We start from the raw sequence: 113418 nt of genomic DNA on the forward strand, positions 1-113418 counted from the left end.
CCGGTGTTCCGGTGCCGTGTGCTTCCAGGTAGCCGATGTCGCTCGGATGCACCTCGGCGTTGGCCTGCGCGGCCAGGATCACCGCACGCTGGCCCGCCCGGCTCGGCGCGCTGAAACCGGACTTCGCCGCGCCGTCGTTGTTGATCGCCGATCCCCGGATGACCGCGCGGATGTGGTCGCCGTCGGCGAGGGCGTCGGCGAGCCTGCGCAGCACCACCACGCCCGCGCCGTCGCCGCCGATGAAACCCGAGGCGTTGCGGTCGAACGGTCGACATCGGCCGTCCGGCGAGTAGACGCCTCCATCGACATATCGATAGCCGAGCTTGTCGGGAATCAGACCCACGCCGCCCGCGAGAGCCAGGTCGCACTGGCTGGTCAGCAGGTCCTGACAGGCCAGGTGGACGGCCACCAGCGAGGTGGAGCACGCGGTCTGCACCGCGATGGCCGGTCCGGTGAGATTCAGCGCGTAGGACACCCGGCTGGCCAGTGCGTCCGGAAGGTTCGCGATCTTGGCGGCCATGGAGCCGATCGAGTACTCGCCGCCGAATCTTGGGTGGACGTGGGACAGGTAGTACTCGCTCTGGCTTGAACCCGCATAGACCCCGACCGGCCCACCCACACGGTCCGGGTCGTGTCCGGCGTCATCCAGGGCGTGCTGGCAGGTCTCCAGGAAGATCCGATGTTGCGGGTCCAACAGGGCGGCCTCGGTGGGAAGGAAACCGAAGTACTCCGCGTCGAAACAGTCGAGGTCGGGCATCGCGTTGGCCAGCCGAAGGTGCGCCGGGTCGGTCAACAGAGCCGGATCTCCGCCTGCCGCCAGGAATTCCGCGTCCTCGATGGGCCGTACCGCCTCGCGGCCGGCAAGCAGGTTCGCCCACAGTTCCTCGACGTCGCGTGCTTCGGGGAACCGCCCGGCCATCCCGACGATCGCGATGTCGAGCTCTCTGTCTGCGATCCGATCGTCAGCCATCGCGCGGTGCTCCCTTGTCGGTGCCGATCTTGTTTCTGGCGAGAAGCGTGGCCCGACGTCGAGCCGCCCGGTCCCTGGCCTCGCCGGTGCCGCGCTGCGATGCACCCGGTTGGGGTTCACCGCAGGCCAGTGCCGCGATCCCGGCCACCGTCGGATAGGAGTAGAGGTCGGCGAGGCCGATAGCGGTGCCGAAGGATTCGACGAGCATCGTGTGCAGCCGAGCCATCGACAGGGAATGTCCCCCGAGGTCGAAGAAGTTGTCGTGCGCGCCGATGACGGGGCGGCCCAACACCTCGCGCCACATCCGAGCGACCCGTTCCTGTACCGCGCCCTGCGGTGCGATGAACCGCGCCGAGCCGGATTCGGCGGGCAGCACCCGAAGAGTCAGTGCGCGCCGGTCGACCTTGCCCGCCGGGGTGCGCGGCAGTTCGGCCAGGACCTCGAATCCCGAGGGCACCAGTTGCCTCGGCAGGCTGCGCGCGCAGTGTTCCCGCAGCTCGACCACGGACGGGCTCGCGGCTTCGACCGACCGGACGAAGGCATGCAGGCGAGGATCGTCCGGTTGATCGGTACGCAGTACCACTGCGGCGGCGGCCACCGTCGGGTGCTCGACGAGCACCGCCTCGATCTCACCGAGCTCGACGCGGATGCCCCGGATCTTCACCTGCGCATCGGCCCGGCCGACGAGTTGCAGGCGGCCATCGACGTCGGAGAAACCGAGGTCGCCGGTGCGGTACATCCGGCCGCCGCCGATGGCCGCCGGGGCGGGTGGGAAACGTTGCGCGGTCAAGGCGGGCTCGTTCAGATATCCCCTGGCCAGTCCGGGACCCGCCAGATAGATCTCGCCGACGGTTCCGATCGGCACCGGACGCAGTGCCGCGTCCAGAACCAGCACCCGCGTCCCGGCGACCGCCCGCCCCACGGTCGGCGGCCCGGCAGGCAGCAGCGGTTCGCTCATCGTGGCGCAGACGGTGGCCTCGGTCGGCCCGTAGGCGTTGATCATCGTGCGTCCGACGGCCCACTGCCGCACCAGCTCCGGCGGGCAGGCCTCGCCGCCGACGACCAGGCAGCGAACCCCGGCCAGGGCGTCCGGCGTCAACACCGCCACGGCCGAGGGCGGCAGCAACAGGTGCGAGATGCGTTGCTCGGCCAACAGCCGGGTCAGGGCGGGCCCCGGTTGCAGGCGCTGGGCGTCGGCGATCACCAGCGTCGCGCCCGTGGTCAGCGCCTGCAGCAGTTCCCAGACCACCGCGTCGAAGCCGGGCGCGGCGAACCGCAGCACCCGGTCGCGCGCCGTCATCGCGCAGCGGTCGCGCAGGGTCGTCGCGAAGGCCGCCAGACCACGGTGTTCGACGATGACGCCCTTCGGGCGGCCGGTGGAGCCGGAGGTGTAGATCAGGTAGGCGGCGTTGTGCGGCGCGGCCCTGTTCCGCAGACCGGGAGCCGCCGAGTCGCCGCCCGCAGCGGAGAGGACCGATCGGACCGCGGCCGAATCCTGGTCGAGCAGCGTCCAACTCCGCTCGACATCCTCGCGGCGGGCCAGCCGACCGGCCTCGTCGGTGATCAGCACGGTGGGCCGGGCGTCGGCGAGCATCGCCCGGATCCGCGCGGCGGGCAGTTCGGGGTCGATCGGGAGGAAGGCACCGCCTGCTGCGGCGACGGCGAGCATGGCGACGATGGCGGCGGGCGTGCGCGGCAGTGCGATGGCCACCACCCGTTCCGGGCCGACCCCGCGCGCGACCAGCAGCCTGGCCAGTCGGCTCACCCTGGCGGCCAGTTCGGCGTAGGTCCAACACCGGCCCTCGCAGTCGATGGCCACCTCGGCCGGGGTGCGCGAGACCTGGTCGTCGAACAGCTGCGACAGGGTTCGCTCCGGCACGCTTGCGACGGGCTCGACGCCGAGAGCGAACACCTCGGCGGGCCGAGTCCTGCCGATCTCGGCGATCGGCCGATCGGGTCCACAGTCGACGAAAGCCCGCAGATAGTGCGCCAAGCGCTCACCGAAGGCCGTCAGGACGGGCAGTGCGCACCGGCTCTGGTCCACGACCAGGTCGAGGTCGATGCCGCCGCCGGGGCCGTCGTGCACATCCACGTTCAGCCCGGCGACCCGGCCTGCCGCCAACTGGTGGATCCGTGCGGCACGGCCCGCGAACCGCAGTTCCCGATCGACGCGGTTGATGTTGACCGTCGTGCTGAAGAGCGGTGCCTGGGCCGCCGGATCACGCAGCGCACGCAGTCCGCGCTGGGTGATCCGTTGATGCAGGACCACCTCCCTGGTCTCGACGGCCACCCGGTGGGCCAGGCAGGCCAGGGTGCGCCAGGGCGGCACCGATATCCGCAGCGGCAGGACGTCCGAGGTCATCCCCGGGACGCTCAGCGCCCGGCCACCGGACCGGCCCTTGACCACCAGGCCGAGCGTCACCTCCTGCGGTCCGGTCGCCGGTGTCAGGAAACCGGCCAGGGCCGAGAGCAGCAGGACGCTCCACCCGACCTTGGCGGCCCTGGCGGCCGCCGAGAGCCGAGCGACATCGCCCGGTGTCAGGCGCAACCGCCAGCGGATCGCCCCGGATTCGGCGTCGGTCCCGGGGTTCGGTTCCCGCTCGACCCGGCCGCCCAGTTCCGCAGGCAGATCCGCGACGGCGGCCGATTCCGCCGCCGCGTCGAGTCGACCCCGCCAGAACTCGCGGTCACGCTGAGCCGCAGCCGAATCGCGATAGGCCTCGGTCTGCTCGATCAGCACGGCGAGCGGACCGAACGGCGTCGCAGGCGGCGTCGTCTCCGCCAGCGCAGCCGAGTACAGCGTGGCGACCCGCCGGAGGAACAGAGCACCGCTGTGGCCGTCGAATCGCAGGTGGTGGACGTTCTGATACCAGAGGATCCGGTCCTGCGGCAGCAGGAAGATCGCGAAGCCGAACAAGGGATCGGCCCCGATCTCGCGCGGCGCGGCCAGATCGGCGTTCATCCAGCCGAACGCGAGTCCGTCCGGGTCGGCCTCGGCCCGAAGGTCGTGAATTCGCAGCCACTCGCCGACGGCGTCATCGATTGATCGGGCGTCCTCGACGATCTGGGCGGGACGGCCGCCATCCTCGACCAATCGCGCCCGGAGACACTCGGTCTCCCACACCGCCGTCCGCAGGGCTCGGACGAACTCCGGCAGCCGCACCGGCCCGGGGATCTCCAGGCAACCGCCCGTGTTGAACGTCGGATCGGCGGGCCGGAGTCGTTGTGCCACCCAGACCTCGGTCTGTGCCGGGGTGAGTGGCAGAGCCACCGCCTCGGTGGACGCGACCAGCGAACCGATCGACGGCGCTGCGCAGGGAATCGGCACCGGTCTACCCGGTGGTGCGCCCGCGAGCGGCGAGGCGCCGTGGGGCTCGATCACGAGCTCGGCCGAGGTCCGGAACCGAACACCAGTGCCGACCCCGCCTGGTGGAAGGCCGGCGACGGCCCGACCGGGATCTCGTCCACCGGGAACAGCGCGGGATTGAACGCCTCGTGCACGAACAGGGCGGGCTGTTCGTCGACCAGGATCAGGTACTCCCGGAACGCACAGCGCCCCTTGGCCGGGCCCGGCCACCGGGTGCGGCCCCGGGCGGTGTGTTCCCGGCGTTGCTGCACGGCCAATTCAGCCAACCCGGTACCGATCGGGGTCTCGCTGCTGGTCAACGCCGCCGTCACCGCAGGTGGCAAGCCCAGCGGCGCGACGGTGCAGTTCAACGAGAGCAACCGCTGCTGGGCGTCGAACAACGCGGAACGACGCAGGATCACCTCGTGCCGTGCGAGATCCGGGTAGATCGCGGTCGAGACGCCCTCGGGAACCACGGCACGGTCGACCATCTGCTGTTGCAACAACCGCAGGGAGATCGGTGCTCCCGAGAGTTCGATGAGCAACGCGGTGGTCGAACCGCGATAGTCGAGGATTCTCCTGGTCGTCGAGGCGCCGAAGGCTTCGAACGGGCCGTCGGCGAGATCGTCGATCAGGCCCTCCGTTAAGAAGGGACCTCCGGTCAGGTCGCTACCCGCTGCTGCGGACACGATGGCACTCCCTACTGATCGCGAATGGAGACGAGGTCCTCGCCGTTCGAGCGCACGAGGAGGGCACGGGCCGGATCGGTGGTGCGGAGCTGCGCCAGGGCGGCACAGAGTCCGACGAGTCCTCGGAGATGCCCCAGCGGGTCGTCCGCGCCGGTGGCGGCGACCGAGTCGACGTGTGCTGCGGCCTGGGATGTCGAGAGGGACTCCGGTCGGCCGGGGTCTCCGGTTGGTCGCCGAAGCAGCAAGGCGGCGGCGAGATCGTCCTGCGGCAACGGCTCGGTCGGGTTCTCCTCGGCCCAACCGCGATGGATCGCGCTGGTCCTCGGGGTCGGCGCCAGTTCCGCGCCGATCAACAACACCTGGTCGATGGATTCCTCGTCCAGCAGGACATCGACGGCCGTGAGCGCCTCGACGGTGAAGTCCCGCCGTAGGGACAGACAGCTGATCGGACCGCCGATGCCGTGTTCGATGCCGATCATGCCGACGCAGGAGCTGAGCACCGATTCGTAGAAGAACAACGGGTTGTGCGGGAGTCCGTCGAACTGACGGCGGGTGTGTTGGTCGGCCGTCATCGCGTCGCCGAACATCGTGGCGAGCACGATCGCGGTCCGATGGCCGCCGTATCGATGTCGGGCGCCTTGCTTCCAGGCCGCTCGGGCGGCGGCCACCACCAGCGGGGTGAATCGCGACATCGCGAAGCCGGGAACCGGTGGCAGGGCCCGCTCCGCAGCACCGGGCAGTCCCTCGGCGGCCTCGCCCCAGGGCAGCAGACATTCCGCCGCCAACACCTCCAGCTCACCGGCCGGAGTCGCCGGTTCCATCGCGTCGTCGCGCCTCGGCGCCTCGGCTTCCCGGCCCATCAGGCTCGACCCGCCAGGATCGCGGCGTTGAGTCCGCCGACGGCCGAGTTCAGGGTCAGCACTCGACGGAGTTCCACCCGACGCGGCCTGCCGGGCACGTAGTCGAGATCGCAGGCCGGATCACGATCGCCGTAGCCCACGGTCGGGGGCACGAGCCCCTCGCGTAAGGCGAGCAGCGAGACGACCAGTTCCACCGCGCCGGTGGCCTCCAGCAGATGCCCGGTGCTGCCCTTGGTGGAACTCACCGCCAGTCGGCGCGCATCGGGGCCGAACACTCGATGCAGCGCGGCGGTCTCGGCGACGTCGTTGGACAGGGTCGCGGTGCCATGCGCATTGACGTAGTCGACGGCGGCAGGCTCCTCGCCCGCACTGCGCAACGCGGCGGAGATGGCGTTGGCCACCCCGATACCGGCCGGGTCGGGGCGCACGAGATGGTGCGCGTCCGCGGACATCCCCCAGCCCAGGATCCGCCCCAACACCGGGACGCCCCGCCGCCGGGCCGAGCCTGCCGACTCCAGCACGAGCATGGCGGCGCCGTCGCCGAGTAACAGCCCGGAACGCCCCGAGGAGAACGGGCGCATTCCGTTCTGCCTGGTCAGGGCGCGCGCGGCGTCGAAGTTCCTGAACGCGTGCGGGCCGACCAACGAGGCTCCGCCACAGAGCGCGAGGCGGGCACGTCCGCTGCGGATCAGTGCGGCGCCGTGCACGATCGCGTTGGTCGATGCGACACAGGCGTTGACGAACGCCCTCGCGGGACCTCTCAGCCGCAGCGTCTCGGCCAGGCTCTCGGCCAGATACGCCGGGACACAGTCGGCGAACGCGTCGGAGGCCTGCGCGTCGGGTCCGACCGACGCAGGCTGGGTCGTAGCGGGCTGTGCGGTGGAGGGCTGGTCCGTGGTGGCGGGCTGGGCCTGCCGCCTGGCCTGCTCCCAGAACGCGACGTGCGCCGCGTCGTCGCCTGCGGTGCCGATCGATAACGCAACGTCCTGGGCGCCGTCGAGTCCCGCCTCGCCCATGGCCTGCCGGGCGCAGTCGAGTAACACCGCGCGTTGAGCGGGCGTCCCGGCCGACCATTGCGGGTCCACGTCCCGAATCCCCTCGGCCGGGTAGGTGGCGGCGTACCGCGATCGGAAGCCGGCGACGTCGAATCGTCGTACCGAGCTGAACGCCTGCCTGCCCTCGAACACGTTGGCCAACAGCGCTTCGGTGCCGTAGCCGAAGGCGGTGAAGACACCCATCCCCGTCACCACGACATCGGAGTCGGCTGCCTCGTCGCCGGCTAATCCGGCGGCGGCTCTGTCAGCAGCCACTCTGGACCCCCGACCCCGCCCTGATCTCCGAGGCCCGCCTGCCCGCCCGCAGGAGATAGTCGTGCAGGCTGGCGATGGAGGTGAGCTCGGTCAGTTCCTCGTCACGCGGATCGACCCACACACCATGGCGTTCCTCCAGGACGTACAGGAACCACACCAGTGCGAAGGAGTCGATCACCAGTTCGTCGGCCTGTTCCTCGGTCTCCTCGCCGACGCCCGGCACCCCCGCCTCCGCGAGCAGGGACCGCAGCACGGTCATGCTGATCACGTGGCCACCCCGGATCCCAGTTCGACCGCCGTGCGCTTGTCCACCACGAGTCGAACGAGATCGCCCAAGCTGACCGTCGAGTCCTGATAGACCTCCTCATCGGCCAGCTCGATACCGAACCGGCCCTCGGCCTGTACGACCAGCTCCACGAGGAACAGCGACTCCAGGTCCAGCGGTGTCTCGTCGGAGTGGTCGTCGTCGATCTCCAGGTGCAGCACATCGCGCAGCACTCCCACCAGGAAGTCGCGCACCTCTGTCTTCACTCGGTTCTCCTTGTAGATCAGTCGATGGCTCGGGGGCGGGCGGCGTGCAGCAGATCGCGGTCTCGGATGAGCTTCCCGGCGGCGGTACGCGGCAACGACGGCCCGAGGTGCATGCGCTTGGGCACCTTGACGTGGCTCAGCCGCTCCCGGCACCACGCCAGCAGGTCGGCGGCGCTGAGGACCCCGGAGATTCCGACATGGGCCTCGATGACCTCGTGGTAGGTGACCACGGCATCGATGACCTGCTCGTGTTCGTGGAGTACCGCCTCGATCTCGGCGAGATCCACCTTGAGCCCGCCGATGGCGATCACCGAGTCGGTCCGGCCCAGGATGCGCAAGGCGCCCGTCGCGGGATCCGGATCGGCGCGATCGAAGGTCCGCAGCCAGCCGTCGATGACCCGTTGGGTGCCGTCGGAGCGCAGATACGGCGTCTCGGCGATGGCGACGTACAGCTCCCCGTCGGTACAGCGGGTGGTGATCCCCGGCAGTGGCCTGCCGACCCGGTGCGGTCCGAACCGCCCGGTCAGATCCGCCGCCACCACACCGAGCTCGGTCATCCCGTAGATCTGGCCGAGGCGGATGCCCAGCCTGCGGTTCACCAACTCGAAGATGCCCTGGTCCAGCACCTCGCCCGCGCAGACCGCACCGCGCAACGCGGGCAGCGGCGGCGGGTCGAACACGGAGGCCAACAACTCGAAGTGCGTCGGAACCCCGAGGATCACCGCGACCTCGTGCTCGGCGGCCAGATCCAACAGCTCCCGGGGCCGGACGCTGGAGGTCAGCACGACCGTCGCCTTGGCCCGCAGGGAATGCATCACGCCGACGATCAGCCCGAAGGAATGCAGCATGGAACCGAGCAGCAGGATCCGCTCCCCCGCCTTCGGCGCTCCCTCCAGAGCAGCGATCCGCTCGAGTTCGATCTGCAGCGATCCAGCCGTCCGTCCGATGATCTTCGGGCGGCCGGTGGAACCGGAGCTGCTCTGCACCAGGCAATGGGCGGTCTCGGCCGTCGCGCCCACACCGGTCGGCCGCACCTGGACCTCGCGAACCGGCCGGAACACCGCCCGGATCTCGCCTGCGGTGTCGGAATGCAACTCGAACTGCGGCTCATAGCGGCGAAACAGCCGTTCGACCTCCGCGGGTTTGGCGCGCGAGTCGACCAGCAATACCTGGACCCCGCAGCGCCAGAGTCCGAAGAGGACATAGAACAGCGTCGCGCTCGGTCCGATCCGCAGCGCGACGGTGCAGCCGGGGCCGATCCCATCGCGCTGGAACAGGTCGGCGAATTCCTCGACCCTGGCGATCAATTCACCCCGGGTCACCATTCCGGTGCTGTGCACCCAGATCACGTCGTCAGCGGAGCCGTCGATCAGTTCGGCGACCCAGGTGGACAATGCCTCCCAACCCGCCCGTCTGCCGTCTGTCGTCACTATCATCCGATCTCGCCACCACCGACCCCATCGGATCGAGTCGGTATCGTCTTATTTCTCGGGCCAGGACACCACTAACGCTGGTGACAGAATCACCAGCCGAACAGGATGAGCCAACAACACCCGCCGCCGTCGCACCGGCAGTCGGAATTTATTCTCACAATTCTTGAAACACCGGGGACCGATTATGCGATGGCGACGAAACCCGTCTACCCGGAACCAGCGAGCTTGACAGTAATCAATTCCCGGCCGAAACCGAGAGTCGAACCGATTTCGCAGATCGCGCGGGCGAAGCTCGCACCACGAATTCCAGCAGACTGAACTCCCCGATAACCGCCTGCGACCCCAAGGCGAGCCCGGCGTCCTCGGCTAGGCGCGCGAATTGCGCCGCACTCCGCTCCAGACTCCCGATGAGCAGCAACATGCGCAGGTCCATCGCGGCCAACGCCTCGTCGACGGGCTGCCCGGGCCGACCCGTACATCGCACCCGTTCGATCACCAGCACCCGGCCACCCTCGCCCGCCGCCTCGACACAGCGTCGGAGGATCGCGCTCGCCTCCGCATCCGGCCAATCGTGGAGCACCTGGGCGAGGACGTACACCTCTCCACCGATGGGCAGCCGCTCGAAGAAGCTCCCCGCCACCACCTCACAGCGGTCGAGCACACCCGCCGCAGCCAGTCGCCGCCGGGCGGCCAGCGTCGTGGCGGGCAGGTCGACGAGCACCCCGCGCATCGCGGGATGCGCCGTCAACAACAGGCCGAGCAGGGTTCCATCGCCGCCACCGACATCGACGACCTTGGACACCCTCGACCAGCCGTATCGTTCGACGAGCTCCGGTCCCCACCGGCCCGCCAGTTCGACGAGGTATGCGCCGAAGGACTCGGCCAGCCCGCTGCTCGATTCGAAATCACGCCAGACCGAGCACCCGAAGGTCTTCGGATAGGCCGCCTCACCGGTCCGGATGGATTCCAGCAATCCGGAATAGGACGCCTCCAGCCGGTTCCCGGCACCGTCGAGATCCAACCATTTACGAGCCGATTCGGACATCATCTCTCGCGAGATGTCGGTCAGCGCGTACTCCCCGGTGGTCGATTCGACGAGAACACCCCGACACGCCAACAGGCGCAGCAGTCGACCCAACGCCACCGTGTCGGCGGAGACTCGGTCCGCCAGTTCATCGACGCGGGTAAGCCCCTCGTCGATGAGCTCGGGCAGCCGAAGCGTGACAGCCACCCGAATCGCCCATGGTGTGAGCAGATCGGCCAGATCCGACAGTGTGTGCGGCCGATCGTGTTCCAAATCGATCACACGCAAGACTGTAACAGCGGCCACTAGGCCAAATGGCCGAATTACCTGAAGGTGTCGTAAATATCTGCCCCGCCGTGGCCATTGCACGCTGGGTGAGGATTCAAGTTCCGAATTTGATTCAAAGAGACAGACGGCTTAGCCGGCAACACCCTTGGAAAAATTCACTCGGTGTGGGTAATTAACAAATACGCACCGCGACGAGACGTCCGCGAGGCGACCCGCCGTTCCGCGATCGAACGGGCCCCGGTCGGCCCGCGCGATCGGGTTACCCGGCGGGGCTGGACGTCGCCTGCGCGGAACGGAGTACTCCGCCCCGCGCAGACCGTGCGTCGTGGGCCGTGGCTGGTTCAGCTGGTCGAGTTGATCCGCGCTGCGCCGAGCACGAGATCGCCTGCATCGGCATCCGGGCGGTAGAGCACGGCCACCTGCCCCGGTGCCACCCCTCTGACGCCCTCCCGCAGCCGCAGCCGCAGGACGTCGCCGTCCAGATCGACCGATGCGGGGGCGGTGCCCCCGTGCGCCCGGATCTGCACGACGCAGTCATCGGGTCCACTCGTCGGGCGGCCGCCGGGCCACACCGGCGCGTCGGTGGTGATCTCGTGGACCTCCAGCCGCTCGGCGGCGCCGACCCGTACCTCGCGGGTGACCGGCTCGACCGACAGCACGTACCTGGCGCGGCCGTCGGCCGCCGGGGTGCGCAGTCCGAGTCCCTTGCGCTGGCCCACGGTGAAACCGTGCACGCCACCGTGCGTGCCCAGCACCTCGCCGGTCTCGTCGTCGACCAACGCACCGTCGGTGGTGCCGAGCCGGGAATCGAGGAACCGTCGGGTGTCGCCGTCCGGGATGAAGCAGATGTCGTGGCTGTCGGGCTTCTTCGCGACGGTCAGACCCCGGCGCTCGGCCTCCGCCCGGATCTCCGGCTTACCGGTGTCGCCGACCGGGAACATCGCGTGCCGTAGCTGATCGGCGGTCAAGGAGGCCAGCACGTAGGACTGGTCCTTGTCCGCGTCCACCGCCCGCCGCAGCTCGACTCGACCGTCGTCCAAGACCTCGAGCCGGGCGTAGTGCCCGGTGCACACCGCGTCGAAGCCGAGCCCGAGTGCCTTCTCCAACAGCGCCTCGAACTTGATCCGCTCGTTGCAGCGCATACAGGGGTTCGGGGTACGGCCCGCCGCGTACTCGGCGACGAAGTCCTCGATGACGTCCTCGGTGAACCGCTCGGCGAAGTCCCACACATAGAACGGGATGCCCAACAGGTCGGCCGCTCGGCGCGCGTCGTGGGCGTCCTCGACGGTGCAGCAGCCCCGCGAACCGGTCCGCAACGTGCCCGGCTTCGCCGACAGGGCCAGGTGCACGCCCACGACGTCATGGCCTGCCTCGACGGCCCGTGCCGCCGCCACCGCCGAATCGACGCCGCCGCTCATCGCCGCGAGAACCCGCATCGCTCATACCTCCGCCGACACGGTACGTGTCGAATCCGTCGTGTCCATCGAGTTTCGGGGGCCCGCCGTCGCCCCGGAGCTCTTTCGCGCCCCGGTCTCGGTCGGCCGCCCGGAGAGGTCAGCGTTCGCGGGGCCGCCGGTGTTCCCGCTCGGGTCCGATCTGCCGTCGTCTGTGGATGCGGTCCGACGCCGGGTGACGCCCGCCGCCCTGGCCCGTTCGACGACCGAGCCGATGACCGCACCGAGTTCTCGCACGTCCTCGGGGGTGGAGTCGTGCCCGAGCGAGAACCGCAGGGAGCCGCGCGCCGCCGACCGGTCGGCGCCCATCGCGATCAGCACGTGGCTGGCCTCGGCGACCCCCGCCGTACAGGCCGAACCGGTCGAGCATTCGATGCCCTTGGCGTCCAGCAGCATGAGCAGCGCATCGCCCTCGCAGCCGGGGAAGGTGAAGTGCGCGATGCCCGGCAGTGCGGGTTGCTCGGATCCGGTCCGAAGCCGCTCGCCCGCCGCGCCGTTGACCACGGCGTCGGGCACCTGCGCCAAGACCTGGGCGATCAGCTCGTCGCGGAGCCCTTCGACACGTCGGGCCGTCGGCGCCCGTTGCCCGACGGATTCCTCGACGGCGGCGCTGAGGGCGGCGACCGCGGGCGCGTCCAGCGTCCCGGAGCGCACGTCGCGTTCCTGACCACCGCCGTGCAACAGCGGGACACAGGCGACGTCTCTGCGCAGCAGCAGCGCGCCGACCCCGATGGGCCCGCCGACCTTGTGACCGGCCAGGCTCAACGCGCTGATCCCGCTGGCGCCGAAGTCGACCGGCAGCATGCCGACGGCCTGCACCGCGTCCGAGTGCAGCGGGATGTCGTGTTCCGAGGCGACCGCGACCAGGGCGTCCATCGGGTTGATCGTGCCGACCTCGTTGTTCGCCCACATCACGGTGACGAGCGCGACGGTCTCCGGTGCGGCCTCGATCGCGGCCCGCAGCGTCTCGGGCGCCACGCGGCCCGTGCTGTCGACGGCCAGCCAATCGAGTTCGGCGCCCTCGTGATCCGCCAGCCATTGCACCGCGTCGAGCACCGCATGATGCTCGGTCGGCGCGACCAGGATTCGGCGTCGGCGCTGGTCGGCGTCTCGCCGCGCCCAGTAGATGCCCTTGATCGCCAGGTTGTCGCTCTCGGTGCCGCCTGCGGTGAAGATGATCTCGGACGGTCGCGCGCCCAGGGCGGTGGCGAGTCGTTCTCGACACTCCTCGACACGGCGCCGGGCTCGGCGCCCGGAGGCGTGCAACGAGGAGGCGTTGCCTACGACGGTCAACGCCTCGGTCATCGCGAGGACGGCGGCTGGCCGCATGGGTGTGGTGGCCGCGTGGTCGAGGTAAGCCATGGTCACACCAGCCTAACCGCGTGCGGGTGGGGCATCGCAGGCACCGGCAGGCGGGGGCCGTCGCCGATCGACTCCCTCGCTCGATGCCGGAATACCAGAACGCGGCGCCCGCCGATGTCGAAGGCGGGCGCCGCGTGGTGTGGACCCGGAGTCGCCGGAGCCTTGCCGCACGAGTTCGTGCCGCGTCAGCTCTTGCGTCGGGTGATCTCCTCGGTCAGCTGCGGAGCCACCGAGAAGAGGTCGCCGACCACACCGAAGTCCGCGATCTCGAAGATCGGCGCCTCGGCGTCCTTGTTGATCGCCACGATCGTCTTCGAGGTCTGCATCCCGGCCCGGTGCTGGATGGCACCGGAGATGCCCAGCGCGATGTAGAGCTGCGGGGACACCGACTTACCGGTCTGACCGACCTGGAACTGACCCGGGTAGTAACCGGAGTCGACGGCCGCTCGGGAGGCGCCGACGGCGGCTCCCAGCACGTCGGCGAGCTGCTCGACCACGCTGAAGCTCTCGGCGCTGCCGACTCCTCGACCACCGGAGACCACGACCGACGCGTCGGTCAGCTCGGGACGGTCGCCGCCCACGATCGGCTCGCGACCGGTGATCCGGGTGACCGTGGCGCCCTGGGGTTCGGGAAGTTCGACCGTCTCCTCGGCGCCCGCACCCGCAGTGGCCTCGGCCTCCAGGGCACCCGGCCGGACGCTGTACACCGGGACGCCGGTGGTGACCTTGGACTTCACCACGTAGGCACCGCCGAACACGGCCTGCGTGGCGACACCCTCGGCGTCCACGTCGTCGACCTCGACCAGTACGCCGGAGCCGATGCGCGCCGCGACTCGACCGGCGATCTCCTTGCCGGTGATCGTCGCGCCGACCAGCACGCCCGCAGGTGCGACGCGCTCGACGAGCAGCCCCAACGCATCCACCTCGGGGGTGATGAGCAGTTCGGTGGCGGACGCCGACTCGGCGGCGTAGACCTTGGCCGCGCCGTAGCCAGCCAACGCCTCCTTCGCCTTGGCCGCGACGCCGGGGGCGCCGACAACCACTGCGACGGGCTCACCCAGCCTGCGAGCCAGGGTCAGCAGCTCGAAGGTGTTCTTCTTGACCTCGCCGTCGGCGTGGTCGACGAGGACCAGGACCTCGGACATGACTTAGCCTTCCTCTCGTCGTCAGCCGTCAGATGAGCTTCTGGCCGACCAGGTACTCGGCGATCTGCGCGCCGCCCTGGCCTTGGTCGTCGACTCGCTCGCCCGCGCCGCGCGGCGGCTTGGGGGCGGATTCGACGACGGTGCTCCAGGAGCCACCCAGGCCGACCTCGGCCGCGTCGATGCCCAGATCGGCCAACGTCACCGTGTCCGTCTGCTTCTTCTTGGCGGCCATGATCCCCTTGAAGGAGGGGTACCGGGGGTCGTTGATCTTCTCGCCGACGCTGACCACTGCGGGCAGCTGGGCCTCGAGGTGCGTGATGCCCTCGTCGGTCTCCCGCTCCACCCGGACGGTCTGGCCGTCGATCTCGACCTTGCGGGCGTGGGTGAGCTGGGGAAGGCCCAGCAGCTCGGCCAGGACCGCGGGAATGGCGCCGCCACGACCGTCGGTGGCCTCGTTGCCCGTGACGACCAGGTCGACGCCCTCGACGGTGCCGATGGCCTTGGCCAGCACCTTCGCGGTCTGGATCAGGTCGGTTCCGTGCAGGGCCGGGTCGGAGACATGCACGGCTCTGTGCGCGCCCATCGCCAGTCCCTTGCGGAGTGCCTCGGTGGCGCGGTCGGGTCCCATGGACAGGACGACGACCTCACCCCCGTGCGCCTCCTGGATACGGAGCGCCTCCTCCACGGCACGCTCGTTGATCTCGTCGATCACCGCGTCCGCCGAGTCACGGTCCAGCGTGTGGTCGGCGTCGTTGAGCTTGCGCTCGGAGTAGGTGTCGGGCACCTGCTTTACCAGCACGACAATGTTCATGGGTCCTCGTCGACCTCCTGCGGAATCGGGGTTCTCCCGGCGGATCATCGGCCATGACCCTGCCAGGTCCATGCCCCTGCGGCACGGTGGTGTCAGCCACAACCGACACTATGTTACTTGCGAGTAGTTTTACTGCGGCCCACTGTCTCACGGCCCACGGCGTGACTGTCGTCACCCAACCTCACGGGCCTCGCGACGACGTGGAGCGGGCTTATTCGACGAGTAGCAGGATCTCGCACGCCTCGGCGGGCACGGTCGTCGACCGGTTCGATACCTACCGACCGCTCACCCTCCGATCGACACCAAGCAACCGCTTGCCGACGCTGAGTAGCCAGCTTTCACGGGTGGTCATACTCTCGGTCGCGTCCAATCCCGCCACCTCGACACGCAACCTTCGCCGAGCAATGCGAGAGGAACGCCTCGATGCACTGGTGTGCCACCTGCAATGGAACCGGAACCGTGATCGACAAGGACCGCAGGCCGGTCGAGTGCCCGTACTGCCAGGGCACCGGCTCCAACTGATCAGTAGAAGTCCTCGTCGGCCTCATCGCCGTTCCACGGCGCCTGCGCAGGCGATTCCCACACGTGATCCCTGGCCCATTGGGCACAGCGCCCGCAACGCGCCACCAGAGGATCGAGGTCACTGGCGGCAGGCACCATCACCCGCCCGCAGACCGGGAGGTAACCGCCGGGATCAGCGGGCTGCCCGATCTGCGAGGCCTTGATCCCATGCCGCACCGGCTCATCGAGCGCCCGAACCCACCACAGCGGGTACTCGGTCGGCTGTGGCCGAGGGGGCCGATCCCATTCCACCGTCTCGCCCGATCGGCCCAGCAGCCGTCGAAGCCCTTCGAACATCGCGACCATCGCCCACCCCCGATCTTGTGAGCAGGCTAACAAGCAGCCGACCGCCCAGGCCCGCGAACCCGCTGGTCCAAGGATCTCGATCAGGTTGCAGCGCCCGGAGCACCTCGGATGCCCGGCCGCATCCCACGGCGGCGATGGCCGGTCGATCGCCCCTTGACGCGGCGTCGAACGGCTGCGCGACCCCGGACGTCAGGCCGGTTCGGGCCCGTAGGCGTGCAGGAAGGTCCGAACGGCGGCCGCGACCAGGGCCCGTTTCTCCGGATCGGGAACCGAGCGGGTGCCGAACCTGGCCCGTGATTCCAGCGATCCGGTGAGCAGGGCGCTCAACTGCTCGGCCGCCTCCACCGGATCGCAGCGACGCAGCCTCCCCGCCAACGAGAGCCTGGCCAGCCGGTCGGCCAACGCCTCGGTCACCCGGTCGGCCGCCCGCCCCCGAACGATATCGACCAGTTCGAGGTGCTGCGGCAACTCCGCGTACACCAGCCTGCGCACCGCCCACGAGCGTTCGTCGCAGTAACACTCGACCAGGTCGTAGCCGACCTCCGCGAGCAGCGTCGAGAGATCTTGACCCCGGTCCATCAGCCGCTCGACCACCGCGAGATTCGTGGCCAACGCCCGGTCGGCCTCCGCCGTGATGGTGGCGCGGAACAGGTTCTCCTTATCGCCGAAGTGGCTGTAGACGGTGGGTTTGGCCACCCCGGCCTCGGCCGCGATCACGCTCACCCCCGCCTGCGCGTAGCCCTCCCGGGCGAAGACCGTGAAGGCGGCCGACAGGATCGCCTGCCGCTTGTCGATCCGGCCGCGCGAGACGTCTCGCGCCGGGGCCGAGCTGGTCGCTTCGCTCACCGCCGCAGCGTATCGGCGCCGTCCCGACCGGGACGCGCCAGTTCAGTCGAGGTACGGGCAGCCGCGCACACAAAATGAACCCGTCGGTTCATTTAAAAGAACCAATTGGTTACACTTTGCGGACTCGCCGTTTCGCCGAACGAAGGAGATCAGCCGAATGTCCGTCACTCCGGAGAAACTCCGACAGCTGCTGGATTCCCGTGTCTTCGGCATCGTGGCCACCGTCGCGCCGGACGGAAGCCCACAACAGTCGGTGGTCTGGTTGGCCGCCGACGGCGACGACCTGCGCTTCTTCATCGCGGTCGGTAGCCGCAAGGAACGCAATCTGCGCCGGGACCCGAGGATCGGCGTGCTGATCAGCCCCGCCGATGCGCCGTACAGCTATGCCGCCATCCGGGGCACGGCGCGGTTCGAACCGGACACGGCCCTGGCGCTGCGCGACGAACTCTCCCGGAAGTACGTGGGACTCTCCTACGCCGAGCACATCGCACAGACTCCGGAAGCCGCCCACCTCGGCCCGATCACCTCGGTGCGGGTGAGCCCCGAACGCATCACCGGGCGGCTTTGACCGCCGCTCGGCACGCGCGGCGGCACCCGCTAAACCGGTGGCCGCCCGGCGCCGGGGCTTGATACGTTCGTGGACATGCATAACGGTCTCTGGTCGCAGAAGGTGCGCACCCGCCGCTGACGGCGGCGCCCTTCTTCCTTCCTCTCAGCGCTCGCCGTCCCAGGCCCATCGCCGGACGGCTCGATCTGTGCTGCCCGGCTCCCATGCGAGCTGCGGAGACCCTGTTGCATCCCTTCACCGAATCCACCAAACCCCACGCCACCGACACCGCCATCGAGCCGTCGATGCCCGCAGGCGACCGAGCCCACCTGCGGGCCGAGGGGATCAGCGTCGTGCGGGGCGCCCGCCGGATCCTGCACGAGGTGTCCGTCACGGTGTCCCCGACCTCCCGGCTCGCCGTGGTCGGCGAGAACGGCCGAGGCAAGACGACCCTGTTGCACGTCCTGGCCGGGCTAGTGCAGCCCGATCACGGAACCGTGCATCGCGCGGGCACCGTCGGCCTGGCGCAACAGGCACTCGCCGCAGGCCCCGGCGAGACGGTGGGCCGCCTGATCTCCCAGGCGCTACGGGCCTCGCAGGATGCGCTGATCGAACTCGACGCGGCGGGTGCGGCCCTGGCCGAGGGCGCCACCAGCGCCGAGGACCGGTACGCCACGGCCTTGGAGGCCGCGACCCGGCTGGACGCCTGGGACGCCGACCGGCGCGTCGATGTCGCGCTCGATGCGTTGCGCGCCTGCTCGGATCGGGCACGCGAGTTGTCGACGCTGTCGGTCGGACAGCGCTATCGGGTCCGGCTGGCCTGTCTGTTGGGCGCCAAGCACGACACGCTGTTGTTGGACGAACCCACCAACCATCTCGATGCCGATGGGCTGCTGTTCCTGACGCGTCGACTCGCCGAGCACCGGGGCGGCCTCGCACTGGTCAGCCACGATCGGGCGCTGCTACGGGATGTCACCGAGCAGTATCTGGACCTCGATCCGAGTCGGGACGGTCGCCCGCGTAGCTACGCGGGTGGCTACGACGCCTGGCAGGCCGAACGGGCTCGCGAGCGGGAGCGGTGGTCGCAGGAGTACGAGACGCAGCAGACGGAACATCGTCGGCTCACGACGGCGGCCCAACAGGCCAGGGATCGGCTGAACACCGGTTGGCGGCCGGACAAGGGCACCGGGAAACACCAGCGGCAGAGCCGAGCGCCGGGGGTCGTGCAGGCGTTCAACCGGCAGCAGGAAGCCCTCGAAGCCCACCGGGTCATCGTCCCCGAGCCGCCGCTGACGCTGCGTTGGCCGAGGATCGAGGTCCGCCCCGGCGCGGCGTTGCTGCGCGCTCACGAGGTCACGGTGGCCCGGCAGTTGGACCAACCCGTCTCGTTGACCGTCGACGGCGGCGACCGGCTGTTGGTCACCGGCGAGAACGGCGCGGGCAAATCCACCCTGCTCGCGGTGCTCGCGCAGCGCCTCGAACCGACCGGCGGACGCCTGCATCGGCTGCGCGGCGGTTCGGTGGCGTTGGTGCAGCAGGAGGTTCCGGAGTGGAACGGTGAGCGCAGCGCCGCGCAGCTCTACGAGCAGCGGATCGGTGAACTGGTCGCCGATGGCGAGCTCCGCGACTCCGAGGCGGTGTCGCTGGCATCGACCGGTCTGCTGGATCGCCATGCGCTGCGCACTCCCGTCGGCCGGATGTCGCAGGGACAACAGCGCAGGCTCGATCTCGCGCTCGCGCTGGCGACCCGGCCGAGCGTGCTCATCCTCGACGAACCGACCAACCACCTCTCCTCGGTGTTGGTCGACGAGCTGACGGCGGCGATCCGGGAGACGGCCGCCGCCGTCATCGTGGCCACCCACGATCGTCAGCTGCTACGGGATCTCGCCGACTGGCCTCGGCTGGCGATCACGGCGTCAGCACCACCGACGGTCGGCTGAGATCGCTCCGCTCGGTCCGCGTCGTGACCCGTACGGCCGCGACGCGGACCAGGCAGCCCGGAACCCGACCCGCCGCGGGAAGGGGCACACCTCGGCCACCACCGGGGTGGCTCCGACTGCCGATAGGGTTCGCCGATGTCCGCCGATCACACCGTCGCCGCGCTGCCACTGACCGGGGAACGCACCCTGCCGGGCATCGCCGAGGAGAACTACTGGTTCCGCAGGCACGAGGCCGCCTATCGCGCGTTCCTGCCGTTGTGCCATGGCGCCCGGGTGGTGGACGCGGGCGCGGGTGAGGGCTACGGCGCCGCCATGCTGGCCCTGACCGCACGGCAGGTTCTCGCGGTCGACCTCGATGCTCAGGCCGTGCACCACGTCGCGCGGTGTTATCCCGAGGTCGCGGCGGTCCGCGCCGAGCTGACCACCCTGCCGATCGCCGCCGGAAGCGTCGACGTGGTGGCGAATCTGCAGGTGATCGAACATCTCTGGGATCAGCCCGCGTTCCTCGCCGAATGCCATCGCGTCCTGCGGCCCGGCGGTTCGCTGCTGCTGACCACTCCGAATCGGCTGACGTTCTCCCCCACCGGGACCAAGAATCCGTTCCATACCCGTGAACTCGATCCCGACGAGCTGGCCGAGCTGCTCACCGACGCCGGATTCCACGTGCATCGGCTCGCCGGCCTGCGGCACAGCACCGCGCTGCAGGAACGAGAGGCACGCCGAGGCGGCTCCCTGATCGAGGAGCAGATCCGGTTGGCGACCGAGGGGCTGCCTTGGCCCGCCGACCTGCTGCGGGAGGTCGCCGCCATCGACGTCGAGGATTTCGTGCTGTCCGACGAGGAATTGGCGACCAGCCTCGACCTGATCGCGGTCGGGAGACGGCCGTGACCGAATCCGACTCCGGGGAGCCGATCGGCGATTTCGCCCTCGTTCTGCACACTCACCTGCCCTGGTTGGCGCGGCACGGCGGCTGGCCGGTCGGCGAGGAATGGCTGTATCAGTCCTGGGCTGACTCCTATCTGCCGCTGGTCGAGGTGCTGTACCGGTTGGCCGAGCAGGACCAGCGCGAGGTGCTCGCCCTCGGGCTGACCCCCGTCCTCGCCGCGCAGCTCGACGACCCGTACTGCCTGCGCGGGATGCACGACTGGCTGGGTAACCGGGTCCTGCGCACGCAGCACGCCGCGACCCGGTGGCAGCACGATCGACCCGAGTTGCGCGAGCTGGCCGCCGCCGAGTACCGGCGGGCAACCCACGCCCTGCACCTGTTCGAGAGCCGCTGGCGCCACGGCGCGTCGCCGGTGCTGCGGCCCTTGGTCGACGCAGGGGTGATCGAGCTGTTGGGTGGTCCGGCCACCCACCCGTTCCAACCGCTGCTGCTGCCCCGGGTGCGAGCCGGGGCCCTACACGTCGGACTCGAGGACGGCGCGTTGCGACTCGGCAGGCGCAGCACCGGGATCTGGGCGCCGGAATGCGGCTTCGACCCCGGCATGGAGACCGGTTACGCGGCGGCCGGCCTGACGCACTTCCTGGTGGACTCGCCCGCGTTGGCGGGCCGCACCTCGGCCGCCCGACCGGTGTGGGACTCCGACGTCGTATGTTTCGGCCGGGACGGGGAGCTGGCCGAACGGGTCTGGTCGCCGAAGGTCGGTTATCCGGGACATCCGGACTACCGGGACTTCCACACCTACGACCATCCGACCGGGCTCAAGCCCGCCCGCGTCACCGGGCATTCGATCGCGCCTGCGGACAAACAGCCCTACCGCGCCGATCGGGCCTCGGCCGCCGTGGCCGAGCACGTCACCGACTTCGTCGATGCCGTCGTGGCGCGGTTGCGGGAGCATCGCGTCGTCGACGGGCGGCAGGGTCTGGTGGTGGCGGCCTTCGATACCGAGTTGTTCGGGCACTGGTGGCACGAGGGACCGGACTGGCTGACGGGTGTGCTGCGCGCGCTTCCCGAGGCCGGGGTCCGAGTCACCACACCTGCGCGGGTGTTGGCGCGCGGGCACGTCGGCACCCCGGTCGAGCTGCCCGCCTCGTCCTGGGGCGCAGGCAAGGACTGGCGGGTGTGGAACGGACCCGCGGTCTCGGATCTGGTCGCGACCAACGAGCGGTTGCAACACAGATTGCTCGAGGTCATCGACACCCACCGCTTCCCGGCGGGACGCGATGCGGTGGTCGATCAGCTCTGGCAGGAGGCGTTGTTGGCCTGTTCCAGCGATTGGGCGTTCATGGTCACCAGGGATTCGGCGGCCGACTATGCCCGAGCTCGGGCGGCCGAACACACCGAGGCGTTCCATCGGCTTGCCGACCTGCTCGCCACGGGCGACCGAGCGGGGGCTGCCGCCGAGGCGGCGCGGCTGCGGGTGGTCGACAACCCCTTCGGCGGGCTGGACGCGCGCCGGTTGGCGGTGGGCACGCCGTGAGTGACCGGGACTCCGCCGGTCAGGGTCCGCCGGTGAACGGCTGGTCGCGAACATGCATGGTGCCCTCGGCCTGGCTGCGGGACCGCAGGGCTCGCGCGTCGATGGGTCGGACTCCGGCGGGCCGCTCGGGCGTGGACCGTCCCCGCAGTCGATCCTTGATCACGATGCCGACGAGGCTGACCACCAGGAAGACCGCCAGCGCGAGTAGCCCCCAACCGAATGGCTCCATGACTCCGCCCTCCGACGACACCACGTTCTTCCAACTGTACCGACCGGGTGATCTCGAAAGGGTGTTTGCAAGGATCTGTCGATGCGGGTGCTGATGTTGTCCTGGGAGTACCCACCGGTGGTGGTCGGCGGGCTCGGTCGTCATGTCCATGCCCTGGCCGAGCAACTCGCCGCACAAGGCCACGAGGTGGTGGTGCTGTGCAGGCAGCCGACCGGCACCGATGCGAGCACCCACCCGACGGAGTTCGCCGAGCGGGCCGGGGTGCGGGTGGTCCGGGTCGCCGAGGACCCGCCGCACCTGGCCTTCGAACGCGATCTGGTGGCCTGGACCCTTGCGATGGGGCACGCCATGATCCGCGCAGGTCACGCCCTGTTGCGCGAGTGGCGGGCCGATGTGGTGCACGCCCACGACTGGCTGGTGGCGCACCCGGCGATCGCCCTCGCCGAGGCGGCGGATGTGCCGCTGGTGGCGACCCTGCACGCCACCGAGACCGGTAGACACAGCGGTTGGCTTCCCCAGCCGATGAATCAGCAGATCCATTCGGTCGAGTGGTGGCTGGCCAATCGGGCCGATCGGCTGATCACCTGTTCGGCCGCGATGCGCGGCGAGGTCGCACAGCTCTTCGACGTCGACCCCGACGGCATCGCCGTGCTGCACAACGGGATCAGCCCCAGTCCGTGGCACGTACCGGACGAGTTGGTCGCCAAGGCCCGTTCCTCGGCGCGGGCCACCGAGGCGCCGCTGCTGCTGTTCTTCGGTCGAATCGAGTGGGAGAAGGGCGCCCAGGACCTGGTCGCGGCCCTGCCCGCGATTCGTCGCAGTCATCCGGGCACGGTGGTCGCCATCGCCGGGCAGGGCGGCTATCGAGAACGGCTGATCGAGGAGACCCGCAAGCATCGGGTTCGGCGTGCGGTGCGGTTCCTGGGGCAGCTGCCGGACCGCAAGCTGGCCACGATGCTGGCCGCAGCCGATGCGGTCGTGCTGCCCAGCAGGTACGAGCCGTTCGGCATCGTGGCCCTGGAGGCCGCCGCTGCGGGTGCGCCGCTGGTCGCATCGACGGCAGGCGGTCTGGGCGAGGCGGTCCTCGACGAGCGCACCGGCCTGTCCTTCGCCCCCGGGGACATCGATGGCCTGGCCACGGCCGTGCGGCGGGTATTGACCGATCCGGCAGGCGCCGCACGCCGTGCCGAAGCGGCCAGGGCCCGGCTGGCCACCGACTTCTCCTGGGACACCATCGCCGAGGGAACCGTCGAGGTGTACGCCGCCGCCAAGGCCGCCGTGCCGGCTCGCGGGTCGACAGGCGACGCCTGCGCGCCCCCCGGCCGGCCGGAGTTGGCTCGACCCAAGATTCCGTCCGGGAATCTCCTGTCTGGGTGAACCCGCCCGGGCGCCCGGCGACGCTGCGTCACCTGACGGACTTTCGACCGATGGTCGGCTGCTCGCGACGGTGCAAGGATGAACCGTGCGCTTCCGACTACTCGGCCCACTGGAGATCCGTGCAGGCGCCGAGTGGGTCAGCCCCGAGTCGCCCCAACAGCGGCTGACCCTCGCCGTCCTGCTGTTGAACGCACCCCACCCGATCTCCGAAGAGAAGCTCCTCGACGAGTTGTGGTCGGAGGTGCCGCCCGCCGACGGGGCGGCGGCGGTACGCAAGGACGTCGAGGATGCCCTGCGATTCCTGGCCGATCACGGCGGGCCGCCGATCCTGCGTACCGCCGAGGGCTACCGGATCGATGTCGATCCGAAGGAGCTCGACCTCACCGCGTTCAACGACTTCGTCGAGCAAGGTGCCGCGGCGATGCAGGACGGCCGCTTCCGGGAGGCGACCCGGCTGTTCGAGGCGGCACGCGGCTTGTGGCGGGACACCCCCTTCTCCGACGTCCCCGCAGCGCCGATCATCGTCGCCGAACGTCCGCGCATCGTGCTGACGATGCGCCGCTGCCAGTTCGGGATCATCGATGCCCGGCTGGCCCTCGACGACCTCGCCGATCTACCCGGCGAGATCGAGGCCGAACTCGCACGACACCCGTTGAGCGAGGAACTGTGGATCCGCAAGGCGCTGGTCAGCAACCAGCTCGGCCGTCGGACCGAGGCGCTGGACGCCTTCCATCAGGCGCACGTCACGCTGGCCACCGAGCTGGGCATCGAACCGGGCGAGGAGCTGCGTCGCGCCAGGGTCGGGGTGCTGGAGGGTGAATCCCCTGCCGCGCTGCTGCGCATGTTGGGCATCGCGGTCCCGACCTCTGCGGTCAGCACGCTGCCCACCACACCGAGGAAACCGGATTCCTCGCCTTCGGAGATCCCGCCGGTCTCCCCGTTCTTCGAGGGGCGTTCCGAGGAACTGACCGTGCTCGGCGACCTACTCGCCGCCGGGGATCCGCGCGCCAGTACCGCGGTGGCGATCACCGGGATGGCGGGCAGTGGGAAGACGACCCTGGCGGTGCGCGGCGCCAGAGCGGCCGCCGAGCAGTACCCCGACGGCCAGGTCTTCGTGCATCTTCGCGGCCACAACGGCGACGAACCGCTGAGTCCGCTCGCGGCGGTCAGCAAGATCCTGTATGCGCTGGGCATCCCCGGCAACGCCATTCCCACCGATCTCGACGAGGCCACGGCGCACTATCACGCGGTGGTGGCGGAACGCAGGCTGTTGATCCTCGCCGACGATGCACGGGCCGCCGATCAGGTGAATCCGCTGGTTCCGCAGCATCCCGGTTCTCGGCTCATCGTGACCGCCCGGAGCAGGCTCGATGGGTTGACCGCGACCGGCGGGGTGCGCTCGCTGCCGTTGGATCCGCTGTCGGACGCCGCATCGCGGGCGCTGTTGACCGAGATCATCGGCACCGACTCGGTGGACCGTCCCGATCTGCTGCCCACCCTCGTGCAGTTGGGCGCGGGATTGCCGTTGTCGCTGCGCATTCTCGGTGCGCAGCTGCGCGACGATCCGTCCCAGCGGTTCGAGGAACTGACCCGCAGGCTGGGTTCCGGTGGGTTGCTGACGGCGTTGGAGATCCACGGCGAGCCTGCGAGCTCGGTGCGTACGGCGCTGGACCAGTCCTACGCGACGCTGTCCGAGGACACCCGGCTCGCGTTCCGCAGACTGAGCTGGTTGCCCGATCCGGTGGTCGATGCCAGGGCCACCGCCGTGGTGTTGGACTGCGACGTCGAGGCCGCCGATCGGCTGTTGAGCCGGCTCGCCGACGGACAACTCGTGCAGCAGCACTCGACCGGCCGCTTCCGGCTGCACGACGCGGTCCGGGTCTACGCCGAGGAACGCAGTCAGCAGGAGGACTCCCCCGACGAGCGGGCCACGGCCGTCCACCGGGTGCTGCGCTGGCATCTCGGGCGGGCGTGGGCCGCGATCGGCCGCGACCGGGCGTTCTGCCCCACCGGCATCGGCGAGGAGTTGGCCGAGTTCGACGAGAGCGTGTTCACCCTGCCCGCCGGCTGGACGATGCTGCGGTGGTGGGACATCGGGCGACCGGTGATCGCGGCGGCCGCAAGGTCGGCGATGCAACACGGCCTGCATCGCCTCTGCTGGATGCTCAGTTACTGCCTCACCACCTATCTGCAGCAACGACTCCGGCTCGCCGAATGGCAGGAGGCCTCCGCGCTGGGGACCTCGGCCGCCATGGCCGCCGATGACAACGAGGGCCGGGCCTGGCTGAAGAACGCCGAGGGCAAGCTGTTCGTGGAGCTCGGCAGGCTGCCCGAGGCCATCGACGCCATCGGCGAGAGCATCGCGACCTTCTGCAGGCTCGGTAACGCCGAGGCGGAGCTGATGGTGATGACCAATCTCGGTATCGCACGGTGCATGCACGGGGATCGCGAGCGCGGCGTCGAGCTGTTGGAACGTTCCGTGGCGCAGAGCCAACGGCTGGGTCTCACCGCTCGGCTGCATGTCGGGTTGAACAACCTGACGATGGCCTATCTCCAGGTGGGCCGCATCGACGATGCGATCGCCTCGGGCAGGCGAAGCCTGGAGGTGCTGACGGGCCTGGACTATCCGCTGCTCAACGACGATCGGGGCCGGGCCCTGGACTCGTTGGGGCAGGCGTATCGGCGGGCGGACCTGCTGCACAAGGCGGTGCAGGCGCATTCGGCGGCGCTGCGCGACTTCGAGATCGCCGACAATTCGGTCGACCGCATCGTCTGCCTCAACAACCTGGCGGAATGCCATCGGCTACTGGGTAATCGGGACAGCGCGATCGCCATGTTCTCGCTCGCGCTGGATTACCAACGCATCGCCGAGGACTCCTGGAGCATCCTCGCCGGGCTGGGCAGGCTGGGTGTCGAGCTGATCGATGCGGGCCGGGCCTCGGAGGCCAGGAAGCCGTTGTCCGAGGCCGTCGCGCTGTTGCGTGATCTCGATGCCGCCCGTTCCGAGGAGCTCGCCGAGTTGCTGGACTCGTCCGAGCTCGCCGATCGGGCGGGCGCCCTCAGCGCGTTGTTCGCGGCGGCCCAGCGGACCGATCACCAGCAGAACGATCCCCAGCAGAACGATCGGCGGCCCGCTGCGCCTTCCGAGTGATGTCGGCCAGGGCGGCGGCCCGAAGCTCGCGGGCCTCGGTGTTGGCGACGTAGTCGGCGTGTCGGTCCCGGACGACTCTGGCGGGTGCCCCGACCGCGATGGCGTAGTCGGGGATGTCGCCTCGTGCCACGGCGTGCGCCCCCAGCACCACGCCTCGGCCGATCCGGCTGCCGCGCAGAACGCTCACCTTGGTGCCCAGCCAGCAGTCCGGCCCGATGCGCACCGGCGTCTTGACGATGCCCTGGTCCTTGATCGGTCGATTCACGTCCTCGACGACATGGTCGAAGTCGCAGATGTAGACCCAGTCGGCGATGAGGGCGGCGCCGCCGATCTCGACGTCGAGATAGCAGTTCACCGTGTTCTGCCTGCCGAGGACGGCCTTGTCGCCGATTCGCAGCGAACCCTCATGGCAGCGGATGGCATTGCCGTCGCCGATGTGCACCCAGCGGCCGATCTCCAGCCTGCCCAGCCCCGGGTCGCAGTCGATCTCGACGTTGCGGCCGAGGAAGACCATGCCGCGCAGGATGATGTGTGGTCGAGTCAGCCGCAGCTTCAGCAGCCGCCAGTACCGCAGCAGATACCACGGGGTGAAGGCGCGGTTCCGCCAGACCCAGCGCAGCGATTCCCTGGTCAGGAAACGGGCCTGTCGGGGGTCCGGGCGTAGCAGGGACCGCAGGCCGATCAACAGATCCGACATACCGCTCACCGGTCCAGAAGCTAGCAGCCCCGCCGCCGTCCGCCGACGGCCTCCGCTGCCGAGTCGGTGGCAACCGGACACCGAGGGGGCGGCGGCCGCGCCGAACCGAGAGCACCGTGGGTGGATCCTCCTCACTTAGCCATAAGTGGAATGACCCGTCCGGTTAGCCGGTTAGGCTTTCCGGCAGGGCATTTCGCCGTGACGCAGGAGGATTCGTGGGATACCGGGGACCGTTGCCGAAGAAGTTCATCGGACGGTACAACGCATTCATGCTCTCGCTACGCGACTCGCCTCGGTGGGGTGATCACATCAGCGGGTGGCTCACGACCGTGACCTACACGGGACGACGCACGGGTCGCACGATCAGCCTTCCCGTTGCCTACCGCCGCAACGGCGACCGCGTCACCATCGACGTGAAACTTCCCGACGCCAAGAAATGGTGGCGCAACTTCACCGGGGAAGGCGCACCGCTCACGCTGAACCTGGACGGCGTCGACCGCACCGGCCATGCCATCGCCCGACGCGACGACCGGCAACGGGTCTATCTGGCTGTCGAGCTGAGCTGAGGTCTCCGGCGCGGTCCGGGCCGTCGGTCACCGCAGTGCCCGACGGCCCGGCCGAGCAGTCCACCTACTCGGGATCGCGCCGTGCGGCCTTCCGACCGGTCACCAGGACGTTGTAGAAGAGATCCCTCGGCAACCAGTTCCGCAGATGCGAGTCCAACCAGGACAGTCGCAGCCAGCTGCGATAGGCGAACATCGCCCAGCCGAAGCCCAGCTTCTCGCGGGGTACCGCCGCCTCGAAGGTGCGTACCGGCCACCCCAGCAGGGCGGCGGTGAACTCCTCGGTCCTGGCGTGCACGCGCACCGCGCCCGCCGCCCGCGCGGTGCGTTCCAGCTCCGAGGGCACGAAGGTGTGCAGATCGACGACGGCCTCCAGCGCCGCGGCCCGCGAGGACTCGTCGAGTTCCTGCTGCGGTCGCCGCCAGGAGGACAACGCGGGCAGGCGGGTGATCCTGGTGGTCAGCCACCAGGTGGCCCGGCCGAGTCTGCGCGCGTAGAAGTCCCCGACCCGGGTCGGGTCGCCCGCGAAGACGAATCGGCCGCCGGGCTTGAGGACTCGCAGCACCTCGCGCATCGCGGCCTCGACATCCGGGATGTGGTGCAGCACGGCATGCCCGACGACGAGGTCGAAGGAGTCGTCCGGGTAGGGGATGCGCTCGGCATCGCCGACCCGGCCGTCCACGTCCAGCCCGAGGTTCTCGGCGTTGCGCAGGGCGACCTGCACCATCCCTGGCGACAGGTCGGTCACCGACCCTTTCTTCGCGATGCCGCCCTGCATCAGGTTGAGCAGGAAGAAACCCGTGCCGCAGCCCAGTTCCAGGGCTCGCTCGAACGGCTTCGCAGGCACGCCCGCCGCGTAGTGGAACCGGCCGACGGCGTAGTCGACGCAGCGATCGTCGTAGGAGATCGACCACTTCTCGTCGTAGGTGTCGGCCTCCCAGTCGTGGTAGAGGACGTTGGCCAGCTTCGGGTCATCGTAGGCGGCGCGCACCTCGGCCTCGGTGGCACGCGGGTTGGGTGCCGCATCCGGCGCCGGGTCGGTCACGCTGCCGCGTTCGTCGGTCCGCTGGTCGGTCGGGGTCTCGCTCATCTCACCGGCCCTCGAATTTCGCCTTGCCGGGACCGTTCTCGATGAACGATCGCATGCCGGTCTTCTGGTCCTCGGTGGCGAACATCGCCGCGAAGAGCCTGCTCTCCAGGGCCAAGCCGCTGACGAGGTCGACCTCGAGTCCGGTGTCGATCGCGGTCTTGGCCGCGGCGATGGCCTGTGCGGCGCCCTCGGTGAACCGGCCCGCCCAGCGCAGCGCGGCCGCGAGGACGTCGTCGGGGGCGACGACCTCGTCGACGATGCCCAGGCTCGCCGCCTCGTCGGCCTCGACGAACCGGCCGGTGAAGATGACGTCCTTGGCTTTGGCCGGCCCGATCAGTCTGGCCAGCCGCTGGGTTCCGCCCGCGCCGGGCAGCACTCCGAGCAGCACCTCGGGTTGGCCGACCTTGACGTTGTCCCCGGCGATGCGTCGGTCCGCGCACAACGCCAGTTCCAGACCGCCGCCGAGGGCGTATCCGGTGACGGCGGCGACGACGGGCTTGGGGATCTCGGCGACCGCCCGGAACGCGGTGGACAGCTGCGGGGCGCGCTGGGCCATCTGCGCGTAGGTCCGCTCGGCCATCTCCTTGATGTCGGCGCCCGCCGCGAAGACCTTCGGGCCGCCGTAGATCACCACGGACCGCACGTCGTCGCGGGTGCTCGCCTCGATGGCCGCGGCCCGGATCTCTTCCTGCATCTGGATGTTCAGAGCGTTCATCGGTGGGCGATCCAGCCGGATCGTGCCGATGCCCGCTTCCACTTCCAGTCTGACGAATTCGCCCACGCCCAGCGTCCTCCTCGACGTCCACCGCGACACCGCGACGGGTGTCGCCCGAGCAGCCGAAGATCGACCGCCCCGCCACGGCAGGTTACCGCGCGGTAGACCCGATCAACGCCCTCAGTCGGTCGGCCTGCGGCGAGCGAAGAATCGGTCGCCGGACTGTTCCAGCACGAGGTCCTGGGCGAAGGTCGCCGACAGGTTCTCCTCGGTGATCACGTCGGCCAACAGGCCCTGCGCGACCACACCGCCCTCCCGCAGCAGCAGCGCGTGCGTGAAGCCCGGCGGGATCTCCTCGACGTGGTGGGTCACCAGAACCAGCGCGGGCGCATCGGGATCCGAGGCCAGCTCGGTCAACCGCGCGACCAGGTCCTCGCGTCCACCGAGGTCGAGTCCGGCGGCGGGCTCGTCGAGCAGCAACAGCTCGGGGTCGGTCATCAGGGCCCTGGCGATCAGGGTCCGCTTGCGCTCGCCCTCGGACAGGGTGCCGAAGCGCCGCTCGGCCAACGCCGCCATGCCCAACGCGGCGAGCAGTTCGTTCGCGCGGTCCAGGTCCATCGGGTCGTAGTCCTCGCGCCACCGGCCCAGCACGGCGTAGCCCGCACTGACGACGACATCGCGGACCAGCTCGTCGGCCGGGATCCGGGCGGCCTGCGCCGCCGAGCACAGGCCGATCCTCGGCCGCAGCTCGAAGACGTCCACCCCACCGATGCGGTCGCCGAGCAGGTGGACCGTGCCGTCGCTGGGGTGCAGCTCGGCACCGGCCAGGCGCAGCATCGTGGTCTTGCCTGCCCCGTTGGGCCCCAAGATCACCCAGCGTTCGTCGACTTCCACCCGCCAGTCGATGTCGTGGACGAGAGCGGTCGGTCCGCGCCGGACCCCGACCCCGTCCATGCGGATCACCAGGTCAGTGGTGTCCGCCATCTCGTGGCCGCCGCTGTGCGGCCGTCCGTCTGTCGTGCCCTGCAAGCCCCGGTCGGTCACCCGGCCATTCTGACCGTTGGAGCCCGCTCGCCCCGCACCGGGCGGCGTTTCGCGCGCCGCTTTCGGTGTTCTTTCGCAGAACAAGCATCCGTTGACACCGACGGTTGTCTAGTCTCCAGTTGATTCGAGGCCACACCAGCAGAAAGAAGGGGGCGGGATGAGCGATCAAACCGACCGACGAGCCGCACTGGAAGCACGCAATGCGGCGATGCGTGAGCAGGTCGCCAACCTGACCACCCAGTTCCACCAGCAGATGGCCGACTTGAAGGACGCCCAGGCCAACGCGATGGCGGTGACCGGGCAGGCCACCTCCGCCGACGGTCTGGTCACGGTGGTCGTCGATGCGGCGGGCACCATCATGCGTCTCGACTTCGCGCCGACCGCGTTCAATCGCAGCACCCCGGAGAAGCTGTCCCGCACCGTCGTGGAGACCGTCGCCAAGGCGACCGCACAGGCGAAGACCCAGGTGAACACGGCACTGGCGCCCACGCAGCAGGGCATGGACATGGACCTCGGCGACCTGGTCGCGGGCGCACCCGGACTGCGGGATCTGTTGCCCTCGCTGCCGAAGCCCCCGGTCGTTCCCGAGACGGGACCGCCGCACGCCGCCCCGCCGCCTGCCGCGCCGCCCGCCGCACCGCCGCGCAGGCCTCGGCCGTCGTCGGACGACGACGACGAGGACTTCGGCAACAACTCGTTCCTGCGTTGATTCCGTGAGAGTCACCGACCCCGTTGCGCACTACTTCCACGGAGGAGATTCGTCATGAGCGACAACATGGAGGTCGACCCGCCTGCGCTGCGTGCGGCATCACCCCAGTTCGATGCGGCCGCCGACACCCTCGAGAGTGCGGGCACCGCCATCGACGGCGTGGTCTCGTCGGAGGGTGACTGCTGGGGCGCCGACGAGTCCGGCCAGACCTTCGCCAACGACTACCTGCCCGCCGCGCAGTCCGCCCAGGACAACATCAGCGCGTTGGTCGAGGCGCTGCGCGGTGTCCGCGTGCAGCTCGATGCCTCCGCCGACACCTGGGAATCGATCGACCAGGACGCGGCCGACGGCTTCGGCCAGATGGTGTGAGGAACTGACATGGGTATCGAGATTCCCGAATGGGTGCAGTGGCTGACGCCGATCGTGGTCGGCGCGAGCTGGCCGGAGGGTGACGAGACCGCGCTGCGCAGGCTCGGTGAGGGCTGGGAGGCCTGCGGCACCGAGGTCGGCGAGGTGGCGGATGTCGCCGAGGCCGCGGGTCAGGCCGCGCTGGCCACCATGGAGGGCGCGACCGCGGACGCCTTCCGCGAGTTCTGGGGCCAATACGTCGTCAACGACCCGCAGTTCCTGCCCAAGCTCCAGGAGTTGTGCACCGAACTCGGCGCTGCATGCGACAACGCGGCGCTGGAGGTCGAGTACACCAAGCTGAGCATCATCGCCGCCCTGGTGATGCTGGCCGCCTCCATCGCCAGCATGGTCGCGGCGGCCTTCGCGACCTTCGGCACGAGCACGGCCGGGATCCCCATCGCGCAGGCCGCGACCAGGGTCACCGTGCAGATGCTGTTCCGGCAGCTGATCCAGCAGATCGCTCTCAACCTCGCGGTCAACATCGGTGTCGACGTGGCCATCCAGAGCGGCCAGATGTTGGCGGGCAACCGCACCAGCTGGGACGGCGGCAAGACCCTCAGCGCGGGCATCACCGGCCTTGCCTCCGGTATCGCGGGCGGCCTCGGCGGGACGTTCCTGCCCAGCGGCGCCACCAACGGGTTCGCCGACGCGGCGGTCCAGGGCGCGACCAACGGCATGATCACCGGTGCGGGCGCGAACCTGCTGGACCGAGGGATGAACGACATCCGCAACGGCGAGCTGTCGTCGTTCGGGGACTACCTCCAGTCGGGCGCCCAGGGCGCCACCGTCGGCGGGACCAACGGCGCGGTGACCGGGGCCAACGGGCACGCGCAGAACCTCTACGACGGCACCATCAACCCGAGCGGGAACCGGCCGCCGGACACGCTGCCGCCGAACTACCCGGTCTCGCCGGGCGACTACAACGATCAGCAGTTCTCAACGCAGCCGACGCCGGGTGCCATCCCGTCCTTCGGTCCGCCCGGCACGGGCAACCCCACCATGCCGGAGATGCAGAACGACGGGAATCCGGTGCCCATGCCGGAGTACCAGCCGCCCTCCGAGCAGAGCGGCACCCAGCAGGTCTGATCTGATCACCGTGGGGAGCCCGGTCGCACCACCGGCAGGACATCGCTGCTGCCGGGGCGGGGCCGGGCTCCACTCGTCGGTGCGCCGATGGTCGACCGGGTAGCGGTCGAGCCGTACACCGATTTCCGTAGCTCGTGGTCTGGTGAAGGAGAGCAGCCGATGGCCGCACTGATCCCCGCGACGGTGCCCGGTGCGGTGCCCGACTCGAACCGGGGCGCGCTGCAACGGCGGTGGGACCGCGTTCGGCCGTTGCTGATCTCGGGTCTGCTCGTTCTTCCGGCCCTGCAACTGGTGATCTTCGGGGCATTGATGGGCTTCGTCATGGGGGTTCCGGCAGTTCTCCTGGTGGCTATACCGGCTATCCCCACGGCCATCGTTCTACGACAGCTCACCAAGAAGCGACTGCTGATGACGCCATCCGAGTGGCACTACAGCACCGCAATCAGCGCCTTGCTCTCGATACCGTTCCTGCTGCTGCCGTTCTTCGGCGCTCGCAGCGCCGAGTACGGCCAGGGATTCGTGCTCGCACTCGTCGTTACGGCGGTCGGACTTCCGCTCGTCAGCATGCTCGTGGTGATGCAGGCGCGACGCATCCTGCACGAATCCCCGCTGACTGTGCTCGCGGGCAGCGAGTTCATCCTGACCTACCGGCTTCGCTCCGGGCGTCGATCCGCGACGATTCTGTTGGAGAAGGATCGAATCCGCTGGGAGGCCTTCACCAACACGATCGGCAACTCCTATGGCGGGCGTCAGGCACACATCGACGTCAAGGGATCGTTTCCGCTGGTCAACGTCCGAGACACCAGCGTTCGCCTCGTCAAGGACACCAGCGACCCCCGCACCTGGATGCGCGGTCATCTCGCCAAGATCGGTCCGCCACCCGGCCCCGCCTTGGTCCTGCATACCAAGGATGGCGAATGGCAGCTGCCGATGAAGGAGCCGGACCGGCTCGCGCCGATCGCCGCCGCCCGAGCCCAGTACGTGCGCGCCCAGCGTCCCGGCTGACGAGCCGAGGCCGATCGAAGCCCACTCGTCTATCAGCACCCCACAACCCGGACGCCGTCTCGACGACGCAGGTCGCCCGCCCGGCGCGACCGGGTCGCCGTCGACTATCCCGGTTCGAGCGGCCCCCGTTACCCTCACCGACGACCACGGGCCGAGGCGAGGGAGTCGACATGCAGAGCAGGCACGTCGGCGTTGCCGACCCGGTGGGCGGCCCGTTCCCGTTGGGCGCGCATCCGGTCCCGGGCGGGGTGCGATTCGCGGTGGCCTCGTCGATCGCCGAGGCCGTCGAGGTGTGTCTGATCGACGTCGAGCCTGATGGAAGTCGGGTGGAGCGTCGGGTCGAGTTGACCGAGCAGACCTTCGGTGTCTGGCATGGTGTGGTGAGCGGGGTGTCTCCGGGCAGTCGGTACGGCTTCCGGGTGCACGGCCCCTACGACCCGACCCGAGGGCTGCGCTGCAATCCGGCGAAGCTGCTGGTGGACCCGTATGCGCGTCGGATCACCGGCCGCCTGACCGATGTCGATGCCGCCCTGGGCTACCGGGACGATCCGATGGGCCGGCTACCGAGCACCGTCGACTCCGTGGCCGCCGTGCCGCTGTCGGTGGTGACCTCGCCTGTCGAACCGTTGCGCGACCTGCGGCCCGAGGTGCCGTGGGAGGAGACGGTCGTCTACGAACTGCACGTCAAGGGCTTCACGCAGCGGCATCCCGATATCCCCGAGCACCTGCGCGGAACCTATCTGGGAGTGGCGCATCCGGCCGCGCTCGACCACCTGGGCAGGCTGGGGATCACCGCCGTCGAGCTGCTTCCGGTGCAGGCCGCGTCCTCCGAGGCCGGGCTGCTCCGGCGGGGCGCCGTCAACTACTGGGGCTATTCGACACTCGGATTCCATGCGCCGCATGCGGCCTACGCCAGCGAGCCGGGGCGGGAGATCGAGGAGTTCCGCACGATGGTCTCGGCACTGCATGCCGCAGGCATCGAGGTGCTGCTCGACGTCGTCTACAACCACACCTGCGAGGGCGGCCTCGGCGGGCCGACCTTGAGTTTCCGGGGCATCGACGCGCCCGCCTACTACGCACATGACGAGCGGGGCGGCGCGGTGGACATCACCGGCTGCGGGAACACGATGGACCCGGCCTCGCCCACGGTGGTCCGGCTGGTGACCGATTCGCTGCGGTACTGGGCGCAGGACCTCGGCGTCGACGGGTTCCGCTTCGACCTGGCAAGCGCCCTGGGCAGGCCACGCGGCGCGGCCTTCGATCCCCACGGCGCGCTGCTCACCGCGATCGCCACCGATCCGGTGTTGGCGCAGCGGAAGCTGATCGCCGAGCCGTGGGATGCCACCGGCGAGGGCTATCGGGTCGGCGGTTTCGGCGTGCAGTGGTCGGAATGGAACGGTCGCTACCGGGATACCGTGCGGGATTTCTGGCGCGGCGCGACCGGCCCCGCGGAGTTGGCCTATCGACTGGCCGGTTCCTCGGACATCTACTACCACAGCGGCCGCAGGCCGTGGGCCTCGATCAACCTGATCACCGCGCACGACGGTTTCACACTGCGCGATCTGGTGTCCTACGAGGACAAGCACAACGCGGCCAACGGCGAGGACAATCGGGACGGCACCGACGATCACCGCTCGTGGAACTGCGGCGTCGAGGGCGAGACGACGGACCCCTCGATCCTGGCGCTGCGGTCTCGACAGGCCCGAAACCTGCTGGCGACGCTGCTGCTGTCCACCGGCACCCCGATGCTCACCGCAGGCGACGAGATGTGGCGGACCCAGCGCGGGAACAACAACGCCTACTGCCTCGACGACGAGACCTCGTGGCTGGCCTGGCCGGGCTCGGCCCCGCAGGCGACAGCGGGCGGCGGGGACGCCGCGCCCGGCGGGATACACGTGAGCAACAGCCGGGAGGCGGCGCACTCCGATGGAGACCCGGTAACGCCCGCCGGCCGGTCACCGGGCCTCGATGGCGCCTCGGCGCTCCGCTGCCCGACCGAGGCCGAGCATCGGATCTCGCGCGAGCTTCTGGAGTTCACCCGGAACCTGATCGCCGTGCGTCGGGAATGTCCCGCGCTGCGACAGGCCGAGTTCTTCGAGGGCCGCACCACCCCCAGCGGGTCGCCCGATCTGGCGTGGCTGCGCCCGGATGGCGGCGAGATGACCGAGAGGGACTGGTTCGACGCGGACCGGCGCACCATCGGAATGTGGATCGACGGGGCGGACTGCCGCGCGCACACCAGGACCGGTCTGCCCTTGGACGACCATTCCTGGCTGCTGGTGCTGCACGCGGGCAGCGCGGACATCGAGTTCACCCTGCCGCCCACGGCTTTCGGCAGTCGTTTCACCCCGGTGCTGAGCACGGCCGCGCCTGAGGGCCTGCCGTCCGACCGCACCCCACTGCCCTCCGGCACGAATCTGCCGTTGCCCGCGCACACCCTGATCCTGCTGCGCGCCGACATCGAGAGCGAGCAGCCGACGACGGGCTGAACACACCCGGTTTCACGACCCATCGCGCTTGCCCCCGCAGTGGACCATCCCACCCTGTGAACAGTGCGTGACCGCCTGCGCTGGTCGTGTCACGATCGCTGCATGCTCCGCTCGCTGATGATGTGGTCCGACCGCCCGGTCGACCTCCAACGAGTCGCGTCGAGCACGTGTATGCGCGAAGCGGACGACATCTCCCGCTGACCGCGTTCTCCTGCGCGCCCACCAGGCGCCGCCACGCCGGGAAGACCGGTCGAGATCCGTTCGCTTCTCCCGCCCCGCAGTGTCCCGCGCGCGTGGGCTGCGAGCCCCGCGCGGTTCTTCCCGCCGCCATGCCGAGGAGCTTTTCGATGACCAGCACGCTGCCCGCCTTCGACGTGCATGCCGATTTCGATCACCCGGAACTGCGGTCCTGGATTCCGCAGGATCGGCTGCTCTGGACGCCCACCGAACTACGCGATCTCACCACCATCGTCGCCAAAGACCTCGCCGCTGAACTCCACGAACTCGCCGAATACGTGCCGGAGCAACGCTGGTGGGCGCGGCTGGCGCTGACCGAGGGCGTGGAGCTGTGGTTGCTCACCTGGCTGCCTGCGCAGGGCACCGCGCCACACGACCATGCGGGGGCGGCCGGTTCCTTCACGGTGCTCAGTGGTCGGGTCACCGAGCACTACCGGTACGCGCCCGGCCCGGTCCGGACTCGGACGCACCTCGCGGGCCCCGGCATCGGTTTCGGCCCGCGTCGCGCGCACCAGGTGCTCAATCTGAGCGACGCGCCCGCAGCCACCGTGCATGCCTACTCACCGCCGCTGTTGCCGACGCGCGAATACGCCGACCTCAGCGACATTCGCGAGGACCTGCCGAGGGTCGCCGGGGCGACGTCGTGAGCATCGACGAGCGGCTTGCCAAGGCACGGGCGGGATTACGGCGGCACGAGCCGAAGGAGGCGGCCGAGCTGCATCGGCAGGGTGCGCTGTTGATCGACATCCGTCCCCGGGACGATCGGGCCGCCGATGGCGAGATCCCGGAGGCGATCCCGGTGGAGCGCATCGTGTTGGAGTGGCGGCTGGATCCGGCGGGGTCGCATCGGCTGCCGCAGGTCGATGCCGATCGGCCGGTGGTCGTGTTCTGCAACGAGGGTTACGCATCGAGCCTGGCGGCCCGTGATCTGGGCGAGCTGGGTTTGCGACGGGTCGGGGACCTGGTCGGCGGCTTCCGGGCGTGGCGGGCGGCCGGACTACCGGTGGTTCCCGGGGGTGGCCCGGCCATTCCCTGACCTTCGCGGCGGCCGCGTGCACCGCCGATCCTCGGCGGGCGCAGAGAAGCCGACGCCGATGCCGCCGGGAACCGGGCGGGTGCCGTCGGGCATCGTATGAGCCCGTGCGACTCCTGCGGTTAGTGCGAAGCCCGGCGGTCATCCTGCTCGTTCTGAGTGTGCTCGCGATCATCGCCTTCGAGCTGAGCAGTACGGCACTACCTGCCGCGCTGCTCGGAATCCTCGTCGGCTTGCTCGGCGCCGCCCTCGGGCTCATCGCCATGCAGTTGGTGTTGCAGCTGGGCATGCTCACCGGCGGGCTGTTGACCGGCGCCACGATCACCCGGGTGATCATCGGGTTCGGCCCGAAAATCCGAGCGTGGACCTCGGCCCGCCGCACGGTGGTGTTCCGCGCGATTCCGCTGGTGCTCGCGGTGAGCGTGGCGGGCGGCCGGGAACCGGTACGGCTGCGGATGTGGGGTACCGGGCTGTGGGCCGCCCTGCTGGGCGTGGCCGGGGCGGGCAGCTGTTGGCTGCTGCTCGCCGACGAGGCGCTGGGCCGGGGGCTGGCCGTCGGGGCGACCGCGACGCTGCTCACCGCCCTGGTTCCCCGCCGCAACAGCAAGCTGACGTCGATCGGCTGGTTGCTGGTCGGCCTGCCCCGGCTGGGGACGGCGGAGGTCGCCGAGCTGGCGGCCAGTGTGCTGGCGGGGCGGGTGACCGAGGCGCTGAACGCGGGTGACCTCGATGCCGCCGCAGCAGCCGTCGCCGAGATGAACGAGCGGCATGGCGCGAGTTGGGCGACCACCGCCTGCCAGATCAGCGTGTGGGAGGCGCAGGGCAGGTATCGCGAGGCGGTCGGCGCCGCGATGCGAATCTCCTCCGACGAGACCACCGAGCACCGCAAGCTGGCGGCCGCCCTGGCGGGCCTGGCGGGTTTGGTCGCCGCCGCCGTCGAGGCCGGGCAGCTGCCCGCCGAAGCCGCGCTGCCTGCGGGCAGGCATGCCCTGGAACAGGCGGAGCGGCTGGGCTTCCCCGATTACAAACTGCACTCGACCAAGGCCGCCTACTCGCTGCTGGCGGGCGAAACCGGGGAGGCCATCGCGCTGGCCCAGCTCGCCGACGACTTCAGCCACGGCCCGCTGGCCCGCGCCGATCTCTTCGCCACCCTCGCTGCGGCGCGGATGGCGGCGGGCGACAACCGGTCGGCCCGCGAGGAGCTGGCCAAGGCCGAGGAGTACGCCGCGTGGTGGCCGAGGGTCGTCGCCCTGCGGGCCCGTCTCGATATCGCCTGAGGTCGCCGGGCCGAGGGTTATCGGCTTGGGCTCATCCGCTCACCGGCGTTGTCGAAACATGCTGTCGAGTCCCAGGTGTAAGAGCATCAAGCGACTCCACAGCACAAGGCGCCCGCCAGGGAGTACCTGACGGGCGCCTCGGGTGTTGCTGGTGCTCGGTGTCTTACTGGACGGTGATGCCGCGCTCGGCCAGCCAGGGCTGGGGGTCGAGCTTCTGGCCGCCGACGTTGACCTCGAAGTGCAGGTGCGGCCCGGTGGACTGGCCACGGTTACCGATCGTGGCGATCTGATCGCCGGCCTTGACCTGCTCACCGACACTCGCGGTGAAGGTCTCGACGTGGCCGTAGGTGGTGATGGTGCCGTCGGGTGCCTGGACGCGGACCCACTGGCCGAAGCCGGTGGCCGGCCCGGCGTTGATCACCGTGCCGTCGGTGGCCGAGACCACGGGGGTGCCGATGGGGCCGGCGATGTCGATACCGAAGTGGTTGGTGCCCCACCGGGCGCCGTAGCCGGAGGTGAAGGTGCCCTCGGCGGGCTTGACGAACTCCGGACGGTTGGCCTCCGCCTCCGCAGCCGCCTGCTCGGCGACCCGGGCGGAATGGGCCTGGGCCTCACCCGCGAGGGTGTGGAACTGCAGCGTGGGGGCGACGTCGTTGTACAGCGGGGCCATCGCCGCACCGGCGTCCTGCTCGGCCGTGACCCCACCATCAGCAGACGCGGGTGCGGGGGTCTCGGTGGCACCGGCCAGCAGCGGCTGACCGCCCAGCAGGAACGCACCGGCCAACACCGCCGACACAGCCGACTTACCAACCCTGGAGGAACGAACGAACGGGTTACGGGTACGCAGCGTCAAACCAAGCTCCAATACAACTCAAGGAAACAGAACACGGGGCGCCCTAGATGAAGGCCATCGAAAGTCGGCGATCCGACCTGCCCCATGTCCCACACGAAGAAGATGAAGAGGACTTGAAAGGGGCTCCGACACCGGCCGCTCGTGGGGGCCGCGTCGTGATGACCGGGCGTGACGTACAAGGCCAACCTAAGCGCCGCTCACCCAACGCCACCACCGGATGTGACCCGCACCGCCACCAGGCACAAACCAAGCCCGAAAACCTCGACAGAGCGTCACCACTCCCCGCCAGACCGCCGCCCGTGACGAGCAGACCTCGGAGCGATCGAGCGGAGATCGACAGAATTAGCGGGGCTGGGTATCAGGCCCAGGCACGAACCAGCTCGCGCCCAGCGCCCCGGCGGGTGCATCCAACCGCCCAGCGATCCAAGGCGGAGGCCCGTCCCCACGGGTCAGGCACGGGCTCAGGCAGCAGGGGGCCCGGCCCACGGTCAGCAGCCACATGGCGGCAAGAGAGACGGCCGCAGGCGCCCAAGCGGGGCCACCGCGTCCATAGGCGTCCAGGCGCTCTGCGCGGCCCGCGCTAGGCGAGCGGGAGCACCCGGCCCAGCCCGGCCGCCGGCAGCAGCTCACGACCCGTCTCAGGTCGCCAGCACCACTCGTCCCAGCTCAGCCGGAGTGGACAGCAACCCATGACGGGGCAGCACCCGGATCGTGTAGCCGGATGGGCCCGCGTGCGGCAGCGGGATGTCGACGCGGTACTCCACGCCGCCGACGTGGTCCATCGACCTGGTGACGACGTCGGAGAGTTCGCCCGCCTCGTCGGCCCGGCCGACCACGGCCTGCACGTCGACGTCCTCGGGGTTCAGCCCGCCCAGCTCGACCCTGGCCCACACGGCGGCGGCGGTGCCCAGCGAGGGGGCGGGTTCGCCGTCGGCTATCAGCGTGCTGTCGACGATCCTGATGTGCGGCCACGCCGCGTGCAGCCGCGCCCGGTAGGCGGCCAGTTCCTTCGCGCCCTGCTGCCCGTCGGCTCGCATCGCGGCCACCGCCCGCGCGGCGGGCAGATAACAGGTGTCGACGTATTCGCGCACCATGCGGGAGGCCTGCACCTTCGAGCCGAGATCGGCCAGGGTGTGCCGGACCATCGACATCCACCGTTGCGGCACGTCATCGGCGCCGCGCTCGTAGAACAGCGGCGCGACGGCGGTCTCCAGCAGGCCGTAGAGCGCCTGCGATTCGAGGTCGTCGCGGCGCACCGGGTCGCTCACGCCGTCGGCCGTCGGGATCGCCCAACCATTGCGGCCGTCGTAGAACTCGTCCCACCAGCCGTCGCGGATGGACAGGTTCAGCCCGCCGTTGAGCGCCGATTTCATGCCGGAGGTGCCGCAGGCCTCCAGCGGCCGCAGCGGGTTGTTCAGCCACACATCGCAGCCCCAGTAGAGGTAGCGGGCCATCGACATGTCGTAGTCGGGCAGGAAGACGATGCGGTGGCGGACGTCGGCCTCGTCGGCGAAGCGGACGATCTGCTGGATGAGCGCCTTGCCCCCGTCGTCGGCGGGGTGTGACTTGCCCGCCACCACCAGCTGCACCGGTCGCTGCGGGTCGAGCAGCAGCTTGCGCAGTCGATCCTGGTCGCGCAGCATCAGCGTCAGGCGCTTGTAGGTCGGTACCCGGCGGGCGAAACCGATGGTGAGGATGTCGGGGTCGAAGACCGAGTCGGTCCAGTCGAGTTCCAGTTCGGCGGCGCCGCGTTCGAGCCAGGCGGCGCGCACCCGGCGTCGAATCTCGTCGACGAGCCTGCCCCGCAGCGTGGTGCGCAACTCCCACAGCCGCGCGTCGCTGACGGGTTCGAAGCCGTGCGGGCCCGCACCGTGTTCCACGCCCTGTTCCGGGTCGCCCAGCAGGTCGATCATCTCGCGGGACGACCAGGTGGGCCCGTGCACGCCGTTGGTGACCGAGGTGATCGGCACCTCGCCGGAGTCGAAGCCGGGCCACAGGCCTCGGAACATCTTCCTGCTGACCTCGCCGTGCAGCGCGGAGACACCGTTGGCCCGCTGCGCCAGTCGTAGGCCCATGTTCGCCATGTTGAACATGTGGACGTTGTCCTCGGCACCCAGGCCCATGACCCGGTGGGTGGGCACGCCGGGTAGCAGGTCGGCCTCGGCACCGTCGCCGAAGTAGTGCCGGACGAGGTCGACGGGGAACCGGTCGATTCCTGCGGGCACCGGGGTGTGGGTGGTGAAGACCGTGCCCGCCCGCACCGAGGCCAGGGCCTGGTCGAAGTCCAGCGCGTCCGTGGTGATCAGTTCGCGGATCCGTTCGAGGCCGAGGAACCCGGCGTGGCCCTCGTTGGTGTGGAAGACCTCGGGTTGCGGCCTGCCGACGAGATCGCAGAAGGCCCGCATCGCCCGCACGCCGCCGATGCCCGCCAGGATCTCCTGTTTGATGCGGTGGTCCTGGTCGCCGCCGTAGAGGCGATCGGTGATGCCGCGCAGGTCCGGGTCGTTGCCGTCGACGTCGGAATCGAGCAGCAGCAACGGAATCCGGCCGACCTGGGCCCGCCAGATTCGGGCCCGCAGCACCCGGCCGCGCGGCATCCCGACGTGGACGAGGATCGGTGAGCCCGCCTGATCGGTGAGCAGGTCCAGTGGCAGGCCACGCGGGTCGATGACCGGGTAGTGCTCCAGCTGCCAGCCGTCTCGGGACAGGGACTGCCCGAAGTAGCCCGCTCGATAGAGCAGTCCGACGGCGACCAGGGGCAGGCCGAGGTCCGAGGCGGCCTTGAGGTGATCGCCCGCGAGGACGCCGAGGCCGCCCGAATAGTTGGGCAGTGCCTCGGTGACGCCGAATTCCATGGAGAAGTAGCCGATGCCGGTGGGCAGGCCGTCGGTCTGTTCGCCGCGCCGTTGATACCAGCGGTCCTCCGCGCAGTAACGATCGAGGTCGTCGCGGGCGGCCGCGACCTGGGCGAGGAAGTCCTCGTCCTCGGCAAGCCGATTCCATCGTTCGACGGAGACCTCGCCGAGCAGCCGCAGCGGGTCGCCCTTGACTCGCGCCCACGCCGCCGGGTCCACCGCCGCGAAGAGGTCCTGGGTCGGCGGATGCCAGGTCCACCGCAGGTTGGTGGCGAGGGTGCTCAGGGCCGCGAGTGCCTGAGGGAGCTGCGGGCGAACGGTGAAGCGGCGTACTGCTCTCACCGAGTGGACCTTACGGGACCTGCGTTAGCCAACCGGTGGCCGGACGCGGGGTGTCGCGTGGCGTCGATCCCGACCGCTCCCGAGGCGGAAACCGGTTTCCGAATCGGCTATATCAATCCGTTACCAACGGTGGTGTCTGACCGACATGCTCGCCGAACGGGGAGCTTCGCTGGTCACCCATCGGGGTTAATCCATCGCGCTGCGCTCGCTGGGTCCGCCGAATGGGGGAACGATGAGGCTTCCGATGCGCCTTGAAGTGGGGGAAATCTCGCCGAGCTGAGGAAGTAGAGAGATGGGACTTCGTTTCTTCGTGATCAGCGCGGTCGCCATGATCGCGTCCGCCATCGTGGGGATCCTCCTGGGGGCGGTGCTGTCCACGCTGCACGCGGACGTCCAGACCACCAATCGGTCACTCGACTCGATCCCCGGTTGGTCGGCCACGGAGTCCGTCGGACCCCCACACCACGAGGCCCCAGTCCGCGCAGGCTGACTCTCGATCCCCACGTACCCCGTGCTCTCGACCGACGGGCCGCACCGCCCGGCGACCATCCGACGGGCTACCGTCGGCGGCCATGAGCGAACAGACACGGCTGGCCGAGGGCGACGCGGCACCGGATTTCACCCTCACCGATTCCGAGGGCAACGAGGTCTCGCTACGGGATCACCTCGGCTCGACGGTGATCGTCTACTTCTACCCGGCGGCCAACACCCCCGGTTGCACCAAGCAGGCCTGCGACTTCCGCGACAACCTCGCCGACCTGAACGACGCGGGCCTGACGGTCCTGGGCATCTCCCCCGACCCCGTCGCCAAGCTGACGTCGTTCCGCGAGGAACACGGCCTGACCTTCCCGCTGCTGGCCGACCCGGACAAGACCGTGCTCACCCGCTGGGGTGCCTTCGGTGAGAAGAAGCTGTACGGCAAGACGGTCACCGGCGTGATCCGCTCCACCTTCGTCGTCGACAAGGAAGGCCGGATCGCCAAGGCGATGTACAACGTCAAGGCCACCGGTCACGTCGCCAAGCTGCGCCGCGACCTGAAGTTGGCCGACTGACCGGAGGCCCGGTCGCCGTCGAGCCGCCCCGGTGTCGCGCCCGGATCGGGCCTCGACACCGGGAACGGTCCGGTACTCAGCCGACCAGCGTCCGCAGCCGGGGCAGCAGCGCCCGCAGCGCCCGGCCCCGGTGCGAGGCGGCGTCCTTCTCCTGCGGGCTCAGCTCGGCGGAGGTCCGGGACTCGCCTGCAGGAAGGAAGATCGGGTCGTAGCCGAAGCCGTTCTCGCCCCGGGGCGCCCTGGCGATGCGACCCGGCCACTCGCCGCGCACGACGTACTCCGAGTCGGGGCCGTCACCGGGCAGCGCCAGCGCCGCCACGGCGACGAAGGCGGCCCCTCGCCGTTCCGAGGGCAGGTCGGCGAGCTGGGCGAGGACGAGGTCGAGGTTGGCCTGATCGTCGCCGTGGCCGCCGCTCCACCGGGCGGAGAGCACACCCGGCATCCCGTTCAGAGCCTCCACCGCCAGCCCGGAGTCGTCGGCCACGGTGGGCAGACCGCTGGCCTGCGCGCCCGCCCGCGCTTTGATCAGCGCGTTCTCCTCGAAGGTCGCGCCGGTCTCGGGCACCTCGGGGTACTCGGGGACGTCGCCGAGGCCGACGACCTCGATGCCCGCCACGCCCTCGGCCGCCAGGATGCGCCGCAGCTCGGCCAGCTTCTTCTCGTTGCGAGAGGCGACGAGCAGCCGCACCGTCTGGGCCGCCATCACTTCACCTTCGGCGGGAGTTCGCCCGGGTAGGGCGCGGCGAGCGCCTCGGCCTGCAGCTTGTTCAGGGTGCTGCACCCTTCGAGGGCCACGTCGAGCATCGCGTCGAGCGTGCTGCGGGCGAAGGTGCCGCCCTCGCCGGTGCCCTGCACCTCGATCAGGGTGCCCGCGTCGGTGGCGACCACGTTCATGTCGACCTCGGCGCGGGAGTCCTCCTCGTAGGGCAGGTCGAGGCGCACCTGCCCGTCGACCACGCCGACGCTGATCGCGGCCACCGCGCAGGACAACGGCTTCGGGTCGGCGAGCAGTCCGCCCGCGCCCAGCCAGGTCACCGCGTCGGCCAGTGCGATGTAGGCGCCGCTGATCGCGGCGGTCCTGGTGCCGCCGTCGGCCTGGATGACGTCGCAGTCCAGGGCGATGGTGTTCTCGCCGAGCGCGGAGAGATCGACGCAGGCCCGCAGCGAACGGCCGATCAACCTGCTGATCTCGTGGGTCCGACCGCCGACCCGGCCCTTCACCGACTCGCGACCCGACCGGGTGTGGGTGGCCGACGGGAGCATGGCGTACTCGGCCGTCACCCAGCCGAGCCCGGAGCCCGCTCGCCACCTGGGCACACCGGCCTGGACGCTGGCCGCGCACAGGACCTTGGTGCGGCCGAACTCGACCAACACCGATCCGGCTGGCCACTCCTGGAAGCCTCGGGTGAATCGGACATCTCTGAGGGCGTTGTTCTCACGACCGTCTGCACGTACCACGCGGTCACCCTACCCATCGACGGCGCTCGGCCGGTGCGGCGCGTCGAAGCGGGAAAGCCCCGTTCCAGCGGCTCGGGCTGCTACCCGTCACCCGTTCGGCAACCGATGGACCGGCCGGGATGCGAGCGGGGAACTAGCCTCCGTGAGCATGGCGGAGTTCACCCTGTTCCAGGACGGCGCGCGGGTGACCGAACAGCTCTCCGCGAGTGACCTCGTCGCCCGGCTCGCCGACTCGAACACCCGGAACTGGCTGGACCTGCCCGCCCCCGACGCCCAGCTGATCGACCGCATCGGCCAGGCACTGGGGCTGCACGAACTCGCGATCGAGGACGCCGGGCCGGAGCGACAGCGGCCGAAGCTGGACCGCTACGAGACGCATCTGTTCCTCACCGTGCATCGGGTGGTGCTCGACGAGCAGTTCGACCTGCTGCTCACCGAGCTGTCGATCTTCGTGACGCCGCATGCGGTGGTGACCGTGCACAAGGACCTCGGCCTGGACCCGACGACCGTGGCCAGACGTTGGCAGGCCGTGGACTCCGACCGAGGTCTGTCCTATCTGCTGTATGCGCTGCTGGACGCCATCGTGGACACCCATTTCGACGCCGCGCAGGACCTCGAGGACGAACTGGAGGAACTCGAGGACCTGCTGTTCGCCGAGCCCGCCCAACTACACGCCGTGCAACGCCGATCGCTGCGACTGCGCAAGAACCTGCTGCGGTTGAACCGGGTGGCCGCACCGATGCGCGAGGTGATGCTGGGGCTCATGCACCGCGACATCGGCGTGATCACCGAACGGGAGATGCCCTATTTCCAGGATGTCTACGACCACGTCCTGCGGGTGACCGAATGGGTCGAGGGCATGCGTGAACTGGCCTCTGGCGTGCGCGAGACGCAGCTGGCGCTACAGGGCAACCGGCTCAACGTGGTGATGAAGAAGGTCACGAGTTGGGCGGCGATCATCGCCGTCCCCACCGCGATCACCGGCTATTTCGGGCAGAACCTCCCCTACCCCGGCTACGACACCCAGGCCGGCCTGATCGCCTCCTACATCGCGCTGGTGGGCACGTCGGTCGGCCTGTTCCTGCTGTTCCGCCGTCGCGGCTGGCTCTGAGCGACCTCAGACCTCATGGCGGTGCCCCGCGACGGCCCGCAGCGTCGGACCGGCGAAGGCCTCGGCTGCCTCGCCCACCACCTCGTCGACGTCGAACCAGCTCGCGACATGGGTGACCAACAACCGCTGGGCACCGGCCGACTTGGCCAGCTCACCCGCCTGTTTCCCGGAGAGATGCAGGTCGGGGGTCGGGTTCGGGTGATCCGGCCAGGTGGCCTCCGCGAGCAGCAGATCGGCCCCGGCCGCCAGCTCGTCGAGTTCCGGGCACGGGCCGGTGTCGCCGGTATAGGCCAGCACCCGGTCCTCGTATCGGATGCGGAAGCCGTAGGCCTCGCAGGGATGGGTCACCGGGAACACGGTGACCTCGAAGGGACCGATTCGACGCGGTCCCGGCCGCAGGGGCTGGAAATCCAGCACATCGGAGAGGTCGGTCTCCGCGCGTTCGGCGGCCGAGGGCGCATAGGCCGCCCCGAGCCGGTCGGCCGCCTCCTGCGGCGCGTGCACCGGTAGCCGCCGCGCTCGCGTGTCGTAGGGCGGCCGGGGGTGGTAACGACGCAACACCGTCAACGCACTGACATCGGCGCAGTGATCGGGGTGCAGGTGCGAGAGCAGTAGGGCATCGAGCGTAAACGGATCCCGATGGCCCTGTAGCGCGGCGAGGGTTCCGTTGCCGAGATCGACGACGATGCTCGCCCCCGCCGCCTCGATCAGGTAGCCGGAGGCGGCGGCGCCTGGTCCGGGTGCGCTGCCGGAGCAGCCGAGAATGGTCAACAACACCGGTTCAGCCTGCCTGGCATGCCAGCGGGACGCCAGGGTGAAACGGGTGGTGAACCATGGCGTCCGGGTGGCTTCACCAGCCGAATCCCGGAAAACCGGAGCTGCGGGCGATGGCATCCGCAGGCAGCACGCTAGGCCGGCAGCAGGATTGTCAACGCAGGCCGACAACGATCTAGTCGGTAGGGAAGGACCGCTGCGCGAAGCACCGCGCACAGCCAGCCGACGGGGGTCGCGCCATGTTTCGTCCGCATCATGTGCTCTCGGTACTGATCTCCGGTAGCGCCGGGCTCTTCCTGGGGTTGGCCCGGCCGCCGTGGTGGGGCTGGGTACTGGCGGCGGTCATCGTCATTCCCAGCGTCTACTTCGTCGAGAAGATCGGCAACCGCCGAGGCTGGGGCTCGTAGGCCGCGTCCCGGGCGCACCTCGGATGGGCGGCCAAGGCGCTCACGCGAAATGCGAGCCGAGGAACCGCTGGGCCAACCGCTGAAACGAGGCCGGGTCGCCGGTCGCGGCGAACTCGCGGTCCGGGGGTTCGTCGGGAGCGGCCTCCCGGAAGAGGTCCTGCTCGGTGAGGACCCGCACCACGTCCTTGGCGGTCTCCTCCGCGCTGGAGACCAGTGTGACGTGCGGTCCCATCGCGATCTGGATGACGCCGGTCAGCAGCGGGTAGTGCGTGCAGCCGAGCACCACGGTGTCGACGTCGGCCGCCTGCAGCGGTTCGAGGTAGCCCTGGGCCAGTCCGAGCACCTGCCTGCCCGAGGTGATGCCGCGTTCGACGAAGTCGACGAATCGCGGGCAGGCCACCCCGTGCACCGTGACGTCGCGGGCGGCGGCGAAGGCATCGGGGTAGGCGCCGGATCGGATGGTGGCCGCCGTGCCGATCACGCCGATCCGTCCGGTCCTGGTGGTGGCGACCGCACGGCGCACGGCGGGCAGCACCACCTCGACCACCGGGACGGGATACCGCTCCCTGGCATCGCGCAGGCAGGCCGCCGAGGCGGTGTTGCAGGCGATGACCAGGATCTTCACCCCGTCGTCGACCAGACGGTCCGCGACGGCCAGGGCGTGCTCGCGCACCTCGTCGATCCGCAACGGCCCGTACGGGCTGTTCGCGGTGTCCCCGACATAACGCAGCCGCTCGCCGGGCAGCTGGTCGGCGATGGCGCGGGCGACGGTGAGGCCGCCCACGCCCGAGTCGAAGACGCCGATGGGTGCGTCGCGGTCCGGCATGGTCAGCTCAAACCGGGGGTCAACGACGGGCTGCTGGGCTGTGGTCGGGTGATGGACTTCGCCACCAGCCAGGCCGCCAACAGGCCACCGATCGCACCGAAGAGGTGGCCCTGCCAGGAGATACCGGGCTGGCCGGGCAGCACGCCCCAGAGGATTCCGCCGTAGAAGAAGCCCAGGACCAGCGACACCCCGATCTGCGGCAGGCTGCGGCTGAACACCCCTCGGATCAACAGGAAGGCCAACCAACCGAACACCACGCTGGAGGCACCGATGTGCACGGACCCGGGCCCGCCGGTGACCCACACACCCAGCCCCGCCACCAGCCAGATGACCGAGGTCACGGCGAACCATTGGCCGAGGCCACCCGACATGGCCAGAAATCCGAACAACAGGAACACCAAGGAATTACCCATGATGTGGGACCAGCTGCCGTGGAGCAACGGCGCCCACAACACGCCCATCAGACCCGATGGGTCCCAAGGCCGGATGCCGTGGACATTGAGTCCGGCGGGCGAGAGCGGGGTGGTCATCAGGATGTTGACCACATGCACTACCCACAGCAGCGCGGTGAAACTCGCCATGACGATCGCAGCCTGCTTCGGCTGCGGCGGCAGGACCCGCTTGGCAGGCGGGCGCGACGGCTTGACATGAGCAACGGGATCCACCTGACCGAGCCTACGCACGATCGATGAACGCGCATCGGGGTCCGCCCGGATAACAACCCCGATCATGGGCCGTAGATCGCTATTGGCTCCCCCGTCGTCAACAGCGAGAGGCAGTGCTGGTATCGATTGAGAGTGCACACAGAGACGAACTGCGAGGTGGCCGTAGCCGAGGCCGCCGACGTGGGCGCCTGTCCGACCTGGGATATCACGGCCGAATCGCTGCTCTGGGTCGATACTCCGAATGCCCGCGTGCACCGGTATCAGCCGATCACCGGGGACGACGCCACGATGGATCTCCCACAGCGGGTCGGCGCGGCCCGCCCCCGGGTTCGCGGGGGGCTGGTGGCCAACCTGCGCGAGGGCATCGCGCTGATCGACTCCGATGACACCCGGCGGTGGCTGGTCTTCTGGGGTCGTCCCGATGCCGAGCCGGGCACCGCCGCGGTGGATCCGGCGGGCCGGTTGTGGGCAGGTAGTCATATGAACACCGACACCCCACCATCGGACGACGCGACCGGGGTGTCCGGTCGGGGTTGGCTGGCCTCGGTGGAACAGGACGGGGCGGTGACGACCCCGGTGCGCCAGGCGGCGGAGATCACCGGGATGGCATGGAGCCCCGATCAGCGCTCGATGTATCTCATCGAGCGGGGCACCGGACGGATCGATGTCGTCGATGTCGAGCGGGACAGCGGTTCCTTCACCGGTCGCCGCACCCTGTGCGAGGTGACCGACGTCGCAGGCGAGCCCAGCGGGCTGTGCACCGATGCGGACGGCTGTCTCTGGGTGGCGATCCGGGGCGGCGCGGCGATCCACCGCTACACCCCCGAGGGCGTGTTGGATCAGCGATTCGCGCTGCCCGCCGCCCAGCCCACCGGGGCGTGCTTCGGCGGCTTCGGCTTCACCGACCTCTACATCACCACCGCACGGACCGGCGGCGACGCCGGGTCGGCGTTAGCACAGGACGGCTCGCTGCTGGTGATCCCCGACGTGGGCACCGGACTGCCGGACACCCTGTTCCTCGGCTGACGACCGGTTTCCTCAGCCGAGCGACAATGGGGGTCCTCGGCTGAGCGAGACGGTGTCGGGCCCGTCAGGCCCAGAGCTGCGTGTCGAGCCGCTCGGCGGCGTCCTCGATCTCGCCGGAGTACACGCCGGTCGAGAGGTACTTCCAGCCCGCGTCGGCCACCACGAACACCACGTCGGCACTGTGCCCGGCCCCGGCGGCCTTCTCCGCCACACCGAGTGCCGCGTGCAGGACCGCGCCCGTGGAGATCCCCGCGAAGATGCCCTCGGCGGAGAGCAGTTCCCTGGTCCGACGCAGCGCGTCGAAGGAGCCGACGGAGTAGCGGCCGGTCAGGACGTCGGGGTCGTACAGCTCGGGCACGAAGCCCTCGTCGAGATTGCGCAGTCCGTAGACCAGCTCGCCGTAGCGCGGCTCGGCGGCGATGACCTGGATGTCGGGCTTGTGCTCCCGCAGGTACCGACCGACTCCGACGAGGGTGCCGGTGGTTCCCAGGCCCGCCACGAAGTGCGTCACCTCCGGCAGGTCCCGCAGGATCTCCGGTCCGGTCCCCCGGTAGTGCGCGTCGACGTTGGCCGGGTTGCCGTACTGGTAGAGCATCACCCAGTCCGGGTGCTCCTCGGCCAGCTTCCTCGCGGTGGCCACCGCCTGGTTGGACCCGCCGGCAGCGGCCGAGAAGATGATCTCCGCGCCGTAGGCCTTCAACAGCTGCCTGCGTTCCACCGAGGTGTTCTCCGGCAGCACGCAGATCAACCGGTAGCCCTTGAGGCTCGCCGCCATCGCCAGCGCGATACCGGTGTTGCCGGAGGTGGGTTCCAACACGGTGTCGCCGGGGCGAAGCCTGCCGTCGCGTTCCGCCGCCTCGATCATCGCCAGCGCGGGGCGATCCTTGATCGAGCCGGTCGGATTACGGTCTTCCAACTTCGCCCAGAGGCGGACCGATGGCGCCGGTGACAGGTTCGGCAATCCGACCAGCGGGGTGTCGCCGAGTGCATCGAGCAGGGAGTCGTAGCGAGCCATCAGTCCGCCCTCGTTGGTCGATCAGCGCATTCCACCCGCGACCGCGGGCAGGATCGTGACGTTGTCGCCGTCCTTGAGGGCCGCACCGAGCCCACCGGAGAACCGGACGTCCTCGTCGTTGACGTAGACGTTGATGAAGCGGTGCAACACACCGTCCTTGACCAGGCGGCCCTTGAGGCCCGAGTAGCGACCGTCCAGGTCGTCGATGACCTCCTGCAGGGTGCTGCCCGAGGCGGGGACCGACTTCTCGCCCGAGGTGTGGGTGCGCAGGATGGTCGGGATGGACACGGTTACTGCCATGGTGGGACTCCTGTCGTTGCTATCGATGCGGAAGAAGGGTTCCAGCTCGAGATCCGAGGGGCCTGCCTACCGGGAGAGGCGGCCGCGCAAGAAGATCAGCGACAGTCGGGAACGTCGTCGGCGCCGGTGTGCGAGAACATGTAGGACTCGACTACCTCGACCGGTTCTTCGGTGATCTGACCATCGACGATCCGGAAGGAGCGGAACTCGTGCTCCTCGGGATGCCGGGTCGACACCAGTACGTAATGGGCATTGGGCTCGCCCGCATAGGACACGTCGGTACGCGACGGATACGCCTCGGTGGCCGTGTGGGAGTGATACACGACAACGGGAGCCTCGTCGGCCTCGTCCATCTCCCGCCAGACCCGCAGCTGTTCCTTGGAGTCGAATCGGTAGAAGGTGGGCGACCGCTCGATGTTGGTCATCTCGATGAGACGTTCCGGCCGGTCCGAGTGCTCGGGGCCCGCGATGACGCCACATGCCTCGTCGGGGTGATCCCGTCGAGCATGTGCGACCACCGCGTCCACCAGGTCGCGTCGGATCACCAGCACGCGGCCAATCCTACGTGTCACGTCCAGCACGTCCAGGGCTGCGCGTTGTGACGTCGACCGAAGAGCCGTGGCCGTCCCAACTGGTGGTCACGTCACGTCACCGCAGCGCGGACGGGTACCGGTCTCGGTAGCTGCGGACACCGGCGAGGCTCGTCGCGGCCAGCACTCCACGAACCACCGCCCTGGCGAACACCTCGGCGCCTGCCTGGACCAGGCCATCGAGCGCCACCATCCGCCGGGCGGGCTCGGCGAGGGACCGCCGCCCGGTGGCCAGGCCGAATATCGTGTCGCCGTCGAACATCGAGTGTGCGGGACGCACCGCCCTGGCGATGCCGTCGTGCGCCACGGCGGCCAGTCGATTGGCCTCCGTCTTGGTCAGATCCGCGTCGGTGGCGACCACCCCGATGACGGTGTTCAGCGGGCCGATGCCCCGCTCGGTCGCTTCCGGAGCCGACGCCACGTCCTGCGGGCTGGGCGACTGAAGGCCGAGAGCGGCCAGCTCGGCCGGGCCCGCCCAGGGCAGGCCGGTGGCGGGATCGATGACCTCGCCCACCGGGTTGACGGCCACGAGAGCGCCGAGCGTCGTGCCGTCGGGCAACACCGTGCTGGCCGTGCCGACGCCGCCCTTGAGCCTGCCTGCCCGCGCGCCGGTCCCGGAACCCACCGATCCCTCCAGCGGGCGGTCGGCGGCGGCGAGTTCGCAGGCGCGATAACCGAATTCGGCGTCCGGCCGGGAATCCCAGTCGCCGATGTCGAGGTCGAAGAGCACCGCCGAGGGCACGATGGGCACCACCCGCCCCGGCTCTGCGGACACCGGGAAGCCGTGCCCGCGCTCGGCCAACCACCGCATCACGCCATCGGCGGCGGCCAGCCCGAAGGCGCTGCCACCGGACAGGCAGATGCCCTGCACCTGGGGGACCATCGCGCCCGGCGCGAGCAGGTCGGTCTCCCTGGTGCCGGGGCCGCCGCCTCGGACGTCGACGCCGCCGACTGCGCCGTCAACAGCCAGCACCACCGAGCAGCCGGTGGCCCAACCCTCGGTGTCCCGGCCGTACTGGCCGACCAGCAACCCCTCGACGTCGGTGATCGCGTCCTGCGCTCCGGTGGGCCGGTCGGCTGCCATGGGCCTGCTCAGATGGTCAGGCCGTGGACGAGGGTGTCCTGCACGACCGTCAGCCAGTGGTACACGCTCAGGTGCGGCTGCCTCGGGTCGTCCTCCGGCAGTTCCTCCGGCATGTCGTCGGTGACCTCGAGCACCGTGCCCAGGGCGAGGCGCACGTCGTTCAACGCGGCCAGCCAGGCCGACGCCTGTTCGTCGTTCAGCCGGATCTTCCCGCCGTCGGGTGGGCAGGTCGCCAGGACCACGCCCGCCACCCCGGTCTTGAGGTCGACCACCTCGGGCTCGTGCAGCGAGCGCAGCGCGGCGGCGGAGTCCGCATCGGCCGCCGAGAGCTCCTCACCCTCCGGCGGGCGGTGGAAGTCGGGCAGCAGTCTGCGCAGTACCCGCTCGTCGGGGGCGGTGGTGTGCCCGGTGCGGATGCCGGTGAGTTCGGCCAGCTCGTCCTGCGGGGCCTCGTCCGCCCGCGCCGTCAGCATCTCGCGCAGCTGTCCGACCAAGCCGCGCAGGATGGCCGCCTCCTGCTGGGAGAACTCGGCGACGATCGCGTCTCCTCGACGCCACCAACCGTTCACGAGTCGCGCTGCATCGTGGCCCAGAGGCCTGCGGCGTGCAGTTTCGCCACGTCACCCTCGACCTTCTCTTTAGACCCGGAGGAGACCACCGCTCGACCCTTCTGATGGACGTCGAGCATCAGCTTGGTGGCCTTGTCGCGGTTGTAACCGAAAAGCTTCTGAAAGACGTAGGTCACATACGACATGAGATTGACCGGATCGTTCCAGACGATCGTCATCCAGGGCTTGTCCTCCGCGCCGAGCGACTCGGCGCTCGGGTCGACCTGGGTCTGTTCCAGTTCGACGGGCGTGCTCATACCCCTATGGTGACACGCCGGAGAATGGGATCGCGCGCATACCTATGCCCGCAGAGGCCAACACATCCATCGTGTAATGCGCAGGCAACGTAGGCTCTGGCCAATGAACACTGGGGTGGGGAATCGGAGCACCGGCCTGCTCACGGACCGTTATGAACTGACCATGCTGGCGAGTGCGCTGCGTGATGGCACTGCTGCTCGCAGGTGTTCCTTCGAGGTTTTCGCGCGGAATCTGCCGGGCGGACGTCGCTATGGCGTCGTCGCGGGTATCGGTCGGATGTTGGACGCACTGGCCGACTTCCGGTTCGGCAAAGCGGAACTCGACGCGCTGGAGGAGAACGGACTCGTCGACTCCGACACCCTTTCTTTCCTCGCCGACTATCGCTTTCAGGGCGAGATCGACGGTTATCCCGAGGGCGAGTTGTACTTCCCCGGTTCACCGATACTCTCGGTCACCTCGACCTTCGCCGACGCGGTTCTCCTGGAGACGCTCGTCCTGTCGGTGCTCAACCACGACTGCGCGGTGGCCTCGGCCGCGGCCAGGATGGCCAGCGCGGCCAACGGGCGCAGGCTGATCGAGATGGGTTCCCGCCGGACCCACGAGGAGGCGGCGGTGGCCGCCGCCCGCGCCGCCTATCTGGCCGGCTTCTCGGCGACGTCGAACCTGGAGGCGGGCAGGCGTTACGGGATTCCCACCGCAGGCACCTCGGCACATGCCTTCACCCTGCTGCACGACACCGAGGAGACGGCGTTCCGCACCCAGGTGGAGGTGCTTGGCGTCGGCACCACCCTGCTGGTGGACACCTACGACATCACCGAGGGCATCGCGACGGCGGTCCGGGTGGCCGGGCCGCAGCTGGGCGCCATCCGCATCGACTCCGGCGACGTCGGCGTGCTGGCCAGGCAGGCCCGCGAACAGCTGGACTCCCTGGGCGCGACCGGCACCCGGATCCTGGTCTCCGGCGACCTCGACGAATACGCCATCGCGACGCTGCGGGCCGACCCGGTGGACGGCTACGGCGTGGGCACCTCGGTGGTCACCGGTTCCGGCGCCCCGGCGGCGGGAATGGTCTACAAGCTCGTCGAGGTCGACGGGAAGCCGGTGGCCAAGCGCAGCCAGCACAAGACCTCGCGAGGTGGCCGCAAGGCCGCGTTGCGCAGGCATCGGGAGACCGGGACCGCCGTGGAGGAGGTCGTCTACCGGGTCGGCGAGGGCCATCCGGAGCCCGAACTCGGTCCGCACGATCAGAAGTTGCACATTCCGCTCTGGCGGGACGGCGCCAAGGCGCCGGGGGTGCCCGACCTCCAGCAGGGCCGGGAGCGGTTGCGGCAGGCACTGGTGAGCGTGCCGTGGGAGGGCCTGACGCTGTCGCGGGGCGAGCCCGCCCTGCCGACGACCTTCCTGCCCTAGTCGCTGAACCCTGGTGAACTACTCGGCGCCTGCCGCCGAGGCCACCAGGGTCTCGGCCACCGAACGGGCCCGGCGCGTCGCATCGGGAACGCTGCCGGTGGTCCTGGTGACCACCGCACCCTCGTGCAGCAGTAGGAGTGTCTCGGCGAGCGCAGCGGGCTCGGTTAGCCCGGCCGCCGTCGCGAGATCGGTCAGAAACCCCAGCAGCCAGCGCTTCTGTTCGAGCACCGCGGCGTGGCCGGGGTGCTGTGGCGAGGGCAGTTCGGCGAGGGCGTTGACGAAGCCGCAGCCGCGCGGGTCCTCCCGGTCCATCCATTCCTGGAGCACGTCGAAGCTGGCAGCCAGGGCGGTGCGCGGCGAGTCGGCGTGCTCGGCGAGCCCCTCGGTGAGGAAGGCACGCCAGCGCTGGTCCCGTTCGCGCAGGTAGCTGGCCACCAGGGCGTCCTTGGAGCCGAAGCAGGCGTACAGCGTCTTCTTGGTGACTCCGGCGGCGGCGGCCAGCGCGTCGACGCCGACGGCATGGATGCCCTCTCGATAGAAGAGGTCCGAGGCCGCGTCGAGCACGCGCCGACCGGCCGGTGTCAGCCGTTGTCCCTTACTCGTTCCCTGCGCCATTCCCGAAGTATACCGACCGGTGGGTTGACAGTCCGGTCCTCGCCATGCCGCCCTGGCATCCATACCGATCGGTATACCTAACTCAGGGAGGCTCTTTCCATGCGTGCTGTGCAGCTCACCGGCTTCGGCGGACCGGACCGACTGGTCTACCGCGAGGACGTCCCCGACCCCATGCCGGGTCCCGGCGAGGTCCGGGTCCGGGTCGGCGCCGCCGCGATCAACAACACCGACATCTGGACCCGCGAGGGCGCCTACGGCACGGCAGGCGATCCCACCGCCACGACGGGCTGGCGCCGGGAGCCACTGGTCTTCCCCCGCATTCAGGGCGCCGACATCGCGGGCCGCATCGACCAGGTCGGCCCCGGAGTCGACACCGCCCGGGTCGGCGAACGGGTCCTGATCGACCCGATGCTCTACGAGGGCGACGAGTCGGCCCTGGTGACCACCGACTATCTCGGTTCCGAGCGCGACGGCGGCTTCGCCGAGCTGGTCACCGTGCCCGCGAGCAACGCCCTTCCGGTGGACAGCCCACTGAGCGATGTCGAGTTGGCCTCCTTCCCGACCTCGTCCGTCACCGCGCTGCGGATGATCGATCGGGCGGCGGTGACCGACGCCGACACCGTGCTGATCACCGGCGCATCCGGGGGCGTCGGTGCAGCGGCGATCCAGCTCGTCAAGGCCAGGGGCGGCCGGGTGGTCGCCGTGGTCGGCGCAGGCAAGAAGCAGCAGGCGCTCGACCTCGGCGCCGACGCGGTGATCGTCCGAGGCCGCGCCGATCTCGACGAGGAGCTGTCCGCCCTCGACGTGACCGGCGCGGGCGGACAGGTGGACGTGGTGGTCGACGTCGTCGGCGGCGCGGCGTTCTCCGCGCTGCTGCGCAGCCTGCGCCCACTGGGCCGCTACGTCGTCGCGGGCGCCATCGCAGGCCCACTGGTCGAGACCGACCTCCGCACCGTCTACCTGCGGCAGCTGCAGATCATCGGTTCCTCCTTCGGCACCCACGCCCAATTCCGCACCCTGCTCGACCACATCGCCAGGGGCGAACTTCGGCCGCTGGTCGCCGGGACCTACCCGCTTCGGGAACTGCGCCGCGCCCAGGAGGACTTCGTCGCCAAGACGCATTTCGGCAAGCTCGTCGTGCTCCCGCAGGAGAACTGACACGGACGCATGGGACGAAATCGCCGCAGGAGAGGAATTCGGCCGCTTACGATCACGAAATGTCGTCGTTTCGCTACCCACCGAAGCCACGTCCGGGTGATCGAGTCGCCGTGGTGTCGCCCTCGGGCGGGCTGCCCGAAATCCTCCCGTTGCCGTACGAGACCGGGCTACGCAGGCTGCGTGAACAGTTCGGCCTGGTCCCGGTCGAGTACCGCACCACCCGCAGGTTGGCGGCGACGCCCGCCGAACGCGCGGCGGATCTCACCGCAGCCTTCGCGGACCCGAGCATCACGGCGATCATCGCCACGATCGGCGGCGACGACCAGATCACCGTGCTGCCACACCTGGACCCCGCGATCGTGCTGGCCAATCCGAAGCCCTTCTTCGGTTTCAGCGACTGCACGTGTCTGCTGGCCTGGCTGTGGAACCTCGGCATCGTCGGTTATCACGGCGGGGCGGTGATGACACAGTTCGGCAGGCCTGGTTCCCTGCACCCGGTCACCGAGGAATCCCTACAGGCGGCCCTGTTCCGACCGGGCGATCACGCCCTCGCGCCCGCAACCTCCTATGGGGACATCGACCTGCCGTGGGACGACCCGGCGAGCTTCACGACCGAACCGCCCTCGCAGCCCGCTTCCGGGTGGCAATGGCACAACGCCGACCGGGTCGTGACGGGGCCTGCCTGGGGCGGCAACCTGGAGATCCTCTCCTGGTTGCTGATGGCCGACCAATCGATTCCGGACCCGCAGCGCCTCGCGGGCGGGGTGCTGTTCCTGGAGACCTCCGAGGAGCTGCCCAGCGCCCAGGAAGTCTATTGGATCCTGCGCAACATGGGCGAACGCGGCTTGCTCGCGCTGTTCCCCGCCGTACTGGTCGGCCGGGCGAAGGCGTGGTCGTTGACCCGACGGACCAGTCCCGACGAGCGGGCGCAGTACCTCGCCGAACAGCAGGCCGCGTTCCGCCGGGCGCTGGGCGAGTACGCGCCCGACGCCATGGTGGTCTTCGATGTGGATCTCGGACATACCGATCCGCAGGTGGTCATCCCCTATGGCGGCACCGTGCGGGTGGACGGCCCGGCGCGCTCCATCGTCGTGACCTACTGAACTGCCGACGCCCCGCCGTCTTTCGACGAACATGATCCGGGTAGGCCGACTACGCTGGTCGGGAGCCGATTCGAGGGGTGGGGCATGGCCAGAGCTCTGATCGTGGTTGATGTGCAGAACGACTTCTGCGAGGGCGGATCGCTCGGGGTGGCGGGCGGCAGCTCCGTCGCCGGGGCCATCTCCCGACACATCGCGGGTTCGCGGTACGACCACGTGGTCGCCACCCGCGATTACCACATCGACCCCGGCGGTCACTTCTCCGACGAACCGGACTTCGTCGACTCCTGGCCGGTGCACTGCGTCGCGGGGACCGCCGGATCGTCCTTCCATTCAGAGCTCGACGTCGCCGCCATCGATGCGGTGTTCTCCAAGGGCGCTCACGCGGCGGCCTACTCGGGTTTCGAGGGCGTCGACCCCGATGGCCGCACGTTGATCGCCTGGCTGCGGGAACGCTCCGTCGACGCGGTCGAGGTGGTGGGACTGGCCACCGACCACTGTGTTCGGGCCACCGCGCTGGACGCGCACGACGAGGGGCTGCACACGACGGTCCTGCTCGATCTCACGGCGGGTGTCTCGCCGACGACCATCGGCTCCGCGATCGAGCAGCTTCGGGGCGCCGGAGTCGGCCTCGTCGGGGCACCGGTCGGCTACTCGGGCTGAGTCGGCCGCGTCCGGCAACCGCTGCGGGCCCCGATATCGGGCCGGCAGCCGGGTGAAACCCAGCTCAAAGCGCGATCGAACCGGACGTGTCCGTCGCCACAGGGGTATGGCCAGACCGGGGTGCCCTACTAGGGTCGGGAATCGATCTGTCCAATGCCTGGTCAGTCGCTGGGAGGTTCACGTGTCCACTGCCGCCACGTCCGCATCGATCGCTCGGCAGCGAGTACTCGCTGATCTGGTGCCGGGTGCACTGGTCCGAGACCTCGCTCTCGTCGCCGCAGGCGCGGCACTGATCGGGCTCAGCGCTCAGGTCGTGCTGCCGATCCCCGGCACCCCCGTTCCCTTCACCGGTCAGACCTTCGGCGTGCTGCTGGTGGGTTCCGTGCTCGGTTGGCAGCGCGGTGCGCTGACCATGCTGCTGTACCTGGCGGTCGGCGCCGCCGGTATGCCCTGGTTCCAGGGCGGCACGGCAGGCCTCAGCGGCGCGACCGTCGGCTACCTGCTCGGTATGGTGCTGGCCGCGACCGTGGTCGGCGCGCTCGCGAGCCGGGGCGGCGACCGGACGGTGCTGCGCACCACCGGAACGATGCTGGTGGGCAACCTGATCATCTATGCCGTCGGCGTCCCCGGGATGATGATCTCCCTGGGGATGAGCCTGCCCACCGCCTTGGCGACGGGTGTGGTGCCGTTCCTGATCGGCGACGCCATCAAGATCGCGCTGGCCGCTGGGGTACTGCCCGCGAGCTGGTCGCTGGTCAACCGCTTCCAGCGCTGACGACGCCGGAACACCACGCAACGCCGAAGGGCGGGCCACCCGAAAGATTTGGGTCGCCCGCCCTTCGGGGTTGTTGATCACAGCGAGTACGGTCCGGGAACATGTCTACCGCGCGCTCCCTCGCAGCCGCCGCCCGTGAAGCCGCCCTCGCCCATCTCGCCCGCCTCGACGCGGCAACGGATCTGGTCGTTGCCTGCCATGTGACCGGCTCCGCCGTCCTCGACGACTATCACCCCGGCCGCTCCGACCTGGATCTGCTCATCGAGATCTCCAGGCAGCCCACCGAATCCGACCTCGAAGTACTCAACGAGGCACACCAGGGACTCGGAGCCTCCGTCCAGGCGACCTACCTGCCCCAGGGCGGACTCGCGGGCACCCCGGACGAGGCGGGCACCGGGCCGTGGGCCGCCGAGGGCGAACTGCACGTCGACGACCGGTCCTGGCAGCTGCACCCGGTGACCTGGCTGGAACTCGCCCGTTACGGGGTCACCGTGCTCGGTGACACTCCCCCGACGGTCGCCGACCCGGCGGCGGTCACCGAGTTCTGCCGGACGAACCTCCGGGAGTACTGGGCTCCGCTGCTCGACCAGGCCGAGGCCCTGATCGGCGGCCGCGAGCCGACCGAGCCCGCCGTGCCGGAAGCGGTCATCTGGTTGGCCTTCGGTCCGCCGAGGCTGCTGCACACCATCCGCACCGGCGACGTGATCAGCAAAACCGAGGCGGGCAGGCTCGCCGCCGCCGAATGGGCGGACCTCGCCGAACCCCTGCTCGAACTCGTCGCCGCCCGCTCGGGAACGCCGATCTCGGTGACCGTCGCCCATGGCCAGGCCGTCCTCGAATGCGGTAGGCGGGTCCTGGCCGCGCTCTGACGCGGCAGGCCACGACGCGTTCCGTGCCGACGAGATCACGCCGCTCGGCTGTCGGCGACACCGCAGCCATGGCAGCGAAGTCGGCGCGGAAACCGTGATCACCGAAGTCTCACCTGCACCCCACGGCGACGTGCGGTCCGGGTACCGTCCTCATCCGTGCCAGACGCCGCGACCGCCACCGCATTGCCCGATGTCGCCACCCTGCTCGCCGCAGCCGTCGGTTCGCTCGGCGGTGCCGAACGCCCAGGTCAGGTGCGGATGGCCGAGGCGGTCGCCGAGAGCATCCAGGACGGCGCCCATCTCGCCGTCCAGGCAGGCACCGGCACCGGCAAGTCGCTGGCCTACCTCGTGCCGGCGATCCGCCACGCCATCGAGGCCGAATCCACCGTGGTGATCTCCACCGCGACCATCGCGCTGCAACGCCAGCTCGTGGACCGCGACCTACCGCGACTGGCAAAGGTGTTGACGCCGTTGCTGGATCGGGAACCGAGCTTCGCGATCCTCAAGGGCAGGCGCAACTATCTGTGTCTGCACCGCATCCACTCCGGTGCGCCCGACGATCCGCAGGACACCGCCCTGTTCGACCCGTTCGAGGTCTCGGCGATGGGCAGGCAGGTCAAGCGGCTGCACGAGTGGTCGTCGGACACCGAGACGGGCGACCGCGACGAACTCGTGCCCGGCGTCACCGATCAGGCGTGGCGGCAGGTCTCGGTCACCGCCAAGGAATGCCTCGGCATGTCCCGTTGCCCGGTGGGCGTGGACTGTTTCGCGGAGAAGGCCCGCGCGCAGGCCGGCCGCGCCAATGTCGTGGTCACCAACCACGCGTTGCTGGCGATCGACGCGATGGGCGACGCCCCGGTGCTGCCCGAGCACGACGTCGTGATCGTCGACGAGGCGCACGACCTGGTGGACCGGGTCACCTCCGCCGCCACCGCCGAGATCACCGCGGCGACGGTGGCCGCCGCCGCCCGACGCTGCGGCAAGCAGGTGGACCAGCGGGTGGCCGACCGGCTCGTCGAGGCGGGCGAGGGTCTGGCGTTGATGTACGAGGATTCCCGCCACGGCAGGCTCGAGGAGATGCCGCCCGCCCTTGGCGCGGCCCTGCGCACGGTGCGCGACAGCGCGCACGCCTGCATCACCGCGCTGGGCACCGAACGCCGCGAGGACGTCGACGGTGCCAGCGAACGCAAACTGGCCCTGGCGTTGCTCGACGACGTGCACGACACGGCGGAGCGCATCCTCGACGCCTTCGACGAACGCGAGGTCGACCGAGGCGACGTCGTCTGGCTCGCGGGCCAGCCCCGCGACCCGCACGAGGCCCCGCCCACCACCATTCGCGTGGCGCCGTTGGGCGTCGGCGGGCTGCTCCGCGAGAAGCTGTTCGGCCAGCGCACCGTGGTGCTGACCTCGGCGACCCTGGCGCTCGGCGGCTCCTTCGACACGCTGGCCCGGCAGTGGGGACTGCCCCCGACCGGACGGCCGGTCGTCCCCTCGGCCGAGGGAATGGCCACCTCGAAGCTGCCGCCCGCCGACGACACCGACCCGCCGTGGCAGGGCATGGACGTCGGTTCACCGTTCCAGCACTCCAAGAGCGGCATCCTCTACATCGCCAAGCACCTGCCGCCGCCCGGCCGCTCCGGTCTGCACGAGGACTACCTGACCGAGTTGGCGGAACTGGTCGAAGCCGCGGGCGGGCGGACGCTCGGGCTGTTCTCCTCGATGCGGGCCGCCAAGCAGGCCACCGAGGCCCTGCGGGAGCGACTCGACATCCCGCTGCTGTGTCAGGGCGAGGACAGCACCTCGCTACTGGTGTCGAAGTTCGCCGAGGACCCGGCCACCTGTCTGTTCGGCACCCTGTCGCTCTGGCAGGGCGTGGACGTGCCGGGGCCCTCGCTGCAACTGGTGGTCATGGACCGCATCCCGTTCCCCCGGCCGGACGACCCGATGGCCTCGGCGCGGCAGCGGGCCGTGGCGGCCAGCGGCGGCAATGGCTTCATCACCGTCGCCGGTACCCACGCAGCTCTCCTGCTCGCCCAGGGTGCGGGCAGGCTGTTGCGTTCGGCGACGGACCGAGGCGTGATCGCGATCCTGGATCCCCGGGTGATGACCGCCCGTTACGGCAGCTTCCTGCGGGCCTCGCTGCCGCCGTACTGGACCACCACCGACCCGGAGATCGTCCGCGCCGCGCTGCGCCGCATCGACGACTAACGACTCTCGCGGGCCGGTCCGTCCGGCCGAGGGGTGGCTCAGGGTTCCAGCGGAACCCGCCGCAGGACGCCCTCGGCCGCGTCGGCCTCCTCGACCTCTGCCCTGGTGACGCCCAGCACGAAGAGCACCGCGTCCAGGAAGGGCGCCGACAGCGCGGTGTCGGCGACGGCTCGCAGGGCCGGTTTCGCGTTGAAGGCCACGCCCAGCCCCGCGGCCGAGAGCATGTCGATGTCGTTGGCACCGTCGCCGACCGCGACGCACTGCGCGAGCGGGATACCGAAGGAGTCGGCGAACCGGCGTAGCGCGACCGCCTTGCCCGCGCGGTCCACCACCTCGCCGAGCACTCGGCCGGTGAGGAATCCGTCGACGACCTCGAGCTCGTTGGCCGCCTGGAAGTCCAGTCCGAGATCGTCGACGAGGTGCTGCACCACCTGGGAGAAGCCGCCCGAGACCACCCCGCAGCGGTAGCCGAGCCGCTTGAGGGTGCGCACCGTGGTCCGGGCGCCCGGGGTCAGCTCCAGGGTCTCGGCGACGTCGGTGAGCACGCTCTCGGGCAGTCCGGCGAGCGCGGCGACCCGGCGGTGCAGGGACTCGGTGAAGTCGACCTCGCCGCGCATGGCGGCCTCGGTCACCGCGCGGACCTCGGCCTCGCGGCCCGCCTTGGCCGCGAGCATCTCGATGACCTCGCCCTGGACGAGCGTGGAATCGACGTCGAAGACCACCAGCCGCTTGGCGCGCCTGGCCAGCCCGGCGCGTTCCACCGCGATGTCGACACCGACCTGGGTCGCCACCTTGGTCATCGTCGAGACCAATCGGGCGTCGGTGCCGTCGGCGTGGCCTGCCGACACGAGCAGTTCCAGGCCGGTCACGGGGTAGTCGGCGACCCGGCGGATCGAGTCGATGTTCACGTTCTGGGCGGCCAGTCCGCGCGCGACCATGGTGAAGGCCCTGGCGCTGAGCGGGCTGCCGAGCACCACCAGGGCGTGGGTGGAGACCTGTCGGGCGTTGTCGGGCTGCTGATCGCCGATGACGACCTCGACCTGCATTCCGACGCTGGCCATCGCCTGCTCGACCGACTCCTGCAGGCCCTCGGGGTCGTGGGTGGTCTCCACCACGACGCCGAGTACCAGCCTGCCCCGGATGACCACCTGGTCGACGTCGAGCACGTCGACGCCGTGTCTGGTCAACGCCGCGAAGAGCACCGAGGTGACCCCTGGCTTGTCCAGGCCCGTCACGGTCATCAGAACTGCGGTCGATCCTGTCGCTGTCACTGTTTTCCGCTCCTCATGGCCATGGCTTCCTGCACATGACCGAACAAAACGAGCCCCGTGACCGGCTGGAGGCTGGCCACGGGGCTCGTTGTCAGGACTAGCGGGGAACCGCTCGAGACGAAGGGATCACCTGTCGCGAGGGTCGTCCGTCTTCTCCTCGTCGGGCTGTACCGCGTGGGTCAGCCGTTCGGAGGGCGCTGGCGGGCCGTCTAGCTCGCCGCTGGAACCGTGTTTTCCGCCGGTGTGCGCCTCGATGCGCATCCGCTCCACCATATGCGGATAGTGCAGTTCGAAGGCAGGCCGCTCGGAACGAATCCTGGGCAGCTCGGTGAAGTTGTGCCGAGGCGGCGGGCAGCTCGTCGCCCACTCCAGCGAGTTTCCGTAGCCCCACGGGTCGTCGACGGTGACGATCTCGCCGTATCGGTAGCTCTTGAACACGTTCCACAGGAACGGCAGCGTCGACGCGCCGAGCACGAACGCCGCGATCGTGGAGACCATGTTCAGCGTGGTGAACCCGTCTTCCGGTAGGTAGTCGCCGTACCGGCGGATCATGCCCTCGTTGCCCAGCCAGTGCTGCACCAGGAACGTACCGTGGAAGCCGAGGAAGGTCAGCCAGAAGTGCAGCTTGCCCAGCGCCTCGTCCATCATCCGGCCGGTCATCTTCGGGAACCAGAAGTAGATCCCGGCGAAGACCGCGAACACGATCGTGCCGTAGAGGACGTAGTGGAAGTGGGCCACCACGAAGTAGGTGTCGGTGACGTGGAAGTCGATCGGCGGGGACGCCAGCAGCACGCCGGAGAGACCACCGAAGAGGAAGGTGACCAGGAATCCGATGCTGAACAGCATGGGAGTCTCGAAGGTCAGCTGGCCTCGCCACATCGTGCCGATCCAGTTGAAGAACTTCACACCGGTCGGCACCGCGATCAGGAAGGTGGTGATCGCGAAGAACGGCAGCAGCACGGCGCCGGTGGCGTACATGTGGTGCGCCCACACCGTCACCGACAGGGCGGCGATCGCCAGCGTGGCGAAGACCAGACCCTTGTAGCCGAACAGCGGCTTGCGACTGAAGACCGGGAAGATCTCGGAGACGATGCCGAAGAACGGCAGCGCGACGATGTAGACCTCGGGGTGTCCGAAGAACCAGAAGAGGTGCTGCCACAGGATGACCCCGCCGTTGGCCGGGTCGAACACGTGGGCACCGAGATGCCGATCGGCCATCAGCCCCAGCAGGGCAGCGGTCAGGATCGGGAAGGCCATCAGGATCAGCAGGCTGGTGACCAGGATGTTCCAGGTGAAGATCGGCATCCGGAACATCGTCATACCCGGTGCGCGCAGACAGACCACCGTGGTGATCATGTTGACCGCACCGAGGATGGTGCCCAGACCACTGACGACCAGACCGGCGATCCACAGGTCGGCACCGAGGCCGGGCGAGTGGATGGCGCTGGACAGCGGCGTGTAGGCGAACCAACCGAAGTCGGCGGCGCCACCGGGGGTCAGGAACCCGCCGATCACGATCAGACCGCCGAACAGGTACAGCCAGTACGAGAACGCGTTGAGTCGGGGGAACGCCACGTCGGGCGAACCGATCTGCAGCGGCAGGATGAAGTTCGCGAACCCGAAGAGGATCGGGGTGGCGAACAGCAGCAGCATGATCGTGCCGTGCATGGTGAACAGCTGGTTGTACTGCTCCAACGAGAGGAACTGCATACCCGGTACCGCAAGCTCGGCCCGCATCAGCATCGCCATCGCGCCGCCCACCATGAAGAAGGCGAAAGCGGTGACGAGATAGAAGATGCCGATCTGCTTGTGGTCGGTAGTACGCATCGCACTCAGCAGGAAGGAGCCCTTCGGCGCTTTACGCGCCGGATACGGGCGTGTCGCAATCGGCTGGGGAGCGACGGCCGTCACGGTGCCTCCTGCACTGGCCTCTTAGACCTATCTTCACCTGCGTCAGCGGACCGGATGGACCGCACACGCTCGTGTCGGATCGTAAACTGCGGCTTCCGACCGGGCGCACTCGGGCCGTAGCCGGCCTAGTCATCAGCCGAGCATTCCTACCCCATGCGCACCGTCGGTGCGCCATACGCCTACCTCACGACCGGCCGAGGCGGTCGAACGGACGCCGATCATCGGCGCGCCGTCGGTGAGGATCGATGCAGGCGCGCGGCCGGATCGGCGGCCGCCACGCCCAGCCGGTCGCCTGCGATCGGTGGCGCGCACGGCGGCGGACAGGCAAGGTTGAGAACCGGAGACAATGTATTCGGCACCGACCCACATCAGACGACGCACTTCACCACATCCGCGCTAAACATGGTCTGAATGGCCGCGCAATACCGACGAACGGGTGATTTAGACCCACTGTCACAGAGTGTCGGCAGCTCCATCAAGATAGGTATGCTGATCAATCGATTTCGAGCGTGAATCGAGGAGCTCGATGGCCTCCTTACCCGGCGACCCGCCCGGCACTCTGCCGAAAGACGTCGACGGCGACAAACCCGCCGCCGCCCGGGTGTACGACTACCTGCTGGGCGGCGACTGCAATTTCGCCGCCGACCGGGAGCTGGCCAGGAAGACGCTCAGTGTGCTGCCCGAGGCGGCGGCCATGGCCCGAATCAACCGGGCGTTTCTCGGCCGCGCGGTCCGCTTCTGCGCCAAGAACGGGATCACCCAGTTCCTCGACCTCGGGTCCGGGGTGCCCACGGTGGGCAACGTGCACGAGGTGGCGCAACAGGTCGCCCCCGACTGCCGGGTGGTCTACGTGGACAACGACCCGGTGGCCGTGGCACACAGCGAGATGATCCTCGAGGACAACGACCTCGCAGGCGTCGTGCATGCCGACGTCCGCACCCCACAGGCCGTGCTCCGTTCTCCCGTCACGACGGCCCTCATCGACTTCGATCGACCGGTGGCCGTCCTGATGGTCGCCCTATTGCACTTCGTGCCCGATTCGGCGCGACCGAAGGACATCGTCGCGAGCTTCCGGGAGCGGATGGCCCCGGGCAGCATGGTGGTGATCTCCCATGGGACCGATGATGCGCAAACCGACGAAATGCGTCGGGTTGCCGATTTTTACGCAAGTAGCACAAATCCGTTGACAGTTCGAAAGTATGATGAGGTGAAAGAGCTGTTCGCAGGCTTCGAACTCGCAGAACCCGGTCTAGTCTGGGCTCCCGAGTGGCGACCGCAAGACTGCGATCCCGGCACCGGGGCGCCATCGATCTCGGGCGTCCATGTGGGTGTCGGTTTGAAACCCTGATCGAACGACAACAACGCAACCCGAGTGCCGACGCGGGTCGGCTTCAACGCATGCTCACAGTGGAGACGCAAACAAGTGGATTCCCCACAAACACTTGAGTTTGTTCGGAGCTGGGCATCCGCCATGACCCGGACTACCTACATACCGTTGGAACGCTCGGACATCGAGCGGCAACTCGGTCGGTTCCTGGATCGACTCCGGGCGGCGCTACGGGTCGAGCCCTTCGCCACCACTGTCGGCACCGAGGTGGGCCACCAACTGGTCGACGGACATTTCACCGGTCCGGACAGTCTCGGCCGCACCACCGAGCTGCTCGGCCCGCACCTGTTGGACGATCCGGAGCTGGCCACGGTGGACCAGCTGCCGCGCAAGGTGGTCGCACTGCTCGGGGAGCTGGCCGCAGGCTATGCCGTCGCGATGCGCGAGCAGGTGCTCGATCGGCAGGAACAGCTCAAACGGGCGCTGCTCAGTGCGACGAACCGAGCCGAGAACGATCTGCGGGAGCGGGAGACCCGCGACCGCGAGCTCTTCGCCGGTTCGGCGTTCGGCCTGGCGATCGGCAGTATGGAGAACGAGATCGAGGAGGTCAACGCGGCCTTCGCCGAGATGCTCGGCACCAGCCCGCACGACCTGGTTGGACTGAATCTGCTCGATCTGCTCCACCCGGAGGAGACCACGACATTCCGTGAGCTCTACATCCGGCTGGTCGCGGGCGAGATCCCCCGGATCTACGAGTACGCCCGCTTCAATCACCCGGCAGGCGAACCGGTCTGGGGCCGGATCTCCGCGACGCTGCTGCGCAACTTCCACGGCCAGGCGCGCGGACTGGTCGCCTGGGTCGAGGACGTCACCGACCACAATCTGCTTCAGGAGGAATTCAGCCGCCAGACCCTGCACGATGTGCTCACCGGGCTGCCCAACCGGCAATTCCTGTTGAGTCACCTGGAGCGGGTGCTGGGCCGCTGCGAGCACGACGATCTCATCACCCTGTGCCATGTCGGCCTCGACGGACTCACCGTGGTCAACCACGGGCTCGGCCATCAGGCGGGCGATCTGCTGTTGAGCGAGGTGGGTAATCGTTTGATCTCCGCGGTGGCGGGCGAACGGGCGATGGTCGCCAGACTCGGCGGCGACGAGTTCGCCGTGCTGATCGAGAACACCGAACAGACGCCCGACGCGGGCACGCTGTGCGCGGTGATCGCCGCAGAGTTGACCGAACCGGCCTATTACCGCGAACACGGCTTAGCCGTGTCGGCGTGTATCGGCATCGTCCAGCGCATCGCCGGGCACACCGTGCCCACCGAGTTGCTGCGCGACGCCGACATCACCCTGCACCGCACCAAATCGACCGGGAACGGGCAGTGGAATCTGTTCGACTCGCGCCAGGACGAGGTGCATCGCGAGCACTACCGGCTCGCGGCCTCGATGCCGGGAGCCCTGGAGATGGGCGAGATCCGCGTCGAGTACCAACCACTGGCGCGGGTGGCCGACGGCGAGGTCATGGCCGTCGAGGCACTGCTCACCTGGGAACATCCCGAGGTCGGCCCGCTGGATCATGCTCAATGTCTCAGTCTCGCCAACGAGACCGGCCTGATCATGCAGCTCGGCGGGTGGTTGTTGGACGAGGCATGTCGGCAGGGTCTCGGGTGGCAGCGGGAGTTCGAGGACGCGCCGCCGCTGCTGATCAACCTCACCGCGGACCAGGCCTGCGATCCCGACCTGCTGCGTCGGGTGCACCGGCTGCTGGACGAGACCGGCTTCGCGGCGGAGAAACTCTGGATCGGTTTCCCGGCCAACGCCGTCTCGCAACCCGACCGGGAGGGCACCGAGAACGCCCAGCTGCTCCGAGAACTCGGCATCGTGATCCTGCTCAGCGAGTTCGGGGTGTCCTATCTCGACCTACACAGCCTGAAGATGCTGCCGGACGCGCCGGTACGCGTCTCCAACCGGCTGCTGGCCGAGTTGGCCGCCGATCCGTGCGAGGACTCGGTGACCAGCTTCGCCATCACCGGCATCGTCCAGCTCCTCCAACAGGCGGGGCGGACGACGATGGTCGGCGAGATCCGCACTGCGGCACAGACAGCCTGGGCCACCGAGGTCAAGGCGGACATCGCTCAGGGCCCGTACCTCATGCCCTGCACCGACGCCGCGTCGATCACCCAGGCACTGCGGGACCGTTGAGACGGCCCCACCGAAGCACCACCTCGGCTGCCTCGGTGGGGCTCGAACCTGGGCCACCACCGGGTTTCGGAGCACAGTTGAGCCTTGGCATAGCAGGTTACTGGCGCGGCTGCGGCTCAGCATGAAACGATCTTCGGGTGGACATCACATCGACAGCCGATTGGCAACGGTCCTACGCCGACACGGCACTTCGCCTCGACCGGTTACTCCAAGAATCGGGCCTCGGCCCCGTCGTTCTCTACTCCGGACCCGAGGAGTGGAGGACTGCGGTCGAGATCGAGAAGGTCGCTGGACCAGCCCGAGTCATCGACGACTGCCGTGCTCTGCGTGAGAGCCTGCCCTCCCCGCCGGGCGTTCGGCATCGGTTCATCCGCGCCCAACTTCAGGCCATGGAAACCCTCGCAAGCACCCTCGACGGTAAGCGGCTACCGCTGCCCGAACTGGCCGATCGCTGCCTGGGCGTCGACGGCACGCCAACGGACGAAGCACGTTTCGAGGCGGCCCATGCCCAGCTCGACGCCGCACTGCCGCGTGGCGGCGCGTTGGTCGACCGGCTGCGCGCCTGGCAGAACGCGCACGCTCTGCCCGAGCAGCACCGGGATCGACTCCCGGAACTGGTCGCGTCAGCGGTGGCGGAGACCCGCGAACGCGTCAGAGACAGAATCCCGTTTCCTGACGACGCTTCGATCGACGTCGTGCTGGATCCAGGACCACATCGAGGCCACCACCATTCGGGGCCCCACGGGACCGTCTTCATCAACAACAGCCAGCCGTTCAACCTCGCCGACCTGATCTACGTCGTCGCGCACGAGGCCTGCCCCGGACACATCGCCGAGTCGATGATCAAGGAACAGCACCTGGTGGAGCAACGGGGCATGGCGGAGCATCGGGTACGGCTCATGCTCTCGCCCGCCTTCGTCATCAGTGAGGGCATCGGCCTGCACGCTCCCGGAATCGCGTTCCCCGGCGACACGGCTCAGGCCTGGCTGACCGACCGGGTGCTCGGCCCGCTGGGCATACCGGCGGACGGCAGCGACTTCGCCGCGATCCACGCGGCACGCAACGAACTGTGGGGGGTGTGGTCGAACGCCGCTCTCATGAAGGACGCAGGCGCATCGGCCGTCGAGGTCGCCAGCTATCTACGGCGCTGGGCGCTGCTCTCGGAGCCGGAGGTCGAATGGGCGCTGTCCTTCCTGTCCACCTCCGCCATGAACGCCTACGTGCTGAGCTATCACCACGGTTGGCAGCTGCTCTCCGCGTGGCTTGACGTACCGGATGCGACGAGCCGATTCCGTCGGCTGCTCACCGAGCCGTTGTTACCTGCGGACCTTGGTTGAGTTCGCCAGACACACGAGAACGGCCCCCAAGACAGTGTCTTGGGGGCCGTCCGTATTGGTAGCGGGGACAGGATTCGAACCTGCGACCTCTGGGTTATGAGCCCAGCGAGCTACCGAGCTGCTCCACCCCGCGCCAGTCAGATTTGGCTTCGAATTTCTCAGCCGGTGTTTCTCTCTGACGTGGAGAAATCTAGCACGGTCGGAGAACGGCGAAAAACAGGGGGGTCGGTTTAGTCGATCGACAGTCCGCAGCAGCGCGTTCACCTGCGTCGATCCCGTCCAGCGCAATAGATCTCGGCCCCGATCCGGTCGTGGTGCACCAGCCGACCATCGACCTCTCGATGCCCCGGAGCGGTAAGAAAACCTGGGGGCTTGCTCGGATCCCGCTCCGGGCCGAGGTCGCTCTGCGAGGATCGAACGATCCGAGGAATGGAGACAGGGCGTGTCGTTCTCGACGACAGAGAAACTCGCAACCGGTGTCGGCATCGTCACCCTGACACTGGGGACCGCACTCACTCTCGCGCCCTCCCGGGTCTCGGCCGCATTGCGGATGGGCGGTTCCAGCAGGGTGGCTCGGACCATCGGCCTGGCCGATCTCGCAATCGGGACCGGTCTGTTACGGGGCAGGAACCGGGCGTGCTGGATGACTGCCCGGGCCGCACTGAATCTGGTCATCGCGACGCGCTATCGCGCTGCGGCAGCGGAGGGAATGCCGGGAGCACGAGCAGGCGCGGCTCTGATGGCGGCGCTCACCGTCGTCGACGGCACACTGGCACTGGGACTGGCCACGGCGTGCCGTTGCGCCGAGGGGCCTGCGGCGGCTCACCCGGACATCGGGCAGGAGTCCGCGGACAGCTCGTCCGCAGCCTGTCGCTGTTCGGACGAGGCGCGGTAGCCGCCGACCGTCCAGAACGAGCCGAGAACGCGGCCGCCCCCGCCACCGACTCCCCCGGCGCTGCCGGGCGGAGGGGTGACGGGGGCGGTGGTTGGTTGCCGCACTCACATGTTGATCATGTGTCCTGCGAGGCCGTGGACGGCCTCCTTGACTGCCTCGCCCAGCGTCGGGTGCGCGTGCACGTTGCGGGAGATCTCGTGCACCGTCAGGTCCCACTGCTGCGCCAGCGTCAGCTCCGGCAGCAACTCGGTGGCCTCCGGGCCGATGATGTGGGCGCCCAGCAGCTCACCGTGAGTCGCGTCGCTGAGGATCTTGACGAAGCCGCCGGTCTCACCGAGCCCGTGCGACTTGCCGTTGGCCATGAACGGGAACTTCGCGACCTGGACGTCGAAGCCCTTCTCCCTGGCCTGAGCCTCGGTCCAGCCGAAGCTCGCGATCTGCGGCTGGCAGTAGGTGGCCCGGGGGATCATCACGAAGTCGAGTTCCATCGTCTCGGCCCCGCCGATGGTCTCCGCCGCGATGACGCCCATCGACTCGGCGGCGTGCGCCAGCATCAGCTTGGCGGTGACGTCGCCGATCGCGAAGATGTGTCCGACGTTGGTCCGGCCTCGGCCGTCGATGTCGATCGCACCGCGCTCGGTCAACGCGACGCCGGTGTTCTCCAGGCCGTAGCCGGTGGTCCTCGGCTGGAAGCCGATGGCCTGCATGACCTTGTCGGACTCCAGGGTCCGCTGCTCCCCGTTCTGCGAGACGACGACCTTGACCTTGTCGCCGGAGTCGTCGATCGACTCGACGCGGGTCGAGGTCAGCACCTCGATGCCCAGCCGCTTGTAGCGCTTGCCCAGCTCGGTGGAGACCTCGACGTCCTCCAGCGGCACCACGCGGTCGGCGAACTCGACGATGGTGACCTTGACACCGTAGTTGTGCAGCACGTACGCGAACTCGACGCCGATGGCGCCGGCACCCGCGATGATGATGCTCTCGGGCAGCTTGTCGCTGAGGATCTGCTCCTCGTAGGTGACGACCCGCTCGCTCAGCTCGGTGCCGGGCAGCAATCGGGTCGTGGCGCCCGCCGCGATGATGCAGTTGTCGAAGGTGACCGTCTCCGAGCCACCGTCGTTCAGGGTCACCTGGATGGTGTTCGCATCGGTGAAGCTGCCCCGACCCTGGAACTGGGTGATCGAGTTCTTCTTCATCAAGAAGTGGACGCCCTTGACCCGACCGTCCGCCACCTTGCGGCTCCGGGTGAAGGCGGCGCCGTAGTCGAAGTCGACCTCACCGGTCGTGCTGATGCCGAACGTCTTCGCCTCGTGCTTGAAGATGTGCGCGAGCTCCGCATTGCGCAGCAGGGCCTTGGACGGGATGCAACCGACGTTGAGGCAGACTCCGCCCCAGTAGCGCTCCTCGATGATCGCCGTCTTGAGGCCCAGCTGAGCTGCCCGGATCGCGGCGACGTAACCACCTGGTCCCGCGCCCAGGACCACAACGTCAAAGTGCGTGCTCATGCCTACGACCCTCTCCTGTCAACCGATTCGCCTGCCGGTTTGAAAACCCTCGTCGACCCTTCTCGACGATCGGCTCAACCGGAGACGACCTGGTCGCGAGGGTCGAGGAACCAGTCCTGACACCGCGCGCCCGTTCGCCTTCCTACCCCTATCGCCGAGGCCGGCGCCGATCGGAACCACTCCACCGACGTGCTCGACCCGCCCACCCTATGAAGCGCGTGCCGAGCCGGACTTGCCGGGGGACTTGACGGCGGCGACCGGGGCATCCATCAGTGGTGTCAACGCGGGCGCACCGCGTCGTCATCCCGATCCGGATCAGCGAACAACGCTCGCCTCGGAGGTGGGGTACGGGCACGACAGCGGGGCGGATGTGACAGCCGAGTACGCGACGCGGAAACGACCGTCAGAACTCCGCCGAGCGTGACGCCGGCGCCCCGAATGCACCGACGTCACGCTCGACGTGCCGCCTGGATCCGCGCCGCCAAAGCACGGAACCGTTTCGCAGGTGATCGACGATCAGCCGACCGCCAGGGCGGTAATACGGGTGGTCTGTGCGGCGGAGAAGTTGTCGTCGCTGACCAGCAACAACGTCCGCTCGCCGGTGGGCAGGGGCGGCCCCCAGGTGATGCCCTCGATGTTGTCCAGCTTCGCCCCGATGTCGGCGAGGTCGACGAGCAGCCGCTTGCTGGCGGGCTCGAAGCCGCCGCCGACCAGTGAGTGTCGGCTCAGCACATCGGTGGCCTCGGCGGTGGAGACCTCGAAGACCCGGACGCTGCTGCCGACGCCGACCACGTAGCCGCGCTCCACCACGAGGTAGCGGCTCGGGTCGAAGGTGTCGTAGGCCACCAGCGAGGACACCCCGTTGCTGCCTCGGCCGTCGGGGTCCGGGGACTCGGCGAACACCGGGTCGACCGGGTAGGCGAACTGCGCCACCGCAGCGCCGTGCCTGGCGTGCACGGTGATCCGGGTGTGGGCGCCGTGCTCGGTGGTGGGCACCGGGCCGTCCTGTTCCAACGGCGATTCGAGGGCCGAGACGAGCAGCGTGCCGCCCGCCGCGTAGGTGAGCCCTTCGAGGGTGTCGTCGACCCGGGGGCCCGATTCGCCGAAGGTCATCTTCTCGTTGGTAGCGGTCGGGACTTCCTGTTGATAGGCGCCCTGGGCGTCGGACACCCGGATCGCGGGGTCCATCAGGACGGTGATCGGGTCGTCCGATGCCGCACCGCCCGGCTGGTTGCGCTGGCCCTCGGAGGTCCAGGCGACGTCGCCGGTCCACGGGTCGATCCGCAGTTCCTCCGGGTCCACGGTGCCCAGTACGTTGCGCTCCGCCTCGGGATGCTGGTGCTGCTCGATGCGCCACTGGTCGATCGTCGGGTAGGTGCGGCCGTCGGGGCGGCGCAACAGGTGGACGTCGGTCAGCTCGACGTCGTGCAGCCCCTCGGCGTCGAGATCGATCTCGGCGCGGTAGTAGCGCGCCGGGCTGTGGTCGGACCAGTCGTCGCTGAGCAGCGCGTAGTCCCCGGTGTGCGGGTCACGGTCGATGGAGGAGAGCCCGCCGACGATCGTGTCCTCGAAGACGGCCCGGTGCGCGATGGTGTGCTCGCCGAGCAACCGGACGGTCGGTTCCTGCGCCAGTGCAGCAGGCGGGACCAGGAGCCCGGCCGCGGCGGTGAGAGCCGCGAGAGCCGTGGCGAACAGACGAGAACGCATGGCGAGCAGAGAACTCGATCGAAGTTGATCTCGTCCAGCGCACCGGACAATGTCCACCCGTTCGAGGGGCGCCAACGACCCGATCGAAGGCTATTCGACCGGTTCGCTGCGGCGTTCGAGGAAACCGCCGATCAGTCGAGTACCCGGGCCGGCCTGGGCGCCGGGGCCGGGTACCGGGTCGACGTCCTCGGCCTCGATCGGCTGCCCGCACTCGGAGCAGGCGACGGTCGGAGTGAACGAATGACCGCAGTCCCGGTGCCGGAAGGTGATCGGCGGCCCGCCGGGCGGGGTGGCCCAGCGATCGCCCCAGGCCGTGAGCGCCAACAGGATCGGCACCAGCTCTCGGCCCGATTCGGTGAGCGCGTAGCGATACCTGGTGGGTCGCTGCCGATACGGGACCCGGTCGATCACGCCCGCCTCGCCCAGCGTGGTCAGGCGACCGGTCAGCAGGTTGCGCGAGATCCCGAGGTTCTCGACGAGCTCGTCGAAGCGGCGGGCCCCGAGAAACAGGTCGCGCAGCAGAAGGGGCGACCACCAGTCGCCCACCAGGTCCAACGACCGCGCGAGGGAGCAGTGCATCTCGGCGAAGCTCGTCTGGCGCATCCCACGGAGTCTAGACAGTTGTTTCATTGAACTCACCGATCTACCGTGAGTCCTTCTATTGAACTCATAGGGGGCCGTTGATGTATCACCGTTTCGTCGCGCGTCGGGTACGCGCGGTGTTCGCCGAGATCAGCGCGGGCAACTGGGAACCGATGGTCGAGGGGATGGCATCGGACTTCACCTACCACTTCCACGGTGACCACGCCCTATCGGGCGAACGCCACACCAAGGCTGCGCTGCGGGCCTGGTGGGAACGCTGCTTCCGACTCATGCCGAGTCCCACCTTCCGCGTCGAGGAGGTGCTGGTCACCGGCCCGCCGTGGGCGACCCGCGTCGCCACCCGGGTGACCGTCAGCGCCCAGATCCTCGACGGTTCCGACTACGAGAACGTCGTCACCCAGTTCCTGCGCATGCGTTGGGGCAAGATCACCGAGGTGCGCACCCTGGAGGACACCGTCGTACTCCAGCGAGTGCTCGATCGCTTGGCCGCAGCGGGTATCGCCGAGGCACACGCCGCCCCGATCACCGGCTGAGCCGATCCGACCGCTCCGCAGAGCACATCCGGGCCCACCAACGACGACGGGCGCCGGGACGAAGACTCGTCCCGGCGCCCGGACCCCCGCTCCTGAAATCGGTCTAGTCGGTCACAAGAGCCTGCATCGGCGAGCTCTTCGCCGCCTTACCCGCCGGAAGCAGCGAGGACAGCAGCGCCATTCCCATCATGGTGACCAGCACGAACACCAGCTGGACCACCGGGACGGTCGGCGTGGCATTCAGATCGGGCGTCGACAGCGTGATCAACATCGCGTAGCCGGTGCCGAGGACGATGCCCAGCACGGTGGCGTATGCGCCGAGAATCGCCGCCTCCCAGCTCAACATCGCGCGCAGCCCGCTGCCCCGCAGGCCCAGGGCCCGCAGCAGCCCGTTCTCCTGGGTGCGTTCCACCACCGACAGCGACAACGTGGTGGCGACGCCGACCATGGCGACCAGCACCGTGATCCCGACCAGTCCGAGTGCGACCATGCGCAGGATGTCGATCATTTCCTGATACGCCTCCCGCTCGTCGCCCGGGAAGCTCATGTACACCCTCGGGTCCAACGGGGTCAGCTCGTTCATGGCGGTGCGGAATTCATCCGGGTCCGCACCCGCAACCGGGTTGGCCATGATCGACCCCAGTTGCGCGGTCGGGTCGATCAGCGCCACGTCGTCGGGGTGCATGACGAAGCTTCCCAGGGTGGAGGCCCGCTCGTAGAGCGCCGTCACCTCGGCAGACACCTCGCCTGCCGGACCACGCATGGTCAGGGTGTCGCCCTGGGAGATACCCATATCCTCGGCGGTGGAGACTGCCATGCCGAGCTGGCCGGGACCCCAGTTGTCCAGGCTGCCCTCGGTCGCCACCTCCTTTGTTGCGGGCAGCTGGTCGAGGTCTCCGCCGGTGAGGATGATCTCGTGGTTGGTCGAATCGCCTTCGCGGTTCATGTCGATGAAGCTCTGGGTGAGGCCGATCACCTCACCGACGGCCGGATCGTTGCGCATCGAATCGACCAACTCGGGGGTGAGCACCGGTGCATCGTTCTCGCCGAGGTAGGTGTCGATCTGCGCGTCGGCTGGACGGGCGGCGTCCAGTTGGTTCTCGGCACCGGCTTGGAGGTTGGCCACGGAGACCAGTACCGCCGTGACCAGGGTGACACCGAGGGCGAAGACGGCCGTCGTGGTCGCCGCGCGGCGGGGGGAACGCAGGGTGTTGCGTACCGCCATCCGACCGGCGATGCCACCCATCTTGGCTGCGGGTTTCTCGAACCGTCGGACGATGGCTCGCAGCATCGCCGGGCCCGCCGCCAGGTAGGCCGCGAACAACGCACAGCCGGATGCGGCCGAGGTGAGGATGCCCAGGTCGCCGAGTCCGCCGACCAGGAACGGCCCCACACCCAGCAGCACCGCGACCAGTGCGCAAAGCACCGCGAAGGCCTTGCGAAGTTTACCGATCTTGTTGTCGGTGTCGGCCAGCACGGCCGTGTTCATCGCGGCGACCGGAGAGATCCGGGAACCCCGGATCGATGGCGCGGCTGCGGCGAACACCGAGACGAGCACCGCGAGGATCAGGCACCCGGCCAGTCCGACCGGCGAGATCGTCAGCGGGATGTCGTTGCCGGACACCGCACTGGCGATTCCCGTGCCGAGGTAACCGATGCCGACAGCGCCCGCGACACCCACGGCACCCGCGACGAGGCCGGACAGCGCGGCCTCGACCAGCAGGGCACGCAGGATGTGGCCCGGTTGGGCACCGACGCAGCGTAGTAGCGCGGTGCGTTGTCTGCTGCGGACCAGCAAGATGCGGAAGGTCGAGGCGACGATGATCGCCGCCGCGAGCAAGGCGATAGCCAGGAACACCGACAGCAGCATGAAGATCTGGTCGACGCCTTGGCCGGAGTTCTCCAGCTGGTCCGCCCGCAGTTGAGTACCGCCTTCAACCACGGCGTCCGCGCCGAGGGCCTCGCTGGCAGCGGTTACCAGGGCGGCCTCATCGGGACCGTCGAGGGTGATCTCGTCATAGCCGAGCTTGCCCTGCCACTGCACGGCGGTGTCCGGGTCGGTGATCACCAGTGGACTCATCGTATTGGAGGTCCTGGCGATACCCGAGACCGTGAGTTCCAGCTGCTGGGCCTGCGCGTTGGGGTCGGGCCCGACGACGGCCAACTCGAAGCTGTCCCCGACCTCGACCGACATCTCCTCCGAGGTGGCGGGGGTGATCACCACCTCCTGCGGTCCGGCGGGTGCGGTGCCCTCGATGAGCTCGCCGTAGCCCAACGGGCCTTCCAGCTCGGCGCCCCGGACGTAGACATTGTTGCGATCGCTGTCGCTCGCGATCCCGGTGACGCTGGGCGTCGCCTGAGTCACCTCGGGCAGCGCACGAAGCTGCTCGAGCTGTTCCACGCTCAGGGAGTCGATGTACTCGTCCTCGGTGCCCTCGATCAGTTCATTCGAGGGCGTGACGAGCGCGTCGACCTCCTCGGATATCGAGGTGAAGCTCGAGGTGAACTGGGACCGCAGCGTGTCGGTGAACAACACGGTTCCCGAGGTGAACAGAGTCGCCACGGTGATGGCGACTCCGGTGAGCAACACCCGAGACGGGCGGTGTCGAATCTGGGCGATGGAAGCCTTGATCAATCCCATTGGTTCACCCGCTCAGTTCGTCGAGCGCGGCCAGGACCTGCTGCCGGTTCGGATTGCGCAGCTCACCGGCGATCCGACCATCTGCCAGCAGCACCACTCGGTCGGCCCCCGCAGCGGCGGCCGGATCGTGGGTGACCATCACCACGGTCTGGCCGAACTCCCTGGTCGAGCGGTGCAGGAAGGACAGCACCTCGCGACCGGTCGCGGTGTCGAGGTTGCCGGTGGGCTCGTCGGCGAACACGACATCCGGTCGGTTGGCCAGCGCACGAGCGATGGCGACCCGCTGCTGCTGGCCACCGGAGAGCTCCGACGGGTGGTGGGACAGACGATCCTGGATCCCGAGGATGCTGATCACCGTGTTGAGCCAGTCGCGGTCGGGCTTACGGCCGGCGATGCTCAGTGGGAGCACGATGTTGTCGTAGGCCGACAGCTCGCTGAGCAGGTTGAACTTCTGGAAGACGAAGCCGATGCGGTCGCGACGCAGGTCGGTGAGCTGGCGTTCCGATAGCTCGGTGATCTCGGTGCCCGCCAGCGTGATCTTGCCTGAGGTAGGCCGGTCCAGACCCGCCATGCAGTGCATGAGGGTCGACTTCCCGGAGCCGGACGGGCCCATCACCGCGGTGAACTCACCCTGGTTGATGCCCGTGCTCACCGACCGCAGGGCATGAACCTGGTTCTCCTTGGTTCCGTACACCTTGCTGACGCTCTGCGCCGCCACGATGGTGGCCGTCGTGGTCATCGTCATGTCGGGGTGCCCATTTCCTCTCTAGATTTCATCTAAGCGATGTGGGGGTGTGCCCGGCGCGGGCGGGAACGCGGCATCGATCGGCGCTGCGGTGCGATCCGTTCGACGCATCAGCCAGAGATCCGTCCCGCCGGGCTGTGCGAGGTTCGAGGCGTCAGTCGTCCTGGTTGTTGACGTAGCACTCGGCGTTGCCGTCCTCGTCGGCCGTCTGCTCGTCCAGCACCCGGTCGTCGACGAGGATCCGGCAGATGGCGCCGGGCTCGGCGTCCACCAGCCAGAGGTCGTTGAAGCCGAAGCCGACGGACTCCGATTCCGTCCAGGGCAGGTCCCGTTCGCCGGTGCTGGACTTGCCGCCCGCGAACTTGCTCGTGACCACAGCACTACCGGAGCCTTCGACCTCCATCCGGACGTCGTAGCTCTCGCCGAACAACCCGCAGCCGGTGAGTACCGACCCGGCCGCGAAGAGCCCGGCGACCTTGGCGGTGGTGGTGAGACGGCTCCGCACGGGCCCTCCTTGATCGAGGTCGATCTGACAAGGAAGAGCTTGCGGGTTGCGGGGGGCCGATCGGATCAGCCGAACGGCCGGGATGGCGGGGCCGGGTCGGCCGAAAGTAGTAGCCGATCGGCCGATCGGCGCGAGATCGAGTCGGAACGGGCGTCGGGAGTGGGCACCGAGGCCGGTTCGTGCTTCTCGTTCCACCAGCGTACGCGTCCATCGGCGCGGTAGCCCGGAATCACGGCGACGGATTGCCGTCTATTGCGCGTTAGCGCCACAGTCCAGCCGGTCGGCGCCCTCGGCGATCTGTCGGTCGAATTCGACCCCGTCGACGAGGATGCGGCACACGGTGCCGTCCGGCGGCTCGAACACGGTCAGGTAGCTCTCGCCGAAACCGACGTTCGCGGCCTTGCGCCAGGACGTGCCGTGCTGGAAGTCGTAAGCCTGTTCGGTGCCCGCGAAGCGGTAACTGACATGCTGTATCAGGAGTTCCTCGGGGCCCGGATCGACGAACATCTCGATGGTGAAGACCGGGCCGGTGATCGTGCCGCACCCGGACGCGGCGACCATCGTGAGGGCCGCGAGCCCCAGGACGGCGATCCGGCGGCGGAGATGGCCGACGCCGGCCGATCGAGGCGTCATGGACACTCCCGGGGTCGAGGAATCACGAGGTCGTCCATCATGCCTCTCGCACGAGGCGGCGCCGATCCGGCCGGTGGGATGATCCGGCGGCCGTGGGCGGCTCATTAGGGTCGGACCATGAGGTTCCCACTGCTGCACGACCGGTCGCCCGCCCTCCGCGTGGTCGTGGCCGTGGCGATGGTCGGAACCTATGCCGTCGAGTTGTCGCTCATGGCCTGGGATCCGCCCAGCGCGGTGGTGGCGACCATGCCGCTGATCCTGCTGACACTGTCGGCGTTCGAGGAACGCATCGGGCGACCGGTGCTCGTGGCGTTCGCGGCGGTCGGCGCCTCGATGGTCGCGACGCTGTTCGTGCATTCGACGATCCTGCAGCGCACCTTCGGATTGATCGAGTTGGTCTTCCTGATCGTCCTGGCGGTCACCGCAGCCCGGCATGCCTCGCCTCGGCAGCGGTTGGCGCTGGGCGTACTGCTGTGCGCGGCGTTGGCGGTGCTGCCGCAGCGTTCGGTGACGATGTGGTGGAACACGGTCGAGCTCGCGATGCTGCTGATCCTGTCGGGCATCGGGGCGATCGCCCTGGGTGTCTTCCTCCGCGAGGAGGATCTGCGGCGATCCGCGATGGCCCACCAGGTTCGCCGCGCCGAGCGGATGGACCTCGCCAGTGATCTCCATGATCACGTGGCGCACTACGTGACGGCGATGGTGGTGCAGGCGCAGGCGGGCGGCGAGATCGTCGAAGGCGACCCGGCGACCGGAAGGCAGCTTTTCGCCAACATCGAATCGGTCGGCCAGGACGGTCTCGCCGCGATGAGCCGAATGGTCGGGCTGCTGCGTGAGGGCGCCCAGTCCGATGCGGACCGGACCGTGCCACAGGGCTTGGCCGCCTTGCACGAACAGGTTGCCAGGTTCTCGGCGGTGGGCCCGCAGGCGAGTCTGGACGTCGATGCGGCGGTGGACCCCGCTGGCTGGTCCCCGGAGCTGAGCCGTTCGGTGCAGCGGCTGGTGCAGGAGGGGCTGACGAACGTGCGGAAGCACGCGAGCAACGCCACCTCGGTGCGCGTCATGATCGGCGCCTCGGACGAGGACGTGGTCGTCCGGGTGCGCAACGATGGAACACGAACCAGCCGTCCCCGCTTCCGGGCCAGTGGTTTCGGTCTGATCGGCTTGCAGGAGCGGGTCTCGGTGTTGGGCGGCAGTCTCTCCAGCGCGGCGCTGCCCGAGGGCGGCTGGGAGTTGCGCGCCACGCTGCCGGTCGGTCGGACGACCAGTGCGGCGGCCGCAGGTGACCATCCGCATGGCGATAGCCGTTGACCGGTCCGTGATCCGCTCCGGATTCCTAGCGAGCTCGCCAGGCGCAGCAGGCCGTCCTCGGTAGTCGAGGCAACCGACGGTGTCGAGGGGCGGCCGGGACACGCGAAGCGGGCCGGGTGCGCCCGCAGAATCAGGAGGTGACGCCGACGACCTGTGCGAGGACGGTGCGGAACAGCTCCCGGTCCACGGTGGCGGCGTCCTCGGCGAGCCAGCCGCCGATCTCGTCCAGGAAGCCCTCCGGATTCATCGGCGCGGCGGTGTCGTCCTCCGGCTCGTCGGTGGTGATCCGGCCGAGCCTGCTGGGGTAGAGCAACAACGCGCCCCGGATCTCGACGTCGGGCAGCATCGTGCGGTAGGCGGCCACCGCCTCGGGTAACCGGATGGAGCCGCCTCGGAACGGGTGGCCGTTGCGCCACAGTTCCCCGTCCTCGTCGGCGGTGTAGTGACCGGGCAGCCACTTCTTCGACTCGATGAGCACCAGCCTGCGCCCGCAGAGCACGGCATGGTCGACGTCGGCGAACACCGATCCGGGCCAGGCCAGGCCGTGGAAGATCCGCACCCCGGGCAGCCGGGTCAGGTAACGGTCGAGGAGTTCGGCGGTGAGCTGGCCCCCGATGTCCTCCTGTTCCTTGCCGGGGCTGCCGAATACCCGATCGACGCCGTACTCCGCGACGAACTCCTCGTCGACCTGGTTGGCGGTGACCTGTCGGCGGACGGCCCGAATCGTCATGGTCACCGCGCCGGATACCAGCAGCAGCCAGACCAGCAGGGTGATCGGCGCGGCGAACAACACCGGGGCCAACGCCATCAGGACCAGCAGGCAGGACAGCGGCACCAACAGTGGCGCGTGCCCGAGGCCGGTGGAGGGCAGGTAGCGCACCGCACGGCGGACGTCGAGGGTGTCCCACCAGGGAATGCCACGCGGGTCGATCCTCGGCGTGGACGGGACGTAGTCCGGATCGTCGCCGAGGTGTTCGCGCCGCCGGGTCCGGTTGTTGCGGCCCACCCAGGCGGGTCGGCGCAGCGGGCTGGACGCCTCGGTACTGCTGTGCACCTTCGGCGGGGTGGTGCGGCGGAACGAGGTCCTGTCGTACTCGGCCCGCAGCGCCGGGTCGTAGAGGGTCTCGTAGGCCTCGGTGAGCAATCGGAAGGCGCCTGCGGACCCGCCCGCATCGGGATGCATCGTCTTGGCGAGCTGACGGTAGGCAGTCTTGATGTCCGAGGCGGAGGCACCTCTGCGTACTCCGAGCAGTTCGTAGTGGTCGACCATCTACCCGACTCCGATCCCCTCGCCTGAAGCGCATCGACCCATCCGCGGACCGTCATCGAGTCGACACCCGGGCTCGCCCGAGAACGATGACGTGACGAACGCCGGACAAGCCGTCCGTCGCAACGATGATCACATCATTGTCGTCGGCGTTAGGAGATGGTCGCCCGGGCATCGGCGGCGGTGGTGTGGTGGTGTGCGACGAGCGGTCGTTCGGCCGCATGTTCGGCCATAGAACGCCGATCCAGGTCACTTATCTCGCGGGCACGACTACGGTAGGCACATGAGCCAGCGGATCGGGGCGGCCGAGCTCCGCCGAGATGAGGCCGCGATCATCCGCCGGGTCGAGGCGGGCGAGAGCTTCACCGTCACCAGGGACGGCAGGCCGGTCGCCGACCTGGTCCCCTATCGCCGCACCGAGGCGGCGCGGACGCTGGGGGCGCTGCAACGCGAGTTCCATGCCCTGCCACCGGTCGACGCCGCTGGTTGGGAACGGGATCGGCGGCGCAGCGACGTCGGATTCGGTCCCGATGATCCGACGGAGAATCCGTGGGATGCCAGACGGACCACCCCGTATCCGAGTTGGTCGGGGGTTCTCGACCTGCCCGAGCTTCCCGGGTTCTCGGGCCGATGACCACGCCTGCACGGGTGTTGATCGACACCTCGGTGATCATCGAGCTGGATCGGATCGATCTCGGCGAGTGGGTATCGGCTCGGCCCTCGGTGAGCGCGGTGAGCGTCGCCGAGTTGGCCTACGCCTTGGGCACCACCGATCCGGTGGAACGCAATGCGCGGGTGGAGCGGTATCACACGGCGCTGCGCCGGATCGACGTCCTTCCGTTCGACACCGCCGCCGCGAAGCTCTACGGAGTGCTCGCCGCGCTGATCCGGGAGACGGATCGGCGCGCGATTCCCCGGCGGGTGAATCTGCAGATCGCCGCCACCGCCGCCTCGCGCTCACTGCCGCTGCTCACTCGTAATCCGAAGGATTTCGTGGGGCTGCACCGGGTCATCCGCGTCGTCACGATCTGAGCCGGCGCTGACTCGTCGACCCGCGCGGTGCCGTGTCGCGCGCCGGTTATGATCTTCCTCGCGGTTGCCGTCCGGCCGTTCGATCCCGTCGCGCCGCCACCTGCGCCGCTCGGCGAGATCCGGCCACCTCCGCCGCCCCGCTTCGACGAATCCGTCGCGCGCACCGGGGATTCATTCGGTGTTCATCTGATCACACCCGCATCGCGAGTCGATCGAGTCCAACGAGCCCGATCATCAGCGGCAGGGGGATCAACGGACGTCGGAGGCAACTCACGTGAAGCGGGGGCTGTCCATCGCGTTGGCAGCGGTGCTGTTGATCGCGGTGGGCGTGGCGATCATTCTGGGCCGCGACGAGGACGACACGGAGCTGACCTCGGTGCGCGGGGTCATCGGATCGGAGAAGCTCGCCTTCTTCCAGGACGAACGAGTGCGGGAGGCGTTCGCCGAACACGGACTCGAAGTCGAGGTCGATTCGGCCGGTTCACGGCAGATCGCGACCTCGGTCGCGCTGGGCGAGTACGCCTTCGCCTTTCCCGCCAGCAGCCCGGCGGCCGAGCGGATCCAACGGGATCGCGATGTCTCCACGGTCTACGAGCCCTTCGAGTCGCCGATGGCCGTGGCCAGTTTCGCCCCGATCGTCGAGCTGCTCACCGAACAGGGCGTGGTGCGCTCGGCCGGTGCGGGACACCAGGTGCTCGACATCGCCGCCTATCTCGAATTGACCAGGGCCGACACCCGGTGGGACGAGTTACCCGACAACACGGAGTTCCCCGCCAGGAAGAACGTGCTGATCACCACGACGGACCCGCGCGAATCGAACTCGGCGGCGATGTATCTGTCGATCGTGTCCTATGTGGCCAACGACGAGGCCGTGGTGGCCTCCACGGAGGACGAGGCCGAGGTCGTGGCGGAGGTCGGCGAGCTGTTCCTGGACCAGGGTTACACCCAGAACACCACCGAGGGCCCCTTCGAGGACTATCTCGGCTCCGGCGGCATGGGACGCACCCCGCTGGCCTTGATCTACGAGTCGCAGTTCCTCGATCGGCAGATCCGGGGCGACGGCTCGATCAACGACGACATGCGACTGCTGTACACCTCGCCGACCGTGTTCTCCACCCACACGCTGGTCCCGTTGACCGACGACGGCGATCAGGTCGGCAGGCTGCTCACCGAGGACCCCGAGCTGAGCAGGCTGGCCGCCGTCTACGGCTTCCGGACCTCGGATCCGGGACAACTCGGCGAGATCGCCGCCGAGCACGACGTCCCGGTGCCACCCGAGCTGGTGGACGTGGTGGAACCGCCGTCGTTCGAGACCCTCGAACGGCTGTTGGACGACATCGCCGAGCAGTACTGATGGCGGCCGACGACGATCTGGTGCTCGCCCCGCCGGAGCCGGTCGGGCCGATTCCTCCGGAGCGGGTCGCGGGCCTGATCCCGGTCTCCGAGGAAGACCGGCAGGCCGCCACCGCGCGCGCAGGCGAACTCGCCGACCGCCTCGCCGCACTGGATGTGCGCTCCCCCGGCTTCGGCGATGAACTGGAGCGGCTGCTGACGGTCGGCGAAGCGGACATGCGGATCGCCGCCAGTACGGCGGGCAGGCTCATCGACCGGTCGATGCAGGGGCTGTCCGATACCCGACTGGGCTCGGACACCAGTCAGGCCAAGCTCACCGACAGCCTGGCGGTGCTGCGCCGGAAGGTCGTCGAACTCGCTCCCGCCGACCCGGGACAGCCGAGACGACGGTTGTTCGGGCTGTTCACCACGAGCCGAGATCACAACGCCCTGATCGCCCGCTACCGGGCGGCAGGCGAACCGATCAACGCCCTGATAATGGAGCTGCGGGGCCGACAGGACATGTTGCGCCGCGACAATGCATCGCTCAAGGGCGAACGGCAGCGGTTGTGGGCGGCGATGGGCAGGCTGTCGGACGCGGCCCTGTTCACCGAGGCGGTGGACGAGGCGGTGGAACGGCAGGCGGGTCTGCTGGAGCTGGTCGACCCGGAGCGGGTCACCGCGCTGCGCTCCGACGTGCTGTTCCCGCTTCGGCGACGGCGTCAGGACATCCTCACCCAGCTCGCGGTGTTCGCGCAGGGCTACCTGGCGCTGGATCTGTTGCGGCGCACCAACGACGAGCTGATCCGGGGCGTCGATCGGGCGGTCACCACCACCGTCGCGGCGCTGCGGATCGCGCTGGTGATCAGTGCCGCGCTGGCCAACCAACGCGACGTGCTCGACGAGGTCGACGCGCTGTCCTCGGTCACCGACGGCCTGTTGCGCTCCAACAGCGAGCTACTGGCCACCCAGGCCGAACAGGTTCGCCAGGCGGGCACCGATCCGACGATCGCCGTGTCGACGATCCGCGAGTCCTTCGATCGGATTCATCGGGCCATCGACGCCGTGGACGGCTTCCGGGCCTCGGCGGTGGACTCGATGGCCACCACCGTCCAGGCGTTGTCCGAGGAGATCCGCCATTCCGAGGCATACCTGCGCCGCTCGCACGAGGCGGGTCTCGCCGAGGACACCCCTGAGGAGAGCCGATGAGGACGCCCACCATCGCCGTCGCCGCGCTGCTGTGCGTGGCGACGCTGGCCTCCTGTACCGGAGCGGATCCCGACACTCCGGAGACCACGACGTTGCGCGTGTTGGCGGGCAGCGAGTTGGCCGATATGGAGTCGATCCTGCGACAGGCCGCAGCCGAGACGGGGGTGACGGTGGAGTTCGAGTTCACCGGCACCCTGGAGGGCGCGGAGATCCTGGCCTCGGATTCGGTGCTGAATCACGCCTACGACGCGATCTGGTTCTCCTCCAACCGCTATCTGGAGGCGATCCCCGACACGGCGGGTCTGTTGGGCGAACAGGTTCAGATCATGAGTTCCCCGGTGCTGCTGGCGCTGTCCACCCCGGTGGTCGAACGGCTGGGCTGGGTGGGCGAACCGGTGGACTGGCGGCGGATCGGCGAGGCCGCAGGCGCGGGCGATTTCACCTACGGGATGACCGATCCATCGGCGTCGAACTCCGGGTTCTCGGCGCTGGTCGCGGTGTCCTCCGCACTGGCCGACACCGGTAGTGCGGTGGATGCCGAGCAGGTTCGCCGGATCACCCCGGAGCTGACGGAGTTCTTCCGGGGTCAGACGGTGTCCGCTGGCTCGTCCCGCTGGTTGACCGGGGCGTTCACCTCGCGTGCCAGTGGCGAGGAACCGGGCGACGTGGTGGACGGACTGATCAACTACGAGTCCGAGCTGCTGGCGTTGGCGGACGACCCGGCGCTGCCCGACCCGCTGACCCTGCTCTATCCCACCGACGGCGTCGTCACCGCCGACTATCCACTCACCCTGTTGGCGGACTCGGACGACGAGGCCCGCGCCGCGCACGGCAGGCTGAGCGAGTACCTCCGGCAACCGGAGGTCCAGCGGTCGATCATGGAGACCACTCGCCGCCGCCCGGTGGTGCCGGGCGTGGAGTTGTCCGAGGAGTTCGGCGACACCGAGTTGCTGGAACTCCCGTTCCCGGCCACCGACGACTCGGTGGACGCGCTGTTGTCGGCCTACTTCAACGAGATCCGACGCCCTTCGCGAACCGTGTACGTCCTGGACACCTCCGGCTCGATGGCGGGCGAGCGCATCGAGGCGCTGCGCACGGCGCTGACCGACCTCACCGGCGGGGACCGGTCGACGCTCGGGCGATATCGGGGCGTTCGGGGCCGGGAGGAGGTCACCCTGCTGCCGTTCACGGCGAGACCTGCGCCGCCGCAGACGTTCACGGTGCCCGAGTCCGAGCCTGCGGCGGAGTTGGCCAGGATCGCCGAGGCCGCCGATGGGTTGACGGCGACGGGCAGCACGGCGATCTACGACAGTCTGCTGGCGGCCTACCGCCTCGCGGGCGAAGCCGACGAGGCCGACCCGGACCGGTTCACCTCCATCGTGCTGATGACCGACGGGGACAACGCCGAGGGCGCGGATCTCGCCGCCTTCCAAGCCGAGCACGCGGACTTCCCTGCGGCGTGGCGCGACATTCCGGTGTTCACCGTTCCGCTGGGCGAGGGCGACCGCGAGGAGATGGCCGAGGTGGCGGACTCGACCGGCGGCGCGATGTTCGATCCGGGCGACGGCGTCGACCTGGCCAGCGTCTTCGACGAGATTCGCGGGTATCAATGATCAAGCGGCTGTGGCGGTATCTGGGCTCGACGAAGAACCTGGTCGGGTCGGCGGCGGGCCTGGTGGGCATGCTGCTGTACCTGACGGATCTGGCCGGGGTGTACTGGCTGCCGGTGACCGCGGGTCTCTACGCGGTGGGTGCGTTGGCCGCGCCGCCCGAGCGGGTCACGCTGATCCCGGCCGATCCGGAGGCCGAGGTGGGCGGATTGCGGTCCGATCTGGACAGTCTGCTGGCCCAGGTGGACGCGCAACACGATCGGATGCCGGGTGACACGGTGGCCAGGGTGCACGAGATCGCGGAGATCCTCGCCGGCGTGATGGAGCGGCCGACGCAGCTTGCCGCCGATCCGGAGATCCGGCACGAGATCACCAGGATCGCGCGACTGGATCTACCACAGTCGGTGCAGATCTATCTGAACCTGCCGAGGTGGTTCGCCGTCACCGCTCACCCCGGAGGCGAGCGCTCGGCGACCGACGAACTCCTGACCCAGCTGGATCTGTTGTCGAGCTCGGCGCGCCAGGCCGCCGAGAGGTTCTACGCGAACGACGTGCGTGAGCAGCAGGACCTCTCGCGCTATCTGGATGAGCGCGACCGGGAGCGTTGAGGCGTCCGGTTCGCCGTCGGGCCTGCTTCGGCTGGCACCGAGGATCGGTGGATCACCCACGGTGTTCCGCTAATTACGGTGCGGGGTGCCACCACGGGCGAATACGCTGGTGGCATGGCGATGTCCCGCCCCGGCGAACCGACGGCGCTCTCGTCGTCGACCGATCCGGATGTCGCCGACGTGGACGCCGGCCGCACCTCGGCCGCCTGGGAACGACACGTCGCGACGCTGCCGCTGCGCCGGTCCGATTACGAGGCGATGCGGGCCCGCCGTCGGCGCCGCTACGAACGCATCGCGCGCGGCTGGGCGGCAGGCGAGATTCCCAGGCAGTGGTCGGGTCCGGTGCCGTTCGAGGCCGAGGCCACCCGGGTCGTCGATGTCGCGCTGGTCTTGTTCCCCGCGCTGCTGCAGTCCCCCGGTTACGCGCGCGAGCTGTTCACCGTCGATGGCCGGGGCTCCGGCGAGTTGGCCGCCGATCTCGATACCCGGCTCGCCAGACAGGCGATCCTGACCCGCGAGCGCGGCCCCGTGGAGTTCGAGGCGTTCATCGACGAGCCGGTGTTGCTCCGGCCGATCGGCGGACCGGTCGTGATGGTCGAGCAGTTGCGCCATGTGTTGACGATGTCCCGGCTGCCGAATGTGTGCGTGCGGATAATTCCGACCAGCGCGGGTGGTCGGGTTCGCCTCGAAGGCGGGTTCCAGGCCTTGGAGTTCCCGCTGCGGTCGACGGTCGTGCATCTGGAGCACGGCAGGCTGCGTGGCTCCTTCGATCGGGACGAGGACACCGCTGTCTTCACCGAGATGATCCGGACGCTCGCTGGGAGCGCGTTGTCGCCCGCAGATTCGGCCACGCTGCTCGCCCGGCTGATCTCCGAGTTGGAGGCACGGTTCTGATCCGCCTCGGTTGTTGACCGGGTTTCGCGTTTCGAATCGGCGCCTCCGGCCTGGGCGGCAATGCGCGTTGCATGGTCGCCGAATGACGTTCCGGGACACAGTGGACTGTTTCTTTCGGCGCGTTACCCGACTGGCGAATGCCCTTCTGGGGCAACCATTCCCGTCCTGCGTTCACTCAATGCGGTCAGAATCGGTCCAGACCCTGTCACCTGCTCCGTCTTGGCCTTAACTTCGAAAAGGAAGATCACCGCGCGTCTGCATCCCGATGGATCTCCAGCCAGGGAAGGGAACGACACCGTGAGCTCCAGCATTCTCGAGATCGTGGCACCGCATTCACTGGGGGCGGCCGCAGTCGTCCGGTCGGATGGCGACCTTGCGCTTCATGGAATCCTCTTGGAGTGGACGGTGGGCGCCAATAGCGGGGGCGAATGGCCGCCGCCTGCGGACTGGAACGACGGCGATGCCGCCTATCCCCACTTCTACGAGGTGTGGCTCAACGGCGGGCGGATCAAGCAGACCGTCGGGCTGTTCTGGCCCGCCGAGGCGCCGGGCTGGATCCTGGCCCGTTCGCACTGGGTGTGTCTGGGCACCGAACCCGATCTGGAGTACCGGGTGAAGATCCGGGCCAAGCTGGACAACGGTTCCTGGAGTGAGTTCAGCAACGAGATCGTCGTCGACACGGGTTCTCCCCGCCCCTACACCTCGGTGGGCCCCGCCACGGGACCGTCGCGGGATCCGGCGGCGGGTCTGCGGCACGGCAGCCTCAGCCACCCCGCGAGCCGGGCGGTGTTGGCGATCCGCGACGACGATCCCGCCGATATCTGCATCCAGGCCAGGAAACTCAACACCAGCGCCACCTGGCAGGAGGTCGCGCCGCCCGCAGCCGCGATGCTGGCCGATCCACCGTGGAACGGCTCCTACCTGGAGTACCGCAAGTTCTTCCGAGGCCAGGATGTGGCCTCGGCGGGCAATCCGGCCTTCTCCGGTCTCGATCTGGTCGGCGAGTGGCCGACGACCATCCTGTCCGCCGCCGACACCGAGCATGCCTTCTCCTACACCTACAACGCCCACCACGTCGACCCGACCTGGACCCACCAGTGGTTCATCACCAAGGACGACTGGGATCCGGATGGCGTGTTGTCCTGGGACGATCTGGAGCCGGTGCCGTTCATGACCGAGATCCACGGCGATCCCGGGATCACCAATTACTGCACCGAGGCGATCCCGAGGACCAAACACGGCAGGCACATGGTCGTCAACGTCTGGGGCGGCCATGGCGGCCCTCGACTGCCGGATGGCACCTTGGCGGGTGAGTTCTTCGTGTCCTGTTCGGACGTGGAGTTCGTCTGAGCCCGCTCGTCCTGCCCGGTCAGGCCGCCAGGAGTGCGCCGAGGTCGACGCCGAGTTCCGGGGCACAGTGCGCGAGGAAGGCCAGCCACAGACAACCGGTTCTGGCCCGGACCCATCCCAGGAACAGCCCGGCGATTCCGGTTGCGACGATGGCGCCGAGGTTGACCGCCACGCCATTCACGGGGTCGAAGAGGACCCCGTGGCCGAGCCCGAAACCGATGCTCGTCAGTACCAGCCCCATTCCGGCCGGGGCCCCGAAGAAGCGCCACGGGGTGCCGAAAGCGCGATCGAGTACGGCGAGCATCGCGCCGCGCCAGATCAGTTCCTCGGTCAGGTTCGGCACCGTCGCGTCGAAGAGCAGGCGTTCGGCGTTGGGCACCGCCACGGAGCCGGGCGCGAGGATGGCGCTGAGAATCGTCATACCGGCCACCACCACGAAGATCCCGATGATGGGCGGGAGCGCCGAGCGCAGCGAGCCGGGTTCTGGTCGCCACCGGAGTCCCGCCTCGGTGCTCGCCCAGCGTCGCAGCATGATGAACAGCACGCCGACCCAGACGAGGTCTAGGAGTTTGCCCTGCCAGTTCCATTCCAGGTCGGCGAACACCCCCATCCTGGGCATCGAGACCGACAGCGCGGTCAGCACCAGGAACACCCCGGCGACGGAGGAGGCGCGCAGAGCTCCGGGCGTGCGAAGCCCCGCTACCAGCACGATCGGCGCCAGTAGGGCGAGCATCAACAGCGCCCACACCGAGGCGGCCGATAGTTCACGCCAGGCTGTCTCGGGGCCGACGACCGCGACGGCGAGGCCGCCAACGGCAAGGATCGGGGCCAACGTGGGCAGGACCCAACGGGCGGTATCGACCGGTCCGATCGCAGGTTCGCCGTAGGGAGACGGTGTGGTCATATCGGAAATCAGATCAGGAACGCCTCCGATGTCCGGTATGCCGGTTGTTCGACCCTCTTCGCTCGGCGGGTCGTCGGGGTCACGCCATCGGTGCAGCTTGACCCGAACTCCGGTTGAGGTTGCAGGATCGATGGCGACCGACACACCGACTTCCCGCGATCGATCGAGGAACGTCCATGTATGCGATACGACTGCTCGAGTTCGGCCCCGCCGAGAATCTGCGTTATCTCCAGGTGCCGGACCCGATTCCGGCCCGGGGACAGGTACGCATCGCCGTCGCCGCCGCCGGAGTGCACCTGATCCATACCCGGCTGCGCACCGGCAGCACGGTGGGTCCGAACACGTGGACGACTCCGACGACGCCGGGCAGCCAGGTGGCCGGGGTGGTCGACCAGGTCGGCCCCGGGGTGGCGGAGTCCTGGCTCGGCCAGCGTGTCGCGGCGAATGCAACGGGCCGCGAGGGCGGCTATGCCGAGTTGGCCATCGCCGAGGCCGATTCGCTGCATTCGCTGCCCGCGCAACTCTCCGCAGAGGCGGCGGTGGCGATGCTCGGCAGCGGTGGGACCGCGCGCGGGATCATCGACTTCGCCGAGTTCACCGACGAGGATGTCGTACTGATCACCTCGGCGGCGGGCGGGATGGGCAGTCTGTTCGTCCAAGCCGCGGTCGCGGCGGGGGCCACTGCGGTCGGGATCGCGGGCGGAGCGGCGAAGGTGCAGCGGGTGCGCACGCTCGGGGCCGAGGTGGCCGTGGACTACCTGCTCGACGACTGGCCACAGCGCGTTCGGGCGGAGCTCGCGGGCCGGGAGGTCACGGTGGTCCTCGATGGGACCGGCGGCGACATCGGTCGGGCCGCACTGGAACTGCTCGGTGTCGGCGGCAGGATGCTGCTGCACGGGATGGCCTCGGGCGCCCCCACCGAGCTCAGCACGGCCGACCTGGCGAACCGAAGCCTCACCGCCAGTTGGGTGCTCGGACCCCAGCTGACCAGGAAGGCGGGCAGCTGGGAGCGGTTGTCCGCGTTGGCGCTGGCCGACGCCGCCGAGGGCCGACTCACCCCGACGATCAGTGGTTTCCCGTTGTCCCAGGCGGCGGAGGCCCATCGCGCCCTGGAGAACCGGGAGACCGTCGGAGCGGTCGTGCTGACCGTCTGATTCCCCTTCGCCGTGACGGCGGGCAACTGCGGAGTGTCGAGCAGGCATTGCATTCGGCCACAACTGACATGATCATGGAAATCGGCGGGATTCCGGCCCCTCGGCGGGAATGGCCGCCCGTCGATTCTCCGGTTCGGGGTGGATTCCCTGACGCTATCGTCGGTACCGGAGCCTCGGTGATCTTGCAGGGGCCGAGTTTCCCGATCCCGAGCGCATCGAAAGTAGGCCGCGCGATGTCCGAATCACCGTTGCACCGGCCGACACCCACCCGGATCGTCGAGCTGCCGACGGCCGAGGCGGTCCGCCTGCGGTGTGTTCGGCTGCTGGGTCCGTGCGAGATCCTCGGGGATCGGTCCATGCCGCACGGCGAGGCTCTGGTGCTGGAGCTCGCCGCCCGCGATGGTGCGCTCTGGATCGCCAAGACCTCGCGCCAAGCCGTTCACTATGAGCGGGAGAAGGCCGCGTTGCGGGATTGGGCACCGACGCTCGGCGATCGGGCTCCCCAGCTCGTGCATGTCGACGACGAGGCCCAGCTGTTGGTGATGACCAGGGTTCCCGGTGCCTCGGCGCCGACCGAGGCGGGCGAACAGGACCCCGCGATCCACCGCCAGGCAGGCGAGTTGGCCCGCGGACTGCATGATTGCGTGCCGCCGTACACCGACCCGGCACCGTCCGCGCGGCTGGTGGCCAAGTTGGATCGCTGGATCGCCATCGGTGTCCGGGCCGGTCTGCTGAGCAGCGCCGAGATCGACTTCGCGGTGCGCCGGGTCGGCGAGCTGGTCGCCCTCGGGCCTGCGGTGACGGTGGCCTCGCACCTCGATTTCCAGCCGAGGAATTGGCTGGTGGACGCGAGCGGAACGCTGCGGCTGATCGATTTCGGCCGGGCCGGGCGAGATCGTTGGCTGGCGGACACGGAGCGGATGCTGCCTCGATACTGGCGGGATCGGCCCGAGCTGGCCGCAGCCTTCTTCACGGGTTACGGGCGGACGCCGACCGATGCCGAGCTGCACGCGCAACGCTGCCAGCACGCCTATGGCGCGTTGTCGACCATCGTGTGGGCGCACCAGCATGACGACCCGGGTTTCCTCGCGGAGGGCAGGGCGCAACTGGCCGAGCAGATGGCGGCCGCCGACTGACGCGGGCCGACGCAAACAGGCGATCCGGCGAGCGCGGTCGGGCTCAGCCGCGATCCCATACCGCCTCGAACTCGCACTGGTCGATCTCCATGGCCGCGTACTGCGGGTCGTAGAGGTCGTGCGGCGAGTTGATCGGCCAGTCCGCCGCCACCGAGCGCTTCGAGGTTCCGTCGGGCCATTGTTCGATCTGCCGGACCCGCCGACCAGCCGCGTCCAGTTCCAGCAGGTCGACCACGCCGTCGATCTCCTCGTCCGGCGGGAAACGCAGGAAGACCCGTGTTCTGCCCACCAGCGCCGCGAAGCCGGGCCGGTCTCGCTGTTCGGCTCGTTGCGCACGCAGTTCGGTGAGCGCGACATCGTGGTCTACGTCGGCAAGCTCGTACTCATCGAGTTCCCAGCCCTCGGCGGCGCTCACGGAATCCGGGTCCTCGACGACCTGCACTTCGGCGAGGTTCTCGACGATCTCCCGAGCGGTTTCGCCTCGAATCCACCACCACAGCCCGCCCATCCCGTAGTCATGCAGCACCAGGAACCGTCGTGGTCCGGGGAGATCGGCTTCACTCATCTGCCCATGGTGAACCGGTGCACTTCGGCCACGACTCAGCCGGTACCTCGGACGGCCCGCACGGCCTCGTCGTAGAGGTCCTCGACCGTCTCGGCGCCTTCGCTTGCGATCCAGGCCTCGACGGCGACGTCCACACAGCTCAGTGCGCTGGCGACGATCGCCTTGGCCTGCACGTCCAGGTCTCCCTCGGCTCCGCAGGCCCGCAGCCGACGGGCGATATCCGGGACCAGCAGTTCCATCCACCGCAGTTGTTTCTCGAGTTTGCGGGCCCGTAGCGAGGGCACCTCGTGCAACATCCTGGAGATCTCCAGGGAGACCTGAAGCGTGTAGTACGGGTCGGCGAGCATCGTCTCGAAGGCGCTTCGCAGCGCGGGCCAGGGCGTTTCGTCGGCGGGCCGGGCCGCCAGGGCCGTCTGGACCTTCAATCCGGTCTCGTTGAGGCTGCCCAACACCATGTCCTCTTTCGAGGCGAAGTACCGGAAGCAGGAGCGGCGGGAGATCCCGACCTCGGCGGCGATCTGGTCGATCGTGGTGTTGTCGAAGCCCTGTTCGATGAACAGGCGCATCGCCGAGGCGGCTATCTCGGCCTGCACGGCGCGTCGGGTGCGCTCCCGCAATCCCGGGTTCTCGACATCTGCACCGGTCATGGGCGGAGGTTACGCCCCCGGCCGCACTCCGTACCAACGTGACACCCCGTACCATCGTGGCACCAAGTGCCACACTCGACGTATGGTGCAGCAGAGTCAGTCGTTCTTCTCCCGGGAGCAGTCATGACAGCAGTCGATTACCGCAACCAGACCACCCTGATCACCGGCGCGAGCTCCGGAATCGGCGTCGAGTTCGCCAGGCAGCTCGCAGGCCGGGGCTCGAACGTGGTCCTGGTGGCCCGCAGGAAGGACCGCCTGGAGGCATTGGCCACCGAGCTCACGTCGGCCCACGACATCCGGGCCACCGTGCTGCCACTGGATCTGAGCAAACCGGCGGCCGGGCGACAGCTGGCGGAACAGGTCGACCAGCTCGATTTAGACATCACGAGCCTGATCGGCAATGCGGGCTTCGCTACCTCCGGCCCGTTCCACACCGAGGACCCGGCTCGGATCGGCGAGCAGATCAACGTCAACATCGCCAACCTGGTCGACATCAATCTGGCCTTCATCGGGCGGCTGCGCGCCGCCCGGCGCGGGGTGCTGGTCAACGTCGCCAGCGTCGCGGGCTACCAACCGATCCCGTATATGGCGGTCTATGCGGCGACCAAGGCCTTCGTGTTGAGCTTCACCGAAGCACTCTGGGCGGAGTCCCGAAAGCTGGGGCCTCGGGTGCTGTGTCTCTCCCCCGGCGCCACCAGGACGGAGTTCTTCGACGTCAGCGGCACCCACGACATGGTGGCCAGTGCCCCACTCCAGACCCCGCGTGAGGTGGTCGCCAGCGGACTGCGGGCGCTGGACCGGCGCAACCCGCCGCCCAGCACGGTATCCGGCAGACGGAACCGCCTGATCACCGCAGTGGGACCCCGGTTGCTCAGCAGGCGTCGGACGCTGTCGGTCGCCGCCTCGATCGCACAGCAGCGGTAGCGGCGCGGCCCTCGCCGCCCGACCGGCTCAGACGTCCTCGCGCAGGGCCTGCTCGACGAAGTTGTCGAGATTGCCGAGCATCCGGTCGATCGTCTCCTGCTCGGTGAGACTCTCCTTGGTCTGTCGCAGCTCGGGTTTGCGCTTGCCCCGCAGGTAGAGCGAGCAGGCGAGGTCGGCACAGGCGTAGGTGCCGACGGTGTTGCCGTGTCGACCGGCCGCACCGGCACGCCGGGCCGAGAACAGCGCGATCCCGGTCAGGCTGTGGGTCACCTGGCAGAACGCGCACATGTTCGACCGCATCGCGCTGCGCCGCTCCGGAGCGGCACGCAAGGCGAGCCCGACTGGCCCGTTGACGAGCATGGCGACCAGGTAGGCGCGGTCTCGGGCCTTCGGGTCACGCCAGCCGAGGAAGTCGCGGTTATCCCAGTCGATCGTCTCGAACTTCGCGGGCAACGACAGCGATTTCGCCTCGCCCTTGGAGCAGTTCACGAACGATCGTCTGATCTCATCCTGCGATAGCGGCTGCACCACTGCCTCCTCGTCGAAAAACCTTCGTCGCCGGACACTCGCCCACCGATCCGTGACGTGAATGCGCCGACAGCCCGATTTCGGCCATCCCGGTGGGCGACCCGACGACGGTAGGACGCCCGGGTCGGTTCGGTCGAACGGATTTCCCGGCACCGGGCGTCGGCGATGACTCGCCCCCTACGGCACCGACCAGGCGTGCGGCGGCGGATGGCCCACCGCCGCCGCACGCGATCACGCCTCAGCCCAGCAGGGTCTCACCGATATAGCCGTTGCGCTCGCATCCGGGTGGGATCGCGAACACCGCCGATCCGATCGGCGCAATCCACTCGTTGAGCAGATCCAGTTCGTCGAGACGCCGCTGAATGGGCACGAACTGCCGGTCGACGTCGGCCTGGAACGACACGAAGATCAACCCCGAATCGGAGACCTGTTCGCCGGTCGGCGGCTGGTCGTAGTTGTAGCCGCGCCGGAAGAACCGCTCGTCCGGATTGTCGGAGCGAGCCCGACGCATGTGCGAGAACTCCGGGATCACCGGGAAACCGATCGCGGTGGTCGCGGTGAAATCGGCCTCGTCGTGCTCGTTCTCGCCGGTCAGCGGCGCGCCGTTGTGGAGAAAGCGGCCCACCGACTGTTCCCGACCGCCCCGATCGAGCCGGTCCCACTTGTCCAGATCCATGTGGATCCGACGGATCACCGCCCCGGTGCCACCCGCGAGCCACCCGCTCGCGGACCAGACGAGCCGGTCGAAATCCTCGGTGCCCGGGGCCAGGTTCGTGGTCCCGTCGACCTGGCCGAAGAGATTCCGCATGGTGGTGCCCGGGGCGACGGTGCCGTGGGCGCGGCGGAAGCCATGCTGCGTCCAGCGCACCTTCGCGAAGCTTCGGCTGTCCTTCAACAGCATCCGGGTCGCGTGGGCGACGGTGATCGGATCGTCGGCGGCGATCTGGATGAGCAGATCCCCGTCGCTGAACTCGGGTTGCAGCCGGTCGGTCTCGAACGCGGGCAGCGAGGCCAACCAGGTGGGTCGGTCCCCGCCCGCGAGGGCGACCAAGCCGGGCCCGAAGCCGAAGGTCACCGTGAGCCGAGCCGGGGCCATGGCCAGTTCCGGTTCGGAGTCGGCCAGTGCCTGCTCGCCCTGGGTGAGTCGGGCTGCGTCGTCGGTGAGGATGCGCATCAGCCGCCGCAGTGCGTCGGCATCGGTATCCGCGTTCAGATCGAGTCCGACGAAGGTCGCATGGGCTTGGGCGTCGGTGTCGATACCCGCCTGATGGGTGCCGTGGAAGGGGACGACCTCGTCCCCGTTGCGCGGCGGCGCCGCCGATGGAGTGCTCTCGGCGGCGCGGTTGATGCCGTAGTCGAGGCCGATCGCGGCTGCGGCGCCGACGCCGGCGACGGCTCCCCCGAGGAGGAACCGTCGCCGGGTCGACGCGCCCCGACGCTTGTCGCTGTCGGGAGCGTCCATCAGTGCCCCATGTCCATGTCCGCGTCCATGTCCGCGTCGCCCTCGTAGCTCTCGTTGGCGCCGGAGTAGTCCTTCACCGGTGCGGTGAACTCGAAGGTCGAGTCGTCCGAGAAGGTGAGGGTGAAGGTGACCTCGGCACCGGCTTCGAGCGGCTCGGTCAGGTCCATCAACATGATGTGGTCGGCGCCGGGTTCGAGGGTGAGTGCTCCGTTGGCCGGGATGACGAATCCGCCGTCGATCTGGCGCATCGTCATCTCGCCTGCCTCGTTCTCGACGGTCTCGTGCAGTTCGAGCATCGTCGAGGCCTCGCTGGTGGCGGACACGACGGTGACGTCCTGGTCCGAGGAGTTCGGCAGTTCACCGAAGGCGGCGGACATACCCTCGTCCGCTGCCTTCACCCAGGCGTCGCTGATGTCGATCGCGTCGGCCTCGGTCTGGCTCGCCTGCTCGGCCCCGCCCTCGGCGGCCGCCCCGTCGGCGGTGCTGCCCGTCGCACAACCGGCCAGCGCAAGCGAGCCGACGGCGAACAGGACGGTGAGACGAAGGGTGTTCTTGATACGAGTGTTCACAGGAATGTGCCTTCCGAAAATGCTAGTTGCCGACGCCGGTTTGCGGTGAGTCGTCGGAGGCGCCGTCACGGGTGCGGCGCCGAAGGAAGTGGACGAGCGCGAACAGGGCGGCCGAGGTGACCGCGCCTGCGGCGCCGATCAGGGGAACGCGCAGGTTCCCCTCGGTTTCCTGTGTGCTCTGAGCTTCTTGGTCCTGGTCCTGACCCTGCTGTTCGACGTTCGTGGCCATCGCCGCCCGCGAGAGCGGCTGCCCGTCGCCGATGGTGAACGGGATGATCCCGCTGATGGGGTGGCCGTCCGAGGACACCACCCGCCAACGGATCTCGTAGCCCGCTTCGGCCAGTCCCGGTTCGAGTTCGGCGGTGACCGCACCGTCTCGAACCTCGGGTTCCCCGGTCACCCAGTCCGTGCCCGACTCGTCGACGACGATGATCGCGGCCCCGATCGTGAGGACGTCGGCGGAGAAGGACAGGGACACGACCTCGGGTGCGGCGTCGAGCTGCTGCCCGTCGGTCGGATTGCTGGAGATCAGCTCGTCGTGGGCCGACGCGGGTAGCGCCGTGCCGAGGACGAGAACGGCTGACGCGATGAACGCGGCGCCGAGCATGCGGAAAGTGCGCATTGGATCAACCCATCTGCACGGTCGGCGCAGACTCGCCTGTCGTGCGGGAGAGACCCCGCCATCGAATCGAGGCGGGGTGAAACGCCGTCTACAGCGGTGGGCGAGAACGGCGGATGAAGGTCAGAGCACGCGCACTCGTGGCGGTCCGCGCCGCCGCACGGTGCAGGCCAATGGGTCGTCGCCGAGGCCACGGGTTCCCTCGGTCACCACCAGGACCGGGCACCGGTCGGGCGGGCCGAGCGGAACGGGTATCGGCTGGCTCAGGGTCCGGCGGGCCCACATCGCGATCTGTCGCGCCAGCGATCGCAGCCGCAGGATCGCCTGTTCGCCCCGGTAGAGCGCCGCGATCGTGACCACGGCCGCGAAGCCGTGCCAAAGCCACATCTCGACATCGCCCTGCACCATGGCCAGCGTGCTGTCGGCGGGCGGCGCGTGGTGTTGCGCGTGGTCGTGATGGGCGCCGTGCCCATGATGGGCAGCTCCGTGCGGCGTCGCGCCGAGCACGAAGAGCATGTGGAACAGCAGCTGGCTCAGTGCGACGGAGGCCGACATGCGGAGCAGCGACAGCTTCCGCCCGGAGAGGATCGTGCAGACGATGAGCGACAGCACCCAGGGCACCGCCACGCCGAACAAGGTCGGTGGGAGACCGCCGCCTGCGAGGTGCGACAGCAGAGCCGTGCAGGTCGCCACCGACGCGGCGGCTACGCCACGCGGTGCCTGGTGACCTCTCGACTGCCGCACATCCGCCATTGTGGCAGTGCCGTGCGCCGAGCCTCACCTGGTCGTCCAGTCCGCAACCGAATGCGCTGACCTGCGGCTCGCCCACGAGCATCCCGTCCGTGCCGAACCGCCTCAGCCCGCCGGACGATCCGATGGGCTTGCTCACAGCGCTACGGCCGGTTGGAGATCTCCAGTACTTCCAGCTGCGGCGAGGCCTGGATGTCGGCCTCGCAGAACCGGCCGGTTATCCACTGTTTCTCGGCGAACGACTGCGTCTGGTCCGCGAAGTGCGGCGAGTCCGGATCCGAGGACTGCGAATAGGTCGTCAGCGTGCGAATGTCCGGGCATTCGCCGCCGTCGAACGCCACCACGTGCACGTAGCTGCTGGTGTTCGAGCCGAAACCGTCGCCGATCGCGTCGTGCCCGGCGTCCGGGTTCCATTCGCTGGCCACGACGTTGAACACGCCCAGTTCGCCCCGGCCGCCGCCGATGGCAGCACGTTCGCCGTCCCACTCGACGTACTGGTTCTCGCCGAGCGGCGCGTCCACCGCGATGCCCGCGGCGTCGAGGTCGGCGACCGCGTCGGCCAGCGCCGTGGCCAGCGCGGGGTTGTCCGGATTCAGCGTGTTCGGGGTGCCCACCGGGTCGGTCGGGTCGAAGGGCACGGTCCACAGCACGTCGTCGGGCGTTCGCGCGAGGGGCAGCCAGTACCGGCTGAACAGCATGGCTCCCCGACTGTCCACGTCCATGCGGCCGTCCCATGCTGCCAACGCCGAGCAGGCCTCGGTGACGTCCACGAAGACACCGTCGGAGGTTCGGGCTCGGCCGCCCGGCAGGCTTGCGCACATCTCGACGGTGCCGCCGAGCGCGAGTTCGGCGCTGTGCGATCGATTGGAGAACACCAGATCCCAGGTGTTGTCCGGGGTGAAGTCACCCGTGTCGAGCTGATCGGTGATCTCGGTGATCGCGCCCCTGGTCCGGGTGCTGCGGGTCGATTCGGTGGTGCCGACCAGGCGTGCGAAACCGGTCACCGGCTCCTCGGGGTTGGTCAACCAGTAGCTCTCGTTCGAGTTGACCAGATAGTCGCGCCGCTCCAGGTAGGGCAGGGACCCCGGTCCGGCGGCACCGGGCTGCACTGCGGCCGGGTCCACAGGCCAGGCGCAGTCGCCCTGGGCGGCATCGAGCACCGCGACGCCGAGTTCCTGGTAGGTGGCCCGCCCCAGTTCGGTGTTGCAGCGTTCGGCGTGTGCATCGGTGACGTTGGGCAGCACCGTCCGACCGGAGTAGGCGGTGTCTCCCTGCGAGTCGGCGCCGAGGAGGTTGAACGCGGAGATTCCCTGGTGTGCCCGCAGCGCCTCGTCGAACTCCTCGATATCGGTCGCTCGGCTCACCGCGTAGAACGAGTCGAGCAGGCGCATGTTCGCGGTGTTGGGGTCGGCGAGAACGAAGGCGGTCTCGGTCGACCAGGGCAGCGGCAGGTCTCGAAGCTGGGTGATGACCGGGCCGAACTCCGTCCACCACTGGGTGCGGGTCACCGGTTCGATGTCGCCCTCGGGCGTACGGGTGTCGACGGTGACGGCACGACGTTCCATCGGCACCGCCTCGTCGTCGACGAGGTAGGCGGTGGGGTCGTCGGGCGACAGCGTCAACTCGAACAGGGTGAACGGCCGGGTGGCATCGGCGATGGTGCCGCTCCAGGCGAAGCTCGCGTTGTGGCCGATCGTGATGGTGGGCAATCCGATGAAGGACGCGCCGTTGGCATTCCATTCACCGGGGATGGTGATGTGTGCCTGGTGGAAGAGGAAGTCCCCGCCCCAGGGCAGGTGTGGGTTGGCCACCGAGATTCCTCGGCCGCTCTCGGTGACGTCGCCGCCCAGCGCGATGGAGTTGCTGCCCGGCTTAGACAGGTCCGGTCCGGTGGATTCCGGGATCGACGACCCGCCGGATTCGGCGGTCTCCTCGGCGGGGCCTTCCGCGAGCGCATCGCTGACCCCGGTCTGCCCGAGGAAGGTGCTCCAGGCTGCGGCCCGTCGGTAGACGTCGATCTCGGTCATCGGGCGTAACCAGCCTTGATCCCCGCAGGCCTGCCCACCACGCTCGGCGAGGAGCAGGTTGTAGCCCTGCGCATAGCCGCGAACCAGGTCGCGGATCTCATCGCTCGGCCCGAGCGGCGCGGGTTGGTCGATCAACCGCTCGATCACCCCGCTCTGATTGATACTCGTGTAGTAGAGATCGGACGAGAGGTTGGTGGACGCCGTGGTCAGTGCACCGGCGGGCGTCTCGTCCGGGCCGAAGTATCTGGACCGCTCGCCTGCGAAGGTCACCATCCCCGTTCCGATGGTGCACAGGTGGTCGCGGGCCGCGGCATAGCCGTGACCGAATCCCGCATCCTCGTGGTCGTCGGCGAGGACGTGCGGGACGCCCTTCTCCGTGTATCGGATGGTCGCGGCGAGTGCGCCGCCCGCCTCGGCCGGATCCGATGCCGAGGAGAAGCACCCCGACAGGACGGCGACCGTGGCCGTCATGGCCAGGATCGGCAGGCGTCTCCGGTGTTTTCCCAGCGGCGGGGACTTGTGTTGATTCACTATGAGGTCTCCCTGGCGTCGTGCTACCAGGCAAGATTGGCTCTTCTGTCCTTTTCGGACACTACGATCATCCGGTCTTCGACGGTGTGGCTAGAACCACCCCGCACCGAGTGGGCAGATTCATTCCCAGACCCGCGATAAACCGTCCAGCTTCAGGCGAAGCCCGCGCACCCGGGACCTGTCGATCGAATGGCTCTGAGCCTGGCGCTCCCTCGGCGGCCACTGCGCCGGGGATTCACGGGCTTTCCTCCGTGGTGCGAAACGCCCGCCGGTAGGCGTTCGGGCTGGTGCCGATGAGACGTTTGAACCGGTCTCGGAACGTGGTGGTGGAGCCGAATCCGACCTGACCCGCCACCCGTTCGACCGAGTAGTCGGTGGTCTCCAACAGGTATTGCGCCTGCCGCAGGCGCACCCGGTGCAGCCATTGCAGCGGGGTGGTACCGGTCTGTTCCCGGAAACGCCGGTTGAGGGTGCGGGTGCTCATCGCGGCATGGCAGGCGATGTCGTCGATGGAGAGCTCGGTACCCGCGTTCTCGGTCATCCACCGCAGCAGCGGCTCCAGCGAGGCGCCTTCGGGGGCCGGTTCCTCCCGGACGATGAACTGGGCCTGCCCGCCCGCGCGTTCCAGGGGCATCACCGCCTGCCGGGCCGCATCGGCGGCGACGGCCGAACCGTGGTCACGGCGGACGAGGTGCAGGCACATGTCCAGGCCCGCAGCTGCTCCGGCCGAGGTCAAGATCTGTCCATTATCGACGAACAGGACATTCGGATCGACCAGGATCGCCGGGTGCCTGCGGGCTAACTCGGTGGTGGCGACCCAGTGCGTGGTGGCCCGAAGCCCGTCGAGTAACCCGGTTTCGGCCAGGGCGAAGGCACCCGCGCAGATCGAGGCGATCCGGGTGCCCTTCGCCGCCGCGTCGATCAGCCGTTGCCGCACCACATCGGAGAGCTCTCCCACCGGGTCCTGTCCGGGCAGGATGACGGTGTCCGCCTCCGCAAGGGCGTCCAGCCCCCAGGGGACGCGCAGCGTGAACGCACCGGAGGGGACCTCGTCGGTCTCGGCGCAGACCCGCACCCGATAGGCCGGTCGACCATCGGGCAACCGGGCCCGGCCGAACACCTCAACAGGCACCGAGAGGTCGAACGGCACTACGCCGTCCATCGCAAGCACCACGACGGTATGCATGGCAGGAAAGTATCCATTCGACGGGTTCCCGCCAATACCTCGTCCGGCGGATCACGCAGAATCGAAGGGCGTAGCGGGTGACCGCTTCCGATCGGAAGCGGGCTGCCGAACGCCGGCGCCCGCCGTCGAGAGAGCACCTTCTCACGTCCGTCAACGGTCAGCCCGCTCGAATTCGTGATAAAGAAGTGCGGCTGTCCGGGCACATTTCGAGAGTTACCTGGTCAGGGGCTTGCCATTGCGCCGAATAGCGGCATCATTAGGCCGCACGGCCTATTGATCGAACATCGTGAGAGCGTTCTCATAGGTGCGCCAGCAGGTCCGATGCGATTCCGTGATCAAGGAGTGACGATCATTTGATCAACTCTCCCGGCGCCCGTCGACGCGCCCTCCCCGATGCGTCGACGACCCACGATGCGCCCATCACCGTCCAAGACCGGAACCGCCCGCGTCGACCCCGATCGACGTCGGACGCGGCTCCCACCAGGACGCCGGTCGCCACCTGCTCGGCATGGCAACTCTCATCCCCCGCATGAACTCCCCGGCCTGAGGCCGGAGATCAGGAGAGACTCGCATGGCGACCAGGAGACTGTTCCTCGGCGGACTCGCCGCGTCGGCGATCGGCGGTATCGCTCTCGCCTCCGAACTGCGCCGCGGGGTCGACACGAACGCGATCGGCGTGCGCAGGCTGGCCGTCGACGCGCACACCCTGCCGCTGACCGTGGTCAACAACACCGGCGCCTACGACAACGCCTCGATCCACATGTACATCGTCGGCGTCGACCGGATCACCGGTAACCAGGCGCGCATCACGCCGGACGGCACGATCGTCGCCGTCTCGGAGGCCGACAACGGACCGGACGGCTGGGCCGACTACTCGATCCCGTTGGCGGGCAACGGCCCGACGACGATCAACCTGTCGAGCATGTCCGGCCGGGTCTACTTCTCGATGGGCGAGAAGCTGAGGTTCAAGGTCAACCCCGGCAACGCGCTGGTCTACCCGGCGGGCTGGGTCTCGGCCGACCCGAACTACCGGACCTTGCACGACTGCATGGAATTCACGTTCGACGACACCGGCATGTACTGCAACACCACGATGGTCGACATGTTCAGCATCCCGATGGAGATCCAGCTCACCGGGGAGCAGTCGCAGACCGTCGGCACCCTGGTCGATGGCGGCCGGGCGGGCATCTTCAATGGAATGGCCCAGAACTCGGACTATTCCCAGCTGGTCGTCGACGACCTGCGCGTGATCGCACCGGGACACGGCATCAACTCCGGCCAGTTCTCCGGCAGCTACTTCGACCCCTACATCGACGAGGTGTGGAGCAAGTACGCGGGTGAGACGCTGACCATCAACGCCAACAACCGCACCTTCACCGGCCGGGTCAACGGCGGCATCTTCGAGTTCGACGGCGGAGTCGCCCCGATCTCCAAGCCCAGCACCTCGGACGTCTTCTTCTGCAACGGCGCCCTGCACGCACCGAACGACGGCGTGACCGGCCCGGTCGCCGCGGTCCTGGGTGCCGGTTTGAACCGCTCGACGCTGCACAACACCAACGTCCAGCCCAGCACGGACCCGGCCGCGTTCTACCAGACGCCGGTGTCCAACCACTATTCGCGAGTACTGCACGAGAACGCCGTCGACGGCCGTTCCTACGGCTTCCCCTTCGACGACGTCGCCGAGTTCGCCTCCTACGTTCAGGATCACGCGCCCACCGGCATCACGGTGACGCTGACTCCGTTCTGATCGGGTCAACGCCGATCGTCGAACGCCGCCGTCCTCCCTGCCGGGCGGCGGCGTTCGGTTTCGCCGGCACCGTTAGGCAGACAACTCGGGGTGGCAGCGCAGTTCGCGCCCTTCCCGCCCGAGATCATGACTACACAGGTGACCGCATTGATCTGATTCGGACGTCGAGACCAGCCGAACGCGAGGTGAACAGCCAGCGGCTTACGCTGCGACAAGCTTGACGGCCGACCCATTTCTCCATGAACGTACTTGTCATGACAAGTCATTCCGGTCTGCTCGATTCGGTGGACCTCGTGGTGGTCGGCGCGGGCATCGTCGGTCTCGCGCACGCCTATGCCGCCGTGGAGCGCGGGCTGTCGGTGGCCGTCGTCGAACGCGACGAACGGGCGGTCGGTGCCTCCGTGCGCAACTTCGGCCACGGTTGCGTCACCGGACAGGACGGCCTCGCGCTGGACTACGCGCTCGCCGCCCGGCACAGCTGGCTGCGGCTGGCAACGGAAGCGGGTTTCTGGCTGCGGGAGGCGGGCACGGTGGTCGTCGCGCGCGCCGAGGACGAGTATCGGGTGCTCGCCGAGTTCGCCGGGCTACGGGACGGCCAGGTGCAGCTGCTGGATGCCGCCGGAGTCCGGGAGCGGGTGTCCACCGGGCCGGACGTGGTCGGCGGCGCGTTGCTACCGCTGGATCTGCGGGTCGATCCCCGCGAGGCGGTGCACGCCGTGGCGCGGTACCTCGCCGAGCGGGGCGTGCGATTCTACTTCTCGACCAGCGCCGCGTTGATCGAGCCCGGCGAGGTCGTGACCAGCCGGGGACGGGTCCGCGCCGCGCACGTCGTGCTCGCGGTCGGGCACGACGTGGACCGGTTCTTCCCCACGCTGGCCGAGGACCATGGGCTGCGGCGCTGCGCCCTGCACATGCTTCGGGTGGCCGATCCGCACGGCCGCGAGGTCTCCTCCGCCGTGCTCACCGGGCTGTCGATGCTGCGCTACGGCGGTTTCGCGGTGTGCCCCAGTCTGACCGAGGTTCGCGATCGGATCACCCGGGAGAGCCCTCGACTGCTGGAGCTCGGGCTCAACCTGATGTTCACCCAGCTGCCCGGCGGCGATCTCACCATCGGCGACACCCATTCCTACGCCCGCACCCATGCGCCCTATCAGGCCGAGGACCTCGACGAATGCGTGCTCGCCGAGATCGCGCAGCTGTTGGGCGTGCCCACCTTGACGGTGCGGGAGCGGTGGCGCGGCATCTACGCCTCGGCCCCGGAACCGTTCCTGGTGGCCGCACCCGCGCCGGGCGTGCGCGTCGCCTCCGTCACCACCGGCATCGGGATGACCACCGCCTTCGGCTTCGCGCCTGCGGTGCTCGACGACCTGCTCGGCTGAGGTCGCGCCGCGCGGTCGGGACGGGCGCCACGGGTGAACCCTCGCCGAACATGTCACTACAAGAAGGTGCCAGTTCGCGAGTCTTCGCGTGATGCTGTGCATACAACGGCGCGGTGCCGGCGTGTCGGGTGCGAGGGTGACCGCATGGAGCAGTCGCAGACAGCCGACGCAGGCCCGAGGACGCCTTCGATAGCCGACGGTGTAGGCGGTCCGGCCCGCTATGCGCGTTGGGACGGCGTGGGTCGCGGCTTCACCGTCGTGTCGACGGCCGCCCCGCGAGACCTCGCGCCCGGCGAGGTGTTGGCCAGGGTGGACCTGGCCACGGTCTGCGGCAGCGACGTGCACAGCGTCTTCGGTCGCCGCAGCTCCCCCGCGCCCGGCGTGCTCGGCCACGAGCAGGTCGGCACGGTGCTCGCGGTGGGGCCGGGAACACCGCCGCTGCGGGTGGACGGGGTACCGATCGAACCGGGGATGCGGGTGGTGTGGTCGGTGGCCGCCTCGTGTGAACAGTGCGATCGATGCGAAGCGGATCTGCCGCAGAAGTGCAGGCGGCTGCTGAAGTACGGCCACGAGCCGCTCACGGATTCCTGGGTGCTCAGCGGCGGTTTCGCCACCCACTGCGTGCTGCAACCCGGCACCGCAGTGGTGGCCGTGCCCGCCGAGGTCCCCGACACCGTGGCCGCGCCCGCCTCCTGCGCGACCGCCACCGTCGCCGCAGTACTTGGTGCGGCGAATCGATCGTTGGCCGGGGCGCGGGTGCTGGTCGCCGGGGCGGGCATGCTCGGGCTGACGGCCGTGGCGATGGCCGCGCAGGCGGGCGCGCTGGTCACCGCCGTCGATCCCGATCCGGCGCGGCGCGCCTCGGCCCGTCGTTTCGGCGCCGCCGACACCCGCGAGCCGGGCGCCGATCAGGACGCAGACTCAGACGAGTTCGATATCGCCGTGGAACTGTCCGGTTCCTCGGAGTCGGTGCGCGACTGCCTTGATTCCCTCACGGTGGGCGGCACCCTGGTCTTGGCGGGTTCGGTGACGCCCAGCCCGGCGGTGGCCGTGGACCCGGAGCGGGTGGTGCGTCGGCTGCTCACCATCGTCGGCGTGCACAACTATCGGCCCGCGGATCTGCAACGGGCGGTGGACTTCCTCGCCGCCCACCACACCGCCTATCCGTTCACCGAGCTGGTGGCGGGTCGGTACGGGCTGGACGAATTAGACGCGGCGTTGGCCAGTGCCCGGGACGGCGGCGCTCCCCGGCGGGCGGTCGTGCCCACGCTCTGAACAGCGGGATTCAGGAGACGGGCGGGCTCACCGTGGCGGGCTCACCGGTCCCGGAGCGCCCGTTTCGGGTGTTGGTCACCGTCACGGTGGCGATGTCGGAGCGGTACCGGTCGTCGGACCATTCCAGTGGCATGCCTCGGGAATCGGTGGTCAGTCGTCGTTCGCGCAGCAGCGGGTGGCCGAGCGCGACGCCGAGCAGTTCGGCATCCCGGCTGTCGGCGGGTACGGCGTCGAAGGTGTGCCGCGCGGTGTGCAGCTCCACGCCCTGGTCCATCAGCAGCGCGTAGATCGAGCCCGCGTCGAGGTCGGCGTTGAGCAGCAGGCGGCCGACCGATTCGACGTAGCTCATCCGCTCCAGCATCGCGGGCTTGCCGTCCAGCAGCCGCAACCGGATCAGCTGCACGGCCAGGGTGTCCGGCTCCAGTTGCAGGGCTGCGGCAACCACGGGTTCCGGCCGCCGCAACGCGATCTCCTGCAGCCGTTGGCCCGGAACGTGACCGGTGAGCTCGGCGCGTCGGGTGAACGACAGGAAGGACTCGAAGGGCTGGGCTGGCACGGCGTCCAGCACGACCGAGCGTCGCCCCTGTCCGCCGCCGCCGATCAGGCCTTCTTCGCGCAGCGCGGCGAGGGCCTGGCGCACCGGTCCTCGGGAGGCGGCGAACTCCCGGCACAGCTCCGCTTCGGCGGGAAGTGCCTCGCCGACACCGATCCGGCCGCTACGAATCCGATTTCGAAGCTCGGCGGCCACGATTCGGTGCAAGGGAGTTGCCATGGCGCTGAGCGTAGAAGCCCCGGGGAGTGCCCGGAACACGTCCCGGTGAACAACCGACGTGACAAAGATGTCAAGACAAGTTGGTTGACGGTGGGGTCTCCGGGTGCCACCGTGGCCCCGCCGGATCGACGCGAGGCAGTGCCGCGCCCGGATTTCCCCTGATCATCGCCACCCGCTAGCAAGGAGCCATCGTGATCGAACTCGTCGCACTCGATATCGCCGGAACCACCGTGGCGGAGGGCGGTGCGGTCTATCGGGTGCTCGCCGAGGTCGTCGCCGACCACGGCACGCCCGCCGCCCCCGCCGAGATCCAGCGGTGGATGGGCGCCGACAAGCGGGCGGCGCTCGCGGAGCTCACCGGCGATCCGGATTCCACCGAGCGGTTGCACGACGAGTTCGTCGCGCGACTGCGCGCCGCCTATGTCGAGACGCCGCCGAAGCCGGTTCCCGGTGTGCCCGAGGCGCTGGCTCTGCTGCGCGAGAAGGGCATTCGGGTGGCCCTGACCACGGGTTTCGATCACCAGGTGACCGATCCGCTGTTGGCGGCCATCGGTTGGCGGGTCGGCGATCAGCTGGACGCCGTGGTGTGTGCCGACGACGTGGCCGCCGGGCGCCCCGAGCCGCACATGATCCGGCGGGCGATGGAGCTGACCGGGGTCACCGACCCGCAACGGGTGCTGGCGGCGGGCGACACCGTGCTGGACATCCGCGCGGGCCGGGCCGCCGAGGCCGCGCTGGTGGTCGGGGTGCTCTCGGGTGCGCAGAGCCGATCCGAACTGGAGCCGGAGAACCCGACGGAGATCCTCGCCGACGTGTCGGAGATCCCCGCGCTGTTGCAGCTCTGAACCGGGGCGCGCTCCGGCGACGGCGACACATGTGAACAGGCACTTTCCGTGGCCGGGATTCTGCATCGTCGAGGATCCCGGCCGCTGCTTTCCACCGGTGGCGCCCGCCTCGGTCCGGTTTCGGAATCCGGTGGTCACGTCGAACTTGTGGCTGCCTGTTCACTCCGGCGCCACTTCGACGAGAAGTTGTAGAGACAACATGAGTGGAGTCTTGCGTTATCGGCCGACGAGCCACGTCACCGACATTCCGCCACCGCTCTGGAGTTCAGCGCATGAAGCACCTGACCCGATCTCGCCGGGCGGCCACCGCAGCGGCTGCCTTCCTCGCGGCAGCGGCCGTGACCGGTTGCGGCGCCAGCGCCGTCTCCGACGACCCGGCAGGCAACCCCGCCGATCCGGACACCCTGGTCTTCGCCGCAGTGCCCGCCGAGGAGTCGTCCAGCCTGCAGCAGAGCTACGACGCCGTGATCGCGATGTTGGAGCAGGAGACGGGCAAGACCATCGAATTCCGGCAGGCAACCGACTACGCCGCCGTGATCGAGGGGCAGCTCGCCGGGCAGGTGCACATCGCGCAGTACGGTCCGCTGTCCTTCGTGCTGGCTCAGAGCGAGGGCGCGCAGGTCAGCCCGGTCGGCGCCTATGTGGACGCCGAGGGCGACGACCCGGGTTACGTCTCCTACGGCTTCGCCAACCCCGATGCGGGCATCGAGTCGATCGAGGACTTCGCGGGCCGCACGGTCTGTTTCGTCGAGCCGAACTCGACCTCCGGCTACCTCTATCCCAGCGCCGGACTGATCGAGGCGGGCATCGACCCGGAGGAGGACATCACCGCCGTCTACGCGGGTTCCCACGACGCCGCCGTACTGGAGGTCGCCGCGGGCCGCTGCGACGCGGGTTTCGCCTTCGACTCCATGGTCGACAACCAGCTCATCGACTCCGGTGACATCGCCCCCGGCGACATCGAGAAGGTCTGGAAGTCCCCGATCATCCCCGGTTCGCCCGCCGCGATCAGCGACCAGCTGGCGCCGGAGTTGCGGGAGACGCTGAGCACCGCCTTCCGGGAGAAGGCCAACAGCGACTACCTGCTGGCGAACGGGTTCTGTGAGGGCGACTGCCCTATCGGCGACGAGGACGCCTGGGGCTACGCGGCCGTGGACGACTCGACGTATGAGCCGGTGCGCGAGGTCTGCGACGTCACCCAGAACCAGAACTGTCTCGAAGGATGAGTGCCGCAGCGGAGCCCGCCGTCGTCCTGGACGGCGTGACCAGGCGATTCGGCGCCGACGTCCTCGCGCTCGACGAGGTGTCGCTCACGGTGGCGCCGGGTGAGGTCGTGGTCCTGCTCGGTCTCTCGGGCTCGGGCAAGTCGACACTGCTGCGTCACGTCGACGGCCTGCAACAGCCCAGTTCGGGCACCGTCCGCACCCTGGGCACCGATGTCGGCGTCGCCCGGGGCGGCCGGCTGCGCGAGCTGCGGCGGCGGGTCGGCTTCGTGTTCCAGCAGTTCGACCTCGTGGGCAGCCGGACGGTGCTGGAGAACGTCTGCACGGGGGCGCTCGGACGGCTGCGCGGGCCGCGCCTCGGGTTGGGCACCTATCCCCGGGCGCTGCGCCGGGAGGCCCTGGCCCATCTCGACCGGGTGGGGTTGGCCGACCGCGCTTTCCAGCGGGCCGACACGCTGTCCGGTGGCCAGCAGCAGCGGGTCGCGGTGGCGCGGGCGTTGATGCAGCAGCCGGAGATCCTGCTCGCCGACGAACCGGTCGCCTCGCTGGACCCGGAGTCGGCTCACCAGGTGATGGAGTTGCTGCGCACCATCAGCCGGGAGAACTCGCTGACCGTGTTGTGCAGCCTGCATCAGGTCGATCTTGCCCTGAACTGGGGTGATCGGCTCGTGGGGCTGCGTAATGGTCGGGTGGTCCTCGACCTGCCGACGAGCGGCCTGGATCGCGACCAGGTCATGTCCGTCTACTCCCGTGTCGGTGCCGACGCCGGGCTGTCCCCCACCGCCTGATCCGGTCCGGCCGACTCGAAAGTGCCCTGATGCCTGTTCCCTCCGTGCCTTCCGCGCCGAGTGCCACCCGGTTGAACACACCTCCATCGGCAGGCGCCGTCGCGCCGACGCTGGTTCTGTTGGCGCTGCTCGGCCTCGGGGTGTGGGCGTTCGCCGATCTGCGGATCAACGTCGCGACCTTCGTCGACGGCGCCGCGAACGCCGCCCGGTTCGCCGCGCGGGTGTTCCCGCTGGACTTCCCGCCGTTGCTGGAGATCCTGGCTCTCTGTGGACAGACCCTGGCGATCGTCGTTCTGGCCACTCTGCTGTCGGCGCTGCTGTCGGCCCCGGTGGCGCTGCTGGCCGCCGCCGACACCACCCCCAACAATGCGGCCAGGATGGGGGCGCGGGCGCTCATCGTCGTCGCCCGCGCGGTGCCCGATGTGGTGCTGGCCATCGTGTTCGTGCGGGTCTTCGGCATCGGCTCGATCACCGGCGTGCTCGCGATGGGCCTGCATTCGATCGGCATGGTCGGCAAGCTGTATGCCGACGCGATCGAGCAGAGCGACCCCGGCCCGCCCACCGCGCTGCGGGCGACCGGCGCGACCCGGCTGCAACGGATCACGGGGGCGGTGCTGCCGCAGGTGTTGCCCGCGTTCGTCGCGGTCGGCCTGCACCGCTTGGACATCAACCTGCGGGTGTCGGTGGTGCTCGGTTTCGTCGGGGTCGGCGGCATCGGCTTCGCCATCGCCGAATCGCTGCGAGTACTGAACTACCAACGCGGCATCGCGCTGGCGCTGATCGTGTTGGCGCTGTGCATCGCGGTGGAGGTCGTCTCCGGCGCGATCCGCACCGCGCTACTCGGCCGGGCGGCGGCCGGTCCCCGCCGGGGCATCACCGGCGCCCTCGGCCGACTGGTGAAGCCGAAGCAGCAGGTCGTGGTGTCCGCGGACCCGAGGGAGCGCTCGGCGGCCGCGCTGGCCGAGGGACGAGTGACGCCGC

At 69.1% G+C, this 113418-nt stretch carries 106 protein-coding genes and 1 tRNA gene (2 of these 107 running past the window's edge); 51 read left to right on the forward strand and 56 right to left on the reverse strand.

The features are described 5' to 3' along the window. The 15 genes from BKA25_RS20495 to BKA25_RS20565 all read right to left on the reverse strand — a co-directional run. Window positions 1–970, reverse strand: the 5' portion of a protein-coding gene (locus tag BKA25_RS20495) for a type I polyketide synthase (protein ID WP_069847424.1). 2141 nt of this gene lie to the left of the window's left edge; only the first 970 of its 3111 coding nucleotides appear in the window; the start codon lies at window positions 968–970; its stop codon lies beyond the left edge, outside the window. Continuing rightward, window positions 963–4352, reverse strand: coding sequence for a non-ribosomal peptide synthetase (locus BKA25_RS20500; protein WP_069847422.1), 3390 nt, complete (start codon window positions 4350–4352; stop codon window positions 963–965). Before BKA25_RS20500 ends, BKA25_RS20495 begins: the two co-directional genes overlap by 8 nt. Further along, on the reverse strand, window positions 4349–5005 hold the full coding sequence (locus tag BKA25_RS20505; protein WP_069847420.1) for a hypothetical protein: 657 nt from the start codon (window positions 5003–5005) through the stop codon (window positions 4349–4351). The genes BKA25_RS20500 and BKA25_RS20505 overlap by 4 nt, the downstream gene beginning before the upstream one ends. An 11-nt stretch (window positions 5006–5016) precedes the next feature. Next, window positions 5017–5865, reverse strand: coding sequence for a beta-ketoacyl-[acyl-carrier-protein] synthase family protein (locus tag BKA25_RS20510; RefSeq protein ID WP_069847419.1), 849 nt, complete (start codon window positions 5863–5865; stop codon window positions 5017–5019). Further along, window positions 5865–7175 carry a beta-ketoacyl-[acyl-carrier-protein] synthase family protein gene (locus BKA25_RS28485; protein ID WP_236750519.1) on the reverse strand — a complete coding sequence of 437 codons (1311 nt, stop codon included), beginning with the start codon at window positions 7173–7175 and terminating at the stop codon, window positions 5865–5867. The genes BKA25_RS20510 and BKA25_RS28485 overlap by 1 nt, the downstream gene beginning before the upstream one ends. After that, on the reverse strand, window positions 7165–7443 hold the full coding sequence (locus BKA25_RS20520; RefSeq protein ID WP_084642648.1) for a hypothetical protein: 279 nt from the start codon (window positions 7441–7443) through the stop codon (window positions 7165–7167). Before BKA25_RS20520 ends, BKA25_RS28485 begins: the two co-directional genes overlap by 11 nt. Next, the gene (locus BKA25_RS20525; RefSeq protein ID WP_069847417.1) at window positions 7440–7706 is read right to left on the reverse strand and encodes an acyl carrier protein; all 267 of its coding nucleotides are present in this window, start codon (window positions 7704–7706) and stop codon (window positions 7440–7442) included. Before BKA25_RS20525 ends, BKA25_RS20520 begins: the two co-directional genes overlap by 4 nt. A 17-nt stretch (window positions 7707–7723) precedes the next feature. Beyond that, complete coding sequence (locus tag BKA25_RS20530) at window positions 7724–9142, reverse strand: class I adenylate-forming enzyme family protein (protein WP_084642647.1); 1419 nt, start codon at window positions 9140–9142, stop codon at window positions 7724–7726. A 232-nt stretch (window positions 9143–9374) separates the two neighbouring features. Beyond that, window positions 9375–10445 (reverse strand): methyltransferase, encoded by a 1071-nt coding sequence (locus tag BKA25_RS20535; RefSeq protein ID WP_216637802.1) that lies wholly within the window; start codon window positions 10443–10445, stop codon window positions 9375–9377. Window positions 10446–10792: 347 nt separating this feature from the next. After that, window positions 10793–11887, reverse strand: a complete 1095-nt coding sequence (gene mnmA / locus BKA25_RS20540) for a tRNA 2-thiouridine(34) synthase MnmA (RefSeq protein WP_069847415.1) — start codon at window positions 11885–11887, stop codon at window positions 10793–10795. A 3-nt stretch (window positions 11888–11890) separates the two neighbouring features. Then, window positions 11891–13267, reverse strand: coding sequence for a cysteine desulfurase family protein (locus BKA25_RS20545; RefSeq protein ID WP_084643575.1), 1377 nt, complete (start codon window positions 13265–13267; stop codon window positions 11891–11893). Between the two features lie 185 nt (window positions 13268–13452). Continuing rightward, window positions 13453–14412: an electron transfer flavoprotein subunit alpha/FixB family protein gene (locus tag BKA25_RS20550; RefSeq protein ID WP_069847413.1), complete on the reverse strand. Its 960-nt coding sequence runs from the start codon at window positions 14410–14412 to the stop codon at window positions 13453–13455. Window positions 14413–14440: 28 nt separating this feature from the next. Next, window positions 14441–15223: an electron transfer flavoprotein subunit beta/FixA family protein gene (locus BKA25_RS20555; RefSeq protein ID WP_069847411.1), complete on the reverse strand. Its 783-nt coding sequence runs from the start codon at window positions 15221–15223 to the stop codon at window positions 14441–14443. A 522-nt stretch (window positions 15224–15745) separates the two neighbouring features. Beyond that, on the reverse strand, window positions 15746–16090 hold the full coding sequence (locus tag BKA25_RS20560) for a hypothetical protein (protein ID WP_069847410.1): 345 nt from the start codon (window positions 16088–16090) through the stop codon (window positions 15746–15748). Between the two features lie 189 nt (window positions 16091–16279). Further along, window positions 16280–16936, reverse strand: a complete 657-nt coding sequence (locus tag BKA25_RS20565; RefSeq protein WP_069847408.1) for a TetR/AcrR family transcriptional regulator — start codon at window positions 16934–16936, stop codon at window positions 16280–16282. Window positions 16937–17093: 157 nt separating this feature from the next. On the opposite strand from BKA25_RS20565, the gene BKA25_RS20570 reads away from it, so the two are divergent. The 4 genes from BKA25_RS20570 to BKA25_RS20585 all read left to right on the forward strand — a co-directional run bounded on the left by BKA25_RS20570 (window position 17094) and on the right by BKA25_RS20585 (window position 21846). Continuing rightward, window positions 17094–17504, forward strand: coding sequence for a PPOX class F420-dependent oxidoreductase (locus BKA25_RS20570; protein ID WP_069847406.1), 411 nt, complete (start codon window positions 17094–17096; stop codon window positions 17502–17504). 284 nt (window positions 17505–17788) lie between these two features. Beyond that, complete coding sequence (locus BKA25_RS20575; RefSeq protein ID WP_069853351.1) at window positions 17789–19423, forward strand: ABC-F family ATP-binding cassette domain-containing protein; 1635 nt, start codon at window positions 17789–17791, stop codon at window positions 19421–19423. A gap of 135 nt (window positions 19424–19558) precedes the next feature. Beyond that, the gene (locus BKA25_RS20580; protein ID WP_069847404.1) at window positions 19559–20311 is read left to right on the forward strand and encodes a class I SAM-dependent methyltransferase; all 753 of its coding nucleotides are present in this window, start codon (window positions 19559–19561) and stop codon (window positions 20309–20311) included. Next, complete coding sequence (locus tag BKA25_RS20585) at window positions 20308–21846, forward strand: 1,4-alpha-glucan branching protein domain-containing protein (RefSeq protein ID WP_069847402.1); 1539 nt, start codon at window positions 20308–20310, stop codon at window positions 21844–21846. The genes BKA25_RS20580 and BKA25_RS20585 overlap by 4 nt, the downstream gene beginning before the upstream one ends. A 19-nt stretch (window positions 21847–21865) precedes the next feature. Here the strand turns inward: BKA25_RS20585 and BKA25_RS20590 are convergent, their stop codons facing one another. After that, on the reverse strand, window positions 21866–22075 hold the full coding sequence (locus BKA25_RS20590; RefSeq protein ID WP_157420980.1) for a hypothetical protein: 210 nt from the start codon (window positions 22073–22075) through the stop codon (window positions 21866–21868). Between the two features lie 81 nt (window positions 22076–22156). Here BKA25_RS20590 and BKA25_RS20595 point away from each other — a divergent pair, with 81 nt between their 5' ends. Both BKA25_RS20595 and BKA25_RS20600 read left to right on the forward strand, forming a co-directional pair. Next, window positions 22157–23452, forward strand: a complete 1296-nt coding sequence (locus BKA25_RS20595) for a glycosyltransferase family 4 protein (RefSeq protein WP_084642643.1) — start codon at window positions 22157–22159, stop codon at window positions 23450–23452. A gap of 85 nt (window positions 23453–23537) precedes the next feature. Continuing rightward, complete coding sequence (locus BKA25_RS20600; protein WP_069847398.1) at window positions 23538–26603, forward strand: AfsR/SARP family transcriptional regulator; 3066 nt, start codon at window positions 23538–23540, stop codon at window positions 26601–26603. Here the strand turns inward: BKA25_RS20600 and BKA25_RS20605 are convergent. Beyond that, window positions 26512–27300, reverse strand: a complete 789-nt coding sequence (locus tag BKA25_RS20605) for an acyltransferase (RefSeq protein WP_084642641.1) — start codon at window positions 27298–27300, stop codon at window positions 26512–26514. The genes BKA25_RS20600 and BKA25_RS20605 overlap by 92 nt on opposite strands. 215 nt (window positions 27301–27515) lie before the next feature. Between BKA25_RS20605 and BKA25_RS20610 the strand changes: the two genes are divergently transcribed. Further along, entirely contained in the window at window positions 27516–27866 is a 351-nt protein-coding gene (locus BKA25_RS20610; protein ID WP_069847394.1) for a hypothetical protein, read from the forward strand. Between the two features lie 64 nt (window positions 27867–27930). On the opposite strand, the gene BKA25_RS20615 is transcribed toward BKA25_RS20610, so the two are convergent. The 3 genes from BKA25_RS20615 to BKA25_RS20625 all read right to left on the reverse strand — a co-directional run bounded on the left by BKA25_RS20615 (window position 27931) and on the right by BKA25_RS20625 (window position 30652). Continuing rightward, complete coding sequence (locus tag BKA25_RS20615) at window positions 27931–28953, reverse strand: class I SAM-dependent methyltransferase (RefSeq protein ID WP_084642640.1); 1023 nt, start codon at window positions 28951–28953, stop codon at window positions 27931–27933. A 1-nt stretch (window position 28954) separates the two neighbouring features. Then, complete coding sequence (locus BKA25_RS20620; RefSeq protein ID WP_069847392.1) at window positions 28955–29734, reverse strand: enoyl-CoA hydratase/isomerase family protein; 780 nt, start codon at window positions 29732–29734, stop codon at window positions 28955–28957. 114 nt (window positions 29735–29848) lie between these two features. Then, complete coding sequence (locus BKA25_RS20625) at window positions 29849–30652, reverse strand: ABC transporter ATP-binding protein (RefSeq protein WP_069853349.1); 804 nt, start codon at window positions 30650–30652, stop codon at window positions 29849–29851. Window positions 30653–30869: 217 nt separating this feature from the next. On the opposite strand from BKA25_RS20625, the gene BKA25_RS20630 reads away from it, so the two are divergent. The 8 genes from BKA25_RS20630 (at window position 30870) to BKA25_RS20665 (ending at window position 38956) form a co-directional block, all read left to right on the forward strand. Continuing rightward, window positions 30870–31421, forward strand: coding sequence for a YbaB/EbfC family nucleoid-associated protein (locus BKA25_RS20630; protein ID WP_069847390.1), 552 nt, complete (start codon window positions 30870–30872; stop codon window positions 31419–31421). Between the two features lie 54 nt (window positions 31422–31475). After that, entirely contained in the window at window positions 31476–31790 is a 315-nt protein-coding gene (locus BKA25_RS20635; RefSeq protein ID WP_069847389.1) for a WXG100 family type VII secretion target, read from the forward strand. 9 nt (window positions 31791–31799) lie between these two features. Further along, the gene (locus BKA25_RS20640; protein ID WP_069847387.1) at window positions 31800–32915 is read left to right on the forward strand and encodes a WXG100-like domain-containing protein; all 1116 of its coding nucleotides are present in this window, start codon (window positions 31800–31802) and stop codon (window positions 32913–32915) included. Between the two features lie 159 nt (window positions 32916–33074). Continuing rightward, on the forward strand, window positions 33075–33920 hold the full coding sequence (locus BKA25_RS20645) for a hypothetical protein (protein WP_157420979.1): 846 nt from the start codon (window positions 33075–33077) through the stop codon (window positions 33918–33920). A gap of 170 nt (window positions 33921–34090) precedes the next feature. After that, the gene (glgX, locus tag BKA25_RS20650) at window positions 34091–36409 is read left to right on the forward strand and encodes a glycogen debranching protein GlgX (RefSeq protein ID WP_084642638.1); all 2319 of its coding nucleotides are present in this window, start codon (window positions 34091–34093) and stop codon (window positions 36407–36409) included. Between the two features lie 347 nt (window positions 36410–36756). Next, window positions 36757–37293: a cysteine dioxygenase gene (locus BKA25_RS20655; RefSeq protein ID WP_069847383.1), complete on the forward strand. Its 537-nt coding sequence runs from the start codon at window positions 36757–36759 to the stop codon at window positions 37291–37293. Then, entirely contained in the window at window positions 37290–37682 is a 393-nt protein-coding gene (locus BKA25_RS20660) for a rhodanese-like domain-containing protein (protein WP_069847381.1), read from the forward strand. The genes BKA25_RS20655 and BKA25_RS20660 overlap by 4 nt, the downstream gene beginning before the upstream one ends. Window positions 37683–37786: 104 nt before the next feature. Continuing rightward, window positions 37787–38956 carry a hypothetical protein gene (locus tag BKA25_RS20665; RefSeq protein ID WP_157420978.1) on the forward strand — a complete coding sequence of 390 codons (1170 nt, stop codon included), beginning with the start codon at window positions 37787–37789 and terminating at the stop codon, window positions 38954–38956. 163 nt (window positions 38957–39119) lie between these two features. Here the strand turns inward: BKA25_RS20665 and BKA25_RS20670 are convergent, their stop codons facing one another. Together BKA25_RS20670 and glgP are read right to left on the reverse strand one after the other, a co-directional pair. After that, a complete protein-coding gene (locus tag BKA25_RS20670; RefSeq protein WP_236750279.1) occupies window positions 39120–39809 on the reverse strand; it encodes a M23 family metallopeptidase in 690 nt (229 codons plus the stop codon). A gap of 638 nt (window positions 39810–40447) precedes the next feature. Then, window positions 40448–43006: an alpha-glucan family phosphorylase gene (gene glgP, locus BKA25_RS20675; protein WP_069847376.1), complete on the reverse strand. Its 2559-nt coding sequence runs from the start codon at window positions 43004–43006 to the stop codon at window positions 40448–40450. A 292-nt stretch (window positions 43007–43298) separates the two neighbouring features. On the opposite strand from glgP, the gene BKA25_RS20680 reads away from it, so the two are divergent. Continuing rightward, on the forward strand, window positions 43299–43496 hold the full coding sequence (locus BKA25_RS20680) for a hypothetical protein (RefSeq protein ID WP_069847374.1): 198 nt from the start codon (window positions 43299–43301) through the stop codon (window positions 43494–43496). An 82-nt stretch (window positions 43497–43578) separates the two neighbouring features. Further along, complete coding sequence (bcp, locus tag BKA25_RS20685; RefSeq protein ID WP_069847372.1) at window positions 43579–44058, forward strand: thioredoxin-dependent thiol peroxidase; 480 nt, start codon at window positions 43579–43581, stop codon at window positions 44056–44058. 76 nt (window positions 44059–44134) lie between these two features. On the opposite strand, the gene rdgB is transcribed toward bcp, so the two are convergent. Both rdgB and rph read right to left on the reverse strand, forming a co-directional pair. After that, window positions 44135–44761 (reverse strand): RdgB/HAM1 family non-canonical purine NTP pyrophosphatase, encoded by a 627-nt coding sequence (rdgB, locus tag BKA25_RS20690; RefSeq protein WP_069847370.1) that lies wholly within the window; start codon window positions 44759–44761, stop codon window positions 44135–44137. Next, window positions 44761–45516, reverse strand: a complete 756-nt coding sequence (rph, locus tag BKA25_RS20695; protein WP_069847368.1) for a ribonuclease PH — start codon at window positions 45514–45516, stop codon at window positions 44761–44763. Before rph ends, rdgB begins: the two co-directional genes overlap by 1 nt. A gap of 148 nt (window positions 45517–45664) precedes the next feature. Here rph and BKA25_RS20700 point away from each other — a divergent pair, with 148 nt between their 5' ends. Then, on the forward strand, window positions 45665–46627 hold the full coding sequence (locus BKA25_RS20700; protein ID WP_157420977.1) for a magnesium transporter CorA family protein: 963 nt from the start codon (window positions 45665–45667) through the stop codon (window positions 46625–46627). A gap of 6 nt (window positions 46628–46633) precedes the next feature. Here BKA25_RS20700 and BKA25_RS20705 read toward each other — a convergent pair whose 3' ends face one another. Continuing rightward, complete coding sequence (locus BKA25_RS20705) at window positions 46634–47404, reverse strand: MBL fold metallo-hydrolase (protein ID WP_069853347.1); 771 nt, start codon at window positions 47402–47404, stop codon at window positions 46634–46636. Window positions 47405–47640: 236 nt separating this feature from the next. On the opposite strand from BKA25_RS20705, the gene BKA25_RS20710 reads away from it, so the two are divergent. After that, complete coding sequence (locus BKA25_RS20710; protein ID WP_157420976.1) at window positions 47641–47808, forward strand: hypothetical protein; 168 nt, start codon at window positions 47641–47643, stop codon at window positions 47806–47808. A gap of 40 nt (window positions 47809–47848) precedes the next feature. On the opposite strand, the gene murI is transcribed toward BKA25_RS20710, so the two are convergent. Both murI and BKA25_RS20720 read right to left on the reverse strand, forming a co-directional pair. After that, window positions 47849–48634: a glutamate racemase gene (gene murI, locus BKA25_RS20715; RefSeq protein WP_069847366.1), complete on the reverse strand. Its 786-nt coding sequence runs from the start codon at window positions 48632–48634 to the stop codon at window positions 47849–47851. 2 nt (window positions 48635–48636) lie between these two features. Next, a complete protein-coding gene (locus tag BKA25_RS20720; protein WP_069847364.1) occupies window positions 48637–49299 on the reverse strand; it encodes a rhomboid family intramembrane serine protease in 663 nt (220 codons plus the stop codon). Window positions 49300–49431: 132 nt separating this feature from the next. Between BKA25_RS20720 and BKA25_RS20725 the strand changes: the two genes are divergently transcribed. Further along, window positions 49432–50325: an SMP-30/gluconolactonase/LRE family protein gene (locus BKA25_RS20725; RefSeq protein WP_069847362.1), complete on the forward strand. Its 894-nt coding sequence runs from the start codon at window positions 49432–49434 to the stop codon at window positions 50323–50325. 64 nt (window positions 50326–50389) lie between these two features. On the opposite strand, the gene BKA25_RS20730 is transcribed toward BKA25_RS20725, so the two are convergent. From BKA25_RS20730 to clpS, 6 genes are all read right to left on the reverse strand, one after another. Further along, window positions 50390–51340 (reverse strand): PLP-dependent cysteine synthase family protein, encoded by a 951-nt coding sequence (locus tag BKA25_RS20730; RefSeq protein ID WP_069847361.1) that lies wholly within the window; start codon window positions 51338–51340, stop codon window positions 50390–50392. A gap of 21 nt (window positions 51341–51361) precedes the next feature. Beyond that, on the reverse strand, window positions 51362–51640 hold the full coding sequence (locus tag BKA25_RS20735; RefSeq protein ID WP_069847359.1) for a MoaD/ThiS family protein: 279 nt from the start codon (window positions 51638–51640) through the stop codon (window positions 51362–51364). Between the two features lie 95 nt (window positions 51641–51735). Continuing rightward, window positions 51736–52191 carry a M67 family metallopeptidase gene (locus tag BKA25_RS20740; RefSeq protein ID WP_069853346.1) on the reverse strand — a complete coding sequence of 152 codons (456 nt, stop codon included), beginning with the start codon at window positions 52189–52191 and terminating at the stop codon, window positions 51736–51738. A 97-nt stretch (window positions 52192–52288) separates the two neighbouring features. Continuing rightward, the gene (locus BKA25_RS20745; protein ID WP_069847357.1) at window positions 52289–53314 is read right to left on the reverse strand and encodes a P1 family peptidase; all 1026 of its coding nucleotides are present in this window, start codon (window positions 53312–53314) and stop codon (window positions 52289–52291) included. An 8-nt stretch (window positions 53315–53322) separates the two neighbouring features. Beyond that, window positions 53323–53883: a DUF2017 domain-containing protein gene (locus BKA25_RS20750; RefSeq protein WP_069847355.1), complete on the reverse strand. Its 561-nt coding sequence runs from the start codon at window positions 53881–53883 to the stop codon at window positions 53323–53325. Then, entirely contained in the window at window positions 53880–54179 is a 300-nt protein-coding gene (gene clpS / locus BKA25_RS20755; RefSeq protein ID WP_069847353.1) for an ATP-dependent Clp protease adapter ClpS, read from the reverse strand. Before clpS ends, BKA25_RS20750 begins: the two co-directional genes overlap by 4 nt. Before the next feature lie 103 nt (window positions 54180–54282). Between clpS and BKA25_RS20760 the strand changes: the two genes are divergently transcribed. Beyond that, window positions 54283–55590 (forward strand): nicotinate phosphoribosyltransferase, encoded by a 1308-nt coding sequence (locus tag BKA25_RS20760; protein ID WP_069847351.1) that lies wholly within the window; start codon window positions 54283–54285, stop codon window positions 55588–55590. An 18-nt stretch (window positions 55591–55608) separates the two neighbouring features. Here the strand turns inward: BKA25_RS20760 and BKA25_RS20765 are convergent, their stop codons facing one another. Next, window positions 55609–56205 carry a TetR/AcrR family transcriptional regulator gene (locus tag BKA25_RS20765; protein WP_069847349.1) on the reverse strand — a complete coding sequence of 199 codons (597 nt, stop codon included), beginning with the start codon at window positions 56203–56205 and terminating at the stop codon, window positions 55609–55611. A gap of 99 nt (window positions 56206–56304) precedes the next feature. Here BKA25_RS20765 and BKA25_RS20770 point away from each other — a divergent pair, with 99 nt between their 5' ends. The 6 genes from BKA25_RS20770 (at window position 56305) to BKA25_RS20795 (ending at window position 62978) form a co-directional block, all read left to right on the forward strand. Further along, window positions 56305–57363: a zinc-binding dehydrogenase gene (locus BKA25_RS20770; protein WP_069847347.1), complete on the forward strand. Its 1059-nt coding sequence runs from the start codon at window positions 56305–56307 to the stop codon at window positions 57361–57363. Window positions 57364–57422: 59 nt separating this feature from the next. Continuing rightward, window positions 57423–58466 (forward strand): S66 family peptidase, encoded by a 1044-nt coding sequence (locus tag BKA25_RS20775; protein WP_069847345.1) that lies wholly within the window; start codon window positions 57423–57425, stop codon window positions 58464–58466. An 84-nt stretch (window positions 58467–58550) separates the two neighbouring features. After that, window positions 58551–59126, forward strand: coding sequence for a nicotinamidase (locus tag BKA25_RS20780; protein ID WP_069847343.1), 576 nt, complete (start codon window positions 58551–58553; stop codon window positions 59124–59126). A 181-nt stretch (window positions 59127–59307) separates the two neighbouring features. Next, complete coding sequence (locus BKA25_RS20785; RefSeq protein WP_069847341.1) at window positions 59308–59901, forward strand: biotin transporter BioY; 594 nt, start codon at window positions 59308–59310, stop codon at window positions 59899–59901. 101 nt (window positions 59902–60002) lie between these two features. Next, the gene (locus BKA25_RS20790) at window positions 60003–60770 is read left to right on the forward strand and encodes a hypothetical protein (RefSeq protein WP_157420975.1); all 768 of its coding nucleotides are present in this window, start codon (window positions 60003–60005) and stop codon (window positions 60768–60770) included. A 156-nt stretch (window positions 60771–60926) separates the two neighbouring features. Beyond that, window positions 60927–62978 carry an ATP-dependent DNA helicase gene (locus tag BKA25_RS20795; RefSeq protein WP_069847337.1) on the forward strand — a complete coding sequence of 684 codons (2052 nt, stop codon included), beginning with the start codon at window positions 60927–60929 and terminating at the stop codon, window positions 62976–62978. 38 nt (window positions 62979–63016) lie between these two features. Here the strand turns inward: BKA25_RS20795 and serB are convergent, their stop codons facing one another. Both serB and ctaD read right to left on the reverse strand, forming a co-directional pair. Beyond that, on the reverse strand, window positions 63017–64219 hold the full coding sequence (gene serB / locus BKA25_RS20800; protein WP_172803900.1) for a phosphoserine phosphatase SerB: 1203 nt from the start codon (window positions 64217–64219) through the stop codon (window positions 63017–63019). A 156-nt stretch (window positions 64220–64375) separates the two neighbouring features. Next, window positions 64376–66160, reverse strand: a complete 1785-nt coding sequence (gene ctaD / locus BKA25_RS20805) for an aa3-type cytochrome oxidase subunit I (RefSeq protein ID WP_069847334.1) — start codon at window positions 66158–66160, stop codon at window positions 64376–64378. A 526-nt stretch (window positions 66161–66686) separates the two neighbouring features. Between ctaD and BKA25_RS20810 the strand changes: the two genes are divergently transcribed. From BKA25_RS20810 to BKA25_RS20820, 3 genes are all read left to right on the forward strand, one after another. Continuing rightward, entirely contained in the window at window positions 66687–67508 is an 822-nt protein-coding gene (locus tag BKA25_RS20810; protein WP_069847331.1) for an SAM-dependent methyltransferase, read from the forward strand. Between the two features lie 123 nt (window positions 67509–67631). Next, window positions 67632–69689, forward strand: a complete 2058-nt coding sequence (locus BKA25_RS20815) for a putative bifunctional diguanylate cyclase/phosphodiesterase (RefSeq protein WP_069847330.1) — start codon at window positions 67632–67634, stop codon at window positions 69687–69689. Window positions 69690–69826: 137 nt separating this feature from the next. Continuing rightward, window positions 69827–71026 (forward strand): hypothetical protein, encoded by a 1200-nt coding sequence (locus BKA25_RS20820; RefSeq protein WP_221312388.1) that lies wholly within the window; start codon window positions 69827–69829, stop codon window positions 71024–71026. A 56-nt stretch (window positions 71027–71082) separates the two neighbouring features. Here the strand turns inward: BKA25_RS20820 and BKA25_RS20825 are convergent. Further along, window positions 71083–71159 (reverse strand) — tRNA-Met (locus BKA25_RS20825). Window positions 71160–71468: 309 nt separating this feature from the next. On the opposite strand from BKA25_RS20825, the gene BKA25_RS20830 reads away from it, so the two are divergent. Continuing rightward, entirely contained in the window at window positions 71469–71921 is a 453-nt protein-coding gene (locus BKA25_RS20830; protein ID WP_069847328.1) for a hypothetical protein, read from the forward strand. 104 nt (window positions 71922–72025) lie between these two features. Here the strand turns inward: BKA25_RS20830 and lpdA are convergent, their stop codons facing one another. The 3 genes from lpdA to BKA25_RS20845 form a co-directional block, all read right to left on the reverse strand. Beyond that, a complete protein-coding gene (gene lpdA / locus BKA25_RS20835) occupies window positions 72026–73426 on the reverse strand; it encodes a dihydrolipoyl dehydrogenase (RefSeq protein WP_069847326.1) in 1401 nt (466 codons plus the stop codon). A gap of 516 nt (window positions 73427–73942) precedes the next feature. After that, a complete protein-coding gene (locus tag BKA25_RS20840; protein WP_069847324.1) occupies window positions 73943–75133 on the reverse strand; it encodes an esterase-like activity of phytase family protein in 1191 nt (396 codons plus the stop codon). Between the two features lie 90 nt (window positions 75134–75223). After that, window positions 75224–75736 (reverse strand): winged helix-turn-helix transcriptional regulator, encoded by a 513-nt coding sequence (locus BKA25_RS20845; protein ID WP_069847323.1) that lies wholly within the window; start codon window positions 75734–75736, stop codon window positions 75224–75226. 80 nt (window positions 75737–75816) lie between these two features. Here BKA25_RS20845 and BKA25_RS20850 point away from each other — a divergent pair, with 80 nt between their 5' ends. Further along, window positions 75817–76269: a nuclear transport factor 2 family protein gene (locus tag BKA25_RS20850; protein WP_069847321.1), complete on the forward strand. Its 453-nt coding sequence runs from the start codon at window positions 75817–75819 to the stop codon at window positions 76267–76269. A gap of 103 nt (window positions 76270–76372) precedes the next feature. Here BKA25_RS20850 and BKA25_RS20855 read toward each other — a convergent pair whose 3' ends face one another. From BKA25_RS20855 to BKA25_RS20870, 4 genes are all read right to left on the reverse strand, one after another. Next, window positions 76373–78910 carry an ABC transporter permease gene (locus BKA25_RS20855; RefSeq protein WP_069847319.1) on the reverse strand — a complete coding sequence of 846 codons (2538 nt, stop codon included), beginning with the start codon at window positions 78908–78910 and terminating at the stop codon, window positions 76373–76375. A gap of 4 nt (window positions 78911–78914) precedes the next feature. Beyond that, window positions 78915–79655 (reverse strand): ABC transporter ATP-binding protein, encoded by a 741-nt coding sequence (locus BKA25_RS20860; protein WP_069847318.1) that lies wholly within the window; start codon window positions 79653–79655, stop codon window positions 78915–78917. A gap of 154 nt (window positions 79656–79809) precedes the next feature. Then, a complete protein-coding gene (locus tag BKA25_RS20865) occupies window positions 79810–80160 on the reverse strand; it encodes a hypothetical protein (RefSeq protein ID WP_069847316.1) in 351 nt (116 codons plus the stop codon). Between the two features lie 249 nt (window positions 80161–80409). Beyond that, window positions 80410–80793: a hypothetical protein gene (locus BKA25_RS20870; protein ID WP_069847314.1), complete on the reverse strand. Its 384-nt coding sequence runs from the start codon at window positions 80791–80793 to the stop codon at window positions 80410–80412. Window positions 80794–80910: 117 nt separating this feature from the next. Between BKA25_RS20870 and BKA25_RS20875 the strand changes: the two genes are divergently transcribed. Then, window positions 80911–82104, forward strand: coding sequence for a sensor histidine kinase (locus BKA25_RS20875; protein ID WP_069847313.1), 1194 nt, complete (start codon window positions 80911–80913; stop codon window positions 82102–82104). 130 nt (window positions 82105–82234) lie between these two features. Here BKA25_RS20875 and BKA25_RS20880 read toward each other — a convergent pair whose 3' ends face one another. Next, window positions 82235–83374, reverse strand: coding sequence for a J domain-containing protein (locus BKA25_RS20880; protein ID WP_069847311.1), 1140 nt, complete (start codon window positions 83372–83374; stop codon window positions 82235–82237). 280 nt (window positions 83375–83654) lie between these two features. Between BKA25_RS20880 and BKA25_RS20885 the strand changes: the two genes are divergently transcribed. The 8 genes from BKA25_RS20885 (at window position 83655) to BKA25_RS20920 (ending at window position 91406) form a co-directional block, all read left to right on the forward strand. Next, on the forward strand, window positions 83655–84005 hold the full coding sequence (locus tag BKA25_RS20885; RefSeq protein ID WP_069847309.1) for a type II toxin-antitoxin system Phd/YefM family antitoxin: 351 nt from the start codon (window positions 83655–83657) through the stop codon (window positions 84003–84005). After that, on the forward strand, window positions 84002–84403 hold the full coding sequence (locus tag BKA25_RS20890; RefSeq protein WP_069847307.1) for a PIN domain-containing protein: 402 nt from the start codon (window positions 84002–84004) through the stop codon (window positions 84401–84403). Before BKA25_RS20885 ends, BKA25_RS20890 begins: the two co-directional genes overlap by 4 nt. Window positions 84404–84677: 274 nt before the next feature. Next, window positions 84678–85757, forward strand: coding sequence for a hypothetical protein (locus BKA25_RS20895; RefSeq protein ID WP_069847306.1), 1080 nt, complete (start codon window positions 84678–84680; stop codon window positions 85755–85757). Further along, window positions 85757–86944: a toxic anion resistance protein gene (locus BKA25_RS20900; protein ID WP_069847304.1), complete on the forward strand. Its 1188-nt coding sequence runs from the start codon at window positions 85757–85759 to the stop codon at window positions 86942–86944. Before BKA25_RS20895 ends, BKA25_RS20900 begins: the two co-directional genes overlap by 1 nt. Then, complete coding sequence (locus BKA25_RS20905) at window positions 86941–88557, forward strand: vWA domain-containing protein (RefSeq protein ID WP_069847302.1); 1617 nt, start codon at window positions 86941–86943, stop codon at window positions 88555–88557. The genes BKA25_RS20900 and BKA25_RS20905 overlap by 4 nt, the downstream gene beginning before the upstream one ends. Further along, a complete protein-coding gene (locus tag BKA25_RS20910) occupies window positions 88554–89162 on the forward strand; it encodes a hypothetical protein (protein ID WP_069847300.1) in 609 nt (202 codons plus the stop codon). The genes BKA25_RS20905 and BKA25_RS20910 overlap by 4 nt, the downstream gene beginning before the upstream one ends. 114 nt (window positions 89163–89276) lie before the next feature. After that, complete coding sequence (locus BKA25_RS20915; protein WP_157420974.1) at window positions 89277–90056, forward strand: DUF5753 domain-containing protein; 780 nt, start codon at window positions 89277–89279, stop codon at window positions 90054–90056. A gap of 297 nt (window positions 90057–90353) precedes the next feature. Next, window positions 90354–91406 carry a lytic polysaccharide monooxygenase auxiliary activity family 9 protein gene (locus BKA25_RS20920; RefSeq protein ID WP_069847297.1) on the forward strand — a complete coding sequence of 351 codons (1053 nt, stop codon included), beginning with the start codon at window positions 90354–90356 and terminating at the stop codon, window positions 91404–91406. 19 nt (window positions 91407–91425) lie between these two features. Here the strand turns inward: BKA25_RS20920 and BKA25_RS20925 are convergent, their stop codons facing one another. Further along, the gene (locus BKA25_RS20925) at window positions 91426–92310 is read right to left on the reverse strand and encodes a CPBP family intramembrane glutamic endopeptidase (RefSeq protein WP_157420973.1); all 885 of its coding nucleotides are present in this window, start codon (window positions 92308–92310) and stop codon (window positions 91426–91428) included. A gap of 176 nt (window positions 92311–92486) precedes the next feature. On the opposite strand from BKA25_RS20925, the gene BKA25_RS20930 reads away from it, so the two are divergent. Next, the gene (locus tag BKA25_RS20930; RefSeq protein WP_069847293.1) at window positions 92487–93464 is read left to right on the forward strand and encodes a zinc-binding dehydrogenase; all 978 of its coding nucleotides are present in this window, start codon (window positions 92487–92489) and stop codon (window positions 93462–93464) included. Window positions 93465–93697: 233 nt separating this feature from the next. Beyond that, the gene (locus BKA25_RS20935; RefSeq protein WP_069847292.1) at window positions 93698–94600 is read left to right on the forward strand and encodes a protein kinase family protein; all 903 of its coding nucleotides are present in this window, start codon (window positions 93698–93700) and stop codon (window positions 94598–94600) included. A gap of 43 nt (window positions 94601–94643) precedes the next feature. Here BKA25_RS20935 and BKA25_RS20940 read toward each other — a convergent pair whose 3' ends face one another. Next, complete coding sequence (locus tag BKA25_RS20940) at window positions 94644–95165, reverse strand: hypothetical protein (RefSeq protein WP_084642629.1); 522 nt, start codon at window positions 95163–95165, stop codon at window positions 94644–94646. Window positions 95166–95200: 35 nt separating this feature from the next. Next, complete coding sequence (locus BKA25_RS20945) at window positions 95201–95812, reverse strand: TetR family transcriptional regulator (RefSeq protein ID WP_069847290.1); 612 nt, start codon at window positions 95810–95812, stop codon at window positions 95201–95203. A gap of 123 nt (window positions 95813–95935) precedes the next feature. On the opposite strand from BKA25_RS20945, the gene BKA25_RS20950 reads away from it, so the two are divergent. Continuing rightward, window positions 95936–96736, forward strand: coding sequence for an SDR family NAD(P)-dependent oxidoreductase (locus tag BKA25_RS20950; protein ID WP_069847288.1), 801 nt, complete (start codon window positions 95936–95938; stop codon window positions 96734–96736). A 27-nt stretch (window positions 96737–96763) separates the two neighbouring features. Here BKA25_RS20950 and BKA25_RS20955 read toward each other — a convergent pair whose 3' ends face one another. The 7 genes from BKA25_RS20955 to BKA25_RS20985 form a co-directional block, all read right to left on the reverse strand. After that, complete coding sequence (locus BKA25_RS20955) at window positions 96764–97264, reverse strand: FBP domain-containing protein (protein ID WP_069853343.1); 501 nt, start codon at window positions 97262–97264, stop codon at window positions 96764–96766. Window positions 97265–97502: 238 nt separating this feature from the next. Beyond that, complete coding sequence (locus tag BKA25_RS20960; RefSeq protein ID WP_069847286.1) at window positions 97503–98726, reverse strand: Dyp-type peroxidase; 1224 nt, start codon at window positions 98724–98726, stop codon at window positions 97503–97505. Then, a complete protein-coding gene (locus tag BKA25_RS20965) occupies window positions 98726–99295 on the reverse strand; it encodes a copper chaperone PCu(A)C (protein ID WP_069847285.1) in 570 nt (189 codons plus the stop codon). The genes BKA25_RS20960 and BKA25_RS20965 overlap by 1 nt, the downstream gene beginning before the upstream one ends. 22 nt (window positions 99296–99317) lie before the next feature. After that, window positions 99318–99917 (reverse strand): copper resistance CopC family protein, encoded by a 600-nt coding sequence (locus BKA25_RS20970; protein ID WP_069847283.1) that lies wholly within the window; start codon window positions 99915–99917, stop codon window positions 99318–99320. 120 nt (window positions 99918–100037) lie between these two features. Beyond that, window positions 100038–100658 (reverse strand): hypothetical protein, encoded by a 621-nt coding sequence (locus BKA25_RS20975; protein ID WP_157420972.1) that lies wholly within the window; start codon window positions 100656–100658, stop codon window positions 100038–100040. A gap of 149 nt (window positions 100659–100807) precedes the next feature. Continuing rightward, a complete protein-coding gene (locus BKA25_RS20980; RefSeq protein WP_157420971.1) occupies window positions 100808–103222 on the reverse strand; it encodes a penicillin acylase family protein in 2415 nt (804 codons plus the stop codon). Window positions 103223–103457: 235 nt separating this feature from the next. Further along, window positions 103458–104408, reverse strand: a complete 951-nt coding sequence (locus BKA25_RS20985; protein ID WP_069847275.1) for a GlxA family transcriptional regulator — start codon at window positions 104406–104408, stop codon at window positions 103458–103460. 571 nt (window positions 104409–104979) lie between these two features. Between BKA25_RS20985 and BKA25_RS20990 the strand changes: the two genes are divergently transcribed. From BKA25_RS20990 to BKA25_RS21000, 3 genes are all read left to right on the forward strand, one after another. After that, complete coding sequence (locus BKA25_RS20990) at window positions 104980–106155, forward strand: glycoside hydrolase family 64 protein (protein WP_069847273.1); 1176 nt, start codon at window positions 104980–104982, stop codon at window positions 106153–106155. 254 nt (window positions 106156–106409) lie between these two features. After that, complete coding sequence (locus BKA25_RS20995; protein ID WP_069847271.1) at window positions 106410–107534, forward strand: TIGR03364 family FAD-dependent oxidoreductase; 1125 nt, start codon at window positions 106410–106412, stop codon at window positions 107532–107534. Between the two features lie 144 nt (window positions 107535–107678). Beyond that, window positions 107679–108809: a zinc-binding dehydrogenase gene (locus BKA25_RS21000; protein WP_084642625.1), complete on the forward strand. Its 1131-nt coding sequence runs from the start codon at window positions 107679–107681 to the stop codon at window positions 108807–108809. A 10-nt stretch (window positions 108810–108819) separates the two neighbouring features. Here the strand turns inward: BKA25_RS21000 and BKA25_RS21005 are convergent, their stop codons facing one another. Then, window positions 108820–109581, reverse strand: a complete 762-nt coding sequence (locus BKA25_RS21005) for a GntR family transcriptional regulator (protein WP_069847269.1) — start codon at window positions 109579–109581, stop codon at window positions 108820–108822. A 191-nt stretch (window positions 109582–109772) separates the two neighbouring features. Between BKA25_RS21005 and BKA25_RS21010 the strand changes: the two genes are divergently transcribed. The 4 genes from BKA25_RS21010 to phnE form a co-directional block, all read left to right on the forward strand. Next, window positions 109773–110426 (forward strand): phosphonatase-like hydrolase, encoded by a 654-nt coding sequence (locus tag BKA25_RS21010; RefSeq protein WP_069847268.1) that lies wholly within the window; start codon window positions 109773–109775, stop codon window positions 110424–110426. Window positions 110427–110698: 272 nt separating this feature from the next. Continuing rightward, window positions 110699–111652 carry a phosphate/phosphite/phosphonate ABC transporter substrate-binding protein gene (locus BKA25_RS21015; protein ID WP_069847266.1) on the forward strand — a complete coding sequence of 318 codons (954 nt, stop codon included), beginning with the start codon at window positions 110699–110701 and terminating at the stop codon, window positions 111650–111652. After that, window positions 111649–112437 carry a phosphonate ABC transporter ATP-binding protein gene (phnC, locus tag BKA25_RS21020; RefSeq protein ID WP_069847264.1) on the forward strand — a complete coding sequence of 263 codons (789 nt, stop codon included), beginning with the start codon at window positions 111649–111651 and terminating at the stop codon, window positions 112435–112437. The genes BKA25_RS21015 and phnC overlap by 4 nt, the downstream gene beginning before the upstream one ends. Window positions 112438–112466: 29 nt before the next feature. After that, window positions 112467–113418: the 5' portion of a phosphonate ABC transporter, permease protein PhnE gene (gene phnE / locus BKA25_RS21025; protein ID WP_069847259.1), read on the forward strand. The gene runs 761 nt beyond the window's last position; 952 of the gene's 1713 nt are visible here — the first part of the coding sequence; its start codon is at window positions 112467–112469; its stop codon lies beyond the right edge, outside the window.

Source organism: Actinoalloteichus hymeniacidonis (assembly GCF_014203365.1).
GTDB lineage: Bacteria > Actinomycetota > Actinomycetes > Mycobacteriales > Pseudonocardiaceae > Actinoalloteichus_A > Actinoalloteichus_A hymeniacidonis.

What these genes read in the sequence shown, in the direction of transcription:
- BKA25_RS20510 (WP_069847419.1), bottom strand. Translation starts at nt 5,865, where the DNA reads ATGGGCCGGGAAGCCGAGGCGCCGAGGCGCGACGACGCGATGGAACCG.
- BKA25_RS20530 (WP_084642647.1), bottom strand. Translation starts at nt 9,142, where the DNA reads ATGATAGTGACGACAGACGGCAGACGGGCGGGTTGGGAGGCATTGTCC.
- mnmA (WP_069847415.1), bottom strand. Translation starts at nt 11,887, where the DNA reads ATGCGGGTTCTCGCGGCGATGAGCGGCGGCGTCGATTCGGCGGTGGCG.
- BKA25_RS20545 (WP_084643575.1), bottom strand. Translation starts at nt 13,267, where the DNA reads ATGGCTTACCTCGACCACGCGGCCACCACACCCATGCGGCCAGCCGCC.
- BKA25_RS20550 (WP_069847413.1), bottom strand. Translation starts at nt 14,412, where the DNA reads ATGTCCGAGGTCCTGGTCCTCGTCGACCACGCCGACGGCGAGGTCAAG.
- BKA25_RS20555 (WP_069847411.1), bottom strand. Translation starts at nt 15,223, where the DNA reads ATGAACATTGTCGTGCTGGTAAAGCAGGTGCCCGACACCTACTCCGAG.
- BKA25_RS20560 (WP_069847410.1), bottom strand. Translation starts at nt 16,090, where the DNA reads ATGGTCGCGATGTTCGAAGGGCTTCGACGGCTGCTGGGCCGATCGGGC.
- BKA25_RS20570 (WP_069847406.1), top strand. Translation starts at nt 17,094, where the DNA reads ATGTCCGTCACTCCGGAGAAACTCCGACAGCTGCTGGATTCCCGTGTC.
- BKA25_RS20575 (WP_069853351.1), top strand. Translation starts at nt 17,789, where the DNA reads ATGCCCGCAGGCGACCGAGCCCACCTGCGGGCCGAGGGGATCAGCGTC.
- BKA25_RS20580 (WP_069847404.1), top strand. Translation starts at nt 19,559, where the DNA reads ATGTCCGCCGATCACACCGTCGCCGCGCTGCCACTGACCGGGGAACGC.
- BKA25_RS20590 (WP_157420980.1), bottom strand. Translation starts at nt 22,075, where the DNA reads ATGGAGCCATTCGGTTGGGGGCTACTCGCGCTGGCGGTCTTCCTGGTG.
- BKA25_RS20595 (WP_084642643.1), top strand. Translation starts at nt 22,157, where the DNA reads ATGCGGGTGCTGATGTTGTCCTGGGAGTACCCACCGGTGGTGGTCGGC.
- BKA25_RS20605 (WP_084642641.1), bottom strand. Translation starts at nt 27,300, where the DNA reads ATGTCGGATCTGTTGATCGGCCTGCGGTCCCTGCTACGCCCGGACCCC.
- BKA25_RS20615 (WP_084642640.1), bottom strand. Translation starts at nt 28,953, where the DNA reads ATGAGCGAGACCCCGACCGACCAGCGGACCGACGAACGCGGCAGCGTG.
- BKA25_RS20625 (WP_069853349.1), bottom strand. Translation starts at nt 30,652, where the DNA reads ATGGCGGACACCACTGACCTGGTGATCCGCATGGACGGGGTCGGGGTC.
- BKA25_RS20630 (WP_069847390.1), top strand. Translation starts at nt 30,870, where the DNA reads ATGAGCGATCAAACCGACCGACGAGCCGCACTGGAAGCACGCAATGCG.
- BKA25_RS20635 (WP_069847389.1), top strand. Translation starts at nt 31,476, where the DNA reads ATGAGCGACAACATGGAGGTCGACCCGCCTGCGCTGCGTGCGGCATCA.
- BKA25_RS20640 (WP_069847387.1), top strand. Translation starts at nt 31,800, where the DNA reads ATGGGTATCGAGATTCCCGAATGGGTGCAGTGGCTGACGCCGATCGTG.
- BKA25_RS20645 (WP_157420979.1), top strand. Translation starts at nt 33,075, where the DNA reads ATGGCCGCACTGATCCCCGCGACGGTGCCCGGTGCGGTGCCCGACTCG.
- glgX (WP_084642638.1), top strand. Translation starts at nt 34,091, where the DNA reads ATGCAGAGCAGGCACGTCGGCGTTGCCGACCCGGTGGGCGGCCCGTTC.
- BKA25_RS20655 (WP_069847383.1), top strand. Translation starts at nt 36,757, where the DNA reads ATGACCAGCACGCTGCCCGCCTTCGACGTGCATGCCGATTTCGATCAC.
- BKA25_RS20680 (WP_069847374.1), top strand. Translation starts at nt 43,299, where the DNA reads ATGGGACTTCGTTTCTTCGTGATCAGCGCGGTCGCCATGATCGCGTCC.
- bcp (WP_069847372.1), top strand. Translation starts at nt 43,579, where the DNA reads ATGAGCGAACAGACACGGCTGGCCGAGGGCGACGCGGCACCGGATTTC.
- rdgB (WP_069847370.1), bottom strand. Translation starts at nt 44,761, where the DNA reads ATGGCGGCCCAGACGGTGCGGCTGCTCGTCGCCTCTCGCAACGAGAAG.
- BKA25_RS20700 (WP_157420977.1), top strand. Translation starts at nt 45,665, where the DNA reads ATGGCGGAGTTCACCCTGTTCCAGGACGGCGCGCGGGTGACCGAACAG.
- BKA25_RS20710 (WP_157420976.1), top strand. Translation starts at nt 47,641, where the DNA reads ATGTTTCGTCCGCATCATGTGCTCTCGGTACTGATCTCCGGTAGCGCC.
- murI (WP_069847366.1), bottom strand. Translation starts at nt 48,634, where the DNA reads ATGCCGGACCGCGACGCACCCATCGGCGTCTTCGACTCGGGCGTGGGC.
- BKA25_RS20730 (WP_069847361.1), bottom strand. Translation starts at nt 51,340, where the DNA reads ATGGCTCGCTACGACTCCCTGCTCGATGCACTCGGCGACACCCCGCTG.
- BKA25_RS20735 (WP_069847359.1), bottom strand. Translation starts at nt 51,640, where the DNA reads ATGGCAGTAACCGTGTCCATCCCGACCATCCTGCGCACCCACACCTCG.
- BKA25_RS20745 (WP_069847357.1), bottom strand. Translation starts at nt 53,314, where the DNA reads ATGGCAGCCGACCGGCCCACCGGAGCGCAGGACGCGATCACCGACGTC.
- clpS (WP_069847353.1), bottom strand. Translation starts at nt 54,179, where the DNA reads ATGAGCACGCCCGTCGAACTGGAACAGACCCAGGTCGACCCGAGCGCC.
- BKA25_RS20760 (WP_069847351.1), top strand. Translation starts at nt 54,283, where the DNA reads ATGAACACTGGGGTGGGGAATCGGAGCACCGGCCTGCTCACGGACCGT.
- BKA25_RS20765 (WP_069847349.1), bottom strand. Translation starts at nt 56,205, where the DNA reads ATGGCGCAGGGAACGAGTAAGGGACAACGGCTGACACCGGCCGGTCGG.
- BKA25_RS20770 (WP_069847347.1), top strand. Translation starts at nt 56,305, where the DNA reads ATGCGTGCTGTGCAGCTCACCGGCTTCGGCGGACCGGACCGACTGGTC.
- BKA25_RS20775 (WP_069847345.1), top strand. Translation starts at nt 57,423, where the DNA reads ATGTCGTCGTTTCGCTACCCACCGAAGCCACGTCCGGGTGATCGAGTC.
- BKA25_RS20780 (WP_069847343.1), top strand. Translation starts at nt 58,551, where the DNA reads ATGGCCAGAGCTCTGATCGTGGTTGATGTGCAGAACGACTTCTGCGAG.
- BKA25_RS20790 (WP_157420975.1), top strand. Translation starts at nt 60,003, where the DNA reads ATGTCTACCGCGCGCTCCCTCGCAGCCGCCGCCCGTGAAGCCGCCCTC.
- serB (WP_172803900.1), bottom strand. Translation starts at nt 64,219, where the DNA reads ATGACCGTGACGGGCCTGGACAAGCCAGGGGTCACCTCGGTGCTCTTC.
- BKA25_RS20810 (WP_069847331.1), top strand. Translation starts at nt 66,687, where the DNA reads ATGGCCTCCTTACCCGGCGACCCGCCCGGCACTCTGCCGAAAGACGTC.
- BKA25_RS20815 (WP_069847330.1), top strand. Translation starts at nt 67,632, where the DNA reads ATGACCCGGACTACCTACATACCGTTGGAACGCTCGGACATCGAGCGG.
- lpdA (WP_069847326.1), bottom strand. Translation starts at nt 73,426, where the DNA reads ATGAGCACGCACTTTGACGTTGTGGTCCTGGGCGCGGGACCAGGTGGT.
- BKA25_RS20840 (WP_069847324.1), bottom strand. Translation starts at nt 75,133, where the DNA reads ATGCGTTCTCGTCTGTTCGCCACGGCTCTCGCGGCTCTCACCGCCGCG.
- BKA25_RS20845 (WP_069847323.1), bottom strand. Translation starts at nt 75,736, where the DNA reads ATGCGCCAGACGAGCTTCGCCGAGATGCACTGCTCCCTCGCGCGGTCG.
- BKA25_RS20850 (WP_069847321.1), top strand. Translation starts at nt 75,817, where the DNA reads ATGTATCACCGTTTCGTCGCGCGTCGGGTACGCGCGGTGTTCGCCGAG.
- BKA25_RS20855 (WP_069847319.1), bottom strand. Translation starts at nt 78,910, where the DNA reads ATGGGATTGATCAAGGCTTCCATCGCCCAGATTCGACACCGCCCGTCT.
- BKA25_RS20860 (WP_069847318.1), bottom strand. Translation starts at nt 79,655, where the DNA reads ATGACGATGACCACGACGGCCACCATCGTGGCGGCGCAGAGCGTCAGC.
- BKA25_RS20870 (WP_069847314.1), bottom strand. Translation starts at nt 80,793, where the DNA reads ATGACGCCTCGATCGGCCGGCGTCGGCCATCTCCGCCGCCGGATCGCC.
- BKA25_RS20875 (WP_069847313.1), top strand. Translation starts at nt 80,911, where the DNA reads ATGAGGTTCCCACTGCTGCACGACCGGTCGCCCGCCCTCCGCGTGGTC.
- BKA25_RS20880 (WP_069847311.1), bottom strand. Translation starts at nt 83,374, where the DNA reads ATGGTCGACCACTACGAACTGCTCGGAGTACGCAGAGGTGCCTCCGCC.
- BKA25_RS20885 (WP_069847309.1), top strand. Translation starts at nt 83,655, where the DNA reads ATGAGCCAGCGGATCGGGGCGGCCGAGCTCCGCCGAGATGAGGCCGCG.
- BKA25_RS20890 (WP_069847307.1), top strand. Translation starts at nt 84,002, where the DNA reads ATGACCACGCCTGCACGGGTGTTGATCGACACCTCGGTGATCATCGAG.
- BKA25_RS20900 (WP_069847304.1), top strand. Translation starts at nt 85,757, where the DNA reads ATGGCGGCCGACGACGATCTGGTGCTCGCCCCGCCGGAGCCGGTCGGG.
- BKA25_RS20905 (WP_069847302.1), top strand. Translation starts at nt 86,941, where the DNA reads ATGAGGACGCCCACCATCGCCGTCGCCGCGCTGCTGTGCGTGGCGACG.
- BKA25_RS20910 (WP_069847300.1), top strand. Translation starts at nt 88,554, where the DNA reads ATGATCAAGCGGCTGTGGCGGTATCTGGGCTCGACGAAGAACCTGGTC.
- BKA25_RS20915 (WP_157420974.1), top strand. Translation starts at nt 89,277, where the DNA reads ATGGCGATGTCCCGCCCCGGCGAACCGACGGCGCTCTCGTCGTCGACC.
- BKA25_RS20925 (WP_157420973.1), bottom strand. Translation starts at nt 92,310, where the DNA reads ATGACCACACCGTCTCCCTACGGCGAACCTGCGATCGGACCGGTCGAT.
- BKA25_RS20930 (WP_069847293.1), top strand. Translation starts at nt 92,487, where the DNA reads ATGTATGCGATACGACTGCTCGAGTTCGGCCCCGCCGAGAATCTGCGT.
- BKA25_RS20935 (WP_069847292.1), top strand. Translation starts at nt 93,698, where the DNA reads ATGTCCGAATCACCGTTGCACCGGCCGACACCCACCCGGATCGTCGAG.
- BKA25_RS20940 (WP_084642629.1), bottom strand. Translation starts at nt 95,165, where the DNA reads ATGAGTGAAGCCGATCTCCCCGGACCACGACGGTTCCTGGTGCTGCAT.
- BKA25_RS20945 (WP_069847290.1), bottom strand. Translation starts at nt 95,812, where the DNA reads ATGACCGGTGCAGATGTCGAGAACCCGGGATTGCGGGAGCGCACCCGA.
- BKA25_RS20950 (WP_069847288.1), top strand. Translation starts at nt 95,936, where the DNA reads ATGACAGCAGTCGATTACCGCAACCAGACCACCCTGATCACCGGCGCG.
- BKA25_RS20960 (WP_069847286.1), bottom strand. Translation starts at nt 98,726, where the DNA reads ATGGACGCTCCCGACAGCGACAAGCGTCGGGGCGCGTCGACCCGGCGA.
- BKA25_RS20970 (WP_069847283.1), bottom strand. Translation starts at nt 99,917, where the DNA reads ATGCGCACTTTCCGCATGCTCGGCGCCGCGTTCATCGCGTCAGCCGTT.
- BKA25_RS20985 (WP_069847275.1), bottom strand. Translation starts at nt 104,408, where the DNA reads ATGCATACCGTCGTGGTGCTTGCGATGGACGGCGTAGTGCCGTTCGAC.
- BKA25_RS20990 (WP_069847273.1), top strand. Translation starts at nt 104,980, where the DNA reads ATGGCGACCAGGAGACTGTTCCTCGGCGGACTCGCCGCGTCGGCGATC.
- BKA25_RS20995 (WP_069847271.1), top strand. Translation starts at nt 106,410, where the DNA reads ATGACAAGTCATTCCGGTCTGCTCGATTCGGTGGACCTCGTGGTGGTC.
- BKA25_RS21000 (WP_084642625.1), top strand. Translation starts at nt 107,679, where the DNA reads ATGGAGCAGTCGCAGACAGCCGACGCAGGCCCGAGGACGCCTTCGATA.
- BKA25_RS21005 (WP_069847269.1), bottom strand. Translation starts at nt 109,581, where the DNA reads ATGGCAACTCCCTTGCACCGAATCGTGGCCGCCGAGCTTCGAAATCGG.
- BKA25_RS21015 (WP_069847266.1), top strand. Translation starts at nt 110,699, where the DNA reads ATGAAGCACCTGACCCGATCTCGCCGGGCGGCCACCGCAGCGGCTGCC.
- phnC (WP_069847264.1), top strand. Translation starts at nt 111,649, where the DNA reads ATGAGTGCCGCAGCGGAGCCCGCCGTCGTCCTGGACGGCGTGACCAGG.